The 109,154-nt window shown below is 62.3% G+C and carries 114 protein-coding genes, 1 pseudogene and 1 riboswitch (2 of these 116 cut by a window edge); of the genes and pseudogenes, 64 read left to right on the forward strand and 51 right to left on the reverse strand.

From position 1 onward, the window contains the following. The 4 genes and pseudogenes from ACPFMA_RS03115 to ACPFMA_RS03130 all read left to right on the forward strand — a co-directional run. Positions 1 to 169, forward strand: a pseudogene (locus tag ACPFMA_RS03115) (magnesium chelatase domain-containing protein); its annotated part reaches 171 nt to the left of the window's first position; the annotation flags it as partial. 230 nt (positions 170 to 399) lie between these two features. After that, positions 400 to 1,578: a three-Cys-motif partner protein TcmP gene (gene tcmP, locus ACPFMA_RS03120; protein WP_425929665.1), complete on the forward strand. Its 1,179-nt coding sequence runs from the start codon at positions 400 to 402 to the stop codon at positions 1,576 to 1,578. Positions 1,579 to 1,819: 241 nt separating this feature from the next. Further along, positions 1,820 to 2,563: a phage Gp37/Gp68 family protein gene (locus ACPFMA_RS03125; RefSeq protein ID WP_425929666.1), complete on the forward strand. Its 744-nt coding sequence runs from the start codon at positions 1,820 to 1,822 to the stop codon at positions 2,561 to 2,563. A 17-nt stretch (positions 2,564 to 2,580) separates the two neighbouring features. Further along, entirely contained in the window at positions 2,581 to 3,915 is a 1,335-nt protein-coding gene (locus tag ACPFMA_RS03130; protein ID WP_425929667.1) for a three-Cys-motif partner protein TcmP, read from the forward strand. Between the two features lie 171 nt (positions 3,916 to 4,086). Here ACPFMA_RS03130 and ACPFMA_RS03135 read toward each other — a convergent pair whose 3' ends face one another. Both ACPFMA_RS03135 and ACPFMA_RS03140 read right to left on the reverse strand, forming a co-directional pair. Beyond that, on the reverse strand, positions 4,087 to 4,389 hold the full coding sequence (locus ACPFMA_RS03135) for a hypothetical protein (RefSeq protein ID WP_425929668.1): 303 nt from the start codon (positions 4,387 to 4,389) through the stop codon (positions 4,087 to 4,089). A 567-nt stretch (positions 4,390 to 4,956) separates the two neighbouring features. After that, on the reverse strand, positions 4,957 to 5,409 hold the full coding sequence (locus ACPFMA_RS03140; RefSeq protein ID WP_425929669.1) for a hypothetical protein: 453 nt from the start codon (positions 5,407 to 5,409) through the stop codon (positions 4,957 to 4,959). 83 nt (positions 5,410 to 5,492) lie between these two features. Between ACPFMA_RS03140 and ACPFMA_RS03145 the strand changes: the two genes are divergently transcribed. The 3 genes from ACPFMA_RS03145 (at position 5,493) to ACPFMA_RS03155 (ending at position 7,326) form a co-directional block, all read left to right on the forward strand. After that, on the forward strand, positions 5,493 to 5,774 hold the full coding sequence (locus ACPFMA_RS03145; RefSeq protein WP_071533994.1) for a helix-turn-helix domain-containing protein: 282 nt from the start codon (positions 5,493 to 5,495) through the stop codon (positions 5,772 to 5,774). A gap of 658 nt (positions 5,775 to 6,432) precedes the next feature. Further along, the gene (locus ACPFMA_RS03150) at positions 6,433 to 6,849 is read left to right on the forward strand and encodes a hypothetical protein (protein WP_425929670.1); all 417 of its coding nucleotides are present in this window, start codon (positions 6,433 to 6,435) and stop codon (positions 6,847 to 6,849) included. 33 nt (positions 6,850 to 6,882) lie between these two features. Then, positions 6,883 to 7,326, forward strand: coding sequence for a hypothetical protein (locus tag ACPFMA_RS03155; protein WP_158467725.1), 444 nt, complete (start codon positions 6,883 to 6,885; stop codon positions 7,324 to 7,326). Between the two features lie 200 nt (positions 7,327 to 7,526). Here ACPFMA_RS03155 and ACPFMA_RS03160 read toward each other — a convergent pair whose 3' ends face one another. Together ACPFMA_RS03160 and ACPFMA_RS03165 are read right to left on the reverse strand one after the other, a co-directional pair. Continuing rightward, positions 7,527 to 8,516 carry an asparaginase gene (locus ACPFMA_RS03160; protein ID WP_425929671.1) on the reverse strand — a complete coding sequence of 330 codons (990 nt, stop codon included), beginning with the start codon at positions 8,514 to 8,516 and terminating at the stop codon, positions 7,527 to 7,529. Positions 8,517 to 8,610: 94 nt separating this feature from the next. Next, positions 8,611 to 10,053: an alanine/glycine:cation symporter family protein gene (locus tag ACPFMA_RS03165; protein ID WP_064302101.1), complete on the reverse strand. Its 1,443-nt coding sequence runs from the start codon at positions 10,051 to 10,053 to the stop codon at positions 8,611 to 8,613. Positions 10,054 to 10,231: 178 nt separating this feature from the next. On the opposite strand from ACPFMA_RS03165, the gene ACPFMA_RS03170 reads away from it, so the two are divergent. Both ACPFMA_RS03170 and ACPFMA_RS03175 read left to right on the forward strand, forming a co-directional pair. Continuing rightward, positions 10,232 to 11,050, forward strand: coding sequence for a helix-turn-helix domain-containing protein (locus tag ACPFMA_RS03170; protein WP_425929672.1), 819 nt, complete (start codon positions 10,232 to 10,234; stop codon positions 11,048 to 11,050). A 252-nt stretch (positions 11,051 to 11,302) separates the two neighbouring features. Continuing rightward, complete coding sequence (locus ACPFMA_RS03175) at positions 11,303 to 11,722, forward strand: hypothetical protein (protein WP_425929673.1); 420 nt, start codon at positions 11,303 to 11,305, stop codon at positions 11,720 to 11,722. A gap of 8 nt (positions 11,723 to 11,730) precedes the next feature. Here the strand turns inward: ACPFMA_RS03175 and ACPFMA_RS03180 are convergent, their stop codons facing one another. Together ACPFMA_RS03180 and ACPFMA_RS03185 are read right to left on the reverse strand one after the other, a co-directional pair. Further along, positions 11,731 to 12,528, reverse strand: a complete 798-nt coding sequence (locus tag ACPFMA_RS03180; protein WP_064302099.1) for a TSUP family transporter — start codon at positions 12,526 to 12,528, stop codon at positions 11,731 to 11,733. 21 nt (positions 12,529 to 12,549) lie between these two features. Beyond that, complete coding sequence (locus ACPFMA_RS03185; RefSeq protein ID WP_425929674.1) at positions 12,550 to 13,593, reverse strand: TauD/TfdA family dioxygenase; 1,044 nt, start codon at positions 13,591 to 13,593, stop codon at positions 12,550 to 12,552. A gap of 290 nt (positions 13,594 to 13,883) precedes the next feature. Between ACPFMA_RS03185 and ACPFMA_RS03190 the strand changes: the two genes are divergently transcribed. Beyond that, the gene (locus ACPFMA_RS03190) at positions 13,884 to 14,768 is read left to right on the forward strand and encodes a sugar nucleotide-binding protein (RefSeq protein WP_064302097.1); all 885 of its coding nucleotides are present in this window, start codon (positions 13,884 to 13,886) and stop codon (positions 14,766 to 14,768) included. After that, on the forward strand, positions 14,761 to 15,690 hold the full coding sequence (locus ACPFMA_RS03195) for an NAD-dependent epimerase/dehydratase family protein (RefSeq protein WP_425929675.1): 930 nt from the start codon (positions 14,761 to 14,763) through the stop codon (positions 15,688 to 15,690). Before ACPFMA_RS03190 ends, ACPFMA_RS03195 begins: the two co-directional genes overlap by 8 nt. 105 nt (positions 15,691 to 15,795) lie before the next feature. Here the strand turns inward: ACPFMA_RS03195 and ACPFMA_RS03200 are convergent, their stop codons facing one another. The 5 genes from ACPFMA_RS03200 to ACPFMA_RS03220 all read right to left on the reverse strand — a co-directional run bounded on the left by ACPFMA_RS03200 (position 15,796) and on the right by ACPFMA_RS03220 (position 19,741). Next, positions 15,796 to 16,479 (reverse strand): OmpW/AlkL family protein, encoded by a 684-nt coding sequence (locus ACPFMA_RS03200; protein WP_009397454.1) that lies wholly within the window; start codon positions 16,477 to 16,479, stop codon positions 15,796 to 15,798. Positions 16,480 to 16,587: 108 nt separating this feature from the next. Beyond that, positions 16,588 to 17,109 carry a DUF3299 domain-containing protein gene (locus ACPFMA_RS03205; RefSeq protein WP_425929676.1) on the reverse strand — a complete coding sequence of 174 codons (522 nt, stop codon included), beginning with the start codon at positions 17,107 to 17,109 and terminating at the stop codon, positions 16,588 to 16,590. Between the two features lie 11 nt (positions 17,110 to 17,120). Then, the gene (locus tag ACPFMA_RS03210) at positions 17,121 to 18,386 is read right to left on the reverse strand and encodes an ABC transporter permease (RefSeq protein WP_425929677.1); all 1,266 of its coding nucleotides are present in this window, start codon (positions 18,384 to 18,386) and stop codon (positions 17,121 to 17,123) included. Next, a complete protein-coding gene (locus ACPFMA_RS03215; RefSeq protein ID WP_425929678.1) occupies positions 18,386 to 19,105 on the reverse strand; it encodes an ABC transporter ATP-binding protein in 720 nt (239 codons plus the stop codon). Before ACPFMA_RS03215 ends, ACPFMA_RS03210 begins: the two co-directional genes overlap by 1 nt. A gap of 45 nt (positions 19,106 to 19,150) precedes the next feature. Continuing rightward, on the reverse strand, positions 19,151 to 19,741 hold the full coding sequence (locus tag ACPFMA_RS03220) for a DUF2796 domain-containing protein (RefSeq protein WP_425929679.1): 591 nt from the start codon (positions 19,739 to 19,741) through the stop codon (positions 19,151 to 19,153). Positions 19,742 to 19,870: 129 nt separating this feature from the next. On the opposite strand from ACPFMA_RS03220, the gene ACPFMA_RS03225 reads away from it, so the two are divergent. Next, positions 19,871 to 20,212, forward strand: a complete 342-nt coding sequence (locus ACPFMA_RS03225) for a hypothetical protein (RefSeq protein WP_420058249.1) — start codon at positions 19,871 to 19,873, stop codon at positions 20,210 to 20,212. Between the two features lie 52 nt (positions 20,213 to 20,264). On the opposite strand, the gene trxA is transcribed toward ACPFMA_RS03225, so the two are convergent. From trxA to ACPFMA_RS03240, 3 genes are read right to left on the reverse strand one after another with little or no spacing between them, the layout of a single operon-like run. Beyond that, positions 20,265 to 21,137, reverse strand: a complete 873-nt coding sequence (gene trxA, locus ACPFMA_RS03230; protein WP_009397448.1) for a thioredoxin — start codon at positions 21,135 to 21,137, stop codon at positions 20,265 to 20,267. Between the two features lie 31 nt (positions 21,138 to 21,168). Then, entirely contained in the window at positions 21,169 to 21,828 is a 660-nt protein-coding gene (locus ACPFMA_RS03235) for a class I SAM-dependent methyltransferase (RefSeq protein ID WP_425929680.1), read from the reverse strand. After that, positions 21,829 to 22,278: a YbaY family lipoprotein gene (locus ACPFMA_RS03240; RefSeq protein ID WP_064302089.1), complete on the reverse strand. Its 450-nt coding sequence runs from the start codon at positions 22,276 to 22,278 to the stop codon at positions 21,829 to 21,831. Positions 22,279 to 22,387: 109 nt separating this feature from the next. On the opposite strand from ACPFMA_RS03240, the gene nrdR reads away from it, so the two are divergent. The 11 genes from nrdR (at position 22,388) to ACPFMA_RS03295 (ending at position 30,254) form a co-directional block, all read left to right on the forward strand. Continuing rightward, the gene (nrdR, locus tag ACPFMA_RS03245; protein ID WP_009397445.1) at positions 22,388 to 22,852 is read left to right on the forward strand and encodes a transcriptional regulator NrdR; all 465 of its coding nucleotides are present in this window, start codon (positions 22,388 to 22,390) and stop codon (positions 22,850 to 22,852) included. 2 nt (positions 22,853 to 22,854) lie between these two features. Further along, a complete protein-coding gene (gene ribD / locus ACPFMA_RS03250) occupies positions 22,855 to 23,985 on the forward strand; it encodes a bifunctional diaminohydroxyphosphoribosylaminopyrimidine deaminase/5-amino-6-(5-phosphoribosylamino)uracil reductase RibD (RefSeq protein ID WP_425929681.1) in 1,131 nt (376 codons plus the stop codon). 46 nt (positions 23,986 to 24,031) lie between these two features. Then, on the forward strand, positions 24,032 to 24,697 hold the full coding sequence (locus ACPFMA_RS03255) for a riboflavin synthase (protein ID WP_009397443.1): 666 nt from the start codon (positions 24,032 to 24,034) through the stop codon (positions 24,695 to 24,697). A 19-nt stretch (positions 24,698 to 24,716) separates the two neighbouring features. Next, positions 24,717 to 25,808 (forward strand): bifunctional 3,4-dihydroxy-2-butanone-4-phosphate synthase/GTP cyclohydrolase II, encoded by a 1,092-nt coding sequence (gene ribBA / locus ACPFMA_RS03260; protein WP_009397442.1) that lies wholly within the window; start codon positions 24,717 to 24,719, stop codon positions 25,806 to 25,808. Between the two features lie 90 nt (positions 25,809 to 25,898). Beyond that, positions 25,899 to 26,375 (forward strand): 6,7-dimethyl-8-ribityllumazine synthase, encoded by a 477-nt coding sequence (ribH, locus tag ACPFMA_RS03265; protein ID WP_009397441.1) that lies wholly within the window; start codon positions 25,899 to 25,901, stop codon positions 26,373 to 26,375. Then, on the forward strand, positions 26,372 to 26,872 hold the full coding sequence (nusB, locus tag ACPFMA_RS03270) for a transcription antitermination factor NusB (RefSeq protein WP_009397440.1): 501 nt from the start codon (positions 26,372 to 26,374) through the stop codon (positions 26,870 to 26,872). Before ribH ends, nusB begins: the two co-directional genes overlap by 4 nt. An 18-nt stretch (positions 26,873 to 26,890) precedes the next feature. Then, positions 26,891 to 27,856 carry a thiamine-phosphate kinase gene (gene thiL / locus ACPFMA_RS03275; protein WP_009397439.1) on the forward strand — a complete coding sequence of 322 codons (966 nt, stop codon included), beginning with the start codon at positions 26,891 to 26,893 and terminating at the stop codon, positions 27,854 to 27,856. After that, positions 27,853 to 28,356: a phosphatidylglycerophosphatase A family protein gene (locus ACPFMA_RS03280; protein ID WP_009397438.1), complete on the forward strand. Its 504-nt coding sequence runs from the start codon at positions 27,853 to 27,855 to the stop codon at positions 28,354 to 28,356. The genes thiL and ACPFMA_RS03280 overlap by 4 nt, the downstream gene beginning before the upstream one ends. A 13-nt stretch (positions 28,357 to 28,369) precedes the next feature. Beyond that, positions 28,370 to 29,104 (forward strand): substrate-binding periplasmic protein, encoded by a 735-nt coding sequence (locus ACPFMA_RS03285; RefSeq protein ID WP_420058252.1) that lies wholly within the window; start codon positions 28,370 to 28,372, stop codon positions 29,102 to 29,104. 116 nt (positions 29,105 to 29,220) lie between these two features. After that, on the forward strand, positions 29,221 to 29,838 hold the full coding sequence (gene ribA / locus ACPFMA_RS03290) for a GTP cyclohydrolase II (RefSeq protein ID WP_064302085.1): 618 nt from the start codon (positions 29,221 to 29,223) through the stop codon (positions 29,836 to 29,838). After that, positions 29,835 to 30,254, forward strand: a complete 420-nt coding sequence (locus ACPFMA_RS03295) for an MFS transporter (protein ID WP_425929682.1) — start codon at positions 29,835 to 29,837, stop codon at positions 30,252 to 30,254. Before ribA ends, ACPFMA_RS03295 begins: the two co-directional genes overlap by 4 nt. Positions 30,255 to 30,389: 135 nt before the next feature. Here ACPFMA_RS03295 and dxs read toward each other — a convergent pair whose 3' ends face one another. The 9 genes from dxs to ACPFMA_RS03340 all read right to left on the reverse strand — a co-directional run bounded on the left by dxs (position 30,390) and on the right by ACPFMA_RS03340 (position 39,927). Then, positions 30,390 to 32,288, reverse strand: a complete 1,899-nt coding sequence (dxs, locus tag ACPFMA_RS03300; RefSeq protein WP_420058254.1) for a 1-deoxy-D-xylulose-5-phosphate synthase — start codon at positions 32,286 to 32,288, stop codon at positions 30,390 to 30,392. Positions 32,289 to 32,441: 153 nt separating this feature from the next. Then, positions 32,442 to 33,329 carry a (2E,6E)-farnesyl diphosphate synthase gene (ispA, locus tag ACPFMA_RS03305; protein ID WP_009397433.1) on the reverse strand — a complete coding sequence of 296 codons (888 nt, stop codon included), beginning with the start codon at positions 33,327 to 33,329 and terminating at the stop codon, positions 32,442 to 32,444. Continuing rightward, positions 33,326 to 33,568: an exodeoxyribonuclease VII small subunit gene (locus ACPFMA_RS03310; protein ID WP_064302083.1), complete on the reverse strand. Its 243-nt coding sequence runs from the start codon at positions 33,566 to 33,568 to the stop codon at positions 33,326 to 33,328. The genes ispA and ACPFMA_RS03310 overlap by 4 nt, the downstream gene beginning before the upstream one ends. A 138-nt stretch (positions 33,569 to 33,706) precedes the next feature. Further along, entirely contained in the window at positions 33,707 to 35,248 is a 1,542-nt protein-coding gene (locus tag ACPFMA_RS03315) for an ABC transporter substrate-binding protein (protein WP_420058255.1), read from the reverse strand. Positions 35,249 to 35,280: 32 nt separating this feature from the next. After that, positions 35,281 to 36,255: an ABC transporter ATP-binding protein gene (locus ACPFMA_RS03320; RefSeq protein ID WP_425929683.1), complete on the reverse strand. Its 975-nt coding sequence runs from the start codon at positions 36,253 to 36,255 to the stop codon at positions 35,281 to 35,283. Beyond that, positions 36,252 to 37,238, reverse strand: coding sequence for an ABC transporter ATP-binding protein (locus tag ACPFMA_RS03325; RefSeq protein WP_425929684.1), 987 nt, complete (start codon positions 37,236 to 37,238; stop codon positions 36,252 to 36,254). Before ACPFMA_RS03325 ends, ACPFMA_RS03320 begins: the two co-directional genes overlap by 4 nt. Then, positions 37,235 to 38,092: an ABC transporter permease gene (locus ACPFMA_RS03330; protein ID WP_009397428.1), complete on the reverse strand. Its 858-nt coding sequence runs from the start codon at positions 38,090 to 38,092 to the stop codon at positions 37,235 to 37,237. Before ACPFMA_RS03330 ends, ACPFMA_RS03325 begins: the two co-directional genes overlap by 4 nt. Beyond that, positions 38,089 to 39,036, reverse strand: a complete 948-nt coding sequence (locus ACPFMA_RS03335; protein ID WP_064302079.1) for an ABC transporter permease — start codon at positions 39,034 to 39,036, stop codon at positions 38,089 to 38,091. The genes ACPFMA_RS03330 and ACPFMA_RS03335 overlap by 4 nt, the downstream gene beginning before the upstream one ends. A 3-nt stretch (positions 39,037 to 39,039) precedes the next feature. After that, the gene (locus tag ACPFMA_RS03340) at positions 39,040 to 39,927 is read right to left on the reverse strand and encodes a proline iminopeptidase-family hydrolase (protein WP_064302078.1); all 888 of its coding nucleotides are present in this window, start codon (positions 39,925 to 39,927) and stop codon (positions 39,040 to 39,042) included. 175 nt (positions 39,928 to 40,102) lie between these two features. On the opposite strand from ACPFMA_RS03340, the gene ACPFMA_RS03345 reads away from it, so the two are divergent. Together ACPFMA_RS03345 and ACPFMA_RS03350 are read left to right on the forward strand one after the other, a co-directional pair. Next, complete coding sequence (locus tag ACPFMA_RS03345) at positions 40,103 to 40,864, forward strand: LuxR family transcriptional regulator (protein ID WP_064302077.1); 762 nt, start codon at positions 40,103 to 40,105, stop codon at positions 40,862 to 40,864. A 97-nt stretch (positions 40,865 to 40,961) separates the two neighbouring features. Further along, on the forward strand, positions 40,962 to 41,861 hold the full coding sequence (locus ACPFMA_RS03350) for a proline iminopeptidase-family hydrolase (protein ID WP_009397424.1): 900 nt from the start codon (positions 40,962 to 40,964) through the stop codon (positions 41,859 to 41,861). 93 nt (positions 41,862 to 41,954) lie between these two features. On the opposite strand, the gene ACPFMA_RS03355 is transcribed toward ACPFMA_RS03350, so the two are convergent. Further along, a protein-coding gene (locus ACPFMA_RS03355) for an IS3 family transposase (RefSeq protein WP_425928249.1) occupies positions 41,955 to 43,312 on the reverse strand; the annotation gives its coding sequence in 2 pieces (ribosomal slippage) (positions 41,955 to 42,836 and positions 42,839 to 43,312; 1,356 coding nt in all). A 207-nt stretch (positions 43,313 to 43,519) separates the two neighbouring features. Then, a riboswitch (yybP-ykoY riboswitch) is annotated at positions 43,520 to 43,688 on the forward strand. Between the two features lie 3 nt (positions 43,689 to 43,691). Between ACPFMA_RS03355 and mntP the strand changes: the two genes are divergently transcribed. The 13 genes from mntP (at position 43,692) to ACPFMA_RS03420 (ending at position 55,334) form a co-directional block, all read left to right on the forward strand. Further along, positions 43,692 to 44,258, forward strand: coding sequence for a manganese efflux pump MntP (gene mntP / locus ACPFMA_RS03360; protein WP_064302076.1), 567 nt, complete (start codon positions 43,692 to 43,694; stop codon positions 44,256 to 44,258). A gap of 3 nt (positions 44,259 to 44,261) precedes the next feature. Further along, positions 44,262 to 45,128 carry a hypothetical protein gene (locus ACPFMA_RS03365; protein WP_425929685.1) on the forward strand — a complete coding sequence of 289 codons (867 nt, stop codon included), beginning with the start codon at positions 44,262 to 44,264 and terminating at the stop codon, positions 45,126 to 45,128. A gap of 80 nt (positions 45,129 to 45,208) precedes the next feature. After that, entirely contained in the window at positions 45,209 to 45,682 is a 474-nt protein-coding gene (locus tag ACPFMA_RS03370) for a DUF6882 domain-containing protein (RefSeq protein ID WP_064302074.1), read from the forward strand. Positions 45,683 to 45,774: 92 nt separating this feature from the next. Continuing rightward, a complete protein-coding gene (locus ACPFMA_RS03375) occupies positions 45,775 to 46,053 on the forward strand; it encodes a type II toxin-antitoxin system RelE/ParE family toxin (protein WP_064302073.1) in 279 nt (92 codons plus the stop codon). Next, positions 46,053 to 46,340 carry a HigA family addiction module antitoxin gene (locus ACPFMA_RS03380; protein ID WP_064302072.1) on the forward strand — a complete coding sequence of 96 codons (288 nt, stop codon included), beginning with the start codon at positions 46,053 to 46,055 and terminating at the stop codon, positions 46,338 to 46,340. Before ACPFMA_RS03375 ends, ACPFMA_RS03380 begins: the two co-directional genes overlap by 1 nt. A 220-nt stretch (positions 46,341 to 46,560) precedes the next feature. Continuing rightward, complete coding sequence (locus ACPFMA_RS03385; RefSeq protein WP_425929686.1) at positions 46,561 to 47,808, forward strand: tyrosine-type recombinase/integrase; 1,248 nt, start codon at positions 46,561 to 46,563, stop codon at positions 47,806 to 47,808. An 11-nt stretch (positions 47,809 to 47,819) separates the two neighbouring features. Beyond that, complete coding sequence (locus ACPFMA_RS03390; RefSeq protein ID WP_425929687.1) at positions 47,820 to 48,314, forward strand: hypothetical protein; 495 nt, start codon at positions 47,820 to 47,822, stop codon at positions 48,312 to 48,314. Between the two features lie 108 nt (positions 48,315 to 48,422). Further along, positions 48,423 to 48,623 (forward strand): AlpA family transcriptional regulator, encoded by a 201-nt coding sequence (locus tag ACPFMA_RS03395; protein ID WP_425930567.1) that lies wholly within the window; start codon positions 48,423 to 48,425, stop codon positions 48,621 to 48,623. Between the two features lie 616 nt (positions 48,624 to 49,239). Next, positions 49,240 to 49,449 carry a hypothetical protein gene (locus tag ACPFMA_RS03400; RefSeq protein ID WP_425929688.1) on the forward strand — a complete coding sequence of 70 codons (210 nt, stop codon included), beginning with the start codon at positions 49,240 to 49,242 and terminating at the stop codon, positions 49,447 to 49,449. Between the two features lie 431 nt (positions 49,450 to 49,880). Continuing rightward, positions 49,881 to 50,606 (forward strand): helix-turn-helix domain-containing protein, encoded by a 726-nt coding sequence (locus ACPFMA_RS03405; protein WP_425929689.1) that lies wholly within the window; start codon positions 49,881 to 49,883, stop codon positions 50,604 to 50,606. Beyond that, a complete protein-coding gene (locus ACPFMA_RS03410; protein WP_425929690.1) occupies positions 50,603 to 52,858 on the forward strand; it encodes a KGGVGR-motif variant AAA ATPase in 2,256 nt (751 codons plus the stop codon). Before ACPFMA_RS03405 ends, ACPFMA_RS03410 begins: the two co-directional genes overlap by 4 nt. Then, the gene (locus tag ACPFMA_RS03415) at positions 52,858 to 54,348 is read left to right on the forward strand and encodes a hypothetical protein (protein ID WP_425929691.1); all 1,491 of its coding nucleotides are present in this window, start codon (positions 52,858 to 52,860) and stop codon (positions 54,346 to 54,348) included. The genes ACPFMA_RS03410 and ACPFMA_RS03415 overlap by 1 nt, the downstream gene beginning before the upstream one ends. Before the next feature lie 323 nt (positions 54,349 to 54,671). After that, positions 54,672 to 55,334, forward strand: a complete 663-nt coding sequence (locus ACPFMA_RS03420; protein ID WP_425929692.1) for a helix-turn-helix domain-containing protein — start codon at positions 54,672 to 54,674, stop codon at positions 55,332 to 55,334. A 422-nt stretch (positions 55,335 to 55,756) separates the two neighbouring features. Here the strand turns inward: ACPFMA_RS03420 and ACPFMA_RS03425 are convergent, their stop codons facing one another. The 9 genes from ACPFMA_RS03425 to exaC all read right to left on the reverse strand — a co-directional run bounded on the left by ACPFMA_RS03425 (position 55,757) and on the right by exaC (position 65,040). Beyond that, positions 55,757 to 56,470, reverse strand: a complete 714-nt coding sequence (locus tag ACPFMA_RS03425; RefSeq protein WP_037059688.1) for a LexA family transcriptional regulator — start codon at positions 56,468 to 56,470, stop codon at positions 55,757 to 55,759. A 209-nt stretch (positions 56,471 to 56,679) separates the two neighbouring features. After that, positions 56,680 to 57,207, reverse strand: a complete 528-nt coding sequence (gene ppa / locus ACPFMA_RS03430) for an inorganic diphosphatase (RefSeq protein WP_009397414.1) — start codon at positions 57,205 to 57,207, stop codon at positions 56,680 to 56,682. 91 nt (positions 57,208 to 57,298) lie between these two features. Further along, a complete protein-coding gene (locus ACPFMA_RS03435) occupies positions 57,299 to 58,114 on the reverse strand; it encodes a zinc-dependent peptidase (protein WP_064302069.1) in 816 nt (271 codons plus the stop codon). 9 nt (positions 58,115 to 58,123) lie between these two features. Next, the gene (locus ACPFMA_RS03440) at positions 58,124 to 58,774 is read right to left on the reverse strand and encodes a DedA family protein (RefSeq protein ID WP_064302068.1); all 651 of its coding nucleotides are present in this window, start codon (positions 58,772 to 58,774) and stop codon (positions 58,124 to 58,126) included. A 276-nt stretch (positions 58,775 to 59,050) separates the two neighbouring features. Next, positions 59,051 to 59,503: a GNAT family N-acetyltransferase gene (locus tag ACPFMA_RS03445; protein ID WP_009397409.1), complete on the reverse strand. Its 453-nt coding sequence runs from the start codon at positions 59,501 to 59,503 to the stop codon at positions 59,051 to 59,053. A gap of 109 nt (positions 59,504 to 59,612) precedes the next feature. Beyond that, the gene (eutC, locus tag ACPFMA_RS03450; RefSeq protein ID WP_064302067.1) at positions 59,613 to 60,431 is read right to left on the reverse strand and encodes an ethanolamine ammonia-lyase subunit EutC; all 819 of its coding nucleotides are present in this window, start codon (positions 60,429 to 60,431) and stop codon (positions 59,613 to 59,615) included. A gap of 11 nt (positions 60,432 to 60,442) precedes the next feature. Beyond that, a complete protein-coding gene (locus ACPFMA_RS03455; protein ID WP_064302066.1) occupies positions 60,443 to 61,837 on the reverse strand; it encodes an ethanolamine ammonia-lyase subunit EutB in 1,395 nt (464 codons plus the stop codon). Positions 61,838 to 61,885: 48 nt separating this feature from the next. Beyond that, positions 61,886 to 63,334 (reverse strand): ethanolamine permease, encoded by a 1,449-nt coding sequence (gene eat / locus ACPFMA_RS03460; RefSeq protein WP_425929693.1) that lies wholly within the window; start codon positions 63,332 to 63,334, stop codon positions 61,886 to 61,888. Positions 63,335 to 63,519: 185 nt separating this feature from the next. Next, positions 63,520 to 65,040: an acetaldehyde dehydrogenase ExaC gene (exaC, locus tag ACPFMA_RS03465; protein WP_009397401.1), complete on the reverse strand. Its 1,521-nt coding sequence runs from the start codon at positions 65,038 to 65,040 to the stop codon at positions 63,520 to 63,522. Between the two features lie 267 nt (positions 65,041 to 65,307). Here exaC and ACPFMA_RS03470 point away from each other — a divergent pair, with 267 nt between their 5' ends. The 4 genes from ACPFMA_RS03470 to ACPFMA_RS03485 all read left to right on the forward strand — a co-directional run bounded on the left by ACPFMA_RS03470 (position 65,308) and on the right by ACPFMA_RS03485 (position 69,547). Further along, positions 65,308 to 67,218: a sigma-54-dependent Fis family transcriptional regulator gene (locus tag ACPFMA_RS03470; protein ID WP_425929694.1), complete on the forward strand. Its 1,911-nt coding sequence runs from the start codon at positions 65,308 to 65,310 to the stop codon at positions 67,216 to 67,218. A gap of 66 nt (positions 67,219 to 67,284) precedes the next feature. Next, complete coding sequence (gene mpl / locus ACPFMA_RS03475) at positions 67,285 to 68,637, forward strand: UDP-N-acetylmuramate:L-alanyl-gamma-D-glutamyl-meso-diaminopimelate ligase (RefSeq protein WP_420058264.1); 1,353 nt, start codon at positions 67,285 to 67,287, stop codon at positions 68,635 to 68,637. Continuing rightward, entirely contained in the window at positions 68,634 to 69,263 is a 630-nt protein-coding gene (gene ubiX / locus ACPFMA_RS03480; RefSeq protein ID WP_420058265.1) for a flavin prenyltransferase UbiX, read from the forward strand. Before mpl ends, ubiX begins: the two co-directional genes overlap by 4 nt. Positions 69,264 to 69,268: 5 nt before the next feature. Further along, positions 69,269 to 69,547, forward strand: coding sequence for a YceK/YidQ family lipoprotein (locus ACPFMA_RS03485; protein ID WP_420058321.1), 279 nt, complete (start codon positions 69,269 to 69,271; stop codon positions 69,545 to 69,547). Positions 69,548 to 69,645: 98 nt separating this feature from the next. Here the strand turns inward: ACPFMA_RS03485 and ACPFMA_RS03490 are convergent, their stop codons facing one another. The 3 genes from ACPFMA_RS03490 to ACPFMA_RS03500 all read right to left on the reverse strand — a co-directional run bounded on the left by ACPFMA_RS03490 (position 69,646) and on the right by ACPFMA_RS03500 (position 72,583). Continuing rightward, on the reverse strand, positions 69,646 to 70,287 hold the full coding sequence (locus ACPFMA_RS03490; protein ID WP_064302061.1) for an oxidoreductase: 642 nt from the start codon (positions 70,285 to 70,287) through the stop codon (positions 69,646 to 69,648). Between the two features lie 28 nt (positions 70,288 to 70,315). Continuing rightward, positions 70,316 to 72,037: a C13 family peptidase gene (locus ACPFMA_RS03495; protein WP_420058266.1), complete on the reverse strand. Its 1,722-nt coding sequence runs from the start codon at positions 72,035 to 72,037 to the stop codon at positions 70,316 to 70,318. A gap of 90 nt (positions 72,038 to 72,127) precedes the next feature. Further along, positions 72,128 to 72,583: a MaoC family dehydratase gene (locus tag ACPFMA_RS03500; RefSeq protein ID WP_064302059.1), complete on the reverse strand. Its 456-nt coding sequence runs from the start codon at positions 72,581 to 72,583 to the stop codon at positions 72,128 to 72,130. 171 nt (positions 72,584 to 72,754) lie between these two features. On the opposite strand from ACPFMA_RS03500, the gene ACPFMA_RS03505 reads away from it, so the two are divergent. The 3 genes from ACPFMA_RS03505 to ACPFMA_RS03515 are packed head-to-tail and all read left to right on the forward strand — an operon-like array spanning position 72,755 to position 74,431. Further along, positions 72,755 to 73,117: a CidA/LrgA family protein gene (locus ACPFMA_RS03505; RefSeq protein WP_009397909.1), complete on the forward strand. Its 363-nt coding sequence runs from the start codon at positions 72,755 to 72,757 to the stop codon at positions 73,115 to 73,117. Further along, on the forward strand, positions 73,114 to 73,830 hold the full coding sequence (locus ACPFMA_RS03510) for an LrgB family protein (protein WP_009397910.1): 717 nt from the start codon (positions 73,114 to 73,116) through the stop codon (positions 73,828 to 73,830). The genes ACPFMA_RS03505 and ACPFMA_RS03510 overlap by 4 nt, the downstream gene beginning before the upstream one ends. A gap of 10 nt (positions 73,831 to 73,840) precedes the next feature. Then, positions 73,841 to 74,431: an LON peptidase substrate-binding domain-containing protein gene (locus ACPFMA_RS03515; protein WP_064302057.1), complete on the forward strand. Its 591-nt coding sequence runs from the start codon at positions 73,841 to 73,843 to the stop codon at positions 74,429 to 74,431. 3 nt (positions 74,432 to 74,434) lie between these two features. On the opposite strand, the gene ACPFMA_RS03520 is transcribed toward ACPFMA_RS03515, so the two are convergent. Together ACPFMA_RS03520 and ACPFMA_RS03525 are read right to left on the reverse strand one after the other, a co-directional pair. Beyond that, positions 74,435 to 75,751 carry a bifunctional DedA family/phosphatase PAP2 family protein gene (locus ACPFMA_RS03520; protein ID WP_425929695.1) on the reverse strand — a complete coding sequence of 439 codons (1,317 nt, stop codon included), beginning with the start codon at positions 75,749 to 75,751 and terminating at the stop codon, positions 74,435 to 74,437. A 4-nt stretch (positions 75,752 to 75,755) separates the two neighbouring features. Beyond that, on the reverse strand, positions 75,756 to 76,433 hold the full coding sequence (locus ACPFMA_RS03525) for a DNA-3-methyladenine glycosylase (protein WP_420058269.1): 678 nt from the start codon (positions 76,431 to 76,433) through the stop codon (positions 75,756 to 75,758). Positions 76,434 to 76,710: 277 nt separating this feature from the next. On the opposite strand from ACPFMA_RS03525, the gene ACPFMA_RS03530 reads away from it, so the two are divergent. The 12 genes from ACPFMA_RS03530 (at position 76,711) to lipA (ending at position 87,973) form a co-directional block, all read left to right on the forward strand. Then, positions 76,711 to 77,979: a glutamate-5-semialdehyde dehydrogenase gene (locus tag ACPFMA_RS03530; RefSeq protein WP_420058270.1), complete on the forward strand. Its 1,269-nt coding sequence runs from the start codon at positions 76,711 to 76,713 to the stop codon at positions 77,977 to 77,979. 4 nt (positions 77,980 to 77,983) lie between these two features. After that, on the forward strand, positions 77,984 to 78,637 hold the full coding sequence (gene nadD, locus ACPFMA_RS03535; RefSeq protein WP_009397917.1) for a nicotinate-nucleotide adenylyltransferase: 654 nt from the start codon (positions 77,984 to 77,986) through the stop codon (positions 78,635 to 78,637). Between the two features lie 50 nt (positions 78,638 to 78,687). Then, positions 78,688 to 79,110 carry a ribosome silencing factor gene (gene rsfS, locus ACPFMA_RS03540; protein ID WP_037059871.1) on the forward strand — a complete coding sequence of 141 codons (423 nt, stop codon included), beginning with the start codon at positions 78,688 to 78,690 and terminating at the stop codon, positions 79,108 to 79,110. A 9-nt stretch (positions 79,111 to 79,119) separates the two neighbouring features. Continuing rightward, positions 79,120 to 79,587 (forward strand): 23S rRNA (pseudouridine(1915)-N(3))-methyltransferase RlmH, encoded by a 468-nt coding sequence (rlmH, locus tag ACPFMA_RS03545; protein WP_009397919.1) that lies wholly within the window; start codon positions 79,120 to 79,122, stop codon positions 79,585 to 79,587. Positions 79,588 to 79,603: 16 nt separating this feature from the next. Continuing rightward, positions 79,604 to 81,496 carry a penicillin-binding protein 2 gene (gene mrdA, locus ACPFMA_RS03550; protein ID WP_064302054.1) on the forward strand — a complete coding sequence of 631 codons (1,893 nt, stop codon included), beginning with the start codon at positions 79,604 to 79,606 and terminating at the stop codon, positions 81,494 to 81,496. 38 nt (positions 81,497 to 81,534) lie between these two features. Beyond that, on the forward strand, positions 81,535 to 82,638 hold the full coding sequence (rodA, locus tag ACPFMA_RS03555) for a rod shape-determining protein RodA (RefSeq protein ID WP_009397922.1): 1,104 nt from the start codon (positions 81,535 to 81,537) through the stop codon (positions 82,636 to 82,638). Positions 82,639 to 82,655: 17 nt separating this feature from the next. Next, positions 82,656 to 83,666, forward strand: a complete 1,011-nt coding sequence (gene mltB, locus ACPFMA_RS03560; protein ID WP_009397925.1) for a lytic murein transglycosylase B — start codon at positions 82,656 to 82,658, stop codon at positions 83,664 to 83,666. Continuing rightward, positions 83,666 to 84,667: a septal ring lytic transglycosylase RlpA family protein gene (locus ACPFMA_RS03565; RefSeq protein WP_420058271.1), complete on the forward strand. Its 1,002-nt coding sequence runs from the start codon at positions 83,666 to 83,668 to the stop codon at positions 84,665 to 84,667. Before mltB ends, ACPFMA_RS03565 begins: the two co-directional genes overlap by 1 nt. 147 nt (positions 84,668 to 84,814) lie before the next feature. Continuing rightward, complete coding sequence (locus ACPFMA_RS03570) at positions 84,815 to 85,975, forward strand: D-alanyl-D-alanine carboxypeptidase family protein (RefSeq protein ID WP_009397938.1); 1,161 nt, start codon at positions 84,815 to 84,817, stop codon at positions 85,973 to 85,975. 74 nt (positions 85,976 to 86,049) lie between these two features. Further along, entirely contained in the window at positions 86,050 to 86,325 is a 276-nt protein-coding gene (locus tag ACPFMA_RS03575) for a DUF493 domain-containing protein (protein WP_009397939.1), read from the forward strand. Then, positions 86,325 to 86,972: a lipoyl(octanoyl) transferase LipB gene (gene lipB / locus ACPFMA_RS03580; RefSeq protein WP_425929696.1), complete on the forward strand. Its 648-nt coding sequence runs from the start codon at positions 86,325 to 86,327 to the stop codon at positions 86,970 to 86,972. The genes ACPFMA_RS03575 and lipB overlap by 1 nt, the downstream gene beginning before the upstream one ends. A 2-nt stretch (positions 86,973 to 86,974) precedes the next feature. Further along, positions 86,975 to 87,973 (forward strand): lipoyl synthase, encoded by a 999-nt coding sequence (gene lipA, locus ACPFMA_RS03585; RefSeq protein WP_009397945.1) that lies wholly within the window; start codon positions 86,975 to 86,977, stop codon positions 87,971 to 87,973. Between the two features lie 153 nt (positions 87,974 to 88,126). Here the strand turns inward: lipA and ACPFMA_RS03590 are convergent, their stop codons facing one another. The 5 genes from ACPFMA_RS03590 to leuS all read right to left on the reverse strand — a co-directional run bounded on the left by ACPFMA_RS03590 (position 88,127) and on the right by leuS (position 94,092). Next, positions 88,127 to 89,437, reverse strand: a complete 1,311-nt coding sequence (locus tag ACPFMA_RS03590) for a lytic murein transglycosylase (protein ID WP_420058273.1) — start codon at positions 89,435 to 89,437, stop codon at positions 88,127 to 88,129. 61 nt (positions 89,438 to 89,498) lie between these two features. Then, positions 89,499 to 89,663 carry an alternative ribosome rescue factor ArfA gene (gene arfA / locus ACPFMA_RS03595; protein ID WP_420058275.1) on the reverse strand — a complete coding sequence of 55 codons (165 nt, stop codon included), beginning with the start codon at positions 89,661 to 89,663 and terminating at the stop codon, positions 89,499 to 89,501. 74 nt (positions 89,664 to 89,737) lie between these two features. Next, positions 89,738 to 90,775 carry a DNA polymerase III subunit delta gene (gene holA / locus ACPFMA_RS03600; RefSeq protein ID WP_425929697.1) on the reverse strand — a complete coding sequence of 346 codons (1,038 nt, stop codon included), beginning with the start codon at positions 90,773 to 90,775 and terminating at the stop codon, positions 89,738 to 89,740. Positions 90,776 to 90,810: 35 nt separating this feature from the next. Further along, a complete protein-coding gene (gene lptE, locus ACPFMA_RS03605; RefSeq protein WP_064302049.1) occupies positions 90,811 to 91,416 on the reverse strand; it encodes an LPS assembly lipoprotein LptE in 606 nt (201 codons plus the stop codon). A gap of 69 nt (positions 91,417 to 91,485) precedes the next feature. Beyond that, on the reverse strand, positions 91,486 to 94,092 hold the full coding sequence (gene leuS, locus ACPFMA_RS03610; RefSeq protein WP_064302048.1) for a leucine--tRNA ligase: 2,607 nt from the start codon (positions 94,090 to 94,092) through the stop codon (positions 91,486 to 91,488). Positions 94,093 to 94,331: 239 nt separating this feature from the next. Here leuS and ACPFMA_RS03615 point away from each other — a divergent pair, with 239 nt between their 5' ends. Together ACPFMA_RS03615 and ACPFMA_RS03620 are read left to right on the forward strand one after the other, a co-directional pair. Then, positions 94,332 to 94,649 (forward strand): hypothetical protein, encoded by a 318-nt coding sequence (locus ACPFMA_RS03615; RefSeq protein WP_064302047.1) that lies wholly within the window; start codon positions 94,332 to 94,334, stop codon positions 94,647 to 94,649. 123 nt (positions 94,650 to 94,772) lie between these two features. Then, complete coding sequence (locus tag ACPFMA_RS03620) at positions 94,773 to 95,534, forward strand: YdcF family protein (RefSeq protein WP_425929698.1); 762 nt, start codon at positions 94,773 to 94,775, stop codon at positions 95,532 to 95,534. Between the two features lie 114 nt (positions 95,535 to 95,648). Here ACPFMA_RS03620 and lnt read toward each other — a convergent pair whose 3' ends face one another. Genes lnt through ACPFMA_RS03640 form a run of 4 tightly spaced genes read right to left on the reverse strand, consistent with a single transcriptional unit; the run spans position 95,649 to position 99,505 of the window. Then, on the reverse strand, positions 95,649 to 97,166 hold the full coding sequence (gene lnt, locus ACPFMA_RS03625) for an apolipoprotein N-acyltransferase (RefSeq protein ID WP_420058279.1): 1,518 nt from the start codon (positions 97,164 to 97,166) through the stop codon (positions 95,649 to 95,651). A gap of 8 nt (positions 97,167 to 97,174) precedes the next feature. Further along, positions 97,175 to 98,014: an HlyC/CorC family transporter gene (locus tag ACPFMA_RS03630; protein ID WP_009394945.1), complete on the reverse strand. Its 840-nt coding sequence runs from the start codon at positions 98,012 to 98,014 to the stop codon at positions 97,175 to 97,177. 5 nt (positions 98,015 to 98,019) lie between these two features. Continuing rightward, positions 98,020 to 98,514, reverse strand: coding sequence for an rRNA maturation RNase YbeY (gene ybeY, locus ACPFMA_RS03635; RefSeq protein ID WP_425929699.1), 495 nt, complete (start codon positions 98,512 to 98,514; stop codon positions 98,020 to 98,022). Then, a complete protein-coding gene (locus tag ACPFMA_RS03640) occupies positions 98,507 to 99,505 on the reverse strand; it encodes a PhoH family protein (RefSeq protein ID WP_064302044.1) in 999 nt (332 codons plus the stop codon). The genes ybeY and ACPFMA_RS03640 overlap by 8 nt, the downstream gene beginning before the upstream one ends. 266 nt (positions 99,506 to 99,771) lie before the next feature. Here ACPFMA_RS03640 and ACPFMA_RS03645 point away from each other — a divergent pair, with 266 nt between their 5' ends. Then, positions 99,772 to 100,098 (forward strand): DUF1820 family protein, encoded by a 327-nt coding sequence (locus ACPFMA_RS03645; RefSeq protein WP_420058280.1) that lies wholly within the window; start codon positions 99,772 to 99,774, stop codon positions 100,096 to 100,098. 6 nt (positions 100,099 to 100,104) lie between these two features. Here ACPFMA_RS03645 and ACPFMA_RS03650 read toward each other — a convergent pair whose 3' ends face one another. The 4 genes from ACPFMA_RS03650 to ACPFMA_RS03665 all read right to left on the reverse strand — a co-directional run bounded on the left by ACPFMA_RS03650 (position 100,105) and on the right by ACPFMA_RS03665 (position 103,609). Then, complete coding sequence (locus tag ACPFMA_RS03650) at positions 100,105 to 100,656, reverse strand: tetratricopeptide repeat protein (protein ID WP_009394939.1); 552 nt, start codon at positions 100,654 to 100,656, stop codon at positions 100,105 to 100,107. 201 nt (positions 100,657 to 100,857) lie between these two features. Further along, entirely contained in the window at positions 100,858 to 102,141 is a 1,284-nt protein-coding gene (gene hemL, locus ACPFMA_RS03655; protein ID WP_279899455.1) for a glutamate-1-semialdehyde 2,1-aminomutase, read from the reverse strand. A 16-nt stretch (positions 102,142 to 102,157) separates the two neighbouring features. After that, a complete protein-coding gene (thiE, locus tag ACPFMA_RS03660; protein ID WP_009394937.1) occupies positions 102,158 to 102,784 on the reverse strand; it encodes a thiamine phosphate synthase in 627 nt (208 codons plus the stop codon). Positions 102,785 to 102,811: 27 nt separating this feature from the next. Then, positions 102,812 to 103,609, reverse strand: a complete 798-nt coding sequence (locus tag ACPFMA_RS03665; RefSeq protein WP_425929700.1) for a hydroxymethylpyrimidine/phosphomethylpyrimidine kinase — start codon at positions 103,607 to 103,609, stop codon at positions 102,812 to 102,814. Between the two features lie 259 nt (positions 103,610 to 103,868). Here ACPFMA_RS03665 and ACPFMA_RS03670 point away from each other — a divergent pair, with 259 nt between their 5' ends. From ACPFMA_RS03670 to ACPFMA_RS03685, 4 genes are all read left to right on the forward strand, one after another. Then, positions 103,869 to 105,821: a sensor histidine kinase gene (locus ACPFMA_RS03670; protein ID WP_425929701.1), complete on the forward strand. Its 1,953-nt coding sequence runs from the start codon at positions 103,869 to 103,871 to the stop codon at positions 105,819 to 105,821. 97 nt (positions 105,822 to 105,918) lie between these two features. Beyond that, positions 105,919 to 107,571 (forward strand): acyl-CoA dehydrogenase family protein, encoded by a 1,653-nt coding sequence (locus tag ACPFMA_RS03675; protein WP_425929702.1) that lies wholly within the window; start codon positions 105,919 to 105,921, stop codon positions 107,569 to 107,571. Between the two features lie 66 nt (positions 107,572 to 107,637). Further along, positions 107,638 to 109,110, forward strand: coding sequence for an AMP nucleosidase (gene amn, locus ACPFMA_RS03680; RefSeq protein ID WP_425929703.1), 1,473 nt, complete (start codon positions 107,638 to 107,640; stop codon positions 109,108 to 109,110). A 6-nt stretch (positions 109,111 to 109,116) separates the two neighbouring features. Beyond that, on the forward strand, positions 109,117 to 109,154 hold the 5' end (the start) of the coding sequence (locus ACPFMA_RS03685; protein ID WP_425929704.1) for an rRNA large subunit pseudouridine synthase E. The gene runs 607 nt beyond the window's last position; the window shows 38 of its 645 coding nt (coding positions 1–38); it begins with the start codon at positions 109,117 to 109,119; its stop codon lies off the right edge, out of view.

Genomic DNA, 109,154 nt, shown 5'->3' on the forward strand with positions numbered 1-109,154 from the left:
CTGGTGGTGACCGCTGCCGGCGCCTAGAACCTGCTGTTCAGCGGCCTCCTCCGGCCTGTTGCCGCCGCTGGACAAGCGTGAGGTGCTGGAGACGGCAGCGATCCAGTCAGTGGCGGATCCCAAGCCGCTGGATTGCTGCCCACAAAGGCCGTTTCGTCACCCGCACCATCAATGCGACTGAAATTTGCAGTGGATAGGCTGATCACGCGGCGAACAATGGCGCGTGCCGCGCTTGCGGTTGTGCCCCTCGGGCAGCAGACGACCAGTCCAACGAACTCGACTGACCTCCCACCGCGGTGCAGGATTCAGCCATGACAACCTGCCCCACGCTACGATATCGTATTGCCACTACAATGTGCTCAACACGATTAGCCGAGCAGAGGTCAACAAGGAAGTAAAATGTCTTTTATACCAACGGAGTATCAGGGTAGAGAGCAGGCGTACGTCAAGCACACCATTCTGAGAACTTACTTACAGCGGCTGTTCATGATCATTGGCCGCAGTGAGAAAGTGATCAATTACGTCGACTGCTTCGCCGGCCCTTGGTCGGAAGAATCTGATGACTTGCACGACACCTCCATTGGTATCTCGTTGAGCCTGATGAAGGATTGCGCGAAGTCGCTTGAAGAGCGGCATGGCGCGAAAGTGCAATTCCGCGCTTTGTATATCGAGAAAAACGACGAAGCTTTTGCGAAACTGAAGGGATTCCTGTCCAACAACACGGGCAGTGGCGTAGACGCCAGCTGCATCCACGGCGACTACACGACAAAAATTGCTGACATCGCGAATTGGGCAAAACTGGGGTTCACGTTCTTCTTCATCGACCCCAAGGGCTGGAAGGTCATCACAGCGCCGGTACTGGCGCCGCTGTTGGCGTTGAACAAAGCCGAATTTCTCATCAACCTGATGTACGACTTCGTCAACCGAGCGATGTCGATGAAAGCCCAGCAGGCTAACGTTGAAGAGTTGCTCGGTAAGCCAATCACTTTCTCAGGCGAAGAGACAGCAACCGAGCGGCAGCACATCATTGTTTTTCAGTACCGCCAGATGATGGGGAACCTTTACAACGGCAGGACCGCGCACGTCACCGTTGAGCGGCCTGGCATGGACCGCGTCCTGTACTTCCTCATCTACCTCACGCGACACCCCATGGGGCTCATTGTCTTCAAGGATGCCGCCGAGCAAATGGACATGGTCCAGCGTGTCAGTCAGTTCGAGACCAAACTGAGGCAGCAATCGAGCAGGAGGCCTCCTGTTTATGATCTATTCTCCTCCCCTGAAGATCAGCCCGAGCCAGTCAACGTTCGGGACAACAGAATGCTCGCAAGAAAGTATTTGCTGACACGCCTCTCCGCAACACCATTGCTGCTGGACAACGATTGCTGGGCAAACTTCCTTGAGGAATCCGACCTCTACCCGACGGACCTGCAACTCGCATTCAAAGACCTGGCTAAAGAAGGGAAAATCACAAATCTGGATGCGGATGTACGTAAGCGGACAAAGAATCCAGTAAGGCCTCACTGGCCACGAAAAAGTGAACGGTGGGTGCTCTGCGCAGAATCACTTTTAGCAAAATAAACTTGCTGGCTGTCTATCGACAGCCCAAAAACCAGCCAATGAAAATAAAGTTTGAACACACCATGAAATCACCGGGCAAATAATATATTAAACAAGTATTATTTTACTGGGATTGTCGGGCAAATGTGTTATGCTTCTAACTTGGCAGGGCCACGGACAGAAATGCCAAACACTAAGGTGATAGTCATTTGAGTCGCGCCCGGTTTACATGAGCATCGTGCACGACAGGAGTTACAGTGCAATGAGTACCCAGACGAGCATAGAATGGACCGAAATGACATGGAATCCCATCGTGGGATGCACCAAAGTATCGCCCGGCTGCAAGCATTGTTATGCCGAGAACATGGCGCGCCGGCTACAGGCCATGGGCACTCCAGGTTATGAGAATGGTTTCAAGCTAAGCCTGCGCCCGGAGAAACTGCGCGAACCACTTCAGCGCAAGAAGCCGACTATTTATTTTGTAAATTCCATGTCGGATCTGTTTCATGAAAAAGTCCCTGACCATTACATCGATCAGGTTTTTGACGTCATTCGTGAGGCTACGCAACATACCTTTCAAATTCTGACCAAACGCGCAGAACGGCTGGCTGACTACTTCAGTAAGCGCGTTCCACCTACCAACGCCTGGCTTGGCGTATCGGTCGAAGACAAGGCCTATGGCGTTCCTCGTATCGACTGCTTGCGCCGTGTGAATGCAACAATCCGCTTTCTCTCGGCGGAGCCCCTTCTGGAAGACCTCGGTGAAATAGACCTGACCGATATCCACTGGGTGATCGTTGGAGGCGAGTCGGGTGCGAAAGCGCGTCCCATGCAGCAAGAATGGGTCGACAACATTCATCGCCAGTGCGATGCCTCTGGTTCCGCATTCTTCTTCAAGCAATGGGGCGGCTGGGGGGCGGATGGCGTCAAACGCTCTAAAAAAGCAAACGGGCGGCTGCTGAACGGCCAGACCTGGGATGAGATACCCCTGTTGAATTTAGCCTGAGTTAAAGGATTTACCGGATGGCCAAGGATGAAAAATACAAGTGGAATATTTCCACCGGGACATATCCTCAGATTGACCCCCATAGCAAGATTAAGCACAAGATCATTCAGGATTATATCCGCTCTTACATAACGGTCGTGATGAGCAACCAGATGATTCCACGAATCGGAATCAGCATCATCGATGGGTTCTGCGGCGGGGGCATTTATAAAGACGATGACGGTGTTGGCGTCCATTATGGATCGCCGATCATCGCGCTGGAAACTGTGCGCGAGACAGTTGCGGAGATTAATATCCAGAGAAAGCAAGACCGCGAAGTAATTGCAAAGTACTACTTTGTGGACATCAAAAAGGAAAACATCAACTATCTGAACGCAGTGCTTAATTCGAAAGGATATTCACACTTAATTAACAAGGATGTATTTCCGATAAAGTCAAGGTTTACCAGCGCGCTCCCTGCACTAATAAATCAGATCAAGCAATTAAAGTTCTCGCAACGCGCACTTTTCTTGTTGGATCAGTACGCTTATAAAGATGTGCCCTTCTCCAGCATCCGCACCATCTTTCAGGAAGTGAAAAACGCAGAGGTGTTGTTGACGTTCAACGTTGACAGCCTGATTGACTATCTTTCTGACCATGAGGAAAATCGTAAGGCGCTCCATAATATCGACCTTGAAAAATACATTCCGTGGGCAAAGCTCCGTTCCTTCAAGGCCACTCGGCCCCACGAATGGCAGCACATCATTCAGCGCTTCCTGGCAGAGGGCATACTGAAAGAAAGCGGCGCAGATTTCATGACGGTATTTTTCATAACGCCGTTTGGCGCTAACCGTCGCACCTACTGGTTCATTCATCTCGCCAAGAGCTATCGCGCCAACGCCGTGATGAAGGAAATCCACTGGAAATATGGCAACCACTTTTCGCACGCGATGACGCCCGCGTTGTTCGTGGGTTACGACACCAAGCGCGACATCCAGGTTTCCGATCAGCACAACCTCGGCTTCGGTGAAGAGCACTTCTTCGATAGCGTCACCGGAAAGCGCATCGAGAAAGAGCTCTCCGAGCTGCTGCCCAGACAGATCTACCAACAGCCCGTACAGACATTCGAGGACATGATGAAGAGCATGGCCAACGGCACGATGGCCAACGAAAGCATCGTTCGCGAGGCCCTCCACATGCCAATTCTGTGCAAGGACATAGAGGTTTACGACAAGGACAGTGGCACCAAGCGCCGCAAGGGCAGCAGCATCAAGCCCTCAGATATCCTGATGCCAGCGGCGCAGCGGACGATGTTTTTCTTACCTCCTATCTCGATGGTCCAGAAGGGAAAAACGGAGCTCGAAGACGAGTGATTGCCGGTGACTCCCCCAGCAACGGCCAAGCTCAACTTGAGCTAGAGCGTCCCGCCGCAGCCAGGCTCCACTGGACAAGCATCTTTAGCCATCGAAAGAGTCGAGCCAAATGGGTAGACTCGAAAGATGGCGATATAGCATGACAGGGAGTTTTGGCTTGGCTGACCTGCTTCAACGCGTCGACCTTTCGTACTGCCCACCATTGAATGAGCCGGGTGGGGCGGCTTTGAGGGAAGGCATGCCCATGACAGCTAAGACCTTGTCAGTTGCAGTGGCCGTGCTTGCGAACTTCTGCGGCGCACTATTGGCATGCTTGATCGTCATCTGATCACCCGCTCTGAACTCGTAATCAATCGCCGCTGACTGCGCTGTTCCGACACTCTCGACTTGGGCCTTTTTAGCATTGTCGTACAGGGCGCAGCCGCCGAGAGATGCGATTGCAGCAACGATCAGGGTAAAGCCGATGGGTTCCATCCTTGGACCTCTTCTTTGTTTCTCACATGAGATCACTGGATCGATTAGGTGCATATATGCAATTTGCCGTCGTACGAGGCCCCAAGCCGATCGAGGCCGCATTTGCTTGAGACACGAACAGTAGGCTTTGGGGGAGGGCAAGTTTTACTGGCCGTCGTGTCCGTAGTCGCTTCGCATGCGGTCGTCGGCTGGGCAATTTGATGTATCCTGATACTCGAGGCATCCTCCGAAAACGCTGCTGATTCTTGATGCTCGGTACGAGGGGGGCGCGGATCCTGGCAATTGGAGAGTACTAGGTGAAAAAAACAAAGCAGGAAACGCAAGCTGTCAAAGAAGAGAGATTGCGCGCCGATGCTAGAGCTGTACTAGCAGAGCGAACCTCGAAGCGCAGTCGCTTTCTGAACGCGGTTCTTTCAAACAGCGCGGATTTCGAGCCAGTTGGGCGATTGGCCGGCTGAAGTATTTTTCTCTGGTTTTCTCCACTAGTCCCGGAAAGGCCGAGATCACCGGTTTAGGGCTAGAGCTACCGTGTGGCCACTATTGAAGCTCACTCACCATCCGCCATGGCTACGGCTCTTGCGCGGTATCAAAGAGCATCGAGCTGCTGAAGATTGTCTCGTAGCTTGCTCCTTCCAGGGATGCGATCTCAGCGTCCCCGTAGATGTAGGTTTTATCACCTAGAACTCTGTATACGTATGCACTGCCTTCCTCAGATTTAAACCGCAAAATCGACTCCAAGGGTTCCATCATCCACCGACCAGCGTGATTGACATGGTCTGGAGTAATGAGCAGCACACTTTCCACTCGTAACCCGCTTTCCTGGTCGCTCACGAGAGATTGGAGGAGCTGGTCGTTACTCAGCATCAGCATCGGATGCTGCACAAAATCTCCATCCTGCTCCTGGGTGGCGACGTAGAACCAGGGCCTATGGATGTTGTGTTCCACATAGCTCCATGCGGTGGAATCCCCTCCAAAAAGACTAAATTGATCGATTTTTGCGTGCTGGTAGGTCCGAAACATCAGTGGATCTCTAAATATACTGTGTACAGTATAGTGCAGATCGCATCGAAGCGGCTTCATCGTTCCCTTTGCGAGTTGCTTCAATGCGATCGGAACTCAAGCGTGCGCTTGGTACGGTGCTCAAGTCGTATCGGCTGAAACGAAATTTCTCTCAGGAATGCTTAGGGCCGAGCCAGGCCTACATCAGCAATCTCGAGCGGGGCAGGTGGAGCCCGTCGCTAGACAAGATCGAGCAGATGTCCGATGTGCTCGGAGTGCATCCCGCGAGTGTCATTCTTGCTGGGTACCTATCCATAGCGGACGGTAAAAGCACTGAGGAGCTGTTGGAGCGAATCCGAGGGGAGCTGGGAGAACTTGGACTCTAGATAGGCGTCCGAAAATACACCTTCCTCCTAGTGAAACCGCATTCAGCAGGGCTGCAGATTTGACAACCAATTGATGCCGATCCCCAGTTGTGCTGTCGAGCCGCGGCTTTTACCGCACCGTCGCCTTTGCCAGCCCCACGTCATGTGGGCGGGTTGGGGGCCTTGGTAGGAGAAGAACGTGCGGTGGTGTTGTGTTGGCTGAGCATGTGGTTGTAGCATGGAATGGCACTGTGCCTGGTGACTCCACCAGGAAGGTAGCTGCCCTCTAGCAGCAGTAGGGTGATCTTGATGAGGTCCAACCCACAAACGTAAAGAATTTAGGTCGATAACGGCCTAAATTTTACAGAAGTTTTTACGGCTTCTGAGAAAAACCATAGAGATCATGGCTTTATTGCAAGCGTGAAGCTTCAAGGTGCCTATTACCGTTCTGATTTGTAAAATTCGGAACTGAAAATCCTGAAACCCCGCGAGTTTTCTCGTGGGGTTTTTATTTGTCGAAAATATAAGAATACGGCTAAGGCTGTGTGAATATGCACTTTTTAAAAATGGTTTTTTTACCTTGCTTGTAGGACTTTTCTGAATTTCCAGTCGTGCTGGCTGGCCATGATCGAAAAGGGCTGCGTGGATGTAGTATCGGCTCCTTTTATGGAGTCTGAAAATGTCCGAGCAAGATGCCCAGAAAGCAAAGCTGAAAGTTGTCATTCCGGAAGAGAGTGAAGAATTTCATGTGCCAGGCTTTGCGGAGGCCTATGCTGCCTTTATTGACGAAGATCCTTCCCGCAAGGTCGAGCCAAACTATCTGGCGTTAGCATTTTTGGTGATCGGTGGAGTTATGGCTCTTATCGGGGCATGGAATCTGCTGGTCGGCCCTGCCAGTATGGCGAGCAAAGCCTTGTCGGCTATAGGCAGCCTCATAATGCTCGCTGCTGTGAAGCTTTCCGGCGACGCGGCGGGAGTTTCTCCTGCGCAGTATCTGGCCCGCGAGTATGCGTTGTTTGATGATGAGGGACCGCTTAGTGAAGGCTACGCGCCCGTCAAATACCTGGGTGAAGGTAAGTTCCGTGTCAAATATTGAATCGCTGCTGAAGCTGCATCGGGTGGTGGAGTAGTGGCGAAAGTTAAAATTGAAATCCCCTCGGCTGGAGAGGAGTTTCAGGTCTCACGCTTCGCTGAAATGTATGAAAATTTTCTGAGTGCCAATCCTTCTGCTAGGCCCAGGCTCAGACTGTTTGCTCTGCTGCTTGTTGTTGTGGGTGTTCTTGCCGTAATTAATGGGCTGCTTGCTTTCGCGGTGGGCCACAGATACCTGATAGTGAAACTGATCGATGGTACGTTTGACGTGCAGTACATTAGAGTTCACTTGGTTTTTGTCTTTCTTCTTGGTGTCTCTGTTCTATTGATCGGCTTGGCGATGTTCAAGGACGGGGCAGGTGTCTCCGCAGAGCAGTTTCTGGCTGAAGAATACGAACTGGTTGGCGAGGGCGGTGTGCTATCGGATCGTGGCCCTTGTCTCCAGTATCTGGGCGAAGGCCAGTTTTTGGTCAAGCGCTGATTCAACCTCGGAGGTTGCCCTCGAGGTTCTCGCTGAGGTGATCCCTTTGGGAGTTCACGCAGAGGACAGGTCTTGAGCTAGGCGCGGTCCTTGCTGGATGGCTTTGGGGCCGCTTTGCGGCCCTTGGCGGGCAAGCCACGCTCCGAGACCGTCTTGGTCAGAAGTCTGCCCATCGACGCGAGATGCCCTGAAGCCAGGCGTCAAGCCCGCTCCCCACACATATCCAGTGCAAACCAATGCCGCGCCGTCGCCAGGTCCAGCCCGGCCCCGAGCAAGCCGAACATCTTGCCCAGCGCCGCTTCCCGGGTCATGCCGCCGCCAGAGACCAGCCCGGTATCCCGCAGTCGGCTCCCCGCCTCGTAGATATCGAACACCACGCTGCCTTCCATGCATTGGCTGATCGCTGCTACCAGCACCCCGCGCTGGCCCGCATCGCGCAAGGCGTCCAGCAGCGCCTCGTCATCCGACGGTCCGGTGCCGCTGCCGTAACACTCCAGCAGCAGGCCCTTAACCCCGGTCTCCAGCAGCGCTCGCACATGAGCCGCCTGGATCCCCGGGTACATCGGCAGCACGGCCAGGTTCACCGGCGATCGCGGCTGACAGTAGCTGAGCATGGTCGGTAATTCCGCCGCCCATTCGCCTTCGCGATGACGGGGCAGGGCGGCGAATGCATCGAAGGCCTCGCTGCGCAGCTTGCTGGCGCGTACACCAGACATCAGCTTGCCAGCGAAGAACAACTGCACGCCGTTCTCCAGCCCTTGGGTGAACAGCGCCAGCGCGCCGGCGAGGTTATCCCAGGCATCGCTGTCCGGGGCGCCGGCAGGCAGCATCGAGCCGGTCAGCACCACCGGCACGTCAAGGCCAAGGAGAAGGAACGACAAGGCCGCTGCGCTGTAGGCCAGGGTGTCGGTGCCATGCAGCAACAGCACGCCATCGTGACCGTCTTGCTTCACCGCTCCGACGATGGCATCGCGCATTGCCAGCCAGTTGCCCTGCTGCATGTTGGCGCTGTCGAGCAGCGGCGACATTTCCTGCAAGCGCCAGTCGGGGCGTGGTGCCTCGGGGTGAGCGTCCAGCCAGGCACGCATGCGCGCCTCGAAACCGCCCGCCGGGGCCAGCCCCTCGGGCGTTTGCAGCATGCCGATGGTGCCGCCGGTGTAGAGGACGAGGAGATTCTTGACTGCGCGCATAAGGGGATTTCCAAAGCAAAAACAGAAAAATCGGGCAAAAAAAAGCCGCCCGCGAAGGGGCGGCTCTCTTTCTGGAGCGAGAAGCGGGTCGAACTTAGCGCTGGGTTTGCGCTGCGCCGGCAACGCTGGTGTCGGCGGCTTCAGCCTTGACACCTTCCGGCCAGGCGGCACGGTCCAGGTCCAGGTCGGCGAACTTGGCGGAGTCGAACACCGGCTGCGAGATACCAGCCTTGCGTTGCTCGTCGTAGTCGCGCATCACCCGCAGGCCGACCTTGAACAGCAGGGCCAGGGCCATCAGGTTGACGAAGGCCAGGCAGGTCATGGTGATGTCGGCGAAGGCGAACACGGTGCCCAGGTTCTGCACCGAACCCCAGACGATCAGCGCCAGGACCAGGGCGCGGTAGCCCATCAGTACCATGCGGTTACGGGTCAGGAACTGCAGGCTGTTCTCGCCCAGGTAGTAGTTGTAGAGGATGCAGGTGAAGACGAACAGCGACAGGGCGACGCTGACGAAGATGCGACCCCAGTCACCGACGACTGCGGCCAGGGAGTTCTGGGTCAGGACAATGCCGTCGCCTTCGAAGCCCGGCGTGTAGAAGCCCGACAGCAGGATCAGCAGTGCGGTGCAGGTGCAGATGACGAAGGTGTCGAGGAATACGCTGAATGCCTGCACTACGCCCTGGGCGCCCGGGTGCTTCACGGCGGCGACGGCGGCGACGTTAGGCGCGCTGCCCAGGCCGGCTTCGTTGGCGAATACGCCACGCTTCACGCCCATGACGATGGCGCTGCCCAGCAGGCCGGCGAAGGCTGGATCCAGGCCGAAGGCGCTTTTGAAGATGGTTTCGAGCATGGCCGGAACGTGGTCGATCTGGGTGCCGATCACATACAGGGTGACGCCGATGTAGGCCAGGGTCTTGATTGGAACCAGCAGGTCGGAAACTGCCGCGATGCGCTTGATGCCGCCGACGAATACGATCGCCAGCAGGATGGCCAGGGCGATGCCGGTGTGGTTCGGCGCGAAGCCGAAGGCGTTTTGCAGCGAGTGGGTCACGGTGTAGGACTGCAGGCCGTTGAAGGCGAAGCCGTAGGTGACCAGCAGCAGCAGGGAGAACACCACGGCCATGCCCTTCAGCTTCAGGCCATGCTGGATGTAGTACGCCGGACCACCACGGTACAGGCCATCGCCATCGGCGCGCTTGTAGACCTGGGCCAGGGTACATTCGAAGAAGCTGCTGGACATACCGACCAGGGCAGTGACCCACATCCAGAATACGGCGCCCGGGCCGCCCAGGGTCACGGCGATACCGACACCGGCGATGTTACCCGCACCAACCCGACCGGCCAGGCTCAGCATCAATGCCTGGAAAGAGCTCAGCTGGCCAGCCTGGCCGCGCAACGATTCCTTGAATACACCGAACATGTGGCCGAAATGGCGGAACTGGACGAAACGGGAGCGGATGGTGAAATAGCTACCCAGTCCGACGATGAGCACGATGAGGAGTTTCCCCGAAAGGAAATCGTTGAGCGCTTCGAGCATGGAAGTGACCTCGGATTCTTATTCTTTGCATGAAAGACAGATAGGACGGCGTGCAAGCACCAGGTCCATGGCGCGCATGTTTGGGCATGACAACTACGGTTACAATTTCGCCACTTGCTCTGTTTTGGTGCGACTTGATGCTAAACTGGCGCCTGTCGCATCAGCCGGAACTGTTTCCATGAGTGAAAACCTCGGTATCAACCTCAAGTTGGCCTGCAGCCACTATCGCTCTATCTCGGAGGTTTGCCGCCAGCTCTCGATCAACCGGGCGCAATTCAACAAGTACCTGAGCGGGCAGAGTCAACCGACGGCGTACAACCTCAAGCGCATTGGCGATTTCTTCGGGGTCGAGGATTACGAACTTGGCCTGCCACCGGAACAGTTCGCCCGGCTGATCGGCGCGCGTGGCGCCACGGTGGCGAACCCGGTGCAGAACGATCCCTTGCTTGAGCTGCTGCGCCCGCTGCGCGAGCACGCCGGCAACCTGTCGCGCTACTGCGGGTACTACTTCGAATACTCCAACTGCATGTCGGTACCGGGCAGCATTCTGTTGTCCCTGGTGCATCTGTACGAAGACAACGGCAACTACCTTTTCGAGCGCCAGGAGCGTCAGGAGCGCTCCAGCAGCACCGACATGCAGGCCGAGGATTGGGTGCGTTGCCGCTATCTGGGCGCGGCCTTCCAGTTGCAGGACCGGGTGTTCCTGATGGATTACGAGTCGCTCACTGTCAACGAGATGAGCCAGACGGTGCTGATCCCCAGTTTCAAGAGCCGGATCACCCGTCTCAACGGCCTCAAGACCGGGGTTTCCAGCGGTGATCGGCGCACCCCGGCCTGCACCCGGGTGGTCTGGGAATATCTCGGTCCGGAAATCAACCGCATCAATGCCTATCGCCAGGTGAAGCTGTATCGCCCGGACGATCCGCGGATCGATGACGATGTGCGCGAGCGCCTGACGGCCGGACCCATTCGCAATGGCCTGTTCGAGATCGAATAGGGCTGAGCAGGCCGGTAAAAATTTCTCCCCGCCTGAAACTTGATCCCATCTTTCCTGTCTGTAATGGCAAGCTGCCACTTCGCTCGATCAGGCCCGGGTGGCAGCCCCTTCCTGTCGGTCTGATCTGGAGCCACATCCACATTCTCTTCCCTGTTTTTTTGGTGCCTTGCGCTGTGCCCCCGCTCGCGCCCATGGAATGCGCGAGTCTGAAAAACTGTCGTTGATCACGAGACTTCTCGTAAGGAAACACTTATGAAACTCAAAGCTCTGTTGCTGGGTTCGATTCTGCTCGCCTCGCCAATGCTCCAGGCCTACGCCGATACCTGCCGGCCAAACTCGTACGGCGGTCAGGATTGCCGCTACGACAATGGCACGACATCGTCGAGTCGTCCGAATTCCTATGGCGGAATGGATACTCGCAACAGCAACGGAACCACCTCGGTAAGCCGTCCAAACTCCTACGGCGGCCTGGATACCCGTAACAGCGATGGCACCAGTTCTGTCAGTCGGCCCAACTCTTACGGTGGGATGGATACGCGCAACAACGACGGCAGCAGTTCGGTAAGTCGTCCGAATTCCTACGGTGGTGAAGACACGCGTTACAGCACTGGGAAGAGCTCGGTGAGCCGCCCCAACTCATACGGTAGCTTTGACACCAGGAACTCCCGCTAACGCCTGGCCTAGGGCCACTCGTCGGCAACCCACTCCACCAGTGGGTTGCCCGCGTCCAGCAGCAGTTTCAGCGCCATCACGCCGCATACGCAGACCACCAGCGGGCGGATCAGGCGTGGGCCGAAATACACCGCGCAGCGTGCACCCAGTTGCGCACCGAGCACGGCGCAGGCGGCCATCGCCAGGGCCAGTGGCCAGAGAATCGTGCCGGAGGCGGCGAATACCGTCAGCGCGCCGAGGTTGCATGCGGCATTCAGCAGCTTGCTGTTGCCCACCGCGCGCAACATGCCCTGGCCGAGCAGGAGCATGAACGCCAGCATGAAGAACGAACCGACCCCGGGACCGAACACCCCGTCATAGAAGCCGATCAACGGGGCTATCAGCAGGCAGAACAGGCTGAAGGATACCCGCGGCTTGCGCATCTGGCTGTCGTCCAGGCGCGGACTGAAGGCGAAATAGCCAGCGATCAGTACCAGCAGCACCGGTACTCCGGCCTGCAGCAAATCGCGGGGAACCAGGCTCACCGACAAGGCCCCGAGGGCGCCGCCGGCGAAGGCCATCAAGGCCATCGGCCAACCGCGCTGCCAGTCGAGCATGCCGCGACGGGCGAACGCGCAGGTGGCCGACACCGTGGCGCTTGCCGCCTGGAACTTGTTGGTGGCCAGCGCCGCCAGCGGATCGAGGCCGGCGATGAACAGCACCGGCAGGGTGATCAGCCCACCGCCTCCGGCGATGGCATCGAAGAACCCGGCCAGCAGCGCGACGGTGGCGAGTATCAGTAGCAGGGATAAATCGATTTCCAGCATTGAATGGTTACTCCAGGGCTATCAACCGCGCACCAGCAGCGGGTCTTGCTTGAGGATCAGCGGGCGGGCGAAGCGCGAATAGCCGAACAGCCGTATCAGCAGGCGACGGTTGTCGCACAACGATTCGCGGCCATGCAGGGCGCGGGTGTTGTTGACCAGCAGCACGGTGTCCGGCTGCAGCACGAAATCCACCGGACGGGTCTGTGCCAGGCGCGCCTGGAAGGCGTCGAAGGCCCGAGCGGCGGCGTCGCTGGCCTGCTCGTTGAGGGAAAAGCGGTAGGCGTTGTAGCGCACGCTGAAACCACCTTGCTCGTCGAAGTCGATGATGGAGGTGGCTGCGCCGCCGGCGCCGTGGCCATCGACGAAGCATTCGCTGCGGGTGAAGTCGAACGAGCGTGAACTCAATGCCAGCACATCGAGGCTGCCCAGCCCTTCGATCACGCTGCGCAGCGGGACGATGCGCGTCGGCTCGCCGGCCGGGTTCCAGCGGGCGCTGAGGACCAGGGCCGAAGGCGCCGGGGAGTGTCCGTCGCGGGCGACCACCGAGCAGTGATAGGGCGCCTCGGTATGCGGGCCCAGGCGCAGGCCGGCGTGGGAGCTCAGTTCCACCGGCTTGCGGCGGTCTTCATCGTGGCGCGGCAAGCGCCCGCCGCCCTTGAAGTTGCCGACCAGGCGCAGGTGCTTGCCATCGTTGTCGATATCGAACGCGAAGGCGCAATGGCGTACCAGTTCCAGCAGCACCTGGTTGCGCGAGCCCAGGTACAGGCAGGTGAAGTCCTGCTCCAGCGCCGCCAGTTCCGGCAGCCGCTCAGGCAGCGGGTCGTCCTTGGGCGCGCGCAAGCGGGCGAACAGCAGTGCGGCGAGCTTGCCGTCGGCAAACAGGTTCACCGTGGCCTGCTGCACCGGTTGCAGGCTGGCTTCCAGCAACCGCGCCCACAGGCGCGCCTTGAGCGCGGCGCCTGGCGCCTGAGGGCCTCCATGGCGGGCAAGATCGAGGCTGGCCTTGTGCAGTTGGTCGAGCTGGTCGTTATCGAGGGTCAGGGTGGCGATTTCGCAGTCCTTCATGGGCAACCTTCCTTAGCAAATAGAGGATTCGGGGCGTCCTTGCCCCGCGATGGCTCCTGACTGCGCAACAGGTAGCCGGCAAGGTAGATATTGAAGGTGGTTTTTTCGGTCGCCGAAGTCAGTTGGTTCTTTTGCCGGTGTAAGCGGATTCCTATTTGAGAGTGTGGGAAACCGCCCTGCTTGACCTGCGCGGCTAAACATTTCGTGGACTCGGGCGGTTGGACTTCCCTCGGCGGAAACCGCAAACTACGTGCTTGCCTTCAATCAACCTGAGCGGACCTGCTGAACCTATGCGAATGCGCCTGATGCTGTTGGGTGGTGGAAATGCCCTTGGGCAAGCGCTGATTCGTCTCGGGGCCGAGGAGGACATCGGCTTTCTCGCGCCGCGCCCGCCCGAACAGGGCTGGGATGCCGCGAGCCTGACCCAGTTGCTCGATGACACCCGGCCCGATGCCCTGGTCAACCTGGCCTACTACTTCGACTGGTTCCAGGCCGAGTCGGTCAGCGAGCAGCGCCTGGCCTCCCAGGAGCGCTCGGTAGAGCGGCTCGCCGAGCTGTGCCAGCACCACAACATCATTCTCGTTCAACCGTCCAGTTACCGGGTGTTCGATGGCTCGCGCGCGACGGCCTACAGCGAAAAGGACGAGCCGGTGCCCCTGGGCCTGCGTGGCCAGGCGCTGTGGCGCATCGAACAGAGCGTGCGGGCCATCTGCCCGCAGCATGTACTGCTGCGCTTCGGCTGGGTGCTGGACGACAGCCCCGACGGTATCCTCGGGCGCTTCCTGACCCGGGCGGAAACTGCCCACGAGCTGTTCCTGGCCGACGATCGGCGGGGTAACCCGACCCCGGTGGACGATGCCGCCCGGGTCATTCTCTCGGTCCTCAAGCAACTGGATTGCGCCGCGCCGCTGTGGGGCACCTACCACTACGCCGGCAACGAGGCGACCACGCCGCTGGCGCTGGGCCAGGCGATCCTCGGCGAGGCCTCGCAATTGCGCCAGCTCGCCGTCGAGGCGCCTACCGCCCAGGCCCACGCCGCGCGTCCCGATGCTGCCGAAGAACCGCAACACGCGGTGCTGGCCTGCAAGAAAATCCTTCACACCTTCGGCATCAAGCCGCGTGCCTGGCGCTCCGGCCTGCCGACCTTACTGGATCGATTCTATCGTCATGGCTGATGCCCCCATTCTGATTACCGGTGGCGCTGGCTTCATCGGTTCCCACCTGTGTGACGCCCTGCTGCAGAAGGGCCATTCGGTGCGTGTGCTGGATGACCTGTCCACCGGCAAGCGTGACAACCTGCAACTGGGCCACCCCGGGCTGCAACTGATCGAAGGCGACGTCGCCGATGCAGAACTGGTCAAGCGCGCTGTCGAAGGCTGTCGGGCCGTGGTGCACCTGGCGGCTGTGGCCTCGGTGCAGGCCTCGGTGGATGATCCGGTGAAGACCCACCAGAGCAATTTCATCGGCACGTTGAATGTCTGCGAGGCGATGCGCCTGGCCGGCGTCAAGCGCGTGCTGTTCGCTTCCAGCGCGGCGGTCTACGGCAACAATGGTGAAGGCGAGTCGATCAGCGAGGACATTGCCAAGGCACCGCTGACACCCTACGCCTCGGACAAGCTTGCCAGCGAGCAGTACCTGGACTTTTACCGTCGCCAGCATGGCCTGGAGCCCGTGGTATTCCGCTTCTTCAATATCTTCGGCCCGCGCCAGGATCCGTCCTCGCCGTACTCCGGGGTGATCAGCATCTTCTGCGAGCGCGCGCTGAACGGCACGCCGATCACCGTGTTCGGCGATGGCGAGCAGACCCGGGATTTCCTCTATGTCTCCGACCTGGTCGCGGTGATGGTGCAAGCGCTGGAAATGCCGCGGGTGGAAGAGGGGGCGGTGAATATCGGCCTGAACCAGGCGACGTCGTTGAACCAGTTGCTGGAGGCATTGCGCAGTGTGCTGGGAGATTTGCCGGCAGTGAGTTACGGGGTGGCGCGCAGCGGCGATATTCGCCACTCGCGGGCGGATAACCGCCGGCTGCTGGAGCGGTTCGGGTTGCCTGAGGTCACGCCATTGGCGGTGGGCCTGAGCCGACTGCTGGGCCGCTGAGTGCCGTATCAGCCAGCTCAGGCCCGTGTGGGAGCTGGCTTGCCAGCGATGAGGCCCTGAAGGACACCACAAAAAAAGGGCCGCTTGCGCGGCCCTTTTTTGCGTTCAGAACTTGTAGCCGATACCCACCATGTAGACCCACGGATCGATATCCACATCGACCTTGGTCTTGCCCACGCCCAGTGCGCTCGGTCCGTCGATGCTGGCTTCGGTGTTGATATCCACGTACCAGACCGAGGCGTTGACCAGCAGGTTGTCGTTGATCATGTAGTCCATGCCCAACTGGCCGGCGAGGCCCACGGAGTTTTTCATTTTCATGTTGCTGAAGCCCTGGTCCTTGCGCTCGCTGGTCAGGTCTTCGTTGAAGAACAGGGTGTAGTTCAGGCCGATACCGGCGTAAGGCTGGAACTTCGAGCCGGCATCCATCGGGTAGTACTGGACCGACAGGGTTGGCGGCAGGTGCTTGATGTCGGCCAGCTTGCCGTCGAGGGCCGGGCCGAGGCCTTTCACGTTTACCTGATGCTGGAACGGGGTGGCGGCCAGCAGTTCGATACCGACGTGGTCGGTGACCATGTAGGCGAAGGCCAGGCCCAGCTGGGTGTCGCTGTCCACGGTTGCCTTGGTGCCGGCGACCTTGACGCCGTCGAGTTTCAGGTTGCCGCTGTCTTCGTTCGGGGCGACGGTGGCTGCACCGGCGCGGACGATGAAATCACCGGCCTTGTGGGCGTAGGCGGCAGGCGCTGCGAGCGCGAGGGCGATCAGCGAGGCGCCGAGCAAGGACTTGTTCATGGAAGCTCCCAGGGGACATTTGGATTCGATGGTTCCAATGTTAAGGAGCTGCCACGGGGCGATACTTGATTCAGCTCAATGAAAGCGAAGGCGTTGTGGCGCGGCCATTCATTGTAGTTCGTAAGCGTAGATTTTCTCGGCTTCCATCTGATATCCGGCCTCGGCCAGCTCGCTGGACGACGACTGGACACGCATGGGCCCTTCGATCCAGTAGGGCTGGTACAGCTCCTCGACCTTGATGCCGATCTCGCTGACCACATGCACGATCTGGTTCGACGGTGGCGGAGGGACATGAATGCAGGCGCCGTAGTACGGCACCAGGAGAAACTCGGTGGTGCGCCCGTCCTCACCGACTTCCAGCGGCACGATATAGCCCGGCAGCTTGACCTGCTGGCCGTCGAGTTCCTTGACCACCGGCGCGTCCGGCACCTGCTGGTGCGCCGCCGGCGCCGCTTCGGCCGCCAGCGCGTCACCCAGGTTGGAGAGTTGCGACAGGTTGTGCAGCGGCGCCAGTTGCGGCTCGATCACCGGCGCGCCGGCGGGAATCAATTGCGGCCATTCCAGGGTGCGGGGCTCGCCGGCCCAGGCGGGCAGGGCGCATAACAGCAAAAACAACAGGGCACGGCGCATTCCACGGATACTCACAGATGAATGGACAGGCCATCGGCCAGCGACTGTCGATAGGCCCGCCACGCGGGGATGCTGCCCATCAGCAGCGCAGCGCCGAGGATGATCGCCAGCAGGGTCCATTCGTGGCTGCTCGGCAGGGCCAGCGGCAGGTATAACCCATAGTTGGCCTGCACGTAACCCTGGGCTGCGGCGATGCCCAGGTACAGAAGTCCCAGTCCTGCGCCGATTCCGGCGAGGGCCAGTGTAAAGGCCTCCAGCACCAGCAGTCCGGCGATGTGCCAGGGTCGTGCCCCCACCGAGCGCAGAATGGCCATTTCCCGGCGGCGCTCGTTGAGGCTGGTGAGGATGGCCGTGAGCATGCCGATCAGCCCGGTCAGTACCACGAACAGCGATACCACGAACAGCGCCTGTTCCGCCGTGCCCATCAGGCTCCACAGCTCCTGCAGGGCGACGCCGGGCAGGATCGCCAGCAGCGGCTCGCTGCGGAACTCGTTGATCTCCCGTTGCAGCGAGAAGGTCGCCACCTTGCTGTTGAGGCCAAGCATGAAGGCGGTTATCGCCGTCGGCGTCAGGTCCATGTTGCGCGCCTGGTCGGCGCTGATGCGCCCGTTGCCGCGCGCCGGCACACCGTTGTGCCAGTCGATATGGATCGCCTCCATGCCACCCAGGCTGATGTGCAAGGTGCGGTCTACCGGCGTGCCGGTGCGCTTGAGCACGCCGACCACGGTGAAGGGCTTGTCGTCATGCTTGACCAGGCTGATGGCGGCCACTCCATGGGCCAGCACCAGCTTGTCGCCGAGCTGGTAATGCAAGGCTTCGGCAACCTCGGCGCCCAGCACCACCTCGAATGGATCGCTGGCAAAAGCCCGGCCCTGGCTCAGTTCCAGGTTCTGCCGATGGCCGTACTGGTAGTGCTCGAAGTACGCCTGGGTCGTGCCCATCACCCGGTATCCGCGGTGCGAATCGCCCAGGGAGATCGGGATCGCCCACTTCACCCGACGGTCGTTCGCATAGTGTTCGAAGCTGTCCCAGCGAATGTTGTTGGTGGCGTTGCCGATGCGGAAGACCGAATACAGCAGCAGGTTCACCGAGCCGGAGCGGGCGCCGACGATCAGGTCGGTACCGCTGATGGTGCTGGCGAAGCTGGCGCGGGCTTCGGTTCGGACCCGTTCCACGGCCAGCAGCAGGCACACCGACAGGGCAATGGCGAAGGCGGTGAGAAAGGCGGTGAAACGGCGGTTGGCCAGGCTGGCCAGGGCAAGGCGGAGCAGGTACATCAGACCTCCGTATCGCTGGCAGGGCGGGCCGCGCGGTTGAGTTCGGCAAGGGACGACTGGCGGTCGAACAGCGGCGCCAGGCTTTGGTCATGGCTGACGAACAACAGGCTGGAGCCGGCGTCGCGGCATTCGGCGAACAGCAAGCGGATGAAGGCCTCGCGGGTATCGGCGTCGAGGGCCGAGGTGGGTTCGTCGGCGATCACCAGCTCCGGCTGGCCGATCAACGCCCGGGCCGCAGCAACGCGTTGCTGTTGGCCGATGGACAGGCTGTCGGCGCGACGGGCGAGCAGGGTCGGGTCCTTCAGGCCGAGGTGGGCGAGCAGCACGCTGGCGGCTTCGGCGACGCTGCCATGGCGTTGTGCGGCACGTTCGGCGCGTGTCCTGGAGAAACGACAAGGCAGTTCGACGTTCTCCCGCACCGACAGGAACGGCAGCAGGTTGAACTGCTGGAAGATGTAGCCGGTGTGGTCGACGCGGAAACGGTCGCGGGCGCTCTGGCTCAGTTCGCCAAGGTCCTGGCCGAGCAGGCGGATGCTGCCGCGGTCGGCTTTCTGCACACCGCCGAGCAGGCCCAGCAGGGTGGTCTTGCCGCTGCCGCTGGGGCCCTTGAGGAACAGCGATTCACCGGCGTCGAGGCGCAGCGCCGGGATGTCCAGCAGCGGTGGTTGGCCCGGCCAGGCGAAGCCCAGGTCGGTCAGTTCAATCAGTGCCTGGCTCATAAATCGACGCCCGGGTTGCCCCGGGCGCTTCACTGGATAGGTGGCTTAGAAGTTGATCGTAGCGTTTGCCGGCGTGGCTTCGACACCTTTCTGGCCACTTGGCCCGATCAACTGGACCTGGATCTTCTGGGTCGAAGGGTAGGTCTTGAACAGCGGGGCCAGGTCCAGGCTCCGCAAGGCATCCGGCTTGGCACATTCGAAGCGGTAGTGGGCGTGGATATCGCTGTGGCCTTGCTCATGCTCGTCGCCATCACCGTCGTCATCCTTGGCCGGGGCATCGCCGAACAGCGGGCTTTGCAGCTCCTGGTCGCTGTCCTTGCAATTGGCAGCGGCGGTCAGGCCGAACAGCTTCAGCGGTTGTTCCAGCTGGGCACGCACGGCGGCCACCTTGGCCTTGTCGGCATCGCTCTGGGCCGCATGCTCGAAGCCCACCAGGTTTATCGCCGGGCTTTCCAGTTCCAGTTCCAGGGTATTGCCGTCGAGCACGGCGTTCAGGTGGGCGACGCCGTGTTCGTGGGCGCCCAGTGCGCCATGGGCGTGGTCGTGCTCATGATCATGATCGTGGTCGGAATGCGCGGAGGCGGTGAAGGCCAGGGGCAGCAGCGCGAAAGGCAAGGCAAGCAGCAGGCGACGCATGGGCGGAACTCCGGGGAGGTTTTGGAAAGATTTTGAAATGTTATAACAAAGTAGAATCCGCTCGCCAGTCTCCCTTGGCGTTCTTCGACCGGCATGGGAGCATGGCCGCCTGAAAACGGAGGACGCGACGTGCGAATTCGAGGACATATCGGCGAATGGCCGGTGGATCTGACCATCGAGCTGGGTCCGGAGGAATGGGCAAGCCTGGCGCGGGCGGGCGAGCCGGTGGCGACGCCGGTCAGCAGTGCAGCGCCGGTAGCGCAGGCGCGGCCGGATGACACTCTGTGGCTGGCGGCGAAGGAACTGCTGCGCAAGGCGGGGGAAATGCAGGGGCCGGCGTTGCTGGAGTTGCTTGAAGGCCTGGCCGGGAGCACGGCGGCGGGCAAGCGCCTGCTGGTGCGGCTGCGGCATAGTGCCGAGGTGAAGGTGGAAAGCGGGGCGGATGCGCCGGTGTATCACTGGATCGGCTAGGTACTCTTTCGGGCCCTATCGCTGGCTTGCCAGCGATAGGACCGGAACTGACTCAGTAGAGTGCTGCGAACAACTTGCGCCGGTAGGTCCCCACCAGCGGGTGGTCATTGCCCAGCAGCTCGAAGACCTGCAGCAAGGTCTTGTGCGGCAATCCGCCTTCGTACCCGCGGTTGCGCTTGAACAGCTTCAGCAGGCCTTCCAGCGCCGCCTCGTACTGCTGGCGCGACAGTTGCTGGATGCTCAACTGGTAAGCCGCCTCGTCATCCTCGGCATTCTGCGCCAGGCGCGATTTCAGTTCGGCCACTTCCGGCAGGTCCCTGGCCTGGCGCAGGAAGGTCAACTGGGCCTTGGCGCCGGCCAACGCTGCCTTGTGCTCGTCGCTCTTCACGGCGTCCAGCACGGTCTGCGCTTCCACCAGCTCGCCACGTTCGGCCAGGCAGCGGGCATAGAGGATCAGCGCTGCGGCGTTGCTGTTGTCCTCGGCCAGCAGTGCCTTGAGCGCGGCTTCGGCCTCGCTGTAGCGCCCGTCGTTGAACAGCGCCTGGGCCAGCTCCAGCGGATCGGCCGCGGCCGGTGCGGGCAGTTGCACATGGGGTTCGAGCATGGCGCGCACCGCCGATTCCGGCTGGGCACCGGCGAAGCCGTCGACCGGCTGGCCATCCTTGAACAGCACCACGGTAGGCAGGCTGCGGATACCGAAGCGGGCGACGATGTCCTGTTCGATATCGCAGTTGACCTTGGCTAGCAGCAGTTCGCCCTGGTACTCCTCGGTAATCTTCGCCAGCATCGGCATCAACGCCTTGCACGGCGCGCACCAGTCGGCCCAGAAGTCCACCAGCACCGGCTTGTGATGGGAGTTGGCGATCACCACCTGATCGAAGTTGGCAACGGTGGTATCGAAAATGTACGGCGATTCCTGACTCATCTCGACTCTCGCGAACGCATGAATGACGCCACTATAAGGCCCCGCGGCTGGCGTGGTACAGGCTCACCTGGCGAAACTCGTGGGGCTCGGCCAGGTCCGGCAGGGTCAGGGCATGCAGGGTATCGAGCCGGCGGTAGAGCGGATGCTGGAAGTCGCGCACCCGCGAGTCGGCTACCAGGGCCTGCCGGCCACGGCTGAGGAACTGGTCGAGCAGCGGCAGGTTGGCCCGATCGTAGAGCACGTCGGCGACCAGGATCAGGTCGAAGCGATCGTCCTCGGCGAAGAAGTCGCTGGAATAGCTCAGCTGCACCTCATTGAGTTCCGCGTTCGCCCGGCTGGCCTGCAGCGCCAGCGGATCGAGGTCGCAGGCAACCACTTCCAGGGCACCGGCCTTCGCCGCCGCGATCCCGGCAATCCCGGATCCGGCGCCGAAATCCAGGACCCGCTTGCCCGCGACCCAGTCCGGGCGCTCGGCCAGGTAGCGGGCCATGGCCAGGCCGCTGGCCCAGCAGAAACTCCAGTATGGCGGCTCGTCGAGAATGCGCCGGGTTTCCTCGGGGCTGAAGGCACGATCCATGTTATCGGCGTCGATCAACCAGAGTTTCAGCGGGCAGTCCGGCAATTCGCTGGCCACCAGGCGCGCATCGCCCAGCAACCCGCTCAACGCGGCCTGCAGTTGAACGGGCGCCATCTACGGCGCCTTTTCCAGTTGCAGCGGGCCGAAGGCCTGGGTTTCGGCACGGGGCACGCTGACCGGCTTGAGGTGCAGGATCAGTTGTCCGGACTGGCTGGCGCGGGCACGCAACTCCACCCGTCCACCGGCTGGGAAGACCTCCGGATTGAAGCGCAACTGGAACGGCAGGGCCTGGCCGGTACCGTCGTAGGTATCGCTGGCCAGCAGGCGCTGCGGGCGGCCGCGCTCGTCGATCACCAGCAGGGCGACCTCGACTTCGGCGCCCCGGGGAATATTGGTGAAGCTGCCGCTCAGTTCGCGCTGGTAGGCAGGCAGCGGCGTCGGCACATGAACATGCCTGGCCACGGGCTTGGCCGGGGCCTGGGGCGGTACTGGCTTGGGGGTTTCGCTGCTGCAGGCGGTCAGCAGGGTGGCGAAACCGAGCACGGCGAGCGCTCGAAACGACATGGATAAATTCCTTAGGGGGCGTATTTCCTCACTGGATGGTAACCCCTTTGGCTTGTCTTGCCAGTCGGATGCGCTACCATGGCCCTCCCTTTTTTTGTTGCCTGCCACCATGCACTGTCCCTTCTGCGGTGCCAACGACACCAAAGTCATCGACTCGCGACTGGTCGCCGAGGGCGAGCAAGTGCGCCGCCGCCGCGAATGCGTGGCCTGCGGCGAGCGATTCACCACCTTCGAGACCGCCGAACTGGTCTTGCCGCGCCTGATCAAGCAGGACGGTACCCGCCAACCCTTCGACGAAGACAAGCTGCGCGCCGGCATGCAGCGCGCGCTGGAAAAGCGTCCGGTCAGCGTCGAGCGCCTGGAAGCCGCACTGGCCCATATCAAGCACAAGCTGCGGGCCAAGGGCGAGCGCGAGGTCAAGTCGCTGGTGGTCGGTGAGCTGGTCATGGCCGAACTGCAAAAGCTCGATGAAGTGGCGTATATCCGCTTCGCTTCCGTGTATCGACGCTTCCAGGACCTCGACGAGTTCCGCGAAGAGATCGACCGCCTGGCCCGAGAGCCGTCCAAAGAGTGAACATGTCCACAGAACGCGCCGTGCTCGACGCTCACTACATGGCCCGCGCGCTGGAGCTGGCGCGCAAGGGCCTGTATTCGACCCATCCGAATCCGCGGGTAGGCTGCGTGATCGTGCGTGACGGGCGCATCGTCGGCGAGGGCTGGCATGTGCGTGCCGGCGAACCCCATGCCGAAGTCCACGCCTTGCGCGAGGCCGGCGAGCTGGCGCGGGGTGCCTGTGCCTACGTGACCCTGGAGCCGTGCAGCCACCACGGACGCACGCCGCCTTGCGCCGAAGCGCTGGTCAAGGCCGGGGTGAGCCGGGTGGTCGCCGCAATGCAGGACCCCAATCCGCAGGTCGCTGGCAATGGCCTCAAGCGTCTGGCCGACGCCGGGATCGAAGTCGCCAGCGGTGTGCTCGAAGCCGAAGCCCGGGCGCTCAACCCCGGTTTCCTCAAGCGCATGGAGCATCGCCTGCCGTTCGTCCGGGTCAAGCTGGCGATGAGCCTGGATGGTCGCACCGCCATGGCCAGCGGCGAAAGCCAGTGGATCACCGGCCCGGCGGCGCGCTCTGCCGTGCAACGCCTGCGCGCCCGCTCCAGCGTGGTCCTGACCAGTGCCGCCAGTGTGATCGCCGATAACGCACGGATGACCGTACGCGGCGATGAACTGGGCCTGGATCCCGAGACCACCGCCCTGGCATTGGCGCGTCCGCCACTGCGCGTGCTGATCGATGGCCGGCTGCGCGTGCCGCTGGACGCGCCGTTCTTCCAGGCCGGCGCGGCGCTGGTGGTCACCGCCGCCGAAGACGATCCGCGCTATGCCGCCGCCGGCCACCAACTGCTGCGCATACCTGGCGAGAACGGCCAGGTCGACCTGCGCCAGTTGCTGGTGGAACTGGCCCGCCGCGACATCAACGAGGTGCTGGTGGAAGCCGGCCCCGGTCTCGCCGGCGCGTTCGCCCGGCTTGGCCTGATCGACGAATACCAGCTGTTCATCGCTGGCAGGTTCCTTGGCTCCACCGCGCGTCCGCTGCTCGACTGGCCGCTGGCGCGGATGAGCGAGGCACCGGCCCTGAAAATCATCGAAATGCGCGCGGTTGGCGATGACTGGCGAGTCACTGCCGTCCCCGCGCCTGCCCCAGGCGTATAATTCGCGGCTTGCGCCTGGCGCGGCCCTGGTCTCCGAGGAGGACCCCATGTTCACCGGCATCATCGAATCCATCGGCAGCATCCGCGCCATCACTCCCAAGGGCGGCGATGTGCGTGTCCATGTCGAAACCGCCAAGCTCGACCTGAGCGACGTCAAGCTCGGCGACAGCATCGCCGTCAACGGCGTCTGCCTGACCGCCGTGGAATTGCCGGGCGACGGCTTCTGGGCCGACGTCAGCCGGGAAACCCTGGACTGCACCGCCTTCTCCGACCTGAAGGCCGGCAGCCGGGTCAACCTGGAAAAGGCCCTGACCCCGAGCAGCCGTCTTGGCGGTCACCTGGTCAGTGGTCATGTCGATGGCGTCGGCGAGATCATCTCCCGCGCCGATAACGCCCGCGCCATCCAGTTCCGCGTGCGTGCGCCCAAGGAACTGGCCAAGTACATCGCCCATAAGGGCTCGATCACCGTCGATGGCACCAGCCTGACGGTCAATGAAGTCGATGGCGCCGAATTCGAGCTGACCATCGTCCCGCACACCCTGGCCGAAACCATCATGGCCGACTACCGCCCGGGTCGTCGGATCAACCTCGAGGTCGACCTGCTTGCCCGTTACCTGGAGCGCCTGCTCCTGGGTGACAAAGCCGCCGAGCCGAGCAAAGGCAGCGGCATTACCGAAAGCTTCCTGGCCGCCAACGGCTACCTGAAATCCTGAATTGAGAAGGGGGTGCCGCGTGGCGCTCAACACCATCGAAGAACTGGTCGAAGACATCCGCCAGGGCAAAATGGTCATCCTGATGGATGACGAAGACCGCGAAAACGAAGGCGACATCATCATGGCAGCCGAGTGCTGCCTGCCCGAGCACATCAACTTCATGGCCAAGCACGCCCGCGGCCTGATCTGCATGCCGATGACCCGCGAGCGCTGCGAAACCCTGAAGCTGCCGCTGATGGCGCCGCGCAACGGTTCCGGCTTCGGCACCAAGTTCACCGTCTCGATCGAAGCCGCCGAGGGCGTCACCACCGGCATCTCCGCCGCCGACCGCGCCCGCACCGTACAGGCTGCCGCCGCCAAGGACGCCAAGGCCGAGGATATCGTCAGCCCCGGTCATATCTTCCCGCTGATGGCCCAGCCCGGCGGTACCCTGGCCCGCGCCGGGCACACCGAGGCCGCCTGCGACCTGGCGCGCATGGCCGGCTTCGAGCCCAGCGGGGTTATCTGCGAGGTGATGAACGACGACGGCACCATGTCGCGCCGTCCCGAGCTGGAAGTCTTCGCCGCCGAGCACGGCCTGAAGATCGGCACCATCGCCGACCTGATCCACTACCGCATGATCCACGAGCGCACCATCCAGCGGATTTCCGAGCAGCCGATCGAGAGCGAGCTGGGCGAATTCAACCTGGTCACCTACCGTGACGCGGTGGAAGGCGACGTGCACATGGCCCTGACCCTGGGCAAGATCTGCGCGGAAGAGCCGACCCTGGTACGCGTGCACAACATGGACCCGCTGCGCGACCTGCTGCTGGTCAAGCAGCCGGGCCGCTGGAGCCTGCGCGCGGCCATGGCCGCCGTGGCCGAGGCCGGCAGCGGCGTGGTGCTGCTGCTCGGTCATCCGCTGGACGGCGATGTGCTGCTGGCGCATATCCGCGAAAGTGCGGGCGATGCTCCGACCAAGGCGCCGACCACCTACAGCACCGTCGGTGCCGGTTCGCAGATCCTGCGCGACCTCGGCGTGCGCAAGATGCGCCTGATGAGTTCGCCGATGAAGTTCAATGCGATATCCGGATTCGATCTGGAAGTTGTAGAATACGTGCCCTCCGAATGAGCCGACGGTGTTTGACCGTTGCCCGTTCGTGACCAAAACTCCCACAGGCCGCGTTCTTGCGGCCTGGCTCTTTAAGATGAGAATCCCGCAATGTCCCTGAAGACCATCGAAGGTACCTTCATTGCCCCCAAAGGTCGCTACGCTTTGGTGGTTGGCCGCTTCAACAGCTTCGTCGTCGAAAGCCTGGTGAGCGGTGCCGTTGACGCCCTGGTTCGTCATGGCGTGAGCGAAAGCGACATCACCATCATCCGTGCCCCGGGCGCGTTCGAAATCCCCCTGGTCACGCAGAAGGTCGCCCAACAGGGTGAGTACTCCGCGATCATCGCCCTGGGCGCCGTGATCCGTGGCGGTACTCCGCACTTCGAATACGTTGCGGGCGAATGCACCAAGGGCCTGGCCCAGGTGTCCATGGAGTTCGGTATTCCTGTCGCCTTCGGTGTGCTGACCGTCGATTCCATCGAGCAGGCCATCGAGCGTTCCGGCACCAAGGCCGGCAACAAGGGCGCCGAAGCCGCGCTGTCCGCACTGGAAATGGTCAGTCTGCTGGCGCAGCTGGAGGCCAAGTGATTAGCGACGAAAGCGATCGTTTCAACCCGCGCGATCCGAAACCCGCCGATGCCGGCAAACCCTCGAAAAGCGCCAAGCGTCGCGAAGCCCGCAAGCTCGCGACCCAGGCCCTTTACCAGTGGCACATGGCCCAGCATTCGCTGAACGAGATCGAAGCGCAGTTCCGGGTCGATAACGATTTCAGCGATGTCGACGGTGCCTACTTCCGCGAGATCCTTCACGGGGTGCCGGCCAAGAAGACCGAAATCGACAACGCCCTCAAGCCTTGCCTGGACATGGCCCTGGAAGAACTCGACCCGGTCGAGCTGTCCGTGCTGCGCCTGTCCGGCTGGGAACTGCTGGTGCGTCACGACGTGCCGTACCGCGTGGTGATCAACGAGGGCATCGAACTGGCCAAGGTCTTCGGTTCCACCGACGGCCACAAGTTCGTCAACGGTGTTCTCGACAAGCTTGCACCCGTGCTTCGCGAAGCCGAAGTGAAGGCGTTCAAGCGCTGATCGTGGCGCTGCCTGTCCATGGGTGAGTTCGAGCTGATCCGCCAGTTCTTCGCCGCCGCGCCCTGTGCGCAGGGTGGCGAAGGCATCGCCTTGGGCATCGGTGACGATTGCGCGCTGCTGGCGCCGGGGCCCGGCGAACAGCTGGCGATCTCCACCGACACGCTGGTGGCCGGGGTGCATTTCCCTGTCGTCAGCGATCCTTTCCTGCTCGGCCAGCGCTCGCTGGCGGTCGCTGCCAGCGACCTGGCTGCCATGGGCGCCACGCCGCTGGCCTTCACCCTGGCCCTGACCCTGGCCGAGACCGATCCGGACTGGCTGCGCGACTACGCCCGCGGCCTCAGCCGGATGGCCCGGCAGTGCGGCCTGACCCTGGTTGGCGGCGACACCACCCGCGGCCCCCTGAGCCTGACCATGACCGTGCTCGGTCGCGTGCCTGCCGGGCAGGCGCTGACCCGGGGCGGTGCGCAGGTCGGTGACCTGGTCTGCGTCGGTGGCGAACTGGGCAATGCCGCCGGCGCCTTGCCCTTGGTGCTGGGTGAACGTCAGGCCGATGCAACCCGGGCCGAACCGCTACTGTCCCAGTATTGGTCGCCTTCGCCGCAGATTGCGCTGGGCCAGGCCCTGCGTGGCAAGGCCACGGCGGCCCTGGACGTATCCGATGGTCTGCTGGCCGATTGCGGACATATCGCCACGGCTTCCGCGGTTGCCTTGCGCCTGGAAGTGGAGCGCCTGCCGTTGGGTGAGGCGCTGACCGCGTTCCTAGGTCTCGAGGGTGCACGACAGGCGGCGCTGACCGGTGGAGACGACTACGTGATCGCCTTCACCCTGCCGCCTGCCGAGCTGCCCGGTCTGCTGGCCGAGGGCTGGCCAGTGCATGTGGTGGGTCGGGTCGAAGCCGGCAGCGGCGTCAGCCTGCACGACGCCCAGGGCCGCGATATCACTCCTGCCGTGCGCGGCTATCAACATTTTAGGGAGACACCGTGACCGATCACCCCAACCAGGTGCCAGCGGAAAACGTTCCGCCCTCGGTCTGGCGCAATCCGTGGCATTTCCTGGCTTTCGGCTTCGGCTCGGGCACCATGCCCAAGGCCCCTGGAACCTGGGGCTCGCTGGTGGCGTTGCCGTTCGTGCCGCTGTGGCAGATGCTTCCGGACTGGGGCTACTGGCTGATGCTCGGCCTGACCATGCTGTTCGGCTTCTGGCTGTGCGGCAAGGTGGCCGATGACCTCAAGGTCCACGACCATGAAGGTATCGTCTGGGACGAGATGGTCGGCATGTGGATCACCCTCTGGCTGGTGCCGGAAGGCTGGCTGTGGCTGCTGGCCGGATTCCTGATGTTCCGCTTCTTCGACATCCTCAAGCCATGGCCGATTCGCTGGATCGACCGGCATGTGCATGGCGGCGTGGGCATCATGCTCGATGATGTGCTGGCCGGGGTCTTCGCCTGGCTGGCCATGCAAGTGCTGGTCTGGAGCCTGGTTTAAAGGGAGTCGCACGATGCGCAAGTGGTTGTTGCTGGTCGCCATGCTGGCCGGGATGGTGGGCGTGGCGCGGGCCGAAGGCCTGCCGACGGAGGTGCGTCTGGCCAGCGAGGCCTGGCAGGACTACACCAACGCCGATGGCACCGGCGTGGCCTGGGATGTATTGCGCAGGGTGTTCGAGCCGGCCGGGGTCAAGGTCAAGGTGCTCAGCGCGCCTTACACCCGGGCCATCGGCCTGGTGAATCGCGGTGAGGCGGATGCCTGGGTCGGCTCCTATCAAGAGGAAATGTCCGGCAACCTGTACCCACGTTGGAATTTCGACTCCGATCATATCTACGCCTTGGGCCTGGCCCGCAAGCCGCAGCCGACTCCGGCCAACCTTGGCCAGTTCCGCCTGTCCTGGGTGCGCGGCTACGACTACCAGCGCTACCTGCCCAACGTCGGCTACTACCGCGAAGTACAGCGCCGCGACGGTATCCTGCCGATGCTCGAGCGCGAGCGGGTGGACTTCTATATCGATGCCCAGACCGAGGTCAACCATGTGCACGCCCAGGCCGAGCACCCGGAGGACTTCCGCAGTACCCATGTGGCGGAACTGCCTTTGTATCTGGCATTTGGCGATACCCCCGAAGGCAAGGCGTTGCGCGACCTGTTCGACAAGCGCATGGACGAACTCGTGCCCAGTGGCGCACTGAAGCCGATTTTCGAGCGCTGGAAGCAGCCTTATCCCTTCGAAAAGCCTGTGCGCTAGGTTATCCAGCATCGAACTTTTCGATCTTTTGCCTCAGCAATTCAGCATAAGCAGCTGTGGCAAGCTGCTGTTACAATCGGCCCACGTCAATTTTCATGCATATTCAGGAGCACAAGGTGCCCGTCGTTTTCGTTGCTGCCTCCAAGCTGCCTACTCCTTTCGCGACCTTCACCATGCACGGTTTTCTCGACGAAGCCACCGGCCGCGAGCACGTCGTGCTCAGCCTCGGTGATGTCGCCGACGGCCAGCCGGTGCTGGGCCGCCTGCATTCCGAATGCCTGACGGGCGATGCCCTGTTCAGCCAGCGGTGCGATTGTGGTTCGCAGCTTGAAGCAGCCCTGCAAGCCATCGCCCGGGAAGGGCGCGGCGTACTGCTCTACCTGCGCCAGGAAGGCCGTGGCATCGGCCTGCTGAACAAGATTCGCGCATACGAGTTGCAGGACGGCGGTGCCGATACGGTCGAGGCCAACGAGCGCCTGGGCTTCGCTGCCGACCAGCGCGACTACGGCATGTGCCGGCCGATGCTGGAACACCTGGGCGTTGGTTCGTTGCGCCTGATGACCAACAACCCGCGCAAGGTCAAGGCCCTGACCGACATGGGGATCGTCGTTGCCGAGCGCGTGCCGCTGCATACCGGGCATAACCCGCACAACAAGCACTACCTGGCCACCAAGGCCGGCAAGCTCGGCCACATGATGGGCAACGAGCACCAGGGCGAGGTCGGTCGCGCGTGACCCGCAGCCAGGTGCGGACTCGCCTGGCCCTGGCCTGGTGGCAATACCTGGCGGTGGCGCTGGCGCCCTTGGTCGTCTTCGCCTGGGCTTTCGGTGGCATGGACCCGCTCATCCCGGTCCTGGCCATGCCGATGTTCATTGGCGGCATTGCTTCGATGTTCCTGACCTTGCCGCGTTTCGGCGTGTACAAGCACGCCCTGATCGCCACCGGCAAGGCGCTCGATAGCGAGGCCGAACCGGCTGCCTGGATCGAACTGGCCAGGGTTCGCCGCCTGGGCATGCTGTTCGCCTGCCTGCCGGCCTGGGTCGCCGCGCTGTCGGTGTTCGTCGGCCTGGAGGCAGTGCCGCAGATCCTGCTGGCGATCTCCAGCGTGGTCATCCTGTATCTCTACCGTCTTCCTCGCCAACTGGCCTGATGCACGGAAGATACACGGCTGTTCCATAGCAATCGCTGCGGTGCGGCGGTCCGACAAGCCAGCTCCCACAGGTACTGCACAAACCTCAAGGCCTGTGCTGAACCTGTGGGAGCTGGCTTGCCAGCGATGAGGCCCCTACAGGCCCAGAAGCTCCATGCGCTTGCGCACCGAAGCTTCGATCCCCGCGGTATCCAGCCCGCACTCGGCGAGCATCTGCGCCGGCTTGGCATGCTCGACATACACGTCCGGCAGTCCCAGGTGCAGCAAGGGCTTGAGCACGGCTTCGCGAGCCAGGAACTCGCCCACCGCCGCACCGGCGCCGCCCATGATGGCGTTCTCTTCGATGGTCACCAGCAGGTCATGACTGCCGGCCAGCTCCAGCACCAGTGCCTCGTCCAGTGGCTTGACGAAGCGCATGTCCACCACCGTGGCGTCCAGCGTTTCGGCAACCTTCAGTGCCTCGGCCAGTTGTACGCCGAACACCAGCAAGGCGACCTTGCTGCCCTGGCGGCGAATCACGCCCTTGCCGATTTCCAGCGGTTCCAGGCTGTCTTCGATCGGCGCATTCGGGCCGCTGCCGCGCGGGTAGCGCACCGCCGCCGGGCCGTTGTACAGGTGGCCGGTGCTGAGCATGCGACGCAGTTCGTTCTCGTCGCTCGGGGTCATCACCAGCATGCCGGGGATGCAGCGCAGGTAGGACAGGTCGAAGCTGCCGGCGTGGGTCGGGCCGTCTTCGCCCACCAGGCCGGCGCGGTCGATGGCGAACAGCACGTCGAGGTTCTGTACCGCGACGTCATGGATCAACTGGTCGTAGGCGCGCTGGAGGAAGGTCGAGTAGATCGCCACCACCGGCTTGGAGCCCTCGCAGGCCATGCCCGCGGCCAGCGTCACCGCATGCTGCTCGGCAATGGCCACGTCGAAGTAGCGCTGTGGATAACGTTCGCTGAAGGCCACCAGGTCGGAGCCTTCCTTCATTGCCGGGGTAATGCCCACCAGGCGCTCGTCGGCGGCAGCCATGTCGCACAGCCATTGGCCGAACACGGCGGAATACTTCGGCCCGCCGGCCTTTTTCGGCGCGGCGGCGGGGGCATCCAGGGGTTCCAGCTTGGTGATGGCGTGGTAGCCGATCGGATCGACCTCGGCCGGGGCGAAGCCCTTGCCCTTCTTGGTCACTACATGCAGGAACTGCGGGCCCTTGAGATCGCGCATGTTGCGCAGGGTAGCGATCAGGGTCGGCAGGTCGTGGCCGTCGATCGGGCCGATGTAGTTCCAGCCCAGCTCTTCGAAGAGGGTGCCGGGGACCAGCATGCCCTTGGCGTATTCCTCGGTGCGGCGGGCGATTTCCCAGGCGCCGGGAAGCCGCGACAGGACCTTCTTGCTGCCCTCGCGCATGCTCGCGTAGGTGCGGCTGGAGAGGATCTTGGCCAGGTAGTTGGACAGCCCGCCGACATTGCGCGAGATCGACATGTCGTTGTCGTTGAGGATGACCAGCATGTCGGCGTTGACTTCCTGGGCATGGTTCAACGCCTCGAAGGCCATGCCGGCGGTCAGGGCGCCGTCGCCGATCACCGCGATGGACTTGCGTGCCTCGTTGCGCAGGCGGGCGGCGATGGCCATGCCCAGGGCGGCGCTGATCGAGGTGCTGGAGTGGCCGACGCCGAAGGTGTCGTATTCGCTCTCGCTGCGTCGCGGGAAGGCGGCCAGGCCATCCTTCTGGCGCAGGGTATTCATGCGCTCGCGGCGACCGGTGAGGATCTTGTGCGGATAGGCCTGGTGCCCGACGTCCCACACCAGGCGGTCATCCGGGGTGTCGAAGACATAGTGCAGGGCGATGGTCAGCTCGATGACGCCCAGGCCGGCGCCGAAGTGACCGCCGGTCTGGCCGACGCTGTAGAGCAGCTCCTGGCGCAGTTCGTCGGCCAGGTTCTCCAGGTCGGCTTCGGCCAGGCGCCGCAAACCGGCTGGCGTGGCGGCACGGTCCAGGAGCGGCGTGACCGGGCGTTCGCGTGGGATCTCTTGAAACGTCGTGGGCATCAGGCGAGTCGTTATAGGTTTGAAGACGCGGCAGTTTACCCCATTGGGGAGAGACTGCACATTTTGTGGGTGACTGTCAGGGCCTCATCGCTGGCAAGCCAGCTCCCACAGTTCAGGCGGTGAGTCCTGGCTTGCCAGCGATTGGGGCACCGATCAGTTGCGGCGTTCGACGATGTAGCGCGCCAGCGCCCGCAGCGGTTCGGCGGCTGCGTCGAATGGACGCACGGCGTCGATCGCCTGGTCGCGCAGTTCCAGGGCATAGGCCTTGGCCGCGTCGAGCCCGAGCAGCGCGGGATAGGTGGGTTTGTCGCGGGCGATATCGGCGCCCTGGCGCTTGCCCAGGGTGGCGGTATCGCTTTCCACGTCGAGGATGTCGTCCTGCACCTGGAAGGCCAGGCCGATGGCCTGGGCATACTGCTGCAGGGCCTTGAGTTCGGCGTCGCCAGCGCGTTCGCTGGCCAGGGCGCCGAGGCGCACGCTGGCTTCGATCAGCGCGCCGGTCTTGTGCCGGTGCATGAATTCGAGAGCGGCCTGGTCCAGCTTGAGGCCTACCGAACCGAGGTCGATGGCCTGGCCGCCGACCATGCCGGCAGGCCCGGCCGCCTTGGCCAGGGTCTGCACCATGGCCAGCCGGGTGGCATCGCTCTGCGAACTAAGGCGCGGGTCGAGCAGGGCGCTGAACGCCAGGCTCTGCAAACCATCGCCGGCCAGGATCGCGCAGGCCTCGTCGAAGGCCTTGTGGGTAGTCGGCTGGCCACGCCGCAGGTCGTCGTCGTCCATCGCCGGCAGATCGTCATGCACCAGCGAATAAGCATGGATCAGCTCGACCGCGCAGGCCGCGCCATTGGCCTGTTCGGCTGTGCCGCCCAGGGCTTCGCAGGCGGCATAGGCGAGCAACGGACGGACGCGCTTGCCGCCGTTCATCACGCTGTAGCGCATGGCTTCGTAGAGCCGGGTGAGTTCCACCGAAGGCGCCTGGAACAGCGGCTCCAGGGCAGCATCGACCCGTGCCTGGCAGGCGGTCTGGTAGGCGCGGATCATTCCGCCTGTTCCGCGTCGAAGGGCTCTGCGGCCAGTTCGCCGTCGCGTTCCAGAAGGATCTGCACCTTCTGTTCGGCCTGGGTCAGGGCGCCCTGGCAGTCGCGGGTCAGGCGGATGCCTTGCTCGAAGGCGGTCAGCGAGTCTTCCAGCGACAGCTCGCCGTTCTCCAGGCGCTCGACAAGGGCTTGCAGGTCGGCGAGGGATTGCTCGAAATCGATGGCGGCTTTTTTTCGGGCCATGGCGTCTGTCTCGGTGGCGGTTCTGAACGGCGCGACACTAGCAGAGCAGGGCATCCGGGGCAAATTGGTGGCAGGTTCTTTGGTCGCATGGCGACGGCCTTACCGCCGGCATTCCAGCGGTAAGGCCGAGCGCACGACTCAGTTCTGCGCGGTTTTCACGCCAGGCTCCAGCTTCACCGTTTCTTCCAGGGTGAAGCGCCCCAGCGGGTTCTGCAGGAAGTTCTGGATATTGCTGCGCGAAATGTTGATGTACGGGCTGTAGTACAGGTCGATCCAGTGCACGTCCTGCTTGGCCAGTTTCTGCAGTTCTTCGTACATCTGGCCGCGCTTGACCGGATCGGTCTCGACCCGCGCCGCAGCCACCAGGTCCTTGACCTTGTCGTTCCTGTAGCGGGTCATGTAGTTCTGGTTGCTGTCATGCCCGAGCACGAAGGTGGTCTTCTGGTCGGGGTCGAGCACGTCGTTGGTCCAGTACATCACCGACAGGTCGTAGTCGCCGTCCACCAGCATCTGCCAGCTCTGGGTCGGATCGACCTTCTGCAGGTTGGCTGTGATGCCGACATCCGCCAGTTGCTTCTGCACCAGTACGGCGATCTGCTCGTCGGCTTCGTTGCCGGCATTGACCACGTAATTGACCTTGAGCCCTTCGGCCCCGGCCTTCTTCAGCAATTCGCGGGCCTTGGCCGGGTCGTAGGGGCGCTGCAGGTTGTTGGCGTTGTGGTACAGCGCACCCTTGGGAATGTACGAATAGGCCGGCTCGCCATGACCGAAGGTGACGGTTTCCACCAGGGCCTTCTTGTCGATCGCCAGGTCGATGGCCTCGCGCACTTCCTGTTTGCCCAGCAGGCCTTTCTCGTGGTTGATCAGCAGGTGGTCTTCGCGGGTCGACGGGTCGATGTGGACGGTGACCTTCTTGTCCTTTTGCAGGTCGTTGACCTGGGAGAAGGGCACGAAGATGGCCGAGTCCAGCTCGCCGGCCTGGACCTTGAGCATGCGCGTGCGGTCATCCGGGATGGAGATCCACTCGACGCCATCCAGGCTGACCTTGTCGGCTTCCCAGTATTGCGGGTTCTTTTCCAGGATCACCCGGTCGCCACGCAGCCACTCCTTGACCTTGAATGCCCCGGATACCACCGGATTCTGCGCGTATTCCTCCTCGCCGAGCTTCTCGATGGCTGCCTTGGACACGATGGATACGTTGGCCGTGGCCAGTTGCGCGAGGAAAGGCACAGATTTGCTGTGCAGGGTCACTACCAGGGTGTGGGGATCCTTGGCGACGGCCGTGTCGATGATCTTGTAGGAGTCGGCCCAGAGCGAGCCGGGGTTATCGCGGATACGCAGCAGGGAGAAGGCGGCGTCCTCGGCGGTCAATGGCGAGCCGTCGGAGAACTTCGCGGGACGGATCTTGAAGGTGTAGGTCAGGCCGTCGTCGGAGATGGCCCAGCTTTCCGCCAGGCCGGGGACCAGCCTGGTGCCGCTGTTGTCCACCCGCACCAGCACGTCGTAGACGTTGGCGAAGACCCAGTTGTCGCGGTTCTGCGCGGTCTTTATCGGGTCGAAGGTGGTGCTTTCCTCACGGCAGCCGATGGTCAGCACCCCTGCGGCGTGGGCGACGCCGGTGGTCAGGGCGCTGGCGGCCAGCAGGGCGGCGGTGAGTAACTTCAATGCTCCGGGTTTCATGCTCAAGCTCCATTTGATGAAAGGACGTTAGGTCAGGACAGCGGCTCCGGGTGGACGCAGGTATGGCGTCGTGTACCCAGGGAATGGGTCGGCGGCGCGCTTTCCCGGCAGGCCGGCAATGCGCGCGTGCAACGGGGATGGAAGGCGCAGCCGGTGGGCAGGTGCAGCGGGCTCGGCGGCTCGCCCGGCAGCGGTTGCTCGGGCAGGCGGCGGGCCGGATCGATATCGGCGATGGACTGGATCAGCGCAGCGGTATAGGGGTGGCGTGGCGCATCGAAGACCTCGTGCACCGGGCCTTCCTCGACGATGCGCCCGAGGTACATCACCGCCACCCGGTCGCACAGGCGGCGAACCACGGTGAGGTCGTGGGTGATGAACAGCATGGCGAGGTTCATGCGCTCGCGCAGTTCCAGCAGCAGGTTGATGATCTGGCCCTGGATCGACACGTCGAGGGCGGCGACGCATTCGTCGGCGATGATCAGCCGCGGTTCCACCGCCAGGGCGCGGGCGATGCCGACCCGTTGGCACTGGCCGCCACTCAGCGAGCGCGGCTTGCGCCCGGCCAGTTCCGGGCGCAGGCCGACCAGGGTCAGCAGTTCGGCGACCCGTTCCGGTACCTGTGCCTCGGGCACCTTGCGCTGCACCCGCAGTACCTCGGCGATGATGTCGCCGATGCGCTGGCGCGGATTCAGGGCGGTGTACGGGTCCTGGAAGATCATCGCGGTCTCGTGGCGCAGGCGGGCGATATCGGCCGGGCTGCCCTGGGCCATGTCGATGCCGTCGAAGAGAACCTGCCCGCCGGCCACCGGGTTCAGGTGCAGGATGGCCCGGGCCAGGGTGCTCTTGCCGCAGCCGGACTCGCCCACCAGGCCGAGGGTTTCCCCGGCGGCCAGGTGCAACGACGCACCATTGACCGCGCTGACCTTGCGCGGACGCAGGCTGAACAGGCCGCTGCCGGCGGCGGGAAATTGCACCTGCAGGTCGTTGACCTGCAACAGCGTGGTCATGGGGCGACTCCGTGCAGCAGCGGTGTATGGCAGGCCAGGCGGTGGCCGGGCGAAATCTCCCGCAACTGTGGCAGGTGCTCGCGGCACATAGGCGACGCCAGGCCGCAGCGCGGGCCGAAACGGCAACCCGCGGGCATGTCGCCGAGCAGCGGCGGCTGCCCGCCGATGGTGTTCATCAGGCGCTGGCCGCTGTCCGCCGCCGGATGGCAGGCGAGCAGGCCGGCGCTGTAGGGGTGTTGCGGGCGCTTGAGAATCTGCATCTTGCTGCCGTGCTCGCATAAGCGCCCGGCATACATCACGGCGATGCTGTCGCAGGTCTGGGCGACCACGCCGAGGTCGTGGCTGATCAGGATCATCGATAGGCCGCGGCGGTCGCGCAGGTCCAGGAGCAGCCGGAGGATCTGCGCCTGCACGGTGACATCCAGCGCCGTGGTCGGCTCGTCGGCGATCAGCACCTTCGGATTGCAGCCCAGGGCCACGGCGATCATCGCCCGCTGGCGCATGCCGCCGGAGAATTCGTGCGGGTAGTTGTCCACCCGGGATTGTGGGTCGGGAATGCCGACCTGGCGCAGCACCTCGATGGCCTCGGCCCGCGCTTCCCGGCGCGAGGCTCCCTGGTGCAGGCGGATGCCCTCGGCGATCTGCTCGCCGATGCGCATCAGTGGATTGAGGTGGCTGCTCGGATTCTGGAAGATCATCCCCAGTTCGCGGCCACGCATGCGGCGCATGCCGGCATCGTCCAGTTGCAGCAGGTCGGTTCCGCCCAGGCGCACCGCCGTGCCTTCGACGCGCAGTTTAGGCGAGGGCAGCAAGCGCATCAGGGCGCGGCAGGCCATGGTCTTGCCCGAGCCGGATTCGCCCACCAGGCCGAGGATCTCGCCTTCGCCAAGGCTGAAGGACAGGCGATCGACCACGGCGACATCGCGTTGATCGTTGCGAACGATCACGCTCAGGTCCTCGACCTGCAACAGCGGCGTGCTCATGAGCGGTCTCCCAGGCGTTCGGCGACACCGTCGGCGAGCAGGCTGAAGCCCATCGCCAGGGTCACCACGGCCAGGCCCGGAAAGGTGCAGATCCACCAGGCGCTGGTGATGAAGCTCTGACCTTCTGCAACCATCGTGCCCCACTCGGCGGTGGGCGGCTGCACGCCGAGGCCCAGGTAGCTGACCGCCGCACCGTTGAGCAGCACCAGCACCGCGTCGGACATGCAGAACACCACCGAACTGAACAGGGCATTGGGCATCAGGTGCCCGAAAAGGATGCGCCGGTGGCTGAAGCCGAGGCTGCGGGCGGCGAGGGCGAAATCGCTTTCCTTGAGGATCAGGATCTGCGAGCGGATCAGCCGCGCATAGGAGACCCAGCCGACCAGGGCCATGGCGATATAGAAACTGCCCAGTCCGGGGCCGAGGATCGCCATGATCGCCAGCATCAGGACCAGGAAGGGGAAGGCCAGGACGATGTCGATCAGGCGCATGCACACCGCGTCCAGGCGTCCGCCGATATAGCCGGAGATGGCGCCGATGCAGGTGCCGAGCAGGAAGGGGAAGATCACCCCGACCAGGGCCATCTGCAAGTCGATGCGTGCGCCCCAGATGACCCGGGAGAGGATGTCGCGGCCGAAGTTGTCGGTGCCGAAAGGGTGCGCCAGGCTCGGTGCCATCAGGCGCAGGTCGCCATTCTGCAGCAGCGGGTCGTAGGGGGCGACCCATGGAGCGAGGAGGGCGAGCAGGCCCCAGCCAAGAACGATGGCCAGGCCGAAATACAGGGTCAGGCGGCCATCGCCCAGGTTCCAGCGCAGGCGCCAGCGGCTCGGGATTGCGATGCTGGGGCTGCTCATTGGATCTTCACCCGCGGGTCGATGGCCGTGGTGACGATATCAGCGATGAAGTTCACCGCTACCGTGGCACAGGCCAGCACCATGGCCACGCCCTGCACCACCATGTAGTCGCGGGTAAAGATGCCGCGCACCAGCAACTGGCCGATGCCGGGCAGGGAGAACAGGCTTTCGATGACCACGGTGCCGCTGATCAGCCAGCCGATGTTGACGGCCAGCAGGTTCACCGTCGGCACCATCGAGTTGGGCAGCACGTGGCGGCGGAACACCGCGTTCTCGGAGAGACCGCGGGCGCGGGCGGCAGTGACCTGGTCGGACTGCATTTCCACCAGCATGCTGGCGCGCAGGTTGCGCACCAGTACCGCCGACAGCGCCAGGGCGATGGTCAGGCAGGGCAGCACCAGGTGGTGAAGTTTTTCCGGCCATTCCCGGCCATAGCCGGAAACCGGGAACAGGCCCCAATGCACGCTGAACAGCAGGATCAGCATCAAGCCCAGCCAGAACGCCGGCAACCCGAGCCCGGCCGTGGTGAACACGCGGATCAGGTTATCGATCCAGCCGCCCTTGTTGCGCGCCGCGAGGGTCGCCAGCGGCACGGCGATCAGCAGTGCCAGGAGCACGCTGCCGAACACCAGCATCAGGGTCGGCTCGATCCGCGTGGCGATCAGCTTCAGCGCATCGACCCGATACAGCAGGGACTGGCCCAGGTCGCCGTTGAGCAGGTTCTTCAGGAAATACAGGTATTGCACCCAGATCGGCTCGTCCAGGCCGAACTGGGCGCGGATCTTCTGGATCGCGTCCGGCGTGCTGCGCGCGCCGAGCAGTACCCGCGCCGGGTCGCCGGGGATCGAGCGCACCAGCACGAAGGTGATGAGGCTGATGCCCAGCAATACCGGGAGCAGTTGCAGCGGGCGGGTCAGGACGAAGCGGTAGCGCGCCAGGTTCATCGATCAACCCCGGTGGCGCTGCAGGAAGTCCAGCAATACCGGGTAGTACGCCTCGGGTTCCTCGTAGAACGGCATATGGCTGCTGTTGGGGAACACATGCAGCTCGGCGTCTTTCAGGGCCAGCTTCATGCGCATGGCGCAGGCGGGGGTAAGTTCGTCGTGCTGCCCGGTGGTGATCAGCACCGGCATGTTGAAGTCGCCCATTTCCTTGAGGCGGTTCCAGTCCTTGAGATTGCCGATATAGAGGAACTCGTTGGGCCCCTGCATGGTGGTGTACGGGCCCATGTTCCAGTCGCCCAGCGAGCGCTGGATCGGCGCCGGCCATTCATCGAGGCGGCAGACATGCCGATAGTTGAGCAGGGTGATCGCGGCCTGGTACTGCGGATGGTCGAGCTGCCCCAGGGCCTCGAAGCGCTGCATCATCGCCACGGTTTCGCTGCCAAGGGCGCCGCGCAGGCGTTCCAGCTCGCTGGACAGGTGCGGGATATCGCCGACGGTGTTTTCCAGGATCAGGCTCTTGAGTGCCTGCGGATGATGGATGGCGTACTCGATCGCCAGCCAGCCGCCCCAGGAATGCCCGAGCATGTGCACACGGCCGAGGTCGAGGGCCTGGCGCACGGTTTCCACTTCGGCAACGTAGCGGGTGATGTTCCACAGGGACGGGTCGTCGGGGCGGGCGGACTTGCCGGTTCCCAGCTGGTCGAAGGTGACCACGCGCAAACCCTTGTCCTTGAGCCACGAATGGGCCTCGCGAAGGTAATCGCAGGGTAGCCCGGGGCCGCCATTGAGGAGCAGCAGCACCTCGTCGCCTTCACCATAGCTGTACACCACGAGATTGTGGCCATCGACCGTCACGTCGAACTGCTGGTCAGGTTGCATCTCACGCCACATCGCTACTCTCCTGTTGGCATTGGCTTGCAGCTATACCCTGCGCAGGAGACGGCAGTGCCCACAAGCTAGTATTTCCTATAGGTTTGTGGTGGCAGTCCGGCGCCGGGCCGTGGCATTCTACTTGTCGGACTTCAAGATGGAAATCCAACAGGGGTAACACGCAGGAGTGCAAGGAATGCAGGCCAAACTGGCTGATCTCGACCATCGTCTGTTGTCTGGCAGGAGCCTGGACGAGCAGATGGACAGCGTTGCCGACGTGGCAGCGGACCTGGGCTTCGAAGCCCTGGTCTATGACTACAGTCCCGTTCCACTGGACCACGTCGGCGAACTCATCACCCCGGCGATCCTGCGGGTGCGCAACACCCCGCATGACTGGCAGGACCTCTGGTGCGCCGAAGGCTATTACCAGATCGACCCGGTGCAGCACCTTGCGCTGACGAGCATTTCGCCGTTCGTCTGGTCCTACCAGCCCAAGGGCGACACCATCCTCCAGCGTTTCATCGACAGCCGGCATGCGCCGGTGGTCGGCTATCTGCAGGATGCGCAACTGGCCTGTGGCGTGACCGTGCCGATCCACCTGCCACGCGGCGGCTTCGCCACCCTCACCGGCCTGCGCCCGCAGACCAGCAGGCGTGACCTCGACGAGGCCCGCGAGCATCTCGCTGACTTCAGCCTGGTCGCCCACGCGCTCCAGGAAGCCGCCTACCCCTTGCTCGACAAGGAGTGTTCGCCGCAGGTCATCCGCCTGACCCGCCGCGAACGCGAGTGCCTGCGCTGGGCCGCCGATGGCCTGACGGCGGCGCAGATCGCCGAGCAATTGAACCGCTCGCTGGCCACCATCTCCCTGCACCTGACCTCGGCCATGCACAAGCTGGGTGCCAGAAATCGTGTCCAGGCGGTAGCCCGTGCCGTGCATTACCGGCTTTTAGAGGACTGATAGCGGAAAAATCGCGAAAACCTAGAGAATTCTCTAGTTATGCCCGAGGCACGTGGCGGCTATGGTATGCCCTACGATCCGCACGGAGCCCGATGAAATGGAACTCATCAAATCGCGTGAAGGCTTTGCCCCTTTCGGTAGTTATCAGACCTGGTATCGCGTCACCGGTGACCTGGAATGCGGGCGCACCCCGCTGGTCATCCTGCATGGCGGCCCGGGTTGTACCCATGACTACGTCGATGCCTACAAGGATGTCGCGGCCGGTGGCTACCCGGTCATCCACTACGATCAGCTCGGCAACGGGCGCTCGACCCATCTGCCGGACATGCCGCCGTCCTTCTGGACCGTGAGCCTGTTCCTCGAAGAACTCGACAACCTGCTCGACCATCTGGGCATTCGCGACCGCTACGCGCTGCTCGGCCAGTCCTGGGGCGGCATGCTCGCCAGCGAGCACGCGGTACGGCGTCCAGCCGGGCTGCGTTGCCTGGTGATCGCCAACTCGCCGGCAGACATGCGCACCTGGGTCAAGGAAGCCAACCGCCTGCGCGAGGAACTGCCGCAGGACGTGCAGGACACCCTGCTGCGCCACGAGGCCGCTGGTGACTTCACCGCCGCCGACTACATCGCCGCGACCCGGGTCTTCTACGACCGTCATGTCTGCCGCCTCAACCCCTGGCCGGACGAAGTGGCGCGGACCTTCGCCCAGGTCGACGCCGACCCCACCGTGTACCACGCCATGACCGGGCCGAACGAATTCCACGTGATCGGCAGCACCAAGGACTGGACCATCGTTGATCGCCTGCCGCGCATCAATGTGCCAAGCCTGCTGATTTCCGGGCGTTATGACGAAGCCACGCCGCTGGTGGTCAAGCCATACCTGGACCTGATCCCGGGGATTCGCTGGGCGCTGTTCGAGAACTCGAGCCATATGCCGCACGTGGAAGAGCGGGTGGCGTGCATGGGGACTGTGGTGACCTTCCTCGACCAGAACCTCTGATGTTTTCTTGAGGGCCTCATCGCCGGCAACGCCGGCTCCCACAAGTTTGGCGGTGCTCGCGACCCTGGACTGCCCCCGAAAAGTTGGACAGTTTTAGCTAGCAGCTTGAGCCCTGTAATCGACAGGGCTTAGGCCGTTTAACCTCAGCTTGATGCGGTCATGGTTGTAGTAGCGGATGTACTCGTCCAGACCGGTGGTCAGCTCTTCGATGCTCTCAAACCGCTTCAAATAGAAAAACTCAGACTTGAGCGTGCCGAAGAAGCTTTCCATAGCGGCGTTATCCAGGCAATTTCCTTTGCGCGACATGCTCTGCTTTACCCCACGCTGCTCAAGTTTTTCGCGGTATTGGCGCTGCTGATAATGCCATCCCTGATCAGAGTGGATGACCAGCTTCGGCTCCTTTCCCAAGCTACTCAGGGCTTTTTCCAGCATGTTCCCCACCAGCTCATAGCTTGGGCGGCGAGCGATCTCGTAGGCCACGATCTCACTGTTGTACAAGTCCATCACTGGTGAGAGATAGAGCTTTTGCTGAGCCACTTTAAACTCCGTTACGTCAGTTACCCACTTCTGATTGGGCCGCTGGGCAATGAAGTTTCGCTCCAGCAGATTCTCGGCAATCCTGCCTATTTCTCCTCGATAGGACCGATACTTTTTAGGCCGCACGACCGCCCGCAAACCTTGGTCGGCCATCAGCCGCTCCACAACCTTCTTGTTCACCAGGATGCCTTGATTCTTGATCGCAAGCGTCACACGCCGATACCCATAGAGCCCTTTTTCCTTGTGATAGACCTGACCCACCAGCTCTTTCAGATCGGCGTGTTTATCCGGCTTTTGAAGGCTTTTGAGCTGGTAGTAGAAGGTGCTGTTCGACAACTCGACCAGGGCCAACAACGCTGACAGCGGGAATCGGGTTCGGAGTCTGGAGACGATCAGCGTTTTTTCTCTTGCCTTCGTTCCTTCTCCTCTCTCAAAGCCTTCAGCTCCTTTAGGACAGCGTTCTCCATGCGCAGATACTCGAGTTCTGCCATGAGCTGATCTCGCGGCTTCAGCGCGTCGTCAGTGTCAGTGGGTTTGAGTGGCTTGATCTTCTTGGACACGTCGGCAGACTTTTTTCGTTGAGTGGCAGTAGAGGTGGCAAGGTTGCCACTGTAGTACTGGTGCTCCCAAATGCCTACCCGGGAGGACTGTCCCAAGCCGAAGTGAGCTGCCGTTTGACGCAGGGAAAGCCGATGCTCGCGCATGTACTGCACGACCCTGCGCTTGAAATCGATGTCGTAGCGCTGACCGTGAGGTATGGGACTGATAGTGGAACGGGCTTTATAGCTCGCCACCCAGCGCCTCAGCAGGCTGAAATCGATACCGAAATGCTGGGCTACCTTTCGGAAACCATCGGTGCCCTCCAGGTAGGCAGTGATGGCTGTGAGCTTGAACTGCTCGGTGTACTTACTCATAACTCCCCCAAGGGTTGGATTAGTCTCCAACTTCTTGGGGGCAGTCCACCCTGTGGGAGCCGGCGTTGCCGGCGATGAGGCCCTGAAGAACAGCGGAGTTATCCAACCAGCAACCCAGCCTTGCCCATCCACCAGTTCCAACCTAGTCCAGATCCCTCTACCCTGCGGTTGATGTTTTTTTCACATCCGGGCCACTATATTGGCCACCCTTGTTGGGGAGTAGCCTGCTCCTGACCCTCGGTCATGAGCGTTCGCGTCAACATTCTCGGCAGCAGCCGTGGCGTGAACACCTTCTGGTTGGCGAGACCAACGATGCAGCCATGCCTGGAGTCGGGCGTGTGGTTGCGTCGTTGACTCATAGCCCGACTGGATAGAAACCGTGAACCTGATTTCCCTTTTCTTCCTCGCCATGGCGATGTCCACCGATGCGTTTGCCGCCGCCATCGGCAAAGGCTCCAGCCTGCATAAACCGCGTTTCAGCGAAGCCCTGCGCACCGGCCTGATCTTCGGTGTGATCGAGGCCATCACCCCCGTCGTTGGCTGGGGCATCGGCCAGGCAGCGGTGCGGTACGTGGAAAACTGGGACCACTGGATCGCATTCGGCCTGCTACTGGCACTTGGCCTTCACATGATCTACAACGGTCTCAAGCACGAAGACGAAGCCGAAGAAAAAGCCAGCCAGCATTCCTTCTTCATCCTTGCCGTGACCGCGTTCGCCACCAGCATCGATGCCATGGCGGTGGGCGTGGGCCTGGCCTTCGTCGACGTGAACATCCTGGTCGCGGCAGCGGCCATCGGCATGGCTACCTGTGTGATGGTGACTGTCGGCGTGATGCTTGGCCGCGTGCTCGGCGCGATCGTCGGCAAGCGCGCCGAGATCGCCGGTGGCGTGGTGCTGATGCTGGTGGGCGCGGCCATTCTTTATGAACACCTGACGGCGGTCTGATCCATGACTCGAAGCTTCTCTGTATTGCGCCAGCTAGTGCTTGCCGGCGTTGTGCTGGTCCTCGCCGCGCTGGGTTTCTTTGCCTGGCAGAGCTTCTACCCGGTGCAGGCTTCTGGCGACTGGAGCTTCCAGGTCGTCTACCGCGCCGTGCCCAAGGCGGCCTCCCTGGCGCCTTTGCCGGATGGCTCGTTGCTGGTCAGCCAGGAACTGCGAGGCAGCAAAGGCAGCATCGTGCGCATCCAGCCCGACGGCCAGCGCGAAACGCTGGTGGGCGGGCTGTCCAAGCCCGACGGCATGACCCCCGCGCTCGGTGGTTGGGTGTTCAGCCAGGAAGTGGGCGACGCGCCGGTCAGCCTGTTCAAGGACGGCCAGGTGACGCCGTTGTTCAGTGGCAACAATGTCCAAGGCTTGTGGAACGACGGCGAGGATCTCTACGCAATCGAGGATCGCAAGGGCGACGGCCGCCTGATGCGCTATCGCTGGAGCGACGGCTCGCTGACCGTGCTAAGGGAGGGTCTCACTGAAACCGAGTCGATTACCCGCTGCAGCGACGGCCGCCTGCTGTACAGCGAAAAGGACGCCGGCCTGGTCCGCCAGTTGACCGAGGACCGCAGCGACCCGGTGATTCTCAGCGGCCTCAACCAGCCCACCTTCCTCATGTGCGACCAGCGTGGCCTGTGGATAAGCGAGGACTCCACTCACCGCGCCCGCCTGCTGCTGGTGGATCCGCAGGGCGAGCAACGCACGGTGTTGTCCTTCCTCAAGGCGCCGCAATCCATCGTGGCTACCGGGCGTGGCACTTACCTGGTGGCCGAGGGCGGCCGCGATCGCGTGCTGGAGCTGCTGCCGCCGCCGTCCCCGCGGGGGTGAGGTGTATTTGCCGCGGCCTGGCGAATCGCGGCTACTCTTGATCGTTCCGGCCACGCCATCCGCAGCGTTCAGGAAACCTCATGATCAACGAACATTTCGACCGCTTCCTGCGGTCTGCCAAGGACGAACTCAAGGAAAAACAGCAACTGCTCGAAACCGAGCACCACCTCGCCGGCCACGCCCGATGGTCCTTCGACCAGGAGGCCGGTCTACTCGAAATGTACGACCTCGACGACAACAAGGTGGTCGAGGCCGATGTCATTCCCATCGGCAGCCATGCCGGCAATGAAAACACCTGGCGCTGGGCCTGGAGCAACGAAACGCTGCTGCCCCGGCACCGTGAACGATCAGCGCCGCTCAAGGCCCTGGGTGATCTCACCGGGCTGGACCTGTTCGTCTCGGAGCAGGCGTTCTCCATCGACGACGAACCCATGGCCTGGGAACTGGCGGCGATCAGCGTGAAGTACCTGAATGCGCTGGGGGTATATCGGGCGCCGTATGGGCAGATGAATTCGTTTCTGGCGCTGACGGGGGTCAGGCGGGTTGGAGGGTAGTGCTCCGGTGCGTCATTGAGCGGATAGATTCGCACAAGCCGTTCGGTCGCTTCTGATTTGTTGCGTGTTGCGCAACATGCTAGGCTTGCCAAATGATCAAATCATTTCAGCACAAGGGGCTACGGAAGCTCTTCGAGACGGGCAGTACTGCCGGTGTACAGCCCGCTCATGCCAAACGGTTAAGGTTGCAATTGTCTGCGTTGGATACAGCGCGAGCGATAGACGATATGGACATCCCGGGCTTTCGTTTGCACCCTCTAAAGGGAGTAAAACAAGGGCGCTGGTCGATCATGGTGAACGGCAACTGGCGGCTGACGTTCGAGTTTCGCGACGGAAACGCTTATGTTCTGGACTATGAGGATTACCACTGATGAACATGCATAACCCTCCCCACCCAGGTGAGTTCATCACCGATATCTACCTTGAGCCGAACGGCATCAGCGGTCGTGAGCTGGCGGAAAAACTGGGTGTTGCGCCCTCGACCCTGAGCCGCGTCTTGAAGGGCTCGAGCCGTGTTACTCCTGAAATGGCCTTGAGGTTGTCGGTAGCGCTTGGTCGGTCGCCGGAAAGCTGGCTGGCCATGCAGGATGCTTATGATCTGTGGGTCGCGCGCAAGCATGTCGATTTGCAGCGAGTGGAGAAGCTTGCCATCGCGTGATCGGGAAGCGGGACAACGGAAATTAAAAAGCCGGCTTGTGGCCGGCTTATAGGTTGTCCAGAAAACTCCACTGATTTTATAAGCGCTCCCGGTAACCATTGGGTTTTGCTGGGTTTTCCGTGTATGTTCGTCCACTAAAGGCCAGATGCCACCAATGAAAGCCAGCCTCCAAAGTATGGGCTGGGGTGTGGGCTGGGAGGATGGGGGTAGGGGAGGGCTCATGGGGAAGCTGACGGTCAAAAGGGTGGAGCAACTTGCCAAGGCTGGCGTGAAGGATATGGCGAATGATGGGAGCGGCCTGTACTTCAAGGTTGGAGAAACTGGAGGTACGAGCTGGATCTACAAATACAAGCTCAACAAGAAAACGACCGAAATGGGGCTGGGAGGTTATCCAGAAGTCTCGTTGTCGGATGCCCGCATCAAACATGCTGACGCGCGTAAGCTCCGGGCCAATGGCATCTGTCCCAGAACTGCCCGAGATGATGAGCAGGATCGCCTGATTACCCAGCGCCGCGCCGAGGATGCGAAGCGCGTGCTCTTCGAGCAGATGGCAAAGGAATATGCCGACGCTCATGGCCCTGGATGGTCTGAAAAATGGCGTAAGGGCTGGCTTAGAAAGCTGGAGCTGTATGCCTTCGAAGTGATTGGTGCGATACCTGTCGGAGAGATCGATACCGACCTGGTGCTCAAGGTTCTCCAGCCTATCTGGGCCACCAAAACGCGAACGGCAGATGAGGTGCGTGGGCAGATCGAGCTGGTTCTGGATGCTGCCAAGGCGCGCAATCTGCGTGATGGCGAAAACCCGGCTCGCTGGCGGGGCCATCTGGATAAGCTGCTGAACAATGCCGATAAAAAGAAGGCACGGATACGAGAGCACTTCGCCGCGATGAGCTGGAAGGAAGTGCCTGCGCTCATGCACCAACTGGCTGAAAGTGAATTCCGTGCCGCTGTCGCAGCTCGCTTGCTTATCTTCACCGCTGCTCGGGCTCAGATGGTGCAAGGTGCCAGGTGGTCGGAGTTCGACCTGGAGGCTGGCATATGGGCGCTGCCGGCCGAGCGTATGAAGATGAGGAAAGCCTTCACCATTCCATTGGCGCCGCAAGTCGTTGAGATGTTGCGGGTGTTGCCGCGTGTCGAGGAAAGTAACTTTCTCTTCCCAGGGCGAGGGAAGAGCGGGGTGATGCATACCAATGCCATTCGAAATCTGCTGCACGACATGGGGCATGGCGACATCACCCGTCATGGTTTCCGCAGTTCCTTCCGCGATTGGGCTGGCGAGGAAACGCATCATCCCCGCGAGGTTTGTGAGCTGGCGCTGGCGCATGACGAGCGGGATCAGACCGAGGGGGCGTATTCGCGCTCGGACTTGCTCGTTAAGCGCAGGCGGCTGATGAACTCGTGGGCAGCGTTCGTCACTACTCCCTATTTCGAGAATGTCGTCCCTTTTGAAACCAAGCACGCGCTGTAGAGACTGTAGACATGGATGGGAAGGTAGTTGCAGAACTGCTCCTGCTGTTCGCCAGTGAGGCGACGTTAGAGGGGGCTGAGCTCAGTTGGTCGAACATCGACCAATGGGCACAAGAACTTGATGCATGTGGCGGTGAGGAAAAAATTGCTTTCGAGGCTCTGGCGCTTGACCAGAGTGCGATGAGCACTCCAGAGAAAAGAGGGCAGTTCACGGGTGAGGTTAGCGTCAGCTTAGAAACCATACATTTTTTGGTTCACGACATTAGAAATGAGGTCAGCAACAAGATGACCACCCTAGCTCTTCGTGCCAAGCAGTACACGGTCGAAAAGAAACGTAAGGTTGTGGAGAAAAATCGAGAGAAGAAAGAGGTTCCCGACTGGCATCAGAAGGCGATTCGGCTGGCAGAGCAAGGGCTTCCCAACGCTGTCATAGCCGCACGGGTGAAGCATTCGGTTTCCCAGGTCAGGCGCGTTTTGAACAAGCAGGAAAAAAAGCGCGCACCTTAAGTTAACGTGCGCGTGGTCGTGCGTAGATTCCCTTTCCACGAATCCATTGAGCGCCACCAAGGTGCAAGGTTTGAGGGAATGAAACACTGTCAGCAAGATGTTCAACGTATGGTCGCGCAGCGGAGTTCTCGCCGGATTATTCGACTGAAAGAAACGGAGCAGCTTTGCGGGTTCCGGCGCAGCCACATCTACGCATTGATGAAGATGGGCGATTTTCCACGGTGCAGGCGGATCGGGGCAAGAGCGGTAGGTTGGGATTCGGTTGAAGTCGAGCAGTGGGTAGCTGACCGACTCCAGACGCCTCATTGAGTCTTGGCATTTTGTGAGGAAGTCACGGTTGTAATGGTGCTTACAGAAACGATATCGGCCAGCTATGTCTTTTCCCGTTTCGTCGCGCTAAAAACCTCGGGGAAACATTGCGATTTCTGCCCCTTTGTATGGGCTAAACGTCATGTGCAAACCCTGGCTTCAGCGGAATGCGGTTCATGGGTGAACAGTCGTTCAGGCTTGAATGAGCCCTGTGCTAGCCTCAATGGTGGAGCCGAGGCGCAAAGCGCTGCGCCTTTCTGCTCGGAGCTTTCATAGCTCCGGGCTTAGCCCGCGCTTGTAAACCCCTTTAAGTGAAATGCTCAGCTTTGTCATTGGTGGGGGCATCTGTTTTCGCGCATGTTACGTCTTGAATGATGATGAGAAGGTCATGACTCTGCTCATCCTAACCTTGTTCACGCCTGGGCACTGAGGGCGAACTCACACGCTGCTATCGGTAGGCTCAACTGCGTTAGGTCAGGTCATTTGATGAGGCTGGGCGCTTCGATGCGACAGCACTGGATTCAAAATCAGGAGGCAAACGCACGCTGATGTCTTCATCGCTGTGTTGGTATCGATATCCGAGCTACGCTTGAACTGTGCTTAGGAGCTAGCTTCCATGGTGATAAAAAGCAATCCTGATCCAATTGCTGAGCAACTCCGCCTTTGTGATGAGGCGGCCACGTTTCTGAGAAATTACCAGGAGGCGAAGGGAAAGTTGCCTCCAGAGGAATTGGAAAAATTACGTTTAGTCGCTGAGTTTCATTACGCTGCCATCAGTGCATATATTCTCAGGTCCCACGGTCTGAATGATGAAGCTCCCAATTGACATAACACACCTGCGAACGCGGAGGTGCGTCTTATGTCTCTACCACCCTGACGACCTCTGCGGCTCCTCCTTTGCGTATTCCACCCGGCCCTAGAGTGCGCTTGCTGGGCGATCACACCTTGGACCAACTGGAGCGTTAACGACCCGCTTGTCGTAAGGCCACGACTTCCAAGGCAAGACAAGATCGGACCCTTCGAGCCTTCCACCGGGCCGGTGAGGGCTGCGGGGAAGGGGAACCTTGAGGGGCGAGAGCCTCTCAAACGGCCATATTTCTGCGCGAGTATCTCAGTCTACCTCCCGCAGGCCATGATCTGCCTAGGCGCCAGCGGTGCTTGCACGCGGGAAGGGAGCTCCTGAAAAAAGATTAATTGATCATCAATTGATGGTATTCGGGTAAGCGTCTATAGTGCATGTCCTACGAGGAGCGGCCCATGAAAACCTATCTGCTGAAGCTACTAGACCCCACTCAAGACCAACTCAGCTCGGCTGCGGTAGCAGCGAACGCTATGGAGGAGTTGGCGGAGGACCTAGAAGAAGCAGTCTATAGTCCCGATCGTCTTGATATTGATAGGCTATCAAGAGACTTGCTGGAGATGAGCAGTTCTCTAATCCGCTCACTGCCTGAAAAAGCAAAGAGTGTAATCTCAGGTCGATCGAAAGAGTCATCGGATTTCGATAAGCTATTTCTTATTGGGCAACTGACTTTTGCACAGCATTTTGCTTCTGTAATCGCCTCAAAGCGCCCGCAAAAAGAATTTATGGAAGTTATGGAGGCAGATTGGGTAGCACCATATTTAGATGCTCTCTATTTCCAAGATCTTTCATCTGGTCAGCTAGCTGAAGTGATTAAGTGTGAAAAAGCGACAGTTAGCAGAAATTTGAGAAAGTTGCGTGAGGCTGGCGTGGCTGATTTTAAGAAAAAAGGCAAATTTACTATTAACTATCTGACCAGTGCAGCGATGGAAGTATGGTCGGCAGTTTTAAGTGACGCTCCAACGAATCAGGTAGAGGGGCTTCGAGCTAAGCGTAATCGGCTAGAGGATGGTACTGAGCACGAGTACACCAATATTGCTGTGCGCGAAATGATTGAATCTCTTACTGGAAAGAGTACGTCTGACTTCCTGAGTAGTATGCCAACTATGGATGCGCCCGCATGAAGAATAAGAAAAATAGCGGGCAGATATATACGTTCTATTCGTATAAAGGTGGGGTTGGTCGTACCATGGCCCTCGCGAATTTTGCCTTTATAGCGGCCTGGAATGGTAAACGTGTGTTGATTATGGACTGGGACCTAGAAGCTCCAGGGGTAGCATATTACTTCAGAGGTTTACTTGAGAAAAAAACAGCGAAGGAGATCAAGCAGTCCGCAGGTGTTTTAGATATACTTTGGGAGTGGTCTTTTGTAACCGAGAGCATGGATAGTGAAAAGGAGTTGAAAAAATTCCTGCGACCATTTGAGAGTGGTCGAGCGTTCTCTGAAAAAGTTAAAAGTTTGATTGATAAAACCCTTTTTGATATTGAGCTTACTATTGACTATATCGGGGCTGGTGCTAAGGAGGTTAATACTCCTGAGCCGGTGCCGTATGAAGAGGCACTTGCAACATTTTCGTGGAAAGAATTCTACAATGAGAAAGCAGGTGGGTATCTTCTTGAGAACTGGATCTCCTGGGCGAAAAGTAACTACGATTTAATATTAGTAGACAGTCGGACCGGGTTGGCGGATGTATCTGGAATTTGCACCATGCAGTTGCCGGATAAGGTGGTGCTCTGCTTTATTCTCAATAGACAGAATATTGATGGTGTAGCTAAGGTCGCATCTGCAATTAGGGCGAAGAGGAAAGAGCAGGTTGAGCTAAAAGCTTATGCTATGCGCGTGTCGCAAAGAAAAACCTCCGAGGAGGACGACGCTCGTGCCCGTGCTATATCTGAACTAAGTAGAATAGGTGGGTTTTCCACTGCGTTCATGTCAGATACGCTAAAGAATCTCTCCATTGTTGCTGACGATAATATCCCATTCTACGAGACGCTTTCGTTTTTTAATACATCGGATCCAGAAACCGATACTCTGTCCTTGAATTATTTGAGGATGGCTAAAGACTTGCTTGGCTCCGAAATGGTTATGCCAAAATTTGAATCTGACTTTATTGGGCTTATGCGTCGGCGTCTTGAACCCACTCAGGCTACAGTCGATTATATTATGGAGTTGACTAGCGCTCAAAAAGACCGAGCGGAGCTTGAACTTGAGAATTTGGTTGAAAAGGCAATTCAGTCTGAAGCTGACGGCGATGACATTAAGATAGATTACATAAGGGCTATTATTGAGGCAGTAAAGGTAGTCGTTGAGGCGGAGAATCCTGCGTCTGGTTATTCTCTAACTAGTAGGATACTTGACCTCCTTCGCTCTCAAAGCGAAGGTAGCCCGGAGTGGAAGCGGCTATTTTCGTTTGAGTTGGTTCGACATTTTGAGACCTATAATGTTTTTTTAGAGGCGGATGAGTCTTTAGCTCTTCTTGATGAAATAGATTCACTATATTCACAAGACCCGACTTATAGGAGCACCCTGCAAAGGGTGAAATACAAGCTTAGGTCTGTCAGCATTTATTTAGAGTCTAATAATACGGAAAGTGCAGATGCTGCGATTGTGGAGGTGGAAGCGCTAATTTACGAACTGAGAAGTTTGGGCAGCGCCATACTAGAATTCTCAGAGGAGATTTGGGAAGCTGAAATTGAGCTGCTTCTCAAAAAAAGCGATATTGCACTGCTCGGTGGTAACATTGAATACGCTGTTTCATGTTGGTTGACTGGTTTTGAAAGCGCTGTATCAAAACCTTTGAGCGAAGTGGCTTACAGGTATCTCTTTGAGTTTTCTAGTCGTTTAAGCAACGCGCGACCCCCGCATTTAAATCTAAGGTCTGCGTCGGACTATGCGATAAATGCAATTAAGTTTAGTGGCTATGGTTCGTCTTACGCTCTGTTATCTAATCTTCCTCGGCTGATAGCAAATGCAAGTGTCTACGAGAACCCGCTTCTTATCAGTGAGATCACTGATGCTCTAACTAGTTTCAGTTCGTTCCGAATCCAGGCGGCAGTATATTATGGTAGAGCAGGAAGAAGCCTAGTCACATTACTGGAGTCTGTGACCAAGCTAGTTGATATGTCTGTTTTGGCAAAAGATAAGCCTCAGGCTGCTCTATTGTTCTGGGCTGAGGTAGTGGATCAAATTCTCATGCATTACAATAGGCGATTTAAAGCGGCAAGTATAAGAGGAGTGTCGCATTTGTCTGCTCCAATTAAAGTGATGATTGATTCTTTTGAGCGGGCAGGTATCGATACATTCAAATTTATGCACATGACTGTCGCTAGGTCGTACTCTAAGAATGGCGATGACAGCCCAGAGAGGGGCGTGTAGTGAAGCGCGAAATAAATACCATTCTTGCTCAGCTCAAAGTGGTTAATATTTTCCATGGGCTTTGGCATATTGCGCTTCAATGGCCCACTGAAGAGCAGACTCTGGCAACGCAAGATAAAAGTCGTGAAGCTTTATTTTCGAAATTTTTGCAAGGCGACGATGAGGGGGAAGTCTGTAAAAAATTGAGAGCTTATGTTTCGAAGCATATAGGGCGGGCTTCTTTAGATGACACGCGTGGACTAGTGCTAGACATCATGTCGGCAGTTGACCTTGCTTTTTCGCAGATTCATCCAAGGAAACAATCGGCGGGAGGTGTTCTCCGGCCCAAGCCAGTCAAAGGCTGGCTAAAAGAGTATCGCACCCTTCGTAGGGATGCCGGATCTTATATGGAAGGGGAGGCTGACAGGGTAATTCCTCGTGGTCCACTTGCTAAGGTCGCACGCTCTAAGGACGCGGCCTATGCTACAAATCTCGAAGATTGGTTTTCATTTCTCAGTGTTGTACCAATTGTGTATGAGTGCCGTGGCAGAAAAATCAGAACTGAGGTTAAGGTATTAAATAAGTCTGGGGTTATGGGCTTCTCAAGAGACCCAGAACAGAATGATGATGTTTCCGTTATTCCTATTGCAGAAGCTTCCGCTGAGTTGGATATTAGATGCTCAACTCGAAATTCTAAGCATTTTGCACGGTATCAATCCGCAGATCCTAAGGCAGTAGTAGATAGAGTTTTAAGTATATTAGGTGTTGAGGATACTCAGGGGCCATCCATATCGCTGGCGCCAGAGCTTCTGGTTGACACGTCTACCGCAGATGATATTGCAGCTCGTTATGGGGAGATCGCTCATCCGCCTCGTCTTTTTGTCTGCGGTTCGGGGCATACTCAGGAAGTGAAGGCGGGACAGGCTTGGAATGAGTCGAGAGTAATTAATATTGCAGGTATTGAACTCTGGCGCCAGAGGAAAATTTGGCCGGCATCGATGGATGGAGCAACGGCGAGAACTTATAAACTGACGGACCCCACACCTGGTCATCTCCATGAAGATAATTGCGCCGGAGATAAGCTAGTGATTGCGGATCTAGATGATCTCGGCCGCTGCTTGATTATGATATGTCAAGATTTCGAGGCGACCTCTCTCGCTGAGGTTGTTATTAGGTGCTATCAGCCCGACTGGGTATTCGTTCCTATTCTGGACAGAAGCGTAGATGTTGGGAGATGGGGGCACTCACGCGCATTTAATTTGAGTGGGCTTTCTCAGGCAAGATTCATAATAGTATCCAGTACAGCGCTCTATGATCGTTGTAAGGGGGGTAGTAGCGGGAAGATGTCTGGTGCTCAAGCCTGTGGGCTCCTTGTCAGTCCTAAAGTCGGAGAAGAGGAAGACTCAAGGGTCTATAGAAGCTTAATTATTCCCGAAGAAGCAACGCAAAGAACTATTCGAGTTTCGTGGAAACCGAAAGGTAAAGGCTGGAAGAAAACAACCATTAGCTGAATTTTAATTTTATGCGGGCGCCTGAATCGCTCTATTTGCGTGCAATTTATTTTTGGTTTTTACTGGTTTCTAGTAGGTGACGGGTTGGCTCCGTATTTAATTTAATAGTGGGAGTCGATCTAATTAAATTCATCGACAGGGTGGGCGGCTCTCCTCTAAATCTCGGAATAGCCCTTCTGGAAGTGGAAGCTTTTCCTTCTATTACGCTACATAAGTGTCTGAATCGCTCGCCGTTGACTTTCGGTGATGTACACATTGTTTTGGTCGATGCGTCGCAGCCACTCAGATCCCGAGATTCTATCGCCGCATCTAACTAAGTGCCCGTGCCGATCAACCATCTCTTTAAGCAAGTCAATCATCTCAGGGTAGGACGGCCCCCCGTCGAATCGAATGCTGAGCCATCCCAGCCGCGAACGGCGAATCCAAAAATCGCAAGCGCTTCGCCGTCCAGATCCTGCCGTCTGACCATTTCCCTGCTCACCGCCCATTTCCCCTCCATCCCTGAGACCATCCCGATTGGCGGAATTGCGCCTGAAGCAATCCGCCGCTCAGCGAATGTTCTCACAAGGAAAAATAATGTGCGAAAATTTTTCCTTTGTAACTTTGCCCTGCTGGAAACCCATCCACAGAATCGCCGGATGAATATCGGCGCAGCTATACGCAAGGTTCGACTTGAAAAGGGGCTCACTCTGGAGGCTGTCGCTCTGGAGGCGGGGACTTATGCGGGCAATCTGTCCAAGATCGAGAGATCGCAGCAACTGCCGTCCCTAGAGCTGCTGCACAAGCTCAGCCACGCACTGGGCACGAAAACGTCCGAGCTGTACGCTGTCGCGGAGTCCGAGTCGGAAGGTGGCGAAGAGGCTGCATCTGATCAGAGCAACGAGGTGATCCTTGTGCGGCGGAACTTTCAGGCGCTCACTCCCAAGAATCGCAGACTCGCCATCGAGTTCCTGAAGCTGTTGGGGCAGTCACAGGACGAAGCCTGACGAAACCCTCAAACTCCCCAATGCTCTCCACTCCACGCGCACAGAGCGGCTACAGAGAGCCTTATGGTGGCGATCCAGCTCAACTGGTCACTACTGGTAGTGAAGGAATGCAGAATGCCGCCACCGTATGGGCCAAAGTATGGGCTGGCAGTGGTGGTCTAGGCGGGAGCCCCGTGAATCAAGGGCTGTAGAAATTAAAAAGCCGGCTTGTGGCCGGCTTCTCGGGGACAGTTCTGGCTGGCTTTTGGCAAGCCGCAACCGCCTTCAAATCGTTGGACGGCACCGCAGGGTGGTGCCGTATGAGCGAGGGCTGTGTGAGACCTCGCCCGGCCCGTGAGATGCAAGCGGCATTCAGGGCTGAGGTGGCGCACAGCATACTGGGAATGACTCGCAATGCCCAGCAAAAAATGCACTCCGGCGCTTCAGTCCGGCCTTTCGCTGCGATATTGCGCCCACCAGAACACCCAGCCCAGCACTTCCAGCTGGTGGCCGCGGGATTGGCCGACACCATAGTTCTCGCAGGGAAATCCCTCGCTGTCGTGGCTGTGCAGGCGCAGAGCGCCGTTGCTGCGCTTGCTCAGGCTGTTGATGCGTAACTGACCGTTGTGCAGTACGGCGTAGAGTTCGCCGTCTACCACCCGGGTCAGGCCGCGGTCGATGGCCAGGGGGGCGCCGTAGGGAATCAGCGGGGTCATGTTGTAGTCGGGCATGCTCAGGGCGATCGCCTGGCCGGGATCGACACCGAGGCGGTCAAGGGCGTGGCGCGGCAGGCGCAGGTAGCGTTGGTCGATGGGCTCGAGCTGGCGTGCGCGCAGTACATGGAACTGCAGGCGGACGTCGTTTTCGCCGTGGCAACTCAGGGCACTGTGCTCTGGCGGTTCGCTGCGCAACGGGCCGTTGCGGCTGCGATTGACCCGCGGTAGCGGCGAGCTGTGCTTGGGGCCTTCACCGGTACGAAGCCATTTGGCCCGCACGCAGAGCAGTTCGGCGATTTCATCGAGGCGGGCCTGGGGCACGCCGCGGTGGAACCAGTTGTTGACATGCTGGGGGGTTACCTTGCGTTGCGCGGCAAAGTCCGAAGCGCTCAGGTTGCACTCGCTCAGCAGGGCCTTCAATCGATCACCGGAAGTATTCATGGGCGTCGAGTCTAGAACCCAAGCGCGAGGCTTCCTATAAACATTGAGTTGAGATGTTTCGGGGAAATGATGGAGGCGTGATTACAGCTGTTGCCCATATTTTTGTAGGAATTTTCGCTAATTCTGCATAGGGCCATTTGATCGAATGGTTTTCATACCAATGCCCATAAAAAAGCCCCGCGAATGCGGGGCTTTTTACACAACCGGACTTAGCCTTTGTAGGCAGCGACCGACTTGCTGATCTCGGCGCGGGCGGCGTCAGCATTGCCCCAGCCGTCGATCTTGACCCATTTGCCTTTCTCCAGATCCTTGTAGTTCTCGAAGAAGTGCTTGATCTGCTCCAGCAGCAGCGCTGGCAGGTCGGTGTATTCCTTCACGTCTACGTACAGCTGCGACAGTTTGTCGTGCGGTACGGCGATGATCTTGGCGTCGCCGCCACCATCGTCGGTCATGTTCAGGACGCCGACCGGACGGGCACGGATCACCGAGCCTGGAGCGACCGGGTACGGGGTAACGACCAGCACGTCCAGGGGATCACCGTCGTCGGCCAGGGTGTTCGGGATGAAACCGTAGTTGGCCGGGTAGAACATAGGGGTGGCCATGAAGCGGTCAACGAACAGGCAGTCGCTGTCCTTGTCGATCTCGTATTTGATCGGCGCGTGGTTGGCCGGGATCTCGATGGCGACGTAGATGTCGTTCGGCAGGTCTTTGCCAGCCGGGATCTTGCTGTAGCTCATTGGGCGTTGCCCCCGTGTTTGACCAAAAATTGGCCGCGATTATAGGCACATTCCAAGGCCCTTGCCACGCCCGCCCCGATGCTTGACCGATTCACTCCGCGGCTTCTTTGTAGCCGGGATGCGTGGCCTGCAGCTGTTGCAGGCGGGCCAGGGGATCCTGGCGATAGAAGCCGCGCAACTGGGCGTAGACTTGGGGATAGGCCTGGGCCAGCAGGTCGGGCGCACTGAAGAAGTATTCGCTGGTGACGGCGAAGAATTCCGCCGGGTTTTCCGCTGCGTAGGGATCGATGGCGGTTTCGGCGTCGGGGTTGCGGTCCAGTTGGGCGTTGAGGTCGTCATAGGCCTGTTGCATGGCCGTGGCCCAGTCACCGACGCGCATGTCGTTGTGCAGCGGCGGCAGGCCGTTGGCGTCACCGTTGAGCATGTCCAGCTTGTGCGCCAGCTCGTGGATGACCAGGTTGTAGCCTTCCCAGCCACCGCTGGAGAGCACGCCGGGCCAGGCCATGATCACCGGGCCCTGTTGCCAGGCTTCGCCACTGTGCTCGGCGTCCCACTCGTGTTCGATGCCGCTGCTGTCGCGGTGGCGCTGTGGGCTGAGGAAGTCGTCGGGGTAGAGGATCAGTTCGTGGAAACCCTGGTACCAGTTCAGCGCGCCCAGGTGCAGCAACGGCAACTGCGCCTGGGCCGCGAGGAACAGGCGCTCGCCGTCGTCCAGCTCGACCCCGGGCAGGCAGGTCAGGTGCTTGTCGCTGAGAAACAGCACACAGGCCTCACGCAGCCAGCGGTCTTCCGCGTCGCTGATGCCGTCGAGGATCGGCAGGCGCTCGCGCACCTGCTGCCACAGATCTGGATCGACCGGATGGCGTTCGAGCGTGCGGCGCCGACGCCAGGCGCTGAAGCTCCACATGATCGCCGGTCAGTGCGCCTTGGCCTGGCTGCGGCCCAGGCGGCCACGGACCACACCAATGATCACCGGGACCAGCGACAGGAAGATGATGGCGACGATCATCAGCGACAGGTTCTGCTTGATGAACGGCACGTTGCCGAAGAAGTAGCCCAGGGTCACCAGGCCGCCGACCCAGAGGATGGTGCCGGCCACACTGAAGCCGAAGAAACGCGGGTAGGACATTTTCGCGATGCCGGCGACGAACGGCGCGAAGGTGCGCAGGATCGGCAGGAAGCGCGCCAGGGTCACGGTCTTGCCACCGTGGCGCTCGTAGAAATCGTGGGTCTGCTGCAGGTAGTCGCGGCGGAAGATCTTCGAGTCGGGGTTACGGAACAGCCGTTCCCCGGCGGTTCGTCCGATCACGTAATTGGTGCTGTCGCCCAGGATCGCCGCCAGCATCAGCAGGCCGCCCAGCAGCACCGGGTCCATGCCGCCGCCCGCGGCCACGGCGCCGGCGATGAACAGCAGGGAATCGCCCGGCAGGAACGGCATCACCACCAGGCCGGTTTCACAGAAGATCACCAGGAACAGGATCGCGTAGATCCAGGGACCGTAGTTGTTGACCAGCAGATCGAGGTAGGCATCGAGATGCAGAATGAGGTCCAGCGGGTTGAAATCCATGTACAGCACCTTGTTCAGGACCCGGCTTTACGGGCATGCGATGGCTGGCAGTGCGGAGTGTGAGGTTTTTGCCCACAGGCCTGGGTAACGATTCACACAGTTGAAGGGAGGCATTATACGGCGGTGAGGGGATTCTGCTTACGCAGTTTGTAGCTGAATGTGCGGAGATTTGTGGTGCTCTTCATGGCCTTATCGCTGGCAACGCCCACAGGGACCGCATGCGCCGCCGGACCTGTGGGAGCTGGCGTTGCCAGCGATTGGGCCCTGAAGGTCGAATCAGTTGATCGGCAGTACGTAGCTCTTGAACTCGGTGTCTTCGCGAAAGCCGATGGACTCGTAGGTGCGCATTGCCACCTCGTTGTTGCTGCTGGTCGAGACCCGCATGCGCACGGCGTTGGTTTCCTTGGCCATGCGCTTGGCCTCGCGCATGAGATGGTCGGCCACCAGCATGCGCCGGGAGTCCTCGGCCACGTAGATATCGTTGAGAATCCATACCCGCTTCAGCGACAGCGAGGAAAAGCTCGGGTAGAGCTGGCAGAAACCCATCAGCTTGCTGTCGTCATCGTCCGGCAAGGCCAGGTAGATGACCGACTCGCCTCGTTCCAGGCGTTTTTGCAGGAAGGCGCGGGAGGTATCCGGATACGGCAGTTCGCCATAGAACTCGCGGTATTTGACGAACAGCGGGGCGAGCAGGTCCAGGTGCTCAAGGGTTGCTTGGATGATTCGCATAAGCAGGCCTCGTGTTTCGTAGGGAATGGCGGCGAATCTCGGGCAGCCGTCGCCCCAGATGCTGCCTAAAGCGGAAAAAAAGCGCAATCGACGAAAAAGTAGCCCTCAGTCAGGACTTTCCAAGCAGGAAGTTTCCGTTTTGCTGCGGGTTCGTTTCCGTTTCCAGAGTCTGAACCTGGGCCTCGTCCTTCAGATTCACCCCCGATAGCTGCCGCCGACAGGCTTCTCGCATCAGGTAGACCAGACGGTGCGCGGCCATGCCATAGCTCAGGCCCTCGAGGCGCACGTTGGAGATGCAGTTGCGGTAGGCGTCGGTCAGGCCGACCCTGGGGTTCCAGGTGAAATACAGGCCAAGGCTGTCCGGCGAACTGAGCCCGGGGCGTTCGCCGATCAGGATCACGGTCATGCGGGCGCCCAGCAGTTCGCCGATTTCGTCGGCCACCGCGACCCGGCCTTGCTCCACCAGCATCACCGGCGCGGTAGACCAGCCATCGGTGGCGATCTGTTCTTCCAGGCGGGTTAGCAACGGCAGGGTATGGCGATGCACGGCGAGCGCGGACAGGCCATCGGCCACGACGATGGCCAGGTCCACGCCACCCGGATTGCTCCGCGCATGCTCGCGCAGCAGCTCGGCGGAGTCTTCATGCAGGCGCCGGCCGAGGTCGGGGCGTTGCAGATACTGGTGACGGTCCTGCGCGGCACTGCGCAGCAGCAGGCTATCGCGACCGCGTTCCTGCAGTTGCTCGCGCAGGCCGGCGTGGTCGAACGGCAGGTGCACGGCATCACGGGCCTGGGCATGGGCGAACTGGAAGTCCAGCTGGGCCTGGGTCGGCAGGCTGGTACCGGTGCGTCCCAGGGCGATTCGCGCCGGTGTCAGGCGGCGCAGTTCCAGCCAGGGGTTGTCGGTGGGCGTCGGTTGCTTGTCCATGGGTCGCTCGCTTATCCCAGTTGCGCCAGGGCCTGGCGGAAGGCTGGCGGCAGGTTGTCGCCGAAGCGCACGCGGCCGTCCGCCTGGGTGAAGATGCCGGTACGGGCCAGCCACGCCTCGAACTCCGGTGCCGGCTTGAGGCCCAGGGTCTGGCGGGCATAGAGGGCATCGTGGAAGGAGGTGGTCTGGTAGTTGAGCATGATGTCGTCGGAGCCCGGGATGCCCATGATGAAGTTGATGCCTGCCACGCCCAGCAGGGTCAGCAGGGTATCCATGTCATCCTGGTCGGCCTCGGCGTGGTTGGTGTAGCAGATGTCGCAGCCCATGGGCACGCCGAGCAGCTTGCCGCAGAAGTGGTCTTCAAGGCCGGCACGGATGATCTGCTTGCCGTTGTACAGGTACTCCGGGCCGATGAAACCGACCACGGTGTTCACCAGGAACGGCTTGAAATGCCGGGCCACGGCGTAGGCACGGGTCTCGCAGGTTTGCTGGTCGACGCCGAAGTTGGCGTTGGCCGACAGCGCGCTGCCCTGGCCGGTTTCGAAATACATCAGGTTCTGGCCCAGGGTGCCGCGGTTCAGGCTCAGGCCCGCTTCATAGCCTTCCTTCAGCACATTCAGATTGATCCCGAAACTGGCGTTGGCCGCCTCGGTCCCGGCGATGGACTGGAACACCAGGTCCAGCGGCACGCCGCGGTTGATCGCCTCGATCGACGTGGTGACATGGGTCAGCACGCAGGCCTGGGTAGGGATGTCGTAGCGCTGGATGATGGCGTCGAGCATCTCCAGCAGGGCGCAGATCGAAGCGATGCTGTCAGTGGCCGGGTTGATGCCGATCATGGCGTCGCCGTTGCCGTAGAGCAGGCCGTCGAGGATGCTCGCGGCGATCCCGGCCGGCTCGTCGGTGGGGTGGTTGGGCTGCAGGCGGGTGGACAGGCGCCCGCGCAGGCCCATGGTGCCGCGAAAACGCGTGACCACGCGGATCTTCTGCGCCACCAGCACCAGGTCCTGCACGCGCATGATCTTCGATACCGCGGCGGCCATTTCCGGGGTCAGGCCCGGGGCCAGGGCACGCAGGCTGGCTTCATCGGCGTGATCGCCGAGCAGCCAGTCGCGCAGGCCGCCGACGGTGAGGTGGCTAACCGCGGCGAAGGCCTGCTTGTCGTGGGTGTCGATGATCAGCCGAGTAACTTCGTCGTCCTCGTAGGGAATCAGCGCTTCGTTGAGGAAATGGCTCAAGGGGATGTCGGCCAAGGCCATCTGCGCCGCGACCCGCTCACCGTCGTTGCTGGCGGCGACCCCGGCGAGGAAGTCGCCGGAGCGGGCCGGGCTGGCCTTGGCCATTACTTCCTTCAGGCTGTCGAAGCGGTAGGTCTGCTGGCCTGCCGTATGTACGAAACTTGCCATGTGCAATCTCCAGAGCGCCGCCGTTTGACCGGCGGCGCAGTATTTCGGTCAGTGCAAGGCCTCTTCGGCCTTCTGGATCGCGGCGAACTCTTCTTCCGGCGTGCCGGCCACCAGGTGGTGGCGGCTGTACAGGGCGAAATACGCAATCAATACGCCATAAATGATCGCAGCGCCGATCACTACCCGCGGATCCACCAGGAAGCCCGCCACTACGGCGATGCAGGCCAGCACCAGGGCCACGCCCGAGGTCAGGATGCCGCCCGGGGTGCGATAAGGACGCTCCATTTTGGGGCGTTTGATGCGCAGGGTGATATGCGCGGCCATCATCAGCACATAGGACAGCGTAGCGCCGAACACCGCCACGAGGATCAGCAGGTCGCCCTGGCCGGTTAGCGACAGGGCGAAGCCGATGATTCCGGGGATGATCAGGGCCAGCACCGGAGCCTTGCTTTTGTTGGTCTGCGACAGCGCTCGCGGCAGGTAGCCGGCGCGGGACAGGGCGAAGATCTGTCGGGAATAGGCGTAGATGATCGAGAAGAAGCTGGCGATCAGGCCGGCCAGCCCGACCAGGTTGACGAAGCCGCCCATCCAGGTCGAGCCGCCGTAGGCCTTGGCCAGGGCCTCGACCAGCGGGTTGCCGGAGCTTTTCAGGGCTTCGGCGCCGGCACCGCCCGGGCCGATCACCAGGATCAGCAAGGCGAAGCTCAGCAGCACCAGCATGGCGCCGATCAGGCCGCGAGGCAGGTCGCGCTTGGGGTTCTTGGTTTCTTCGGCGGCCAGCGGCACGCCTTCGACGGCGAGGAAGAACCAGATCGCGTAGGGAATCGCCGCCCACACGCCGACATAGCCGAACGGCAGGAAGCTGCTGGCGCCGGCTGCCTGGGTGGGCGCTATGTCAAACAGGTTCTTCGCATCGAAGTGCGGCACCATCGCCAGCAGGAACACGGCCAGGGCGATGGCCGCGACGGCGGTGATGATGAACATCAGCTTCAGCGCCTCGCCGACACCGAAGATATGGATGCCGATGAAGACGATGTAGAAGGCCAGGTAGATCATCCAGCCGCCGATGCCGAACAGCGATTCGCAATAGGCGCCGATGAACACGGCGATGGCGGCCGGGGCGATGGCGTACTCGATCAGGATCGCCGTGCCGGTGAGGAAGCCGCCCCAAGGCCCGATGGCACTGCGGGCAAAGCCGTAGCCGCCGCCGGCGGTGGGAATCATCGAGGACAGCTCGGCCAGGGAGAAGCACATGCACAGGTACATCGTGGCCATCAGCAGGGTGGCGAGGAACATCCCGCCCCAGCCGCCCTGGGCCAGGCCGAAGTTCCAGCCGGCGTAGTCGCCGGAAATCACGTAGGCGACACCGAGGCCGACCAGCAGGACCCAGCCGGCGGCGCCTTTTTTCAATTCACGTTGCTGGAAATAGTCGGAACCGACCTTTTCGAAATCTACGGAAGAACCTGCCGGGGATCCGGCGGAATGATCGCTTGGCATGGGGAGTCACCTGTTGTCTTTTTTTGAGTGGTGAGCGTGCTGCAGGAAGCGGGCCAGAGCGCTTGGCCCAGGATTTTCAGGTTTGACGCTGACCCCTGTGGGAGCGGGTTTACCCGCGATTGCGATGGTGAACCCACCGCCGTCATCGCGGGTGAACCCGCTCCCACAAGGGGCCGAGGTGTGCTTTAGAAGAAGCCCAAAGGATTGATGTCGTAGCTCACCAGCAGGTTCTTGGTCTGCTGATAGTGATCGAGCATCATCTTGTGGGTTTCACGGCCGACACCGGACTTCTTGTAGCCACCGAACGCGGCATGCGCCGGGTACAGGTGGTAGCAGTTGGTCCACACGCGGCCGGCCTTGATCCCGCGGCCCATGCGATAGGCGCGGTTGATATCCCGGGTCCAGACGCCGGCACCCAGGCCGAATTCGGTGTCGTTGGCGATGGCCAGGGCCTCGGCTTCGTCCTTGAACGTGGTGACGCTGACCACCGGGCCGAAGATCTCTTCCTGGAACACGCGCATGCGGTTGTTGCCCTTGAGCAGGGTCGGCTGGATGTAGTACCCGGTGGCCAGGCTGCCTTCGAGTTTTTCCACCTGGCCGCCGGTGAGCAGTTCGGCGCCTTCCTTCTCGGCGATCTCCAGGTAGGACAGGATCTTGTCGAACTGCTGCTGCGAAGCCTGGGCGCCGACCATGGTGTCGGTATCCAGCGGGTCGCCGCGCTTGATCTTCTTGACCTTCTCCATCACCACTTCCATGAACTGCGGATAGATGGATTCCTGGACCAGGGCCCGGGACGGGCAGGTGCACACTTCGCCCTGGTTGAAGAATGCCAGCACCAGGCCCTCGGCGGCCTTTTCGATGAAGGACGGCTCGGCCTTCATGATGTCTTCGAAGTAGATGTTCGGCGACTTGCCGCCCAGCTCGACGGTGGAGGGAATGATGTTCTCGGCGGCGCATTTCATGATGTGCGAACCCACCGGCGTCGAGCCGGTGAAAGCGATCTTGGCGATGCGCTTGCTGGTGGCCAGGGCTTCGCCGGCTTCGCGACCGTAGCCTTGCACGATGTTGAGCACGCCCGGCGGCAGCAGGTCGCCGATCAGTTCGACCAGCACGGTGATGCCCAGCGGCGTCTGTTCGGCAGGCTTGAGTACCACGCAGTTGCCGGCGGCCAGGGCCGGGGCGAGTTTCCATGCGGCCATGAGGATCGGGAAGTTCCAAGGGATGATCTGCCCGACCACGCCCAGCGGTTCGTGGATGTGATAGGCCACGGTGCCTTCGTTGATCTCGGCGGCGCCGCCTTCCTGGGCACGGATGCAGCCGGCGAAGTAGCGGAAGTGGTCCACCGCCAGCGGGATATCGGCGTTCAGGGTTTCGCGGATGGCCTTGCCGTTGTCCCAGGTCTCGGTGATGGCCAGGACTTCGAGGTTCTGCTCGATGCGGTCGGCGATCTTCAGCAAAACGTTGGAGCGGTCCTGTACGGAGGTGCGGCCCCAGGCGTCGGCTGCGGCATGGGCGGCGTCCAGGGCCTTGTCGATGTCTTCGGCAGTGGAGCGGGGGAATTCGGCGATTGGCTGGCCGTTCACCGGCGACGTGTTGGTGAAGTACTCGCCTTTGACCGGAGCCACGAACTCGCCATTGATGTAGTTACCGTAGCGGCTCTTGAACGAAACCTTTGCGCCTTCGGTACCCGGATGTGCGTAACGCATGGTGTCTCTCCTGGCTTATGTGTTTTGTTGGGGAGGATATGGAGCGTAGAGCAAAGGTCGGGCCAGTGCCCGCAGAGGGCGCTGGATCGATGATCTGGCGCAGTTTTCCGGGGATCCGCGCGGCGTTTTGTAAGGGATGCGGCACAGCCTGGGTGACACTTTGTACCGCTGGCGGTACAGCCCGTGACCCGGCGGTCAAGCCGCCATTGCAATGCGCCAGCGCCTGGAGGATGCTGGCTTTCTCTCACCCGCGGAGAACAATAAAAAGTGCAGGGTAATCATCTGAGCCGGCATGCCCGGCAAGTGCTGACGGTGACGCAGGGCAAGGGTGGCTTGCAGGGCCCTGGCAGCGACCCGTCGATCGCCCGCTCCTGGCTGCGCTGCCTGGAGGACTACCACCTCGATCCGGCCCTGGCCGTAGCGCCGACGGTGCTCGAGCATGAGCGTGTGCTGGAAAGCCGCGACCGCCTGCGCCAGGTGCTGCAGATTGCCGACGGCGAAATGAACAGCCTGCACCAGCAACTTTCCGGGGCCGGCCATGCGGTACTGCTGACCGACGCGCGCGGGGTCATCCTCAATTGCGTGACCGCACCCAGCGAACGGCGCATCTTCGAACGCGCCGGCCTGTGGCTGGGCGCCGACTGGAGCGAAGCGCGGGAGGGCACCAATGGCATCGGCACCTGCCTGGTCGAGCGCCAGGCCCTGACCATCCATCAGGACGAACACTTTCGCGGCCGTCACACCGGGCTGACCTGCTCGGCGAGCCCGGTGTTCGATCCCCACGGCGAACTGCTGGCGGTGCTCGATGTGTCATCGGCGCGGGCCGATGCTTCGCGGCAGAGCCAGTTCCACACCATGGCGCTGGTCAATCTCTCGGCGAAGATGATCGAGAGCTGCTATTTCCTGCGTTGTTTCGACAATCACTGGTTGCTGCGCTTCCATCTGCAGGCCGAGTCGGTCGGGCTGTTCAGCGAGGGGCTGCTGGCCTTCGATGGCGAAGGGCGGATCCGTGCGGTGAACCAGAGCGCCCTGAACCTGCTGGGCAACCTGCGAGGCGGGTTGCTCGGGCAACCGGTGGAGATGTTCTTCGATTGTCGGCTGGACGATCTGCTGGGGCGCGCCACTGCCCTGGCCAGCACCAGTTGGCCGCTACGGACCCGCGATGGTCGTCGCTTGTTCGCCAGCGTGCGCGGGCAGCAGGTGCGGCCGCTGTCTGCTCCGAGCGTCGCTGCAGCGAAGCCGGACGACATCTGTTTGCTCGACCCGGCGCTGCAAAACGACTTCCGTCGTGCAGTGCGGGTGTTCGAACGGGATGTGCCGCTGCTGCTCAACGGCGAGACCGGTTCGGGCAAGGAGGCCTTCGCCAAGGCCGTGCACCAGGCCAGCCAGCGCGCGGGCAAGCCGTTCATCGCACTCAACTGCGCGTCTATCCCGGAAAGCCTGATCGAAAGCGAACTGTTCGGCTATCGCGGCGGCAGCTTCACCGGCGCGCGCAAGGAAGGCATGCGCGGCAAGTTGCAGCAGGCCGATGGTGGCACCTTGCTGCTGGACGAGATCGGCGACATGCCGCTGGGCCTGCAGACCCGGCTGCTGCGTGTCCTGGAAGAACGTCAGGTGGTGCCGATCGGCGGCGAGCCGCAGGATGTGGATGTGCGCATCATCAGTGCCACCCACCGCAATCTGCTTGACCGGGTCGCCGATGGCAGCTTCCGTGAAGACCTCTACTACCGGCTCAACGGGCTGGAGGTGGCATTGCCGGCATTGCGCGAGCGCTCTGACAAGGCGCAGCTGCTGGACTTCATCCTCGCCCGGGAGGCGGGGCGCCAGTCGGTGCAGCTCGAACCGGCAGCCCGCCGGCTGCTGCTGGACTTCGCCTGGCCGGGCAACGTGCGGCAATTGCGTAACGTCCTGCGCACGCTGGTGGCGCTGTGCGAGGACGGCCGGATCGGCGTGCACGACCTGCCAGCACTGGTGCGCACTGCGCCCTTGACCGCGGTCGTGCCGGTCGCGCCTGTGGATAACCCGGCGCACCCGCTGCACGATGCCGAGTGCCAAGCCTTGCTGGCGGTGCTCGAGGAAAAACGCTGGCACATGACCCAGGTTGCGGCGCAGCTCGGCATAAGTAGAAACACCCTGTATCGGAAACTGCGCAAGCATGGGCTGTCCAAGGGGGCCTGAAGCAAACACCGGGTGAGTTTTTCCCCCCTCTGGGCTACCCTGCCTGCACGTTTTCCGAGGTTGACCATGCACATTCACATTCTTGGTATCTGTGGCACTTTCATGGGCTCGCTGGCGGTACTGGCCAAGGAGCTCGGCCACCACGTCACCGGCTCCGATGCCAACGTCTACCCGCCCATGAGCACCCAGCTCGAAGCCCAGGGCATCGCCCTGACCCAGGGGTATGATCCGGCGCAACTGGACCCGGCTCCCGACCTGGTAGTGATCGGCAATGCGCTGTCGCGGGGCAACCCGGCAGTCGAATACGTGCTGAACAAGGGCCTGCCCTACGTTTCGGGCCCGCAGTGGCTGGCCGACCATGTGCTGCAGGGCCGCTGGGTCCTGGCGGTGGCGGGCACCCACGGCAAGACCACGACCAGCAGCATGCTGGCCTGGGTCCTGGAGCACGCCGGGATGAGCCCGGGCTTCCTGATCGGCGGCGTTCCGCAGAACTTCTCGGTGTCGGCGCGGCTGGGCGGTACGCCGTTCTTCGTGGTCGAGGCCGACGAATACGACAGTGCCTTCTTCGACAAGCGCTCGAAATTCGTCCATTACCGCCCGCGTACCGCGATTCTCAACAACCTCGAATTCGACCACGCGGATATCTTCCCTGACCTGGCGGCCATCGAGCGTCAGTTCCACCATCTGGTACGGACCATTCCCAGCGAGGGGCTGGTGATTCATCCGACTACCGAACCGGCGATCAAGCGAGTCATCGAAATGGGCTGCTGGACCCCGGTGCAGACCACCGGTGTCGGCGGCCAGTGGCAGGTGCGCCTGCTCAGCGATGACGGCTCGCGTTTCGAAGTCAGCTTCGAGGGCGAGGTGCAGGGTGTGGTGGAGTGGGAACTGACCGGCCAGCACAACGTCGCCAACGCCCTGGCCACCCTGGCGGCGGCACGCCATGTCGGTGTCGTCCCGGCCCTGGGCATCGCGGCCCTGAGCGCGTTCAAAAGCGTCAAGCGGCGGATGGAAAAGGTTGCCGAGGTCAACGGCATCACCATTTATGACGACTTCGCCCACCACCCGACCGCCATCGCCACCACCCTCGACGGCCTGCGCAAGCGGGTTGGCGATGCTCCGGTGATCGCAGTGATCGAACCGCGTTCCAATTCCATGAAGCTCGGCGCCCATCGCGACGGTCTGCCGGAAAGCGTCAAGGACGCCGACCAGGTGATCTGGTACGCGCCACCCAACCTCGGCTGGGACCTGGCCGCCACCGCTGCGCAATGCACGGTGCCGGCGGTGGTGGCGGACAGCCTTGAAGCCATCATCGAGCGGGTCAAGGGCCAGGCCCGCGCCGGTACCCAGGTGGTGATCATGAGCAACGGCGGCTTTGGCGGCCTGCATGGCAAGCTGGCCGAGGCGCTGCGCGGATGAGCGGGCCGGAGCGCATCACCCTGGCCATGACCGGCGCGTCCGGGGCCCAGTACGGCTTGCGCCTACTGGATTGCCTGGTACGCGAGGACCGCGAGGTGCACTTCCTGATTTCCAAGGCGGCGCAACTGGTGATGTCCACCGAGACCGACGTGATTTTGCCGGCCAAGCCCCAGGCCATGCAGGCATTCCTCACCGAGTACACCGGTGCTGCTGCCGGGCAGATCCGGGTGTATGGCAAGGAAGACTGGATGTCGCCGGTCGCCTCCGGCTCCGGCGCGCCGGCGGCGATGGTGGTGGTGCCCTGTTCCACCGGCACGCTTTCGGCGATTGCCACCGGCGCCTGCAACAACCTGATCGAGCGGGCGGCGGATGTCACCCTGAAGGAGCGCCGCCAGTTGATCCTGGTGCCGCGCGAGGCGCCATTTTCCACGATCCACCTGGAAAACATGCTCAAGCTGTCGCAGATGGGCGCGGTCATCCTGCCGGCGGCACCGGGTTTCTATCACCAGCCGCAGACCATCGACGACCTGGTGGACTTCGTCGTCGCACGGATTCTCAACCTGCTGGATATACCGCAGGACATGCTGCCGCGCTGGGGCGAGCATCACTTCGGAGGCGAGGAGTGAGGGCGCTGGTCTTCGCGCTGCTGGTGGTGCTCAGCGCGACAGGCTGCGCCACGGTGCGGACTCTGGATGCGGCCAAGCCGGGAGCGCCGCTGGTGTATTCCGGAACGCGGCTGGATCTGTATGCGATGCAGGGCGGGTGTTGTGCGGCGGATCGCTTTGGCGCCGAAGCACCGAAGTACCCGGGGCTGGACCTGCCGGGGAGCATGGTGCTGGATACGGTGTTGTTGCCGTTGTCGGTGTTGACCGTACTCGGCGTGGGATTCCAGGCCTCCGGTGGACTGTAAAGCCTACATCTAACCTTGTGGGAGCGGGTTCACCCGCGATTGCGATGGTGGGCTCACTACCGTAATCGCGGGTGAACCCGCTCCCACAGGGACCGCGTTTATTTGCCTAGTTTGCGCAGCTCATCGGACTCCACGATCCGAATCCCATCCTGCTCTTCCAGCGCCAGCCGCCATAGCGCCCTGGCCAACTGGCACGCCTCGATCCCGTGGTACTTGCCCGGAATCAGCTTCGACAGACTGCCCGCCACCTTTTCCGCAAGGCGTGGTTCGCTGCGTTCCCCGAGCAGCAACGATGGCCGGGCGATGGTCAATTGCGGCCAGTCCTGGGCCTTGAGGGCTTCTTCCATCTCGCCCTTGACCCGGTTGTAGAAGATCGACGATTTCGGGTCGGCGCCGATCGCGCTGACCACCAGCAGGTGCCGTGCGCCCATCTCGCGGGCGCGCTTGCTGAAGGCCACGACCATGTCGAGGTCCACCGCGCGGAAGGCATTCTCCGAGCCCGCCTGCTTGATCGTGGTACCCAGGCAGCAGAAAGCGATGTCCACCCGGCCACTGAGCTGCGGCAGGAATACCGCCGGGTCCCCCACCGGGTTTTCCAGGTGCGGGTGTTCGGCCAGTGGGCGGCGGGTTGGCGCGAGTACCCGGCTGATGGTCGGCTCATTGAGCAGGCGATCGAGCAGGTGTTCACCGGTAAGGCCGGTGGCTCCGGCAAGCAGGATGTGCTGCGGCGTCAGGTACATGATGTTTCTCCCTTGCATAGGCTCCAGCTTAGCGGCTGGCCGGGCTTTTTTCCTCAACCGCAGCGTTGCTTTGCAGGGCCTTGCGGGCTTGTTGCTGGCGCAGTTTTTGCCAATGAGCCACTACCCCTTTCGGGGCCCAGATCTGCGGTTCGGATGCCTCGAAATCCTCGGCTTGTTCACGTTGGGCCACATGCGCCCTGGCAAGTTCGAAGGCTTGCAGCAGATCGTCGGTCTGGTTCAGCGCCTGGGCGAACAGGGCATCGCCGAAATAGGTGAAGTCCGCTTCTTCCGAGCAGCCGAACGAGACACGGTCAGCCCGCGAGGCGGTCATGATCAGGGTTCGGTCGTCCTTGAGCGCCTCGATATAGCCCCCGGAATAACAGGCGGAGATGACGATTACCTTGTCACGCTCCTTGAGCGGGGCGAGCGCCGCCGCCAGTTCGTCTGCCGGCAGGTCGGCCAGTTGCAGGCGCGGCTGGTCCAGCACCAGTTCATGTTCGTGGCTGCCGTGGCTAGTCAGGTAGATGAACACCAGGTCGTCCGGGCCGCTGCGTTCGGCCAGGCGGCGGGCGGAGCGGGCCAGGTTCTCGCGGGTGGCCATGGCGCGATCGGCCAGGTGGTCGCGATGGTTGACCAGGGTGATCTGGCCGACCGCGCCGAAACGGGTCTTGAGCATGTCGCTGACATAGTCGGCTTCGCGCATGAACACGCTCTGGTTGCCGTCCCCGGCCAGGGTCAGGCTGTACAGGTCGATGGAGCCGCTGGACGCCGGCACGCGGGCCAGCTCCTGTTCCAGCAGCGTGCCCTGGTTGAGCAACGCCTGCTCCAGCGGGTCGGGCAGCAACCGGCCTTTTTCGTCACGAACCCGCAGGCCGTTGATCCAGTGGCCGTCCTCGACCTTGCCGTCCGGCAGCACCAGCCGTCCGCTGCCCTGGTAGGCATCGTTCTCGAAGCCGCCGGTATAGACGCTGCCGTCGGCCAGTTGCAGGCGGCCCTTTCCGGCAAAGCGCCATTCCTGGAAGCCGCCCTTGTAATGGCTGCCATCGACCGCGAAGAGTTCGCCCGGGCCGGTCAGGGAACCGTCCTTGAACTCGCCGATCCACACATCGCCATCGACGTTCTCGTAACGGCCGCGCCCTTCCAGGCGATTGGCCTTGAAGTCGCCGATGTACTGATCGCCCTCGGCGCTGCTGAAGGTGCCGGTGCCGTTGAGCTCACCATCGACGAAACGACCGCTGAACTGATTGCCGCTGGTGTCGCTGCGCACGCCTTCGCCGTTGGGCTTGCCCTTGGCGAACTGGCCCTGGTACTGGCTGCCATCGGCGAGCACCAGCTTGCCGGCGCCGCTGTACTGGTCGTCCTTGAACTGGCCACTGTAATGCTGGGCGCCGTCGCGCAAGGTTCCCTCGCCATCGCGCCGGCCCAGCTTGAAGCCGCCGTTGTAGCTACTGGTGGCGGTGGTCAGTTTGCCCTGGCCGTGGAACAGGCCCTGCTGGAACTGGCCGATATAGACCTCGCCGTTGCTGCCGTGCCACTCGCCCTGACCATCCAGCTGGCCGTTGCTGAAATGCCCGGCGTACCAACTGCCGTTGGGATAGTCGATACGACCCTCACCCTGCAGCAGGCCGTCCACCACATCTCCCCGGTAGCGGCCGCCATCGGGCAGTCGGGCATCGGGCGGCGACAGCGATTCACCGTCGCCGCAGGCAGCGAGCAAAAGAATCAAGGCAAATGGAACGAAAGGGCGCATGGCGGGGTCCGGGCGGTCTAGGCCCACGAGTATGCCGCAGAAGCCGGGCGAGGGTGAAACGGCCCGGCAGGCCGTTTCGCACGTGCAGGGTCAGAGGAAGGCGAGGGAGAGCGGTTCGGCAATGTAGGCGGGTTTTTCTTCGCCTTCGATTTCCAGGGTGGCGGTTGCCTTGAGCAGCCACTGGCCGGGTTTCTTCTCGGTGACGTCCGTGAGGGTCACCGCCAGGCGCACCCGAGAATCGACCTTGACCGGCTGGATGAAGCGCACGCTGTCGAGTCCGTAGTTCACCACCATCTTCAGCCCTTCGGGCAGGACGAGGATGTCTTCCATCAACTTGGGGATCAGCGACAGGCTGAGAAAACCATGGGCAATGGTGCTGCCAAATGGCGTTTTTGCCGCCTTCACCGGGTCCACATGGATGAACTGGAAGTCGCCGGTGGCCTCGGCGAACAGATTGATGCGTTCTTGATCGATCTTCAGCCATTCGGAACGTCCCAGTTCCTTACCAACGTACTGCGACAGCTCTGCAACGGGTACATAGGGCATCGCGACTCTCCTGACTGTCCTTGAATGATTTGTGACCAGCAAAGATACGAGCGTCTAAGATCAGCACGCGATGAAAGCCTGGTCAAGTGCCTATGCCTCGGGCGAATGTCGGGTTATAGGCAGGTCGATAGCGTGCTTATAATGGCCGCCAGGTTCGAGGGGAGGTATGCGATGTTGTTGCGCGGTTTGACGTGGCTCGTGCTGTTCCAGTTGCTCGGAACGGCGGTCAATCACTTGCTGGTGCCGATCCTGCCCGGGCCGATCATCGGCCTGGTGCTGTTGCTGGTGTTCTTGATGGTGCGTGGCGAAGTCGGTGCGCCGCTGAGCGAGGCGTCGTCCAGCCTGTTGCGCTACCTGCCGCTGTTGCTGGTACCGCCGGCAGTGGGGGTGATGGTCTATGCCGCCGATATCGTCGCCGACTTCTGGGCCATCGCCGGGGCGCTGGTACTGTCGCTGGTGCTGGCCATGGCCTTCTGTGGCGTGCTGATGCAGAAGATGATCAATCGCGGCAAGCACTCCGGGGAGCGTCCATGATGCTCGATTGGCATGGCGCGACCCAGGCGGTGATCCATCATCCGCTGTTCGGCATCGGCGTTACCCTGGCGGCGTACCAGATCGTCATCGCCGCCTACGAGAAAACCCGCTGGATCTTCCTCCAGCCCGTACTGGTCTCCATGCTGGTGGTGGTGGGTGTGCTGCTGAGCTGCGGCCTGACCTACGCCGAATACCGCAAGAGCACCGAGATCATGAACATCCTGCTCGGCCCGGCCACCGTGGCCCTGGCCGTGCCGCTCTATCTCAACCTGCGGCGCATTCGCCAACTGTTCTGGCCGACTTTTACTACGCTGGTAGTCGGAGGCGTGTTCGCCACCGGTATCTGCCTGCTGCTGGGCTGGTGGTTCGGGGCCGAGCACATGATCCTGATGACCCTGGCGCCGAAGTCGGTGACGTCGCCCATCGCCATGCTGGTGGCCGAGCAGATCGGCGGCGTGGCGGCCCTGGCTGCGGTGTTCGTGCTGATCACCGGGGTGATCGGGGCGATCTTCGGCCCGGCGCTGTTGACCGCGCTTGGCGTGCGCAGCCCCGAAGCCCGGGGCATGGCCCTGGGCCTGACCGCCCATGCGGTGGGCACGTCGGTGGCCTTGCAGGAAAGTGAAGAGTGCGGGGCTTTCGCAGCCCTGGCGATGAGCCTGATGGGCGTGGCTACAGCGGTATTCCTGCCGCTGGCGGTCAGCCTGGTTGCCTAGAGGAGCTGCAATGAGTTTGCCCCTGTTTACCCTGAATACCGTGCTGTTCCCCGGTTGCAACCTGGATTTGCAGATCTTCGAAGCCCGTTACCTGGACATGATCGGCCGCTGCATGAAGCAGGGCGGCGGCTTTGGTGTGGTCTGCATCCTGGAGGGCGAACAGGTCGGCAGGGCGCCGGAATCCTTCGCGGGAATAGGCTGCCAGGCGCTGATCGAGGATTTCCAGCAGCAGGACAACGGTCTTCTGGGTATCCGGGTGAAAGGCGAGCGACGCTTCATGGTCGATGACTTCGAAGTGCGCAAGGACAACCTGCTGGTGGCCGATGTGCGCTGGCTCGACGAGCAGGCCGACCTGCCCCTCGACGAGGATGATGACGACCTGCTGGCGCTGTTGATGGCCCTGGCCGAGCATCCCATGGTCTCCGGCCTCGACATGGCCAGCCAGATCACCGGCAAGCAGGCCCTGGCCAACCAGTTGGCCTACCTGCTGCCCTTCGATGACCAGGACAAGCTCAAGCTGCTGGCCATCGATTCTCCTACCCAGAAACTGGTGGCGATCCAGTCGCTGCTGGACCGCATCCAGGGCGAACTCTTCGCCTGAACCTCAATAGGAATAGCGCAGCAGCGCATGGGGCAGGGCGTGCAGGGCAAAGAACGCCAGCACGCCGACGCAGGCCGGCAGGATCAGCCACCACACCCGCAGCGACATGGCATACAGCGGTTCGCGGTACTGGATCACCGTCAGGCTTACCGCGCATACACAGCAGGCCAGCAGCCCGCCGGCAAGGACATCGGTCGGCCAGTGCACGCCGAGATAGACCCGCGACATGGCGATCGACAGCGCCGGCAGGCAGCCCAGCAGGATCCAGGTCAGGCGCATGCGCGGCGGCTGGCTGCGCCCGGCCAGCACTGCCAGGGTCAGGAAGAAGGCGAAGGATGCCGAGCTGTGGCCGCTGGGCATGCTGTAGCTGGTCAGCGGTTCGGTCAGCACTTCCGGGCGAGCGCGGGCGAAGAACCACTTCAGACCGGCGTTGCAGATCGCCGTACCGCCCAGGGTGGCGGCGGCGAAGAATGCCGGGCGCCATTGCCGGGTCAGCAGGAGCAGGGCGACCAGCACGGCGGCGACAACGAATTGAGTACGGAAATCGCCAAGGCGGGTGATCAGCACCATGATGCTGTTCAGGTAATCGCTGCGGTGTTCCTGGACCAGCGCCATCAGTCCCTGGTCGAGATGGGTCAGGTAGGGCCAGCCGAAGAAGATTGCCGCCAGCATCACCAGGCTGACCGCTGCGATCAAGCGGGTGCCGCGGGGCTGGGCGCGCAGTGAGCTGTTGATGCTCACCCCGACCAGGATGGCCAGGCCCGCTGCGACCACCCCGGCCTGCGGCCAGAAGCCTTCCGGCAGTGGCAGGCGCATGGCCGCGCCGGTGGCCCAGCCAGGCAGCAGGTAGGCCAGCGACCAGCCGGCGGCGGCGATCAGGCTGACCGCTATAAAGCGCGGCAGCGGCATGTCGAACATGCCCGCAACCATCGGCAGCATCGGCCGCAGCGGCCCGATAAAGCGGCCGACCAGCAGGCTGGCGATGCCATAGCGCTGGAAATAGGTTTCCGCGCTGCCGATCCATTCCGGGTGATGGCGCAGTAGGGGCAGGCGCCGGATGTTCTGATGGAAGCGTCGGCCCAGGGTGTAGGACACCGCATCCCCCAGCAACCCGCCGAGGTAGCCCAGGATCAGGGTTCCATGCAGCGACAGGGCGCCGCTGCCGGCCAGCACGGCCACGGCGAACAGCAATACGGTGCCGGGCACGATGATCCCGGCGATCGCCAGGCACTCCACGAAGGCCACCAGAAATATCGCCAGACCCAGCCATTGCGGGTTCATCGTCAGCCAGCCGGTGAGGCTGTCGAGCCATGGGCCCATCGTCTCAGTTTCCTTGTGTCAGAAAGAAGAAGTCGCGGCCTTCGACTTGGCCGCGGCGCAGCGGGTTCCGCGTGCAGTACCGTGCGTATTCGGCATCGACGAAACGCAGCGGCAGATGTTCGTCGCGGCCTTGAGGGATGCCCAGCCGTGTGGTCTGGATTATTTGTTGCACGATGATTCCGCAATCCTCGACGAACAGCTGGTGCGGATCGAAGCGCTTGGCGTCCCAGTTCGGCACTTTCAAGCCCAGGGCCTTGCACAGCAGGGTCTGCCCGGCGCACAGGCGCTCGGGCGGGCGGAGGCCGCCGCTGGCGTCCGGGTTGTTCAATTGCATCTGTGCCAGGGCGTTGTCGTCGGACAGTTCATCCACCCAGGGGAAGCCGGACTTGATCAGCACCGCATTGCCCGGGCCCTGGGCGCTGAAGTTCAGCGAATCGCCACCGCGGGCGTAGTACATGTAGATATGCCCGCCATCGAGGAACAGCGCCTTGCGTTTCTCGGTGTAGCCCAAGGACGCGTGGCTGCCTTTCTCGTCGAGGTAATAGGCTTCGGTCTCGATGATTCGCGCCGACAGCCAGAACGGGCCCTGTCGATGGCGGATGATCTTGCCCAGCAAGGCCTTGGCCAGGACCTGGGCGTCGCGGTCGAAGAAGCTGTCGGGCAAAGGGGCGGGGTGCGGCATCGTGGCTCTGGAATGGGGAAATGAGGCCGGGATGATAGCAACTTCTTCCTTTATCCAGGCTGAACGGGACGCACGATATCGCAGATGACGCGGACCCTGTGGGAGCGGGTTCACCCGCGATTGCGATGGTGAATTCACTGACTTAATCGCGGGTGAACCCGCTCCCACAGGGTCCGCGTCGCTGGAACGCCCTACCATCCGACTGTCACCGCTGGGCGTATAACCCCATGACAGTTATACTCGTCCGATTTTCCCCTTCGCCAAGACACTGAGCCCCATGACTGAGTCCGTTCTTGACTACATGACCCGCCTGGGTCGCGCCGCCCGCGAGGCGTCTCGCGTTATCGGCCGTGCCAGCACCGCGCAGAAGAACCGCGCGCTGCACGCTGCCGCCAACGCCCTGGACGCGGCTCGCGCCGAACTGTCCGCAGCCAACGAGCTGGACCTGGCCGCCGGCCGGGCCAACGGCCTCGAGCCGGCCCTGCTCGATCGCCTGGCCCTGACCCCGGCACGCATCGACGGCATGATCGTCGGTCTGCGCCAGGTCGCCAGCCTGCCGGACCCGGTGGGTGCGATCCGCGACATGAGTTACCGGCCGTCGGGTATCCAGGTGGGCAAGATGCGCGTGCCCCTGGGCGTGATCGGGATCATCTACGAGTCGCGGCCGAACGTGACCATCGATGCCGCGAGCCTGTGCCTCAAATCGGGTAACGCCACCATCCTGCGCGGCGGCTCCGAGGCCATCCATTCCAACCGTGCCATTGCCGCCTGCATCCAGCGCGGCCTGGCCGAGGCCGGCTTGCCGGCTGCGGTGGTCCAGGTGGTGGAAGTCACCGACCGCGAGGCGGTGGGCGCGCTTATCAGCATGCCGGAGTTCGTCGACGTCATCGTTCCGCGCGGCGGCAAGGGCCTGATCGAGCGCATCAGCCGCGACGCCCGCGTCCCGGTGATCAAGCACCTGGACGGCATCTGCCACGTGTATGTCGGCGAGCACGCCGAGCTGGACAAGGCCCGGCGCATCGCCTTCAACGCCAAGACCTACCGCTACGGTATCTGTGGCGCGATGGAGACGCTGCTGGTGGATTCGAGCATCGCTGCCGAGTTCCTGCCAGAAATGGCCCGCCAGTTCCGCGAGAAAGGCGTCGAGCTGCGTGGTTGCGAGCGTACCCGCATGGTCATCGAAGCCGCGCCTGCGAGCGAAGAAGACTGGAGCACCGAGTACCTGGCAGCGATCCTGTCGATCCGCATCGTCGATGGCATCGACGCGGCGATCGAGCATATCAACCACTATGGTTCGCACCACACCGACGCCATCGTCACCGAGCACCAGGGCCTGGCCCGGCGCTTCGTTGCCGAGGTGGATTCGGCTTCCGTGATGATCAACACCCCGACCTGCTTCGCCGATGGCTTCGAGTATGGCCTGGGCGCGGAAATCGGCATTTCCACCGACAAGCTGCACGCCCGCGGCCCGGTCGGCCTGGAAGGCCTGACCTGCGAGAAATACGTAGTCGTCGGTGACGGCCAGCTGCGCGGCCAGGAGTCCTGATCCGTTGAGCAAGGCCCCGGCGATCCGGCGGATCGGCATCCTTGGCGGCACCTTCGATCCGGTGCACATCGGCCACCTGCGCAGCGCGCTGGAAGTGGCCGAGTTCATGGGCCTGGACGAGCTGCGCCTGTTGCCGAACGCCCGCCCGCCACACCGCGATACCCCGCAGGTAGCGGCGCAGGATCGCCTGGCCATGGTGCGTTGCGCGGTGGCCGGTGTCGAACGGCTGAGCGTGGATGACCGCGAGCTGTTGCGGGACAAGCCGTCGTACAGCATCGACACCCTGGAGTCGTTGCGCGCCGAACTGGGCGCCGGCGACCAGCTTTTCCTGCTGATGGGCTGGGATGCCTTTTGCGGCCTGCCCGGCTGGCACCGCTGGGAAGAGTTGCTGAAACATTGTCACATCCTGGTCCTGCAACGTCCGGATGCCGACATAGAACCCCCAGACGAGCTGCGCAACCTGCTGGCTGCGCGCTCGGAGAGCGATCCCACCGCCATGTCCGGCCCGGCGGGGAACATTTCGTTCGTCTGGCAGACGCCGCTTTCGGTGTCCGCCACGCAGATCCGGCAGCTGCTGGCCAGCGGCAAGTCGGTGAGGTTCCTGGTGCCGGACGCAGTACTGGCCTATATCGAGACGCACGGCCTTTATCGTGCGTAGAGCGGCAGGCGCCCATGGGCGCCGCTATCAATGAGTTGAACGAGTTTTATATGACCAAGCAGAAAATCACCGGCGAAGAGCTGGTCCAACTGGCCAAGTCGGCCCTGGAAGAAGTCAAGGCACAGGACATCCAGGTGATCGACGTACGCGCCAAGCACAGCCTGACCGACTACATGATCATCGCCACCGGTACCTCCAACCGGCAGATCAATGCGATGGCCGAGAAGGTCCGCGAAATCGTCAAGCAGCAGGGCGTGATGCCCCTGGGTGAGGAAGGCAAGGGCGACAGCGACTGGGTCCTGCTCGACCTGAACGACGTCATCGTGCACATGATGACCGCCGCCGCCCGCCAGTTCTACGACCTGGAACGCCTGTGGCTGGGTGCCGAGCAGAGCCGTGCCGCCGATGGCAAGCACCATAGCCCGGAAAACACCCATGAGCATTTCGCCAAGCTCAACAAAGACCTGGACTGAGGTAGCGCCGTGCGTCTGCGATTGATCGCGGTCGGCTCGCGCATGCCCAAGTGGGTCGAGGAAGGCTGGCATGAATATGCCAAGCGCCTGCCGTCGGAGCTGTCCCTGGAACTGGTGGAAATCCCGCTCAATACCCGGGGCAAGAACGCCGACGTCGCCCGCCTGATCCGTCAGGAGGGCGAGGCCATGCTGGCCAAGGTCCAGCCGGGGGAGCGCATCGTTACCCTGGAGGTCCATGGCAAGCCCTGGAGCACGGAGCAACTGGCGGTCGAGCTGGACCGCTGGCGGCTGGACTCGCGTACCGTCAACCTCATGGTCGGCGGCCCGGAAGGGCTGGCACCGGAGGTCTGTGCGCGCAGCGAGCAGCGCTGGTCGCTGTCGCCGCTGACCCTGCCGCATCCCCTGGTACGGATACTGATCGGCGAACAGATCTATCGCGCCTGGACGGTTCTGTCCGGGCACCCTTACCACAAATAAGCCGTAAGCCTTTTCAATGTCGCAGCCGATCCGCCTCAAGGACCACGAGAAAGACGCCCGTCTGGTGCGTAGCCGCGTCGTGGTCGGCGCGGTGGCGATCCTGCTGCTGATCTGCGTACTGATCGCCCGGCTGTACTACCTGCAGGTGATCCAGTACGACTATCACTCCACGCTGTCGGAAAACAACCGGGTGCATGTGCAGCCGATTCCGCCGACCCGCGGGCTGATCTTCGACCGTAACGGCGTGATCATCGCCGACAACCGGCCCAGCTTCAGCCTGAGCATGACCCGTGAGCGCTCCGGCGACTGGCAGCAGGTGCTCGATGTGATCGTCGAGGTGCTGGAACTGACTCCGGACGACCGCGCGCTGTTCGAAAAGCGCATGCGGCAGGGGCGTCGGCCGTTCGAGCCGGTGCCGATCCTGTTCGAACTGACCGAAGAACAGATCGCCCGGATCGCGGTGAACCAGTTCCGCCTGCCCGGCGTGGAAGTGGTGGCGCAACTGGTGCGGCACTATCCGCAGGGCGCGCACTTCGCCCATTCGGTGGGCTATGTCGGGCGCATCAACGAAAAAGAGCTGAAGACCCTCGACCCGGTCAACTACAGCGGCACCCACCATATCGGCAAGACCGGTATCGAGCGCTTCTACGAGGATGAACTGCACGGCCAGGTGGGCTACGAGGAAGTCGAGACCAACGCCCGCGGTCGCGTCCTGCGCGTGCTCAAGCGTACCGACCCGATTCCTGGCAAGGACATCGTCCTCAGCCTCGACATCAAGCTGCAGGAAGCCGCCGAGCAAGCCCTGGGCGGCCGCCGGGGAGCGATCGTCGCGCTCGACCCGCGCACTGGCGAGGTCCTGGCGATGGTCAGCCAGCCCAGCTTCGACCCGAACCTGTTCGTGACCGGCATCAGCTTCAAGGCCTACGCCGAGCTGCGCGATTCCATCGACCGGCCGTTGTTCAACCGCGTGCTGCGCGGCCTGTACCCGCCGGGTTCGACCATCAAGCCGGCAGTCGCCATTGCCGGCCTGGATTCCGGGGCCGTGACCCCGTCCACCCGGGTGTTCGACCCGGGCTACTACCAGTTGCCCAACTACGACCACAAGTACCGCAACTGGAACCGCACCGGCGATGGCTGGGTCGATCTCGACACGGCGATCATGCGTTCCAACGACACCTACTTCTATGACCTTGCGCACAAGATGGGCATCGACAAGCTGTCCAGCTACATGAACCGCTTCGGCATCGGGCAGAAGGTCGCCCTCGACATGTTCGAGGAGTCGCCTGGGCTGATGCCGTCGCGCGAATGGAAGCGTGCGACCCGTCGCCAGGCCTGGTTCCCCGGCGAGACCCTGATCCTCGGTATCGGCCAGGGCTACATGCAGGCCACGCCGCTGCAACTGGCCCAGGCCACCGCGCTGATCGCCAGCAAGGGCAAGTGGAACCGTCCGCACCTGGCCAAGAGCATCGAAGGCCAGCCACCGGTGGACCCGAACCCGATGGAAGACATTGTCCTGCGCGACAAGGCCGACTGGGCCAGGGTCACCCATGGCATGGAGCAGGTGATGCAGGGCGCCCGGGGTACCGCGCGCAAGGCGGCCATCGGCGCGCAGTACAGGATTGCCGGCAAGAGCGGTACCGCCCAGGTCGTCGCCATCAAGCAGGGTGAAAAGTACGACCGCAGCAAGGTCCAGGAACGCCATCGCGACCACGCGCTGTTCGTCGGCTTCGCCCCGGCCGAGGATCCGAAGATCGTGATTTCGGTGATGGTCGAGAACGGCGAGTCCGGATCCGGCGTCGCCGCCCCGGTACTGCGCCAGGTCATGGACGCCTGGCTGCTGGATGAAAGTGGCCGCCTCAAGCCCGAATACGCCCCCAACGCCTCCGTTGCCCAGGAATCGGCCCCGTGAAGAGTAATTTCGACCGCATGCTGTCCAGCGAGGACGTGATGCGCCGCCGCGCCAGCTTCCTGCAGCGCATCCATGTCGATGGCCCGCTGCTGGTCCTGCTGCTGACCCTCGCTGCCGGCAGCCTGTTCGTCCTCTATTCGGCCAGCGGCAAGAACTGGGACCTGCTGCTCAAGCAGGCGTCATCCTTCGGTATCGGCCTGGTCTCGATGTTCGTCATCGCCCAACTGGAACCGCGCTTCATGGCGCGCTGGGTGCCGTTGGCCTATGTGGTCGGGGTGACCCTGCTGGTCGTGGTGGACATCATGGGCCACAACGCCATGGGTGCGACGCGCTGGATCAACATCCCCGGCGTGATCCGCTTCCAGCCTTCGGAGTTCCTCAAGATCATCATGCCGGCGACCATCGCCTGGTACCTGTCCAAGCGCACGCTGCCGCCGCATCTGAAGCATGTGCTGATCAGCCTGATTCTCATCGGCATCCCCTTCATCCTTATCGTTCGCCAGCCGGACCTGGGTACCGCACTGCTGATCCTTGCCTCCGGTGCCTTCGTCCTGTTCATGGGCGGCCTGCGCTGGCGCTGGATCATCAGCGTGGTGGCTGCGGCGGTGCCGGTGGCCGTGGCGATGTGGTTCTTCGTCATGCACGACTACCAGAAACAGCGCGTGCTTACCTTCCTCGACCCGGAAAGCGATCCCCTGGGGACCGGCTGGAACATCATCCAGTCCAAGGCGGCGATCGGCTCCGGCGGGGTATTCGGCAAGGGCTGGCTGCTGGGTACCCAGTCGCACCTGGACTTCCTCCCGGAAAGCCATACCGACTTCATCATCGCCGTGCTCGGCGAGGAGTTCGGCCTGGTGGGCATCTGTGCGCTGCTGCTGATCTACCTGCTGTTGATCGGCCGCGGGCTGGTGATCACCGCCCAGGCCCAGACCCTGTTCGGCAAGCTGCTGGCCGGCAGCCTGACCATGACCTTCTTCGTTTATGTCTTCGTCAATATCGGCATGGTCAGCGGTTTGCTGCCCGTGGTGGGCGTACCGCTGCCCTTCATTAGCTACGGTGGAACTTCGCTGGTGACGCTGCTGTCAGCGTTTGGCGTTCTCATGTCGATCCATACCCACCGCAAATGGATCGCGCAGGTTTGATCAAGGTGAATTTCTCGATGCAAGCAGTACGGGGCTGGATGGCCCGTTATGTTCCCCTGGCGGGATTCCTTGGTCTGTTCGGCACGGCCCAGCAGGCCAGTGCCGGCGACTACGATGGCTCGCCGCAGGTGGCCGAATTCGTCGGGGAAATGACCCGCGATTACGGCTTCGCCGGTGAACAACTGATGGGCGTGTTCCGCGACGTGCGACGCAAGCAGGCGATCCTCGACGCCATTTCGCGTCCGGCGGAACGGGTCAAGCCATGGAAGGAATATCGTCCGATGTTCCTCACCGACGCCCGCGTTGCCCGCGGCGTGGATTTCTGGCGCCAGCACGAGGCGGCCCTGGCCCGCGCCGAGCAGGAATACGGGGTGCCGGCCCAGGTGATCGTGTCGATCATCGGCGTCGAAACCTTTTTTGGCCGCAATACCGGCAACTACCGGGTGATCGATGCGCTTTCCACCCTGGCCTTCGATTACCCGCCGCGGGCTCCGTTCTTCCGCAAGGAACTGCGCGAGTTCCTGCTGCTGTCCCGCGAGGAGCAGGTCGATCCGCTGACCCTGAAAGGCTCCTATGCTGGCGCCATGGGCCTGCCGCAGTTCATGCCGAGCAGCTTCCGCGCCTACGCCGTGGACTTCGACGGCGACGGCCATATCAATATCTGGAACAACCCCGACGACGCCATCGGCAGTGTCGCCAGCTATTTCAAGCGCCATGGCTGGGTGGCTGGCGAACCGGTGGTGAGCCGCGCCATGGTCCGTGGCGAGCGGGTCGACGAAGGCCTGAGCCCGGGCATCGAGCCGGTCAGGACGGTGGGGGAGTTGCGGGCACTGGGCTGGTCGAGTCATGATGCGCTGCGCGATGATCTGCCGGTCACCGCTTTCCGGCTCGAAGGCGACAATGGCCCCGAATACTGGCTCGGCCTGAAGAACTTCTACGCGATCACTCGCTATAACCGCAGCGTGATGTACGCCATGGCGGTACATCAACTTTCAGACCTGCTGGTTCAGGCAAGGGGCGCCCGCTGATGCGCGAACTGTTCTCCATGACTTCCCTCAAGCTGCTGGGCTGCGTCGCCATTGGCGCGCTGCTGGTCAGCTGTTCTTCAAGCCGTCCGACGCAGAGTGCCAGCAGTGGCAACATCATCCGCTCCCAGCCGGGCCTGGACATCAACCGGGCGCACAAGGATGGCGCGCCGTGGTGGGACGTCGACGTGTCGAAGATCCCCGATGCCACCCCGACCGTGCATACCGGCAACTACAAGGCCAACCCCTACACGGTGCTGGGCAAGACCTACTACCCGATCCCCGATTCACGCAACTACGTGGCCGAGGGCACCGCGTCCTGGTACGGCACCAAGTTCCACGGGCAGAACACCGCCAACGGCGAGGTCTACGACCTCTACGGCATGAGCGCGGCGCACAAGACCCTGCCGCTGCCGGCCTATGTCAAGGTGACCAACCTGGACAACAAGCGCAGCGTGATCCTGCGGGTCAACGATCGCGGCCCGTTCTATTCCGATCGCATCATCGACCTGTCCTACGCGGCGGCGAAGAAGCTCGGTTACGCCGAGACCGGCACCGCCCGGGTGCGCGTCGAAGGTATCGATCCGCAGCAGTGGTGGGCCCAGCGCGGGCGCCCGGCGCCGATGGTGCTGGAGCAGCCGCAGGTCGCCCAGGCCCCTTCGATCCCGGCCAGCACCGGCACTGTCGAACAATGGACGCCGCCGCCGCAACAGCACGCCGCGGCCGTGGTGCCGGTGCAGGTGGCCAGCAACAGCCTGCCGGCCAGCGGTGGCACCTACCTGCAGGTCGGTGCGTTCGCCAACCCGGATGCCGCCGAGTTGCTACGCTCCAAGCTGAGCAGCATGGTCAGCGCGCCGGTGTTCATCAGTTCCATCGTGCGCAACCAGCAGACCCTGCACCGGGTGCGCCTGGGCCCGATCCGCAGCCAGGGCGAAGTCCAGCAAACCCAGGACAGCGTACGCCTGGCCAATCTGGGCCAGGCCAAGGTAGTTACGGCGGACTGACCGGGGGGACTGGTCGGTTTGTCATGTAGCGGGGGCATACAGCCATGTACAATGGCGGTTTTGCCCCGGGGCGCGACGCTTTGCCGCAGCCCGTTTTAACGTTTTGCCCCCTTGGGGCATAAGCCCATTAGCGATTTCGAGAGACGGATGAACATCACCACCTTTGCCAAACGCCTTTGCCTGCTTGTTCCGCTGCTGATCGCTCCGGCTGCGTTCGCCGCCGAGCAGATGATGCCGTCGCCGCCGCAACTGGCAGCCAAGTCCTACGTGCTCATGGAAGCCTCCAGCGGCAACATCCTGGTCGAGAACAATGGCGACCAGCGCCTGCCTCCGGCGAGCCTGACCAAGTTGATGACCGCCTACATCGCCACCCTGGAGATCCGCCGCGGCCAGATCGGCGAGAACGATCCGGTGACCGTCAGTGAAAACGCCTGGCGTACCGGCGGTTCGCGGATGTTCATCAAGGTCGGCACCCAGGTCAGCGTCAGCGACCTGCTGCACGGCATCATCATCCAGTCTGGCAACGACGCCAGCGTCGCCGTGGCCGAGCACATCGCCGGCAGCGAAGACGCCTTCGCCGACATGATGAACAAGACTGCCGCCGACCTGGGCATGACCAACAGTCACTTCATGAACCCGACCGGCCTGCCGAACCCCGAGCACTACTCTTCGGCGCACGATATGGCGCTGCTGGCCCGCGCGATCATCCATGAAGACCCGGCGCACTACGCGATCTACTCGCAGAAGGAATTCTTCTGGAACAACATCAAGCAGCCGAACCGCAACCTGCTGCTGTGGCGCGACAAGACCGTCGACGGTCTTAAAACCGGCCACACCGAGGAAGCCGGCTACTGCATGGTGTCCTCCGCCGTACGTGACGGCATGCGCCTGATCGCCGTGGTCTTCGGCACCAACAGCGAGCAGTCCCGTGCTGCCGAGACCCAGAAGCTGCTGACCTACGGCTTCCGCTTCTTCGAAACCCAGACCTTCTACCAGAAGGGCACCGAACTGGCCCAGGCGCCGGTGTGGAAAGGCACCACCAGCCAGGTCAAGGCCGGCCTGGCGGAAGACCTGACCATGACCTTGCCTAAAGGCCAATTGAAGAAACTGGCTGCCAGCATGACCATGAACCCGCAACTGATGGCGCCGATCGCCAAAGGTGACGTGATCGGTAAAGTGGAAGTCAAACTGGATGACAATGTCGTTCACAGCGCCGACCTGATCGCGCTGGACGCGGTCGAGGAAGGTGGTTTCTTCCGTCGGGTGTGGGATAGCATCCGCCTGTTCTTCTACGGGTTGTTCAACTGATATCGTGACCTGCCACGCCCCTGCCATCCCGCAGGGGCGTTGTTGCTGCCACGGCTTACGAGGCCGTTACTGCCATGACTCAAACTGATGTCAAACCGCCAAAAATCGAATTCCCCTGCCCGGATTATCCTATCAAGGTGATTGGCGATACCGTCGTCGGCTTCAAGGACACCGTCATCGAGATCCTGAGCAAATATGCCAAGGTCGACTTGAGTACGCTGGCAGAGCGCCAGAGCAAGGAAGGCAAGTACACCACCGTACAACTGCATATCATCGCCACCGGCGAAGACCAGTTGCACAATATCAACAGCGCCCTGCGCGCGACGGGTATCGTGAAATTGGTGATCTGATGTCCTCGGTTCTCGGCTTTCGCGACCTCGGGCTGTTGCCTTACGAACCGGTTCTCGAGGCCATGCGTCGCTTCACCGCCGAACGCAAGCCCGGCAGTGGTGACGAAATCTGGCTGGTGGAGCATCCTCCTGTATTTACCCAGGGCCAGGCCGGCAAGGCCGAGCACCTGCTGGTGCCGGGAGATATACCGGTGGTGCAGACTGACCGCGGCGGCCAGGTGACCTACCACGGCCCCGGCCAGTTGGTCGCCTATCTGCTGCTGGATGTGCGTCGCCTCGGTTTTGGCGTGCGTGACCTGGTTACGCGCATGGAGCGTTGCCTGATCGAGCTGCTCGCCAGTTATGGCGTGCAGGCGGCAGCCAAGCCCGATGCGCCGGGCGTTTACGTCGATGGGGCAAAGATTGCCTCCCTCGGCCTGCGGATCCGCAACGGTTGTTCCTTTCATGGCCTGGCCCTGAATGTGGACATGGACCTGGCGCCGTTTCGCCGAATCAACCCCTGCGGGTATGCGGGGCTGGCCATGACCCAGCTGCGCGACCAGGCCGGACCAATCGAATTCTCCGAGGTAAGGGCAAGGCTGCGCGGACAGCTGGTCAAGCACCTCGATTATGCTGAGCAGACGACCCTTGCGGGCGGAATCGACTGAATATGACTATTGTGCAAGAGCCGGTGCAAAGCACCGCCACCCCGGCCCCACGGCCGAAGGTTGAAGCCGGTGTGAAACTGCGTGGTGCCGAGAAGGTCGCGCGTATTCCGGTAAAGATCATCCCGACCGAAGAACTGCCGAAGAAGCCCGACTGGATCCGCGTGCGTATCCCGGTTTCTCCGGAAGTCGACCGGATCAAGCAATTGCTGCGCAAGCACAAGCTGCACAGCGTCTGCGAAGAGGCCTCCTGCCCGAACCTGGGCGAGTGCTTCTCCGGCGGTACCGCGACCTTCATGATCATGGGCGACATCTGCACCCGTCGCTGCCCGTTCTGCGACGTCGGCCACGGCCGGCCGAAGCCGCTGGATGTGGACGAGCCGAAGAACCTGGCGATCGCCATCGCCGACCTGCGCCTGAAGTATGTGGTGATCACCTCGGTGGACCGTGACGACCTGCGCGACGGCGGTGCCCAGCACTTCGCCGACTGCATCCGGGAAATCCGCGCGTTATCCCCGGGCGTCCAGCTGGAGACCCTGGTCCCGGACTACCGTGGCCGGATGGACGTGGCGCTGGCGATCACGGCCCAGGAGCCGCCGGATGTATTCAACCACAACCTGGAAACCGTACCGCGCCTGTACAAGGCCGCGCGTCCGGGCTCGGACTACCAGTGGTCGCTGACCCTGCTGGAGAAGTTCAAGGAACTGGTGCCGCACGTACCGACCAAGTCCGGCCTGATGCTCGGCCTGGGCGAGACCGACGAGGAAGTGATCGAAGTCATGCAGCGCATGCGCGAGCACAACATCGACATGCTCACCCTTGGCCAGTACCTGCAACCTTCGCGCAGCCACTTGCCGGTGCAGCGTTTCGTGCATCCTGACACCTTCGCCTGGTTCGCCGAGGAAGGCTACAGGATGGGCTTCAAGAACGTCGCTTCCGGGCCGCTGGTACGTTCCTCGTACCATGCCGACCAGCAGGCGCACGAGGCCAAGATCAAGCTCTGATCGCCCGGCCATGAAAAAGCCTCCGTACCTGTGAAGGTCGGGGGCTTTTTCTTGTTGTATGCGGCCCCTGTGGGAGCGGGTTCACCCGCGATGCGGTAGTGAATTCACCGACGTCATCGCGGGTGAACCCGCTCCCACAGGGGCCGCGTTAACCTAGCGAGCCCTGAGGCTATCCAGCAGCTTGTGCGTCGCGTAGCCATCCGCCGGCCAGCCACGCTGCTGCTGGGCCGTGCGGATCGCCTTGCGGGTATTGGCGCCGATGATGCCATCGGCATTGCCGGCTTCATGTCCGTTGGCGTTGAGCAGTTCCTGCAATTCGATCCGCTCGCTGCGGCTCAGTGGCAGGTCATCCTTCGGCCAGGCGCCGCGGATAAAGCCCGAGCCGTCGAAACGTTCGCTCAACAGGCTGACCGCCAGGGCGTAGGCCGATGAGTTGTTGTACTTGAGGATGGCGCGGAAGTTGTCCAGTACCAGGAACGCCGGGCCACGATAGCCCGTAGGCAGCAGCAGCGCGGCGGAGAGCTGCTCGCTGCCGGCCGGAATGCGCGTTCCCGGTGCCAGTTGCACGCCCAGGCGCAGCCATTCGGCAACGGGCTTGCGCAGGGCCCCATCGGCCATCCAGTAATCGAAGCCACTCGGTACCGTTACCTCGAAGCCCCAAGGCTCGCCACGTTTCCAGCCCGAGCTTTGCAAGTAGTGGGCGGTGGACGCAAGGGCGTCGGCCGAGCTGTTCCAGATATCGCGGCGACCATCTCCGTCGAAGTCCACCGCATGGGTGTCGTAGGTGGTGGGAATGAACTGGGTCTGACCCATGGCACCGGCCCAGGAGCCGCGCATGGCTTCCGGGGCGATATCACCGTTCTGCAGGATCTTCAGCGCGGCCAGCAGCTGGTCTTGGGCAAATGCCGGGCGACGGCCTTCGTAGGCCAGGGTCGCGAGGGAGCGGATCACCGATTTGTTGCCCTGGAACTGGCCGAAATTGCTTTCCATGCCCCATACCGATACCAGCACATTGCGCTCGACGCCGTAACGCTGTTCGATGCGCCCCAGCAGGTCGTTGTTCTGCAGCAGCAAGGCCTTGCCATTGCGCACGCGGACCGGCGACAGGGCGCCATCGAGGTATTCCCAGACCGGCCGGCTGAACTCGGGTTGGCTGCGGTCGGCCTTGATCACGTCCATGTCCGGGGTGATCCCGGCGAAGACACGGTCGAACAGGCTCGGCGAAACGCCGGCCTGCAGGGCTTGCTGACGGAAGCTGGCCTGCCATTGGGCGAAAGTCTGCTGTGGCAGGATCTCGATCTCGGCGGACGGCGTCGCTTGGGTAAGGGCTGGAGCGGGTTGTACCGGCGCGATGGGCAGGGCATCGGCGGCGGTGGGATGTTCGGCGCAGGCAACGAGCAGGACAAGGCTGGAAGCAGCGCTCAACTGGCGGAGTTGCCGACGGCGGGAAAGGCGGAAAGGCATGCACTAATCCAGGTAATACGGGTCAGGTGACGACCATATCATGCCTGCGGTTTTCCTGCTTTCATGCGGCCATAAAGGAAGAAGCCTCCCAATCTCTCGATTGGAAGGCTTCGCGGCGGTAGCTGCCCTTGCCCTTTTCCGGTCGTTCCTGGCGGCAGCGGAACAGTGGCTGGGCGACGATGGATTTGGCCTTGTTGGGCCGGGATTTTGCCGGTTTCCTGCGCATGACGGTGATCCTGCCTGGGTGGATTCGCGCGCACTATAGGACTGCGTTGTGTCCACTGCAAGACCGCCGGTCCCTTACTCGGCAGGCAGCGCCAGGCGCTGGCCGGCCATCAGCAGCGAGAGGCGGGTCAGGCTGGTCCAGGGCGAACCCTGGGCCTGGCCTTTGATCTGCGCATCGATACGCTGGGCGTCATGCAGCAGCTGGCCCCAGCGTTGTGCCGAATGGCGCTGCAGGGCCTTGCTCATCAACGGGCGACGTTTGTCCCACACCGGCGGCCTGGCCTGGCTGAAGGCTTTTTCCAGCGGTACGCCCTGGCTGTACTGCTGGGCCAGGCCGACCAGCACCCGCAGCTCGCGGGCCAGCGCCCAAAGAATCACCGGTGGTTCGACCCCTTCGCCACGCAAGCCTTCGAGCATGCGCAGGGCATGCGCCGCTTCGCCGTTGAGCACTGCATCCACCAGGCCGAAGACATCGAAACGCGCGCTGTCGGCGACCGCGCCTTGTACGGTTTCCACCGTGATGGTGTTGCCGTCGGCGAGCAGCTTGAGCTTTTCGATTTCCTGGGCCGCCGCCAGCAGGTTGCCTTCGACCCGCGCTGCGATCAGTTCCACCGCATCCCGTTGTGCGGCGAGCCCGGCCTGGGCCAGGCGCTGGTTGATCCATTGCGGCAACTGCTGGGTGTCCACCGGCCAGATCTGGATGAACTGGACCTGCGCACCCTCGACCAGGGCCTTGCCCCATTTGGTTTTCTGCGCGCTGCCGTCGAGCTTGGGCAGGCTGATCAGCAACAGGGTGTCGTCGGCGGGCCGCGAGCAATACTCGATCAGCGCTGCGGCTCCCTTGTCACCCGGTTTGCCGGACGGCAGGCGCAATTCCAGCACGCGCTTCTGGGCGAACAGCGAAAGGCTGGCGCCGGCCTGGAGCAGGGTGCCCCAGTCGAAATTGGCATCGGCACTGAACACCTGGCGCTCATCGAAACCTTGCTGGCGTGCGGCCAGGCGGATGGCGTCGGCGGCTTCCTGGCACAGCAGCGGATCATCTCCGCTGACCACGTAGACCGGGGCGAGGGCGCCTTGCAGGTGTTTGCCGAGTTGGGCGGGGGCGAGTTTCATAAAGAAGTCGGGGCGCCGAAGCGCCCCGTCCGGTCTCAGTTCGCCGGGATTTCCAGCGGCGATTGCTGGGGTTGTGCATCCTGGGCGCGTTGTGCCGCTTCCAGGGCTGCGGCTTCTGCCTTGGCACGCTCGTCGGCCTTGGCCTGCAGTTCGTCCAGTTGCGCCGGGGTCAGCAGTTGCAGGCGCAGCACCATCTTCTGCACCAGGTCGCGGCGCATTTCGCCACGGATCTGCCCGGCTTCCTGGCCCGAGCCGGTCACGTTGTTACCGTCGTACAGGTAGATCTTCTGTACTTCCAGTTTGTCGCTGATCAGTGGCGTTGCGTTGCGGCCCTGGATGTCATACGACAGCGCAGTGGTCAGCTCGTATTCCACCGAGCGGCCGGAGCCGGCATAGCTGGCGGCGCGCTGGGTTTCCGCTTCGTTGGTCAGCACCAGTTTGTACGGAGCGCCGCTGTGGACATTGACGCCGCTGCTGCGCAGCAGGTCGCGCAGTTCGTTGACCGTGTCGCCGTAGGCGTTGCGGGCGCTCAGGTCGAGTTCCTTGATCGCCAGTTCGGAAGTGCCGGTGCCGCGCAGATGGAAGCCGCAGGCGCTCAGCATCACGGCCAGGCCCATCACCAGCAGATTGCGTTTGATCATCTTGTTGCTCCCTGGAAACCTTGGGGACTTTTCTATGCGGGCGCCCCGCGGACGAGGCGCCCGTTCCTGTCAGTTGGCGACGATGTTGACCAGCTTGCCCGGAACCACGATGACCTTGCGGATGCTCAGGCCTTCGGTGAAGCGCAGCACGTTTTCGTTGCTGCGCGCGGCGGCCTCGACCTCTTCGCGGCTGGCACCGGCCGGCATGTCGATCTGGCCACGCAGCTTGCCGTTGACCTGGATGACCAGCTGGATGCTGTCCTGGACCAGCGCGCTTTCATCCACGCTCGGCCAGCCGGCGTCGATCGCCGCGCCCTGGTGGCCCAGGCTCTGCCACAGGCCGTGACTGATGTGCGGCGTGATCGGGGCGAGGATCAGGGTGACCGCTTCCAGACCTTCCTGGATCAGGGCTCGGTCAAGCTCGGTGGCTTGCGAAGCCTTTTCCAGCACGTTCATCAGGGTCATCACCTGGGCGATGGCGGTGTTGAACTTGTGATGCTGGCCGACATCGATGCTGGCCTGGCGGATCGCCGAGTGGGTGGCACGGCGCACGGCTTTCTGCGCGTCGTCCAGCGCCGAGAAGTCGGCCTTGGCCGGCAGCCCCTGGGCCACATGGGCCTGGGCCAGGCGCCAGACGCGACGCAGGAAGCGGCTTGCGCCTTCGACACCGGAGTCGGACCATTCCAGGCTCATGTCCGGTGGCGAGGCGAACATCATGAACAGGCGGCAGGTGTCGGCGCCGTAGGCGTCGATCATGGCCTGCGGGTCGACGCCGTTGTTCTTCGACTTGGACATCTTCTCGGTGCCGCCGATTTCCACCGGCAGGCCGTCGGTCTTCAGGCGTGCGCCAATGATCTTGGCCTTGGCGTCGCGCTCGACCTCGACGTCGGCCGGGTTGAACCAGTCCTTGCCGCCGTTGGCTGCCACGCGGTAGTAGGTCTCGGCGACCACCATGCCCTGGGTCAGCAGGTTCTTGAACGGTTCGTTGGAGCTCACCAGGCCTTCGTCACGCATCAGCTTGTGGAAGAAGCGCGCATAGAGCAGGTGCAGGATGGCGTGTTCGATACCGCCGATGTACTGGTCCACCGGCAGCCAGTGGTTGGCCGCTTTCGGGTCGACCAGGCCACCTTCGTAGTTCGGCGATGCGTAGCGGGCGAAGTACCAGGAGGACTCGACGAAAGTGTCCATGGTGTCGGTTTCGCGTTTGGCCGCAGTGCCACATTTCGGGCAGGTGCACTCGTAGAACTCGGGCATGCGCGCCAGTGGCGAGCCGGCGCCGTCCGGAACCACGTTCTCCGGCAGGGTCACCGGCAACTGGTCTTCCGGCACCGGAACGTCGCCGCAGGACGGGCAGTGGATGATCGGGATCGGGCAACCCCAGTAGCGCTGGCGGCTGATGCCCCAGTCACGCAGGCGGAACTGGGTACGCGACTTGCCCAGTTCCTTGCGGATCAGCGCGGCTTCGATGGCGTCGAAGGCGCCGGCGAAGTCCAGGCCGTCGAACTCGCCGGAGTTGATCAGCTGACCATGCTCGCCGTAGGCGGCCTGCCATTCGCTGCCGACTTCATCGCCAGCGCTGGTGCGGACCACGGTCTTGATCGGCAGCTGGTACTTGCTGGCGAATTCGAAATCACGCTCATCGTGGGCCGGAACGGCCATTACCGCGCCATCGCCGTAGTGCATCAGCACGTAGTTGGCGACCCATACCGGCAGCTTCTCGCCGGTCAGCGGGTGACGAACCAGCAGGGAAGTGGCGACGCCTTTCTTCTCCTGGGTGGCGATATCGGCTTCGGCGACGCTGCCGCTCTTGCATTCGTCGATGAAGGCCTGCAGCGCCGGATTGCCCTGGGCGGCCAGGGTAGCCAGCGGGTGCTCGGCGGCAACGGCAACGTAGGTTGCGCCCATCAGGGTGTCAGGACGGGTGGTGAAGACCTTCAGCGTTCCGGACTGGCCGATGCTGGCCTCGTCGTAGGGGAACTGCACTTCCATGCCGCGGGACTTGCCGATCCAGTTGCGCTGCATGGTCTTGACCTGTTCCGGCCAGCCCGGCAGCTCGTCGAGGCTTTCCAGCAGCTCGTCGGCGTAGTCGGTGATCTTGAAGTAGTACATCGGGATCTCGCGCTTCTCGATCAGCGCGCCCGAACGCCAGCCACGGCCATCGATGACCTGCTCGTTGGCCAGTACGGTCTGGTCGGCCGGGTCCCAGTTGACGGTGCCGTTCTTGCGATAGATCACGCCTTTCTCGAACAGGCGGGTGAACAGCCACTGCTCCCAGCGGTAGTAGTCCGGTTTGCAGGTGGTGACTTCGCGGGACCAGTCGATCGCCAGGCCGAGGCTTTTCAGCTGGGCCTTCATGTAGGCGATGTTTTCGTAGGTCCACTTGGCCGGCGCGACGTTGTTCTTCATTGCCGCGTTTTCCGCCGGCATGCCGAAGGCGTCCCAGCCCATTGGCTGCAGCACGTTCTTGCCCTGCATGCGCTGGTAGCGGGCGATCACGTCGCCGATGGTGTAGTTGCGCACGTGGCCCATGTGTAGCTTGCCGCTCGGGTACGGGAACATCGACAGGCAGTAGTAGGTGTCCTTGCCTGGCTGTTCACTGACTTCAAAAGACTTGTGCTCGTCCCAGTAGGACTGGGCGGCGGCTTCGATTTCGCGGGGCTGATAGTGTTCGTGCATGGCTACTTTGCGCTGAGAGATGGGAGACCTTATCGAGGCTGGTCGCTGACCGTTTTTCGCCCGGCGACAGGCCCTGGAGCGAACGCCGTAGCATACATGACCCCCAACGGTCGTGGGAAACCCTGATTGCATCGGAAGAGGGCGCAAAGGGCCGTTGGTCGCGGCGTCCGGCCCGTTTCGCGGGTGGCGCTAAGCTCATTCGTGGGGGAGATGAATTTTATCTTCAATGAGGTGAACGGATGGGAGAGTCGCAGCAACATGCACCGAAACCGGAAGTCTATGAACGCCTGATCGACCGCTTGGGGCTGGCCCTGGACGTGGCCCGCACCTCGCTGCGATTGCGCGATGAGATGCCCGCCGAACTGGAGTTGCGCGGCCTTAGCCGGGCCGAGTTCGAGGTCATCAAGGCCTGGCTGGAAGCCGCTCCGGCACGGGGCCAGAAGATTTCCGTGGCATTACCCCCGGTAGAAACGCCCACCCCGGGCCGGGTCATCTGGCTCAAGGACCGGAAACGTTCCGCCACAGCGCTCAAATCCAGAACGCTGCACTGCAAATAACCGTTCAGGATATCAACGGCGCAGGACGGAGTGCGCCACGCGAAATTCTTTGCTCTGACCGGCGCCTGCTTCAAGCAGGCGCCGTTTTTCTTTAGGCTTGCGGCATTTTCCTGGAGATGCCCGATGCCGTTGCGCTTTTTCATCAAACAATGGTTGATGCCGCCTGGTGTGCTGCTGCTTCTGCTGCTGGCCGCCTGGTGGCTGCGCAAGTCCTGGCCGCGTACGGCGCGCCTGTTCTTTATCGGCGGGCTGGGCGGCTTATGGCTGATGAGCCTGCCGGTGGTAATGCAGCATCTGGCCGGGCGAATCGAGACCGTTCCGCCGCTGGCGATGAACGAGTGGGCAGGGTTGGCTGGCCGGGCTGAGGCCATCGTGGTCCTGGGCTCCGGGCGTGAACGCGGTGATCCGGCCTGGGGCGGACAGGACCAGCCGACCGGTGTAGCCATCGAACGCATGCGCTACGCGGCGCAGCTGGCGAAGGCGTCGGGGCTGCCGCTACTGACGACCGGTGGCCTGCATTACGGCGCGCCGCCGAGCGAGGCGCGGCTGATGGCGGACTCGCTGCAACGGGACTTTGGTGTGCCAGTGCGCTGGCTGGAAGAAGAAAGCCGCACCACCTGGGAGAACGCCGAGCTGAGCGCGGCGATCCTCTTGCCGCAGGGCATCAAGCGTGTGGTGGTGGTAACCCAGGCCTGGCATATGCAGCGTTCGGTGTGGAGTTTCCAGCGTGCCGGCTTCGAGGTGGTGGGGGCCCCGGTGGGTTTCATGGGTATCGACAGTGGGCGGCCGTTCGGGGGTTGGGTGCCGGATAGCAAGGCGGTATGGCAGAACGGGCAGCTGTTCAACGAGGTGGCCGGGTTGATCGGTTATCGGCTTTTTTATTGAGGAAAGCGTGAAAGCAACACGTACCCTGTGGGAGCGGGTTTACCCGCGATTACGGTAGTGAATTCACCATCGCAATCGCGGGTAAACCCGCTCCCACAAGGTACGCATCGTTCTTCAGACGGTCCTGGCGATCCGGCTGGTAACCAGCGCCCAGCCCAGCAGCAAGGTGCAGAGAATGACCAGCGGCCACGAGCGCCATTGCAGATACGGCGTCAGTTGCCGCATCGGCACCACCTCCCCGTAGAGAATCCCGCGCTCGAATTGCGGAATCTGCGCCGTAACGCGGCCGAACGGGTCGATCAGCCCGGTCACCCCGTTGTTGGTGGCCCGAATCATCCAGCGCCCGGCTTCCAGTGCGCGCATCTGCGCCATCTGCAAGTGTTGCAGCGGGCCGATGGACTTGCCGAACCAGGTGTCGTTGCTGATGGTCAGGAGCATGTCGCTGCGCGCCGCAAGGCTGGCGGCCAGCTCCGGGTAGACCACTTCGTAGCAGATGAAAGGCGCCAACTGGTAACCCTTGGCCTGGAGCAATGCCTGGTCGGCCGGGCCGCGGGCGAAGTCGGACATCGGCAGGTCGAAGAATTCGATCAGGCCACGCAGCAGGTCCTGCAGCGGTACGTATTCGCCGAAGGGCACCAGTTTCTGCTTGAGGTAGGTCCCGTCGCCTTCGCCGATGGCGGTGATACCGTTGAAATAGCGACGCTGACCATGTTCGAACAGGCGCACCGGAACCCCGGTGATCAGCGCCGAATGACGGTCGCCGGCGAAGCCGGCCATCATGTCCAGGTAGCCCTGGACGCTGTCCTTGAACACCGGCACTGCGGTTTCCGGCCAGACGATCAGGTCCACCGGCTTGCTGGTGAAACTCATGTCGCGGTACAGCTCAAGCTGCCTGCGCAGTTCGCTGGGTTCCCACTTGAGGCTTTGCTCGATATTGCCCTGGATCGCCGCTACCCGCAGCGGCTCGCCCGAGGGTACGGTCCAGGCATGGCCCTTGAGGGCGATGCCGACTGCCCAGGGGCCGATCAGCAAGGCGATGCCTGCCGCCAGGAACGCCTTGCGCTGGCGCAGGCGGTGCAGGTTGCACAGCAGCGCGGCGGTCAGGGCCAGGGTGAACGAGATCAGCCACATGCCGCCCAGCGGCGCGAGACCGGCCAGCGGTCCGTCGAGTTGGCTGTAGCCGGCATAGAGCCATGGGAAGCCGGTGAGGAACCAGCCACGGAACGCTTCCTGGGCCAGCCACAGCGCCGCGAAGCCAAGGGCATCGGCAAGTGGCGCCTCGTTGCGGCGCAACCAGCGTGCCCAGACCCACGCGGGCAGGGCGAAGAACCAGGCGATGGCGGCGAAGAAGGCCAGCATCAGCCCGCCGGCCAGCAGCGCCGAGGCGCCGCCGTAGTCATGGATGCTGACGTAGATCCACCAGGTGCCGGCGGCGAACAGGCCGAAGCCGTAGTGCCAGCCGCGCCATAGCGCCTGGCGCGGGCTGAGCTCGCGCAGGCCGAGGTAGAACAGGCCCAGGGCGACCAGGGCCAGGGGCCAGATATCGAAGGGGGCCAGCGACGGGGTGGTCAGGGCGCCGGCCGCCATGGCCAGCAGGTTACCGGGCCAGCCGGGGCGGGTGATCCAGCGCATGGTTGTCCTTAACGGGTTACAGGGGTCAGGCGCAGCAAATGTATCCGGCGGCTGTCGGCGTTGAGGATACGGAAGCGGTAAGGCCCGATTTCAGTGGTTTCGTTGCGCTTGGGCAGGTGTCCGAAGGCGCTCATGACCAGGCCGCCAACGGTGTCGAACTCATCGTCGGAGAACTCGCTGTCGAAGAACTCGTTGAAGTTCTCGATCGGCGTCAGCGCCTTGATCAGGAAGTCGCCGCTGGGCAGGGGCTTGATGTAGCTGTCTTCCTCGACATCGTGTTCGTCCTCGATATCGCCGACGATCTGCTCCAGCACGTCCTCGATGGTCACCAGGCCAGCCACGCCGCCGTATTCGTCGATGACGATGGCCATGTGGTTGTGGTTGGCGCGGAACTCGCGCAGCAGCACGTTGAGGCGCTTGGACTCCGGCACGAAGGTGGCCGGGCGCAGCAGGTCCTTGATGTTGAAGCTGTCGCCATTCTCCTTGAGGATCAGCGGCAGCAGGTCCTTGGCCAGCAGTACCCCGAGGACATCGTCATGGCTTTCGCCGACCACCGGATAGCGCGAGTGCGCGGCGTCGATGATCGCCGGGAGGAACTCCCGCGGCGATTGCGAGGCCTTGATGCTGATCATCTGCGAGCGCGGCACCATGATGTCGCGGACCTGCAGGTCGGCGACCTGGATGGCGCCTTCGACGATGGTCAGGGCCTCGCTGTCGAGCAGCTTGTTCTGGTGGGCTTCGCGCAGCAGCTCGAGGAGCTCCTGGCGGTTTTTCGGCTCATGGGCAAAAGCCTGGGTCAGCTTGCCAAGCCATGACTTTTGCCCGTTGCTCGATCGATCTTCGCTCATGGCGGTTACTCGTGATCCTTGCTGTTTTCAGTATGTGGGGTGTCGTCTTCGTCGTCGGCGTACGGGTCCGGATGACCCAGTTCGGCAAGCAACGTTCGTTCCAGTGCTTCCATTTCCTCGGCCTCATCGTCCTCGATGTGGTCGTAGCCCAGCAGGTGCAGGCAGCCATGGATCACCAGGTGCGCCCAGTGGGCCTCGAGGGCCTTGCCTTGCTCGGCGGCCTCGCGCTCGACCACCTCGACGCAGATCACCAGATCGCCCAGCAGCGGGATATCGAGCATGTCGTCGGGCACGTCGGCCGGGAAGGACAGGACGTTGGTGGCGTAGTCCTTGTGCCGGTAGGTGTGATTCAGCTCGCGGCCCTCGGCTTCATCCACCAGACGGATGGTCATTTCCGAGTCCGCCGTGCGCTGGCGCAGGGCCAGTTCGCACCAACGGCGGAACAGGGCTTCGGCGGGCGCGGTTTTTTCAGTCGCGATCTGCAGGTCAAGTTCAAGCATTGCGCGGGGTGCCTTCGGCCTTGGCCTGCTGGTCGTCGAAACGCTCGTAGGCTTCGACGATGCGCTGTACCAATGGATGACGCACCACGTCCTTGGGCTGGAAGTGGGTGAAGCTGATACCCGGCACATCCTTGAGCACCTGGATGACATGGCCCAGGCCGGATTTGGTGCCGCGTGGCAGGTCGACCTGGGTGATGTCGCCGGTGATCACGGCGGTGGAGCCGAAACCGATCCGGGTGAGGAACATCTTCATCTGCTCGACCGTGGTGTTCTGGCTTTCGTCGAGGATGATGAAGCTGTTGTTCAGGGTACGGCCGCGCATGTAGGCCAGCGGAGCGATCTCGATCACCTGGCGCTCGATCAGCTTGGCCACATGTTCGAAGCCGAGCATTTCATAGAGGGCGTCGTACAGCGGACGCAGGTAAGGGTCGATCTTCTGCGCCAGGTCGCCGGGCAGGAAGCCGAGCTTCTCGCCCGCCTCGACTGCCGGGCGCACCAGCAGGATGCGCCGCACCTGCTCGCGTTCCAGCGCATCCACCGCGCAGGCCACGGCCAGGTAGGTCTTGCCGGTACCGGCGGGGCCGATGCCGAAGTTGATGTCGTTGCCGAGGATTTCCTTGACGTAGCGCTGCTGGTTGAGGCCGCGCGGGCGAATGGCGCCCTTGCGCGTGCGCAGCGACACGCTGACTTCGTTGACCGCTTGGTTTTCCAGCGCTTCGACGGAAGATTCCTGAAGGAACAGGTGGACCATTTCCGGCGACAGCTCGGTGGCCTTCGTCTCGCGATAGAGGCGGCGCAGCAGTTGCTCGGCGGTGGAGGTGACCCGGGGTTCGCCGATCAGTTCGAACTGGTTGCCGCGGTTGCGGATCTCGATGGCCAGGCGCTGTTCGATCAGGCGCAGGTGCTCGTCGAACTGGCCGCACAGGTTGGCGAAACGGTGAGCTTCGAAGGGCTCGAGAATGAAACGATGGGGTTCGATGGGTGCGTTCAAGGTTGTTTTAAGCCGCCCTTGGGCAAGAAATATGATTTCAAGAATAACCTCGACTGCCTGGCGGCGAAAGCGCTGAAACGATCAATGGGGGCGTGGCCGTCCGGGCTGTCGATCCGCGCGGACATTGTCGCAGCGGAAGTTGACGATTCGGTTATGCCGATCGGCGCGGTTCGTGTAGGAGCAGGCAAGCCAGCTCCTACCTGCCGGACAAGGCCCCTGTGCTATTATTCGCCACCTTTTTTACAGCCATTTTTCCCCTGCCGAACATGACCAAGCGCGAAGCCCCCATCTACAAAGTGATCTTCCTCAACCAGGGCCAGGTGTTCGAGATGTACGCCAAGCAGATCTACCAGAGTGACCTGTGGGGTTTCCTGGAGATCGAGGAGTTCGTCTTCGGTGAGCGTACCCAGGTAGTGGTCGATCCGAGCGAAGAGAAGCTCAAGGCCCAGTTCGAAGGCGTGACCCGCAGCTTCGTGCCGATGCATTCGATCGTGCGTATCGATGAAGTGGAGCGCCTGGGGACGCCGAAGATCAGCGAGGCCAGGGGCGGCGGCAATGTCATGCCGTTCCCGATGCCGATGCCGGAAAGATAGGACGCGTCAGGGAAGCGGCGAGAAGGGCGTGCGGCCGTCGGCGGACTGCAGCTCCAGCAGGTATTTGCGGAAGATCTGGCCCAGCACCTGGGTGGCGTTTTCCAGTTCGTCGCGCGGCATCCGCGCCGAGACTTCGTCGGCCTCGTCCAGTGCATCCTCGGCACCGTTGACCGCGGCCATCTTCAGCAGGATGTAGGCCTGCACGTTGTTGGCCGAAACGCCTTCGCCGCGGGCGAACATCATTCCCAGCTTGTATTGCGCATCGGCGTGCCCCTGTAGCGAGGCCTGCTCGAAGTAGCTCAGCGCCTGGTTCAGGTCGCGGGTGGTGTTCTTGCCGTCGAAATAGAATTCGCCCAGCTCGTATTGGGCCTGGGCGTCACCGGACTGGGCGACCTGCTTGCAGCGGGTCACGGCGTCGGCGAGTTCTTCGGGGGACGTATTCAGGGTGCAGCGGCCCGTGGTGGGGATCAGCAACGAGTTACCGCCTGCCGCGATGGCCAGCAGGGGCTGAAGTAGCAACAGGCAGCCCAGGGCAAGGGCGCGGCCGGCGCGGTTCATGGTGATCGACTTACCTCTGCAAAGCTGCGGCCAAAGTGTGTCTGGTGGCACATTATGGGTTAAGCAGCGCCCACCTTACAAAGTCTTTACCAGATTTTCTGCCATCAAGGCGCAATTCGGTCATAAGGCTGTGGGGCTTTCTTACAAGGCAGGGGCGAAAGGCTTACAAGCCTGGCGCCCCTGTCTTTTACCGCAGATGCCTTATTTCAGGACGGCAAACGCCCGTTCGGCGGCATCCAGGGTGATCTTCAGCTCGGTCTCGCCGTGGGCGATCGAGGTGAAGCCGGCTTCGAAGGCACTTGGCGCCAGGTACACGCCGCCTTCCAGCATCAGGTGGAAGAAGCGCTTGAAGCGGTCGACATCGCTGCCCATCACGTCGTCGAAGGTGACGATATCGTCGGCGCCGGTGAAGTACAGGCCGAACATGCCGCCGGCCTGGGTGGTGACGAACGGCACGCCCGCCGCATCGGCGCGCTGCTGCAGGCCGTCGAGCAGGCTGCTGGTGAATGCGCTCAGCTCGTCATGGAAGCCCGGACGGCTGATCAGCTTCAGGGTGGTCAGGCCGGCGGCCATGGCCAGCGGGTTGCCGGACAGGGTGCCAGCCTGGTAGACCGGACCCAACGGGGCGATCTGTTCCATGATATGGCGCTTGCCGCCGAAGCAGCCCACCGGCATGCCACCGCCGACGATCTTGCCGAAGGTCGACAGGTCGGGGGTGACGCCGTAATGCGCCTGGGCGCCGCCCAATGCAACGCGGAAACCGGTCATCACTTCGTCGAAGATCAGCACCACGCCGTGCTGGTCGCACAGGCTGCGCAGCCCTTCGAGGAAGCCGGGCGCCGGCGGTACGCAGTTCATGTTGCCCGCCACCGGTTCGACGATGATGCACGCCACGTCCTGGCCGACCTTGCCGAGCATCTCGGCGACCGCGTCGATATCGTTGAACGGCAGGGTCAGGGTGTGCTTGGCAAAGGCCGCCGGCACGCCGGCCGAGCTGGGCACGCCCTGGGTCAGCAGGCCGGAGCCGGCTTTCACCAGCAGGCTGTCGGAGTGGCCGTGGTAGCAGCCTTCGAACTTGATGATGCTGTCGCGGCCAGTGAAGCCGCGCGCCAGGCGGATGGCGCTCATGGTGGCCTCGGTGCCGGAGCTGACCATGCGCACCATTTCCATCGAGGGCACCAGCGAGCAGACCAGGTCGGCCATCTCGGTTTCCATGGCGGTCGGAGCGCCATAGGACAGGCCGTGGGCCAGTTGCCTGCGCACCGATTCCAGCACGTCCGGATGGCTGTGGCCGAGGATCATCGGGCCCCAGGAGCCGACATAGTCGACATAGCGCTTGTCGTCTTCGTCGGTGACGTAGGCACCCTCGGCATGCTTGAAGAACAGCGGCGTGCCGCCGACGCTGCGGAAGGCGCGCACGGGCGAGTTGACGCCGCCGGGGATGTGTTTCTGGGCGCTGGCGAACAGGCTTTCGGAACGGGACATGGAAGTTCCTCGCAAATCAGAGACTGGAAAAAAGGGCGTTGAAGGCACGGGCGCGGCGGGTCACTTCCTGCGTGCTGTCGGCACCGAACAGGCCATGGATCACCGCCAGCAGGTCGGCACCGTGCTCGACCAGTGGCGCGGCGTTGTCCAGGGTGATGCCGCCGATCACCGCCACCGGCAGCTTGACCCGCGCCTTGGCCTGGCCGATCAGGGCGAGGTCGGCAGCGGGAGCGCCGGGTTTGGTCAGCGAATTGAAGAAGCGTCCGAAGGCGACATAGCTGGCGCCTTCCCGGCTGGCCTGTTCGGCCAGCTCTAGTTGTGCATGGCAGGTGGAGCCGATGATCGCATCCTTGCCGAGCAAGGTACGCGCCGGCGTCAGCGGACCGTCGGTCTGCCCCAGGTGTACGCCGACGCCCAGGCGCGCGGCCAGTTCGGCGTCGTCGTTGATGATCAGGCGCGTCCTGTAGCGTGCGCACAGGTCGCGCAGGGTCTCGGCCTCGCGCAGGCGGCGGGCCTGGTCGTTGCTCTTGTCGCGGTATTGCAGCAGGGTCACCCCACCTTCCAGCGCGGCTTCGACATAGGGAAGAAAGCGTCCCGCCAGCAGTTGGCTGTCGGTGATGGCATACAAACCGCGGAGCTTCATTACAGGTGCCTCACAGCGAGTCTTGCTTCAGGAGCAGAAATCCAGGGGCAGGCGACGGGGCACGTATTGGCCCTTGCCCAGTTGTTCGGCGTCGCGCAGGGTCCGCCAGGTGTAGTCCAGCGCGGTGCGCACCGCGCTGTGCAGTTGCTCGCCAAGCGCCAGGCGACCGGCCAGGGCGCTGGCCAGGGTGCAGCCCGAGCCATGGTAGCTGCCCGGCAGGCGCTGGCAGGTCCAGGTGTGGCGCTGGCCATCGTGGCTGTACAGGCGGTTGTGGATCTCGGTCTCGTCGCCGTGACCGCCGGTGATCAACAGGTGCTCGACATACGGCAGCAGCTTTTCCGCGCACTCGTCGGCCGTGCCCTCCGGCAGTTCGGCGAGAATGCGCGCTTCCGGCAGGTTGGGCGTGGCGATGGTGGCCAGCGGCAGGAGCCGCTCGCGCATGGCGTAGCCGACTTCGTCCTTGCCCAGCCGCCCGCCGCCGCCGGCGCGCAGCACCGGGTCGCAGACCATCGGCAGGTGCGGGTGGGCACCGAGCAGTTCGACCACGGTATCGACCATTTCCAGCGAGCCGAGCATGCCCAGCTTCACCGCGGCGACCTGCGAGTCGGCCAGGACGATGTTGGCCTGGGCCAGTACCCATTCGCGGTCGAGCACGCGGAAGTCCTGGACGTTGACGGTATCCTGCACGGTCAGGGCGGTCACGGCGGGAGCGGCGTGACAGCCCTGGGCGATCAGGGCTTCGATATCTGCCTGCAGGCCGGCGCCGCCACTGGGGTCGTGGCCGGAGAGACAGAGGACAACGGGGCGGGAGCTGTAGGTATTCATAGGTGCGCGAGCTTACCACCAAACGCTTTTGCCGGGATGTCCGTCATACGGGGCTTTTCTGATCGATCGGACAGGAATTTCCCTGCGCACGGCCGTAAGTACCGAGCCAGAGCCCCCGTGGACGACCTTGTCCCGCCTGCTAGCGATTAAATACCGCTGTGCTAGAGTGCTTCGAAAATGACATCAGGCTCTGCCGGATCTCGTCGTCTCACAAGGACTGGGGCTTACGACGCGACCGTACAGGCCACGCTGGGGCTGTATGCGCTATCTGCTGATCGTTGTACTGGGCTGGCTGCCTTTGCTGGCCGGAGCCGTCGACTTCGACGACTCGACCCGAACCCTGCCCCTGGGCCGCGTCATGCAGGTGTTCGAGGACGCTGACGGTAGCGCCTCCATCGAACAGGTCAGTTCGCCTGCCTTCGCCGCCTCCTTCAAACCGCACCAGGCCGACGTGCTCAATGCCGGGTACTCGACTTCGGCATTCTGGCTCAAGGTCGATCTGCACTATCTCGCCATGCCCCAGGCCGCTCCGCGTACCTGGCTGCTGGAGCTGGCCTATCCGCCGCTCGACCACCTGGAACTCTACCTGCCGGACGCCAACGGCCGCTACCGCCTGGTCCAGCGCACGGGGGATGCCTTGCCCTACGCCAGCCGGCAGATCGAGCAGGCCAACTACGTTTTCGAATTGCCGATGCAGCCGGACCAGCAACTGACCGCCTACCTGCGCCTGCAGAGCGAAGGCTCGGTGCAGGCACCGCTGAGCCTGTGGGCGCCCCGCGCCTACCTGGAGGCGCTGCCGGGCAAGATCTACGTGCTCGGGCTGATCTATGGCGTGCTGCTGGGCATGCTGGTCTACAACCTGTTCATCTACATCAGCGTCCGCGACGTCAGTTACCTGTGGTACATCCTCTACATCGCCTCCTTCGGCCTGTACCAGCTCTCGGTCAATGGCGCCGCCGTCGCCTATTTCTGGCCGGACAGCCCTTGGTGGGCGAACGCGTCCACGCCGTTGTTCATCGGTGCGTCGGGGCTGTTCGGGTGCCTGTTCGCCCGCAGCTTCCTGCGCATGGCCAGTATTGGCCGGGCATTCGATGTGCTTTTGCAGGGGCTAGCGGCCTGTTCGGCACTGGTCATGGTGATTTCGCTGGCTTGCGGTTATGGCCTGGCCCTGCGCCTCGCTACGCTGCTGGCCCTGGCCTTCACCCTGAGCATCTTCGCCGCCGGATGGTTCGCCTGGTGGCGTGGCTTGCGGGTGGCGCGGTATTTCATCGTCGCCTGGTCGGCCTTCCTGGTCGGCGGGATGGTCAACACGCTGATGGTGCTTGGTCATTTGCCCAATATGTTCCTGACCATGTACGCCAGCCAGATCGGCGCCGCGCTGGAGGTCTGCCTGCTCTCGCTGGCGCTGGCCGACCGGATCAACGCCATGCGCGAGGAAAGGGCCGCCGTCCTGCGCGAAGCCGGACAGAAACTGGAACTGCTCAATCGGCAATTGGCCCACAGCAACGAACTCAAGGACCAGTTCCTCGCCACCGTTACCCATGAGCTGCGCACCCCGATGAATGGCGTGATCGGCTCGCTGGAACTGATGCAGACCCAGCCGATGAGCGCGGAACTGGGACAGTACCAGCACACTGCCAGTATCGCGGCGCATGACATGCTGCGCATGATCGACGACATTCTCATCCTCAGCGAACTCCAGGCCGGGCGCCTGGTGGCCCGGGCCGAGCCCTTCAGCTTGCGCGGGCTGGTCCAGGAGCTGCGCACGCGTTTTATCTCACCGGCCATGGACAAGGACCTGTTGCTGCACCTGGACGTAGCCGACAACCTTGCCGACCGCCTGCTGGGCGATCGTCACAAGCTGGCCCTGTGCCTGGGTTACCTGCTCGACAACGCGATCAAGTTCACCCATCGCGGCGGGGTGAGCCTGCACGTGCGCGGCCAGGCCAGCCAGCATCTGCTGGCCTTGACCTTCAGCGTGCGCGACAGTGGCATCGGCTTCATCACCCTCGACGACTCGCTGCTGTACCAGCGCTTTTTCCAGGTCGATGGCTCGATGAGCCGCGAATACGGCGGCCTCGGTATCGGCCTGGCGATCTGTCGCCAGCTTGCCGAACTGATGGACGCGCGCCTGGGCCACAACTCGGTGCCGGGGCAGGGCAGCAGCTTCGACCTGAGCATCGTGCTGGCGTTGGCAAATGCCGCCGGATAGGGGATATATCGCACCGCGTTAGGCGTTTTTGTCACTTTGTACCGGGGGCAGGGCGTGATTCACTGGTTTTTCGGACACGTCCTATCAGGAGCCCCCGATGAACCTGCATCAGTACGCTGAAACCCACGAAGTCACCAACCAGCCGCCATCCCTCGATGGCGCCAATCTTTACCGCCTGGACCTGCCGTTGCAGGAGTGGGGGCGCAGGTACGGAGCCGGTTGGGCCGAGTCGCGGATCGATGCCTACGGGGCCCTGGCCGGTGGGCCGCTGATGGAGGCCGGCTTTCTTGCCAACCAGAACAAGCCGCAGTTCGCCAGCCACGACCGTTTCGGCCATCGCATCGACCTGGTGGAATTCCATCCCGCCTATCACCAACTGATGCGCACGGCCATCGAGCATGGGCTGCCGTCGCTGCCCTGGGCCGAGCCTCGGGACGGTGCCCATGTCGCGCGGGCCTGCATGACCTACCTGCACAGCCAGGCCGAAGCCGGCAGCGGTTGCCCGCTGACCATGACCTTCGCCGCCGTGCCCGCCTTGAAGCTGCAGCCGCAACTGGCCGAATACTGGCTGCCCAAGGTGCTCTCCCGCGAATACGACCCGCGCAATCTCGGCGACCGGCACAAGGCCGGGGTGACCATCGGCATGGCCATGACCGAGAAGCAGGGCGGCACGGATGTGCGCGCCAACACCACCAGGGCGTATGCGGTGGGTGCTCCCGGTCCGGGCCAGGCCTATGAACTGGTCGGCCACAAGTGGTTCTGTTCGGCGCCGATGTGCGATGCCTTCCTCACCCTGGCCCAGACCGACAAGGGCCTGAGCTGCTTCCTCCTGCCGCGCCATCGCCCGGACGACGAGCGCAACCAGTTCTATATCCAGCGCCTGAAGAACAAGCTCGGCAACTGGTCCAATGCCTCCAGCGAAGTGGAATTCCGCGGTGCCCTGGCCTGGATGATCGGCGAAGAAGGACGCGGCGTGCCGACCATCATCGAGATGGTCGCCATGACCCGCTTCGACTGCATGGTCGGCTCCAGTGCGTTGATGCGCCAGGCCCTGACCCAGGCGGCGCACCACTGTGCCCATCGCCAGGTTGGTGGCCGGCTGCTGGCGGAGCAGCCGCTGATGCAGAACGTCATCGCCGACCTGGCCCTGGAAAGCGAGGCCGCGCTGGCCCTGAGCCTGCGCATGGGCCAAGCGCTGGATCATCTCGACGACCCGCAGCAGGCGCATTTCTCGCGCCTGGTGACGGCGGTGGGCAAATACTGGATCTGCAAGCGCGCCCCGGCGATGATCAACGAAGCCGCCGAATGCATGGGCGGCGCGGGTTATGTCGAAGACAGCATCCTGCCGCGGCTCTACCGCGAAGCGCCGGTCAACTCCACCTGGGAGGGCTCCGGCAACGTGCAATGCCTCGATGTGCTGCGTGCCCTGTCCAAGGAGCCGGGCGTGCTCGACAGCCTGTTCATCGAGCTGGGCGACGGCCACGGTGACCGCCGCCTGGCCACGCACATCGCCAACCTCAAGGCCGCTTTCGGCGACACCAGCGATATCCAGTACCGCGCCCGTCAACTGACCGAGGACATCGCCGTCGGCCTGCAGGCGAAGTTGTTGCTGGAAGCCGGCAACGCCACGGTCAGCGACGCCTTTATCGCCAGCCGCCTGGGCGAGGGCGGGCGGGTCTACGGCACCTTGCCACGGGGGATCGACGTTGCTGCGCTGGTGCAGCGCTCGACGCCGAACTGGCCGCTGTGAACGTGCGTGCCTTTGCAACAGGATGTAGGCAAGATGGAAGCCTGCATGTCAGACAGGAAGTAACCCGTGAGCCGTTTTGATGAAGCCTTCGTTGTCGTAGAAACCGCCGAGCAAGCCGTCGATCGTCTGGCGACCCTGCACCAGACCGCCACCGACGCCTTGAGCCAGGCGCTCAAGCGCTACCTGAAGGACCGCACCGAGCCGAACGCCGAGGCGCGTTCGCTGTTTCGCTATCCCGAACTGCGCCTGACCTATCACTACCATGGCGAGGTACCCGCGACCACGCGGGCCTACGCCAAGGTCCAGCTGCCGGGCACCTACAGCGTCACCGTGACCCACCCGGCGGCTTTCCGCAGTTATCTGCTGGAGCAGTTGCGCCCGTTGATGAAGGACTTCACCGTCAAGGTCGAAGTGGGCGTCAGCGAGCAGAACATTCCTTATCCGTATGTGGTCGAGCAGGGCGACGAGCTGGCCGGCTCCGGTATTACCGCAGCCGCGCTGGCGCGGGTCTTCCCGAGCACCGACCTGTCCGCTGCCACCGACGGTATCGCCGATGGCCTGTACGACTGGGGCAGCGCCGAAACCCTGCCGCTGGCGCTGTTCGACGCTGCGCGGGTGGACTTCTCCCTGCGCCGCATCGTGCATTACACCGGCAGCGACTGGCGCCATGTGCAGCCGTGGATCCTGCTGACCAACTATCACCGCTATGTCGACCAGTTCATCAGCCATGGCCTCGAGCAACTGCGTGATGATCCGCGCTTCGTGCGCATGGTCCTGCCGGGCAACGTGATCATCGAGAAGTCCATGGACAACGGCGAGGCCCAGGCGCTGGTGGCCGGGGTGGTCTGGCACCGCTACCAGATGCCGGCCTATCACCTGATCGCCGCCGACGGCGACGGCATCACCCTGGTCAATATCGGTGTCGGCCCGTCCAACGCCAAGAACATCACCGATCACCTGGCGGTACTGCGTCCGCATTGCTGGCTGATGATCGGCCACTGCGGCGGCCTGCGGCAGTCGCAGACCATCGGCGACTACGTGCTGGCCCACGCCTACATGCGCCGCGACGGCATCCTCGACCGCGTGGTACCGCCGAATATCCCGATCCCGGCCCTGGCCGAAGTGCAACTGGCGTTGCAGGAAGCAGCGGCACAGGTTACCGGCGAGCGGGGCGACGAATTGAAGAAACGCCTGCGTACCGGCACCGTGCTCACCTACGACGACCGCAACTGGGAACTGCGCTGGGCCGAGGAACGACCGCTGATCAACCTGTCCCGCGCCGTGGCGGTGGACATGGAAAGCGGCACCATCGCCGCCCAGGGCTATCGCCTGCGGGTGCCGTACGGCACGCTGCTATGCGTTTCGGACAAGCCGCTGCACAGCGAGATCAAGTTGCCGGGGGCGGCCAATGCCTTCTACAACCGTGCGGTCAGCCAGCACCTGAAGATCGGCATCGCCGCCCTCGACCTGCTGCGCACCGAACTCAACTCGTTGCACTCGCGTAAACTGCGCAGTTTCGACGAGCCGCCGTTCCGCTGAGGTTTCATGCCGCTACCCCCCCGCAACCCGCCGCGCCGCCCCGC

The sequence above is a fragment of the Pseudomonas sp. NyZ201 genome (assembly GCF_049860765.1).
Classification (GTDB): Bacteria; Pseudomonadota; Gammaproteobacteria; order Pseudomonadales; family Pseudomonadaceae; genus Aquipseudomonas; species Aquipseudomonas bharatica.

What these genes read in the sequence shown, in the direction of transcription:
- ACPFMA_RS03510 (WP_009397910.1), top strand. Translation starts at nt 73,114, where the DNA reads ATGATGCTCGATTGGCATGGCGCGACCCAGGCGGTGATCCATCATCCG.
- lipA (WP_009397945.1), top strand. Translation starts at nt 86,975, where the DNA reads ATGACTATTGTGCAAGAGCCGGTGCAAAGCACCGCCACCCCGGCCCCA.
- ACPFMA_RS03125 (WP_425929666.1), top strand. Translation starts at nt 1,820, where the DNA reads ATGAGTACCCAGACGAGCATAGAATGGACCGAAATGACATGGAATCCC.
- ACPFMA_RS03570 (WP_009397938.1), top strand. Translation starts at nt 84,815, where the DNA reads ATGAACATCACCACCTTTGCCAAACGCCTTTGCCTGCTTGTTCCGCTG.
- ACPFMA_RS03565 (WP_420058271.1), top strand. Translation starts at nt 83,666, where the DNA reads ATGCGCGAACTGTTCTCCATGACTTCCCTCAAGCTGCTGGGCTGCGTC.
- arfA (WP_420058275.1), bottom strand. Translation starts at nt 89,663, where the DNA reads ATGCGCAGGAAACCGGCAAAATCCCGGCCCAACAAGGCCAAATCCATC.
- ACPFMA_RS03285 (WP_420058252.1), top strand. Translation starts at nt 28,370, where the DNA reads ATGCGCAAGTGGTTGTTGCTGGTCGCCATGCTGGCCGGGATGGTGGGC.
- ACPFMA_RS03205 (WP_425929676.1), bottom strand. Translation starts at nt 17,109, where the DNA reads ATGCGCCGTGCCCTGTTGTTTTTGCTGTTATGCGCCCTGCCCGCCTGG.
- ACPFMA_RS03590 (WP_420058273.1), bottom strand. Translation starts at nt 89,437, where the DNA reads ATGCCTTTCCGCCTTTCCCGCCGTCGGCAACTCCGCCAGTTGAGCGCT.
- ACPFMA_RS03445 (WP_009397409.1), bottom strand. Translation starts at nt 59,503, where the DNA reads ATGCGAATCATCCAAGCAACCCTTGAGCACCTGGACCTGCTCGCCCCG.
- tcmP (WP_425929665.1), top strand. Translation starts at nt 400, where the DNA reads ATGTCTTTTATACCAACGGAGTATCAGGGTAGAGAGCAGGCGTACGTC.
- ACPFMA_RS03665 (WP_425929700.1), bottom strand. Translation starts at nt 103,609, where the DNA reads ATGAATACCTACAGCTCCCGCCCCGTTGTCCTCTGTCTCTCCGGCCAC.
- ispA (WP_009397433.1), bottom strand. Translation starts at nt 33,329, where the DNA reads ATGATCCGCGCCTACCAGACCGCCTGCCAGGCACGGGTCGATGCTGCC.
- ACPFMA_RS03165 (WP_064302101.1), bottom strand. Translation starts at nt 10,053, where the DNA reads ATGCTCGAAGCGCTCAACGATTTCCTTTCGGGGAAACTCCTCATCGTG.
- exaC (WP_009397401.1), bottom strand. Translation starts at nt 65,040, where the DNA reads ATGCGTTACGCACATCCGGGTACCGAAGGCGCAAAGGTTTCGTTCAAG.
- hemL (WP_279899455.1), bottom strand. Translation starts at nt 102,141, where the DNA reads ATGTCCCGTTCCGAAAGCCTGTTCGCCAGCGCCCAGAAACACATCCCC.
- ACPFMA_RS03380 (WP_064302072.1), top strand. Translation starts at nt 46,053, where the DNA reads ATGAACATGCATAACCCTCCCCACCCAGGTGAGTTCATCACCGATATC.
- ACPFMA_RS03405 (WP_425929689.1), top strand. Translation starts at nt 49,881, where the DNA reads ATGAAAACCTATCTGCTGAAGCTACTAGACCCCACTCAAGACCAACTC.
- rodA (WP_009397922.1), top strand. Translation starts at nt 81,535, where the DNA reads ATGCGCCGCCGCGCCAGCTTCCTGCAGCGCATCCATGTCGATGGCCCG.
- lptE (WP_064302049.1), bottom strand. Translation starts at nt 91,416, where the DNA reads ATGATCAAACGCAATCTGCTGGTGATGGGCCTGGCCGTGATGCTGAGC.
- ribD (WP_425929681.1), top strand. Translation starts at nt 22,855, where the DNA reads ATGTCCACAGAACGCGCCGTGCTCGACGCTCACTACATGGCCCGCGCG.
- thiE (WP_009394937.1), bottom strand. Translation starts at nt 102,784, where the DNA reads ATGAAGCTCCGCGGTTTGTATGCCATCACCGACAGCCAACTGCTGGCG.
- ACPFMA_RS03645 (WP_420058280.1), top strand. Translation starts at nt 99,772, where the DNA reads ATGACCAAGCGCGAAGCCCCCATCTACAAAGTGATCTTCCTCAACCAG.
- mrdA (WP_064302054.1), top strand. Translation starts at nt 79,604, where the DNA reads ATGTCGCAGCCGATCCGCCTCAAGGACCACGAGAAAGACGCCCGTCTG.
- ACPFMA_RS03530 (WP_420058270.1), top strand. Translation starts at nt 76,711, where the DNA reads ATGACTGAGTCCGTTCTTGACTACATGACCCGCCTGGGTCGCGCCGCC.
- ACPFMA_RS03500 (WP_064302059.1), bottom strand. Translation starts at nt 72,583, where the DNA reads ATGCCCTATGTACCCGTTGCAGAGCTGTCGCAGTACGTTGGTAAGGAA.
- ACPFMA_RS03140 (WP_425929669.1), bottom strand. Translation starts at nt 5,409, where the DNA reads ATGTTTCGGACCTACCAGCACGCAAAAATCGATCAATTTAGTCTTTTT.
- ACPFMA_RS03255 (WP_009397443.1), top strand. Translation starts at nt 24,032, where the DNA reads ATGTTCACCGGCATCATCGAATCCATCGGCAGCATCCGCGCCATCACT.
- ACPFMA_RS03195 (WP_425929675.1), top strand. Translation starts at nt 14,761, where the DNA reads ATGGCTGATGCCCCCATTCTGATTACCGGTGGCGCTGGCTTCATCGGT.
- ACPFMA_RS03455 (WP_064302066.1), bottom strand. Translation starts at nt 61,837, where the DNA reads ATGGCAAGTTTCGTACATACGGCAGGCCAGCAGACCTACCGCTTCGAC.
- ACPFMA_RS03320 (WP_425929683.1), bottom strand. Translation starts at nt 36,255, where the DNA reads ATGACCACGCTGTTGCAGGTCAACGACCTGCAGGTGCAATTTCCCGCC.
- ACPFMA_RS03525 (WP_420058269.1), bottom strand. Translation starts at nt 76,433, where the DNA reads ATGCCGCACCCCGCCCCTTTGCCCGACAGCTTCTTCGACCGCGACGCC.
- ACPFMA_RS03425 (WP_037059688.1), bottom strand. Translation starts at nt 56,470, where the DNA reads ATGAATACTTCCGGTGATCGATTGAAGGCCCTGCTGAGCGAGTGCAAC.
- ACPFMA_RS03620 (WP_425929698.1), top strand. Translation starts at nt 94,773, where the DNA reads ATGCCGTTGCGCTTTTTCATCAAACAATGGTTGATGCCGCCTGGTGTG.
- ACPFMA_RS03335 (WP_064302079.1), bottom strand. Translation starts at nt 39,036, where the DNA reads ATGAACCTGGCGCGCTACCGCTTCGTCCTGACCCGCCCGCTGCAACTG.
- ubiX (WP_420058265.1), top strand. Translation starts at nt 68,634, where the DNA reads ATGAGCGGGCCGGAGCGCATCACCCTGGCCATGACCGGCGCGTCCGGG.
- ACPFMA_RS03385 (WP_425929686.1), top strand. Translation starts at nt 46,561, where the DNA reads ATGGGGAAGCTGACGGTCAAAAGGGTGGAGCAACTTGCCAAGGCTGGC.
- ACPFMA_RS03175 (WP_425929673.1), top strand. Translation starts at nt 11,303, where the DNA reads ATGAAACTCAAAGCTCTGTTGCTGGGTTCGATTCTGCTCGCCTCGCCA.
- ybeY (WP_425929699.1), bottom strand. Translation starts at nt 98,514, where the DNA reads ATGCTTGAACTTGACCTGCAGATCGCGACTGAAAAAACCGCGCCCGCC.
- trxA (WP_009397448.1), bottom strand. Translation starts at nt 21,137, where the DNA reads ATGAGTCAGGAATCGCCGTACATTTTCGATACCACCGTTGCCAACTTC.
- ACPFMA_RS03495 (WP_420058266.1), bottom strand. Translation starts at nt 72,037, where the DNA reads ATGCGCCCTTTCGTTCCATTTGCCTTGATTCTTTTGCTCGCTGCCTGC.
- ACPFMA_RS03345 (WP_064302077.1), top strand. Translation starts at nt 40,103, where the DNA reads ATGCAGGCCAAACTGGCTGATCTCGACCATCGTCTGTTGTCTGGCAGG.
- ACPFMA_RS03310 (WP_064302083.1), bottom strand. Translation starts at nt 33,568, where the DNA reads ATGGCCCGAAAAAAAGCCGCCATCGATTTCGAGCAATCCCTCGCCGAC.
- ACPFMA_RS03235 (WP_425929680.1), bottom strand. Translation starts at nt 21,828, where the DNA reads ATGGCGCCCGTTCAACTGCAGGCCGCGTTGAGCGGGTTGCTGGGCGAT.
- ribH (WP_009397441.1), top strand. Translation starts at nt 25,899, where the DNA reads ATGTCCCTGAAGACCATCGAAGGTACCTTCATTGCCCCCAAAGGTCGC.
- ACPFMA_RS03370 (WP_064302074.1), top strand. Translation starts at nt 45,209, where the DNA reads ATGATCAACGAACATTTCGACCGCTTCCTGCGGTCTGCCAAGGACGAA.
- ACPFMA_RS03675 (WP_425929702.1), top strand. Translation starts at nt 105,919, where the DNA reads ATGAACCTGCATCAGTACGCTGAAACCCACGAAGTCACCAACCAGCCG.
- leuS (WP_064302048.1), bottom strand. Translation starts at nt 94,092, where the DNA reads ATGCACGAACACTATCAGCCCCGCGAAATCGAAGCCGCCGCCCAGTCC.
- rsfS (WP_037059871.1), top strand. Translation starts at nt 78,688, where the DNA reads ATGACCAAGCAGAAAATCACCGGCGAAGAGCTGGTCCAACTGGCCAAG.
- ACPFMA_RS03185 (WP_425929674.1), bottom strand. Translation starts at nt 13,593, where the DNA reads ATGAAGGACTGCGAAATCGCCACCCTGACCCTCGATAACGACCAGCTC.
- ACPFMA_RS03145 (WP_071533994.1), top strand. Translation starts at nt 5,493, where the DNA reads ATGCGATCGGAACTCAAGCGTGCGCTTGGTACGGTGCTCAAGTCGTAT.
- ACPFMA_RS03505 (WP_009397909.1), top strand. Translation starts at nt 72,755, where the DNA reads ATGTTGTTGCGCGGTTTGACGTGGCTCGTGCTGTTCCAGTTGCTCGGA.
- ACPFMA_RS03330 (WP_009397428.1), bottom strand. Translation starts at nt 38,092, where the DNA reads ATGAGCAGCCCCAGCATCGCAATCCCGAGCCGCTGGCGCCTGCGCTGG.
- ACPFMA_RS03435 (WP_064302069.1), bottom strand. Translation starts at nt 58,114, where the DNA reads ATGTGGAGCTTCAGCGCCTGGCGTCGGCGCCGCACGCTCGAACGCCAT.
- ACPFMA_RS03150 (WP_425929670.1), top strand. Translation starts at nt 6,433, where the DNA reads ATGTCCGAGCAAGATGCCCAGAAAGCAAAGCTGAAAGTTGTCATTCCG.
- ACPFMA_RS03670 (WP_425929701.1), top strand. Translation starts at nt 103,869, where the DNA reads ATGCGCTATCTGCTGATCGTTGTACTGGGCTGGCTGCCTTTGCTGGCC.
- ACPFMA_RS03400 (WP_425929688.1), top strand. Translation starts at nt 49,240, where the DNA reads ATGGTGATAAAAAGCAATCCTGATCCAATTGCTGAGCAACTCCGCCTT.
- mltB (WP_009397925.1), top strand. Translation starts at nt 82,656, where the DNA reads ATGCAAGCAGTACGGGGCTGGATGGCCCGTTATGTTCCCCTGGCGGGA.
- ppa (WP_009397414.1), bottom strand. Translation starts at nt 57,207, where the DNA reads ATGAGCTACAGCAAGATCCCGGCTGGCAAAGACCTGCCGAACGACATC.
- ACPFMA_RS03325 (WP_425929684.1), bottom strand. Translation starts at nt 37,238, where the DNA reads ATGAGCACGCCGCTGTTGCAGGTCGAGGACCTGAGCGTGATCGTTCGC.
- lnt (WP_420058279.1), bottom strand. Translation starts at nt 97,166, where the DNA reads ATGCGCTGGATCACCCGCCCCGGCTGGCCCGGTAACCTGCTGGCCATG.
- ACPFMA_RS03575 (WP_009397939.1), top strand. Translation starts at nt 86,050, where the DNA reads ATGACTCAAACTGATGTCAAACCGCCAAAAATCGAATTCCCCTGCCCG.
- ACPFMA_RS03240 (WP_064302089.1), bottom strand. Translation starts at nt 22,278, where the DNA reads ATGTCGTTTCGAGCGCTCGCCGTGCTCGGTTTCGCCACCCTGCTGACC.
- lipB (WP_425929696.1), top strand. Translation starts at nt 86,325, where the DNA reads ATGTCCTCGGTTCTCGGCTTTCGCGACCTCGGGCTGTTGCCTTACGAA.
- ACPFMA_RS03390 (WP_425929687.1), top strand. Translation starts at nt 47,820, where the DNA reads ATGGATGGGAAGGTAGTTGCAGAACTGCTCCTGCTGTTCGCCAGTGAG.
- ACPFMA_RS03210 (WP_425929677.1), bottom strand. Translation starts at nt 18,386, where the DNA reads ATGTACCTGCTCCGCCTTGCCCTGGCCAGCCTGGCCAACCGCCGTTTC.
- ACPFMA_RS03440 (WP_064302068.1), bottom strand. Translation starts at nt 58,774, where the DNA reads ATGGATTTCAACCCGCTGGACCTCATTCTGCATCTCGATGCCTACCTC.
- ACPFMA_RS03315 (WP_420058255.1), bottom strand. Translation starts at nt 35,248, where the DNA reads ATGAAACCCGGAGCATTGAAGTTACTCACCGCCGCCCTGCTGGCCGCC.
- ACPFMA_RS03630 (WP_009394945.1), bottom strand. Translation starts at nt 98,014, where the DNA reads ATGAGCGAAGATCGATCGAGCAACGGGCAAAAGTCATGGCTTGGCAAG.
- ACPFMA_RS03135 (WP_425929668.1), bottom strand. Translation starts at nt 4,389, where the DNA reads ATGGAACCCATCGGCTTTACCCTGATCGTTGCTGCAATCGCATCTCTC.
- eutC (WP_064302067.1), bottom strand. Translation starts at nt 60,431, where the DNA reads ATGGACAAGCAACCGACGCCCACCGACAACCCCTGGCTGGAACTGCGC.
- dxs (WP_420058254.1), bottom strand. Translation starts at nt 32,288, where the DNA reads ATGCCCACGACGTTTCAAGAGATCCCACGCGAACGCCCGGTCACGCCG.
- ACPFMA_RS03515 (WP_064302057.1), top strand. Translation starts at nt 73,841, where the DNA reads ATGAGTTTGCCCCTGTTTACCCTGAATACCGTGCTGTTCCCCGGTTGC.
- ACPFMA_RS03190 (WP_064302097.1), top strand. Translation starts at nt 13,884, where the DNA reads ATGCGAATGCGCCTGATGCTGTTGGGTGGTGGAAATGCCCTTGGGCAA.
- ACPFMA_RS03520 (WP_425929695.1), bottom strand. Translation starts at nt 75,751, where the DNA reads ATGGGCCCATGGCTCGACAGCCTCACCGGCTGGCTGACGATGAACCCG.
- holA (WP_425929697.1), bottom strand. Translation starts at nt 90,775, where the DNA reads ATGAAACTCGCCCCCGCCCAACTCGGCAAACACCTGCAAGGCGCCCTC.
- ACPFMA_RS03365 (WP_425929685.1), top strand. Translation starts at nt 44,262, where the DNA reads ATGACTCGAAGCTTCTCTGTATTGCGCCAGCTAGTGCTTGCCGGCGTT.
- ACPFMA_RS03340 (WP_064302078.1), bottom strand. Translation starts at nt 39,927, where the DNA reads ATGTGGCGTGAGATGCAACCTGACCAGCAGTTCGACGTGACGGTCGAT.
- ACPFMA_RS03650 (WP_009394939.1), bottom strand. Translation starts at nt 100,656, where the DNA reads ATGAACCGCGCCGGCCGCGCCCTTGCCCTGGGCTGCCTGTTGCTACTT.
- ACPFMA_RS03160 (WP_425929671.1), bottom strand. Translation starts at nt 8,516, where the DNA reads ATGCGCGCAGTCAAGAATCTCCTCGTCCTCTACACCGGCGGCACCATC.
- ACPFMA_RS03410 (WP_425929690.1), top strand. Translation starts at nt 50,603, where the DNA reads ATGAAGAATAAGAAAAATAGCGGGCAGATATATACGTTCTATTCGTAT.
- ACPFMA_RS03395 (WP_425930567.1), top strand. Translation starts at nt 48,423, where the DNA reads ATGGTCGCGCAGCGGAGTTCTCGCCGGATTATTCGACTGAAAGAAACG.
- ACPFMA_RS03180 (WP_064302099.1), bottom strand. Translation starts at nt 12,528, where the DNA reads ATGCTGGAAATCGATTTATCCCTGCTACTGATACTCGCCACCGTCGCG.
- ACPFMA_RS03490 (WP_064302061.1), bottom strand. Translation starts at nt 70,287, where the DNA reads ATGTACCTGACGCCGCAGCACATCCTGCTTGCCGGAGCCACCGGCCTT.
- mpl (WP_420058264.1), top strand. Translation starts at nt 67,285, where the DNA reads ATGCACATTCACATTCTTGGTATCTGTGGCACTTTCATGGGCTCGCTG.
- ACPFMA_RS03200 (WP_009397454.1), bottom strand. Translation starts at nt 16,479, where the DNA reads ATGAACAAGTCCTTGCTCGGCGCCTCGCTGATCGCCCTCGCGCTCGCA.
- ACPFMA_RS03350 (WP_009397424.1), top strand. Translation starts at nt 40,962, where the DNA reads ATGGAACTCATCAAATCGCGTGAAGGCTTTGCCCCTTTCGGTAGTTAT.
- ACPFMA_RS03170 (WP_425929672.1), top strand. Translation starts at nt 10,232, where the DNA reads ATGAGTGAAAACCTCGGTATCAACCTCAAGTTGGCCTGCAGCCACTAT.
- ACPFMA_RS03220 (WP_425929679.1), bottom strand. Translation starts at nt 19,741, where the DNA reads ATGCGTCGCCTGCTGCTTGCCTTGCCTTTCGCGCTGCTGCCCCTGGCC.
- thiL (WP_009397439.1), top strand. Translation starts at nt 26,891, where the DNA reads ATGGGTGAGTTCGAGCTGATCCGCCAGTTCTTCGCCGCCGCGCCCTGT.
- ACPFMA_RS03615 (WP_064302047.1), top strand. Translation starts at nt 94,332, where the DNA reads ATGGGAGAGTCGCAGCAACATGCACCGAAACCGGAAGTCTATGAACGC.
- ACPFMA_RS03130 (WP_425929667.1), top strand. Translation starts at nt 2,581, where the DNA reads ATGGCCAAGGATGAAAAATACAAGTGGAATATTTCCACCGGGACATAT.
- eat (WP_425929693.1), bottom strand. Translation starts at nt 63,334, where the DNA reads ATGCCAAGCGATCATTCCGCCGGATCCCCGGCAGGTTCTTCCGTAGAT.
- nrdR (WP_009397445.1), top strand. Translation starts at nt 22,388, where the DNA reads ATGCACTGTCCCTTCTGCGGTGCCAACGACACCAAAGTCATCGACTCG.
- ACPFMA_RS03215 (WP_425929678.1), bottom strand. Translation starts at nt 19,105, where the DNA reads ATGAGCCAGGCACTGATTGAACTGACCGACCTGGGCTTCGCCTGGCCG.
- ACPFMA_RS03375 (WP_064302073.1), top strand. Translation starts at nt 45,775, where the DNA reads ATGATCAAATCATTTCAGCACAAGGGGCTACGGAAGCTCTTCGAGACG.